Raw genomic sequence first — 111,993 nt, 5'->3', positions numbered from 1 at the left:
CTACGCCACCCAGAACCGCCAGGACGCGGTGAAGCTCCTGGCCAGCCAGTGCCCGGTGATCATCGTGGTGGGCTCGCCCAACAGCTCCAACTCCAACCGCCTGCGGGAGGTGGCGCAAAGCGCCGGCGCCCGGGCCCACCTGGTGGACTCCGCCCAGGAAATCCAACCGGCCTGGGTGCAGGGGCAACCCCGGATCGGCGTCACCGCCGGGGCATCGGCGCCGGAGCTGCTGGTGCGCCAGGTGGTCGCCCGCCTGCGAGAATTGGGGGCGGACCAGGTGATCGAGCTGGAAGGCATCGAGGAAGCGGTCACGTTCCCCCTGCCCCGATCGTTGTTGTCCGCCAGCGCGGAAGGATAGCTCGACGGCGGTCGGGCACCCAGGCATGGTGCTTGAGCGAAGCCTGCCTGCGCCGCACGGGTCGCGGAAGGCGGGCGAAACGCGCCGAACGACGTCAGCGAACGGTGCGCCGAAGCGCACCGTGCTACCAAAAAACTACTTGATCAACTCCCGCCAGGAGATCTTGCGGCCGCCCCCGCCGCCGCCCCCCGTGTGCACGCCCAGCGTTTCCTTGTTCCCGGCGGCGCCGGTGGTGATGACCTTGAGCTGGCCGCTGGGAAGCCGCACGATCACCATGCCCACGGCCAGGGTGTTGCCCGGCAGCTTGGTCGCCACAATGTGGGACGGGGCCGTCGCCACGTAGCCGCCCGTGGCATAGTTAAACTGGTAGATCCAGCTTTCCCCTCCCACCGTGCAGGGCGTCGCGCTGGGAATGTTACTCGCCACCACCAGGGTTCCCAGCACGAGTTGGGGATCCAGGTTGACCCGCTCGCCCGGGGACAAATTGGCGGGATTCAGATCCACGTACCAGCCGGTACCCGAAGTCCAATCCACCGGATTGTTGCTGATGGTGCGGGTCGTCGGGTCCAATTGGGTGATGGCTTGCTGGACGGCGCCGCTCGCGCGGAAGTTCCCATGGGCGACATTGCTGTCCTTGATGGCGTAGATCGACTGCTGGTACGCGTAGGGCAGCCCCAGCGTGGCGGGATCCACTAAGTCGTTCACGCCCAGATAGCGTCCCGTGCCGACGTAAACCACTCGATGGCCGAGCACCAGTCCGAGCTCGGGGGAGACCGTTACCGACTGGGGCTTGCCACTTCCGTCCTTGAGCTCGGCGATCTTGAGCACCCCGGGCGGGTCAGTCTGCAAGTCGAAGCGCCACACATTACCCAGCAGGTCGCCGCCATAGACCCACTTGGCCGTGTTGTTCAGGTTGAAGTCGTCGGCGTAGGCGCTGATCTTGGCTAGGCCGCTGGGAGTCGCCGTATCCCCCACCCCCGTGTCCACCTTGCGCAGCACCGCCCCGGTCCCGGCGTCGAGGATGAAGAGGTACCCGCGCCCCGTGCCGGGGCTCACGTTGTTGTAGCCCGAGGTCACCAGCACGACCCACTTGCCGTCCGTCGGCCGCTGGGTGATCACCGGGTTGCCATAGCTGTAGCCCATGTCCGGATCGGACACGGCACACAGGGTGCTGTCATGGCAAATTTCCCACAGGGCCTTGGGATTGGCGGGATCGGTGATGTCCAAGGCGTAGTATCCCCGTCCGCCGGCGTTCAGCCCGCCTACCAGGATGGTCCTCCAGGCGCCCCCGATCACCACGTCCATGACCTGGGGCGAGCCGTCGACGAAGAAGCTGTGGGTGGCGGCGTAATTGGCCTCCGCCAGCTTGTAAAGGTTCGGCAGCAGCATGCGGGGCACGTAAGCCCAGCGCTCTTCCCCCGTATCGGCGTTGAAGGCGTGCAGCATGCCGTCGTTGGCAGCCACGTAGAGCATCGCCTGGCGGGCGCCGTTCGCCACTTTGAACGCCGCATAGTCGGGGGTGGCGGGACTGGTAAAGCCGAACCGAGGGGCCTTCACGTATACCGGTTTCGCGCTCACCGGATCGCCCAGCGTGAGCTCTCGATCCCGGTAGAGGGTTCCCTCATGCTGGGTCTGGCCCCGCAGATAATTGACCAGATTCTGCCCCTTGTTGGCCTCCGACTTCTGGGCATCGGTCAGCGAGGAACACTGGGAGAAGGTGCCGCACACCTTGTTGTCGAAGTACCCCTGCTCTCCCGAGGTCAGGCCAGCCCATGAAAACGCCTTTAGTTTGGTCGCCGCTCCGGAATCGAAGGTATAGATCGTGCGCGCGTCTGAAGTTGAAGATACTTTGCTGTTGAGGGGTGAGGGACCGCCCGTGGTGGACCATTCCAACGTGCTCACCACATTTCCGGTCGCCGGGTCGATCCGCTGGGCGACGATTTCTCCGTCCCACTTCACCGTCCGGAAGGTGGAGCTGTAGATGAAGTTGTCAGTCTCGGTCACGTTGGGGCTGCTGGTGGCCGCCGCCGCGGCCGCCCCGGTGCGGGCACTCAAGGCGGAAAGCGATCCGGCGATGCCCGAGCTCAAGGAGTTGGGATCCGTAGCGCTGAAATAAATGCCGCGACCGTTGACGGCGGCGTGCCACAAATCGTCCAATGCGCTGGGCGAATCGGCTGCGGGTACCGGCCAGTTGCAAACTGCGCCAGAGCTGCCCCAAGAGCAACCCTTGGTGGCGGTCTTGATCTTGTAAAAATCTCCACTGGTGGCCGTTTCGTAGTCGGATCGGTAGTCCATCAGTCCGGAGAGCCCCAGTCCCAGGGTAAACGTGACCATGTGCTGATGGGCCGCCGAGTCCCTTGAAGTCGTGGGCACGTTGTCTTCCAGGGAGGGGCGCAAATCCGTCTTGTAGTAATACATAGCCACATCGGCCAGCGTGTTGCTGGCTCCGGAAAGGCCTCCATCGTAGGCGCCGTCCGAGCGCTTGGAATAGCCGCTGTCCACATTGTCCTGGTTGCCGATCGAAGTTCCATCGATCTTCTGGCCTGCGTTGCTGTTCCAGTAACCGTCGGTGGTCAGCAACGTGAAATTTTGCTGGCAGGAAAACTGCACCGGATCGTCCGGCATGCCGTTATTGATCCCCGTTGTCACACCAGCGTAGTGCCTCCCCACCCGGGAGAGCGCCTCGCGCAGAGGCGTACCCCCTCCAGGACTGATTGCGTAGAACTTGGAATACCAACTTCCCTTATGGGTGGCGTCGAACTTATCGAGCTTCAAGTATTGACTGCTGCTCACCGGGCTGCCCGGGTTGATCGTAATGAAGCCTACCCGATAAGCATCCCCGATGGTGTTGAAAGCGCGACCCGCCGCGGTTTTCATCATGAGCATGCGGGTGCGGTAATAAGACCACCAATTGGCGAAGTTCCTGGCTTCCTCCTCGTAGGTGCAATTGGGCGGGGTGGCGCAATCCGTACGGTTGGCGCGCACGTCGGGTGCGCCAGACCAGAGCGTCTCTCCGCCATAGTTGGTCTTGGCTGGAACAATGTCGGTTCGCGTGAATTTTCCGTAACGGACGTAACGATGGGTGCTGCTGTCGTATTTGGCTTGGCACTTTGGCTTCCCCCCCGAGGTTCCGCTTACCACACCACCGTCACTTGCAATGCTGGCGGATTGACAATAGCGAACATATGCGGGCACCGGATAGGTAGCTGTCGGTCCGCTCGACCCCACGCAGTCCACAAGCGTACTGTCGGCGCACCATTCCCGAGGTTTGATGGTGAAATAGTGGGGGTTGCTGTTTCGGGTACGAGGAAACTTGTAATTGCTGCTTGTGGAACTAACGGCTCCGTCTGGCAAACCGTTGGCCGCTGAATTGGAGTCGTAGAGGAACGGGGAAAGAACTTCTATCCCATGCCTTTTACATTTATCCGGATAGTTGGCATCATTGTTGGCGTTATCCGAGCTTCCTTTGCAATAGACCGTTTCGGGAAAGCTTTTAGTCAAGTCCGTAGTGGATCCGGTTGGAAAGCGATAAGGGTCGTCTCTCGCCGCCGTTATGCTTTGGTCTCCGTAGCTAGTGCCGTCGGCTTTCAATCCCGGCTTGTAAGTGATTTGGGGGTTGTAGAACTGGGTATTAAATTGGGCCGAGTAATAGGGCGGGTCTCCCGGCTTGATCGCGTCAGTCTTCGAAGAACATGAACTATTGAGACAGCGCTCTTTACCGGTTCCGGTATTACCGCCAGGCAAAGTGCCATAGGGGTGAGGGCCACCCGGCCTGTAGTACACGTTGTCTGGAGTAAAGTCAAAGTCCATGCTCCCCGAGTTGTCCAGCACGAACATGAGGTTCGGCAGGACCGCCGTCGTGGACGAGTTGATGAGCGGCGCGTTGGCGAGATCGGTGATCTCCGCCTTGGCCAGAGTGGAAACCGCCATCAGCGCCGTCCCGATGGCGGCGGCTTTCATTCCGGATGGCCTGGTCATGGTCGCCCCTTTCATGGGATATGGCTCGTCAGACTTCAAACCTGAAGCAGCACGACCGCTTGAACGATGCTCACCGTGTTGCGCGGCCCTACCACCCGCGCGGTGATCCGGTAATAGAGCTGGGGATTTCCTTCGAACACCGTGGCCCCCACCGCCATGCTGCCGCCGCTCGACCCCGCGCCGGAAGGAAAGCTGATCGCGCATTGCTGATCGGTTCCGTTGTACGGCTTGTCCGGATCCTTGCACATGCGGTGGATCACGTAGCTCACCGTGTAGCCAGAGCCGTCATCCGGCAAGGTCACCGCGCTGGACCACTTGCTCGGGTCGGTCCACTTCTCCTCAGCCGGGCGCGAAGAGTAATAGCCCTTGGTGAGGTCGGTGTTTTGCAGTGTGGTCCCGGCGCTGTTGGCCACCAGCCAGTCGTAAGCAGCCTGGATGCCCCGGTCCGCCGCGTGGATCGTGGTCTGCTTGAAGGCGAGGTTGCCGGAAATCACGTTCCCCGTGTCCACCGAGCGCACCATGGCGATACCGGCCAGCGTCATCGCCACCAGGACGATCAACACGATGAACAGCACGACTCCTCGCTGGTGCGAGGGACTCCCGCCAGCGCTTGATGCGCTCTTCCCAAACCCGAATAACCGCGTTCTGCCATGATCCATGGTCACGCCGGCTTCCATATCTGGTTGCGCAGAGGCACCGTGGTCTCGAATACTTTGTACCGGTAGCACTGCCAGTTGGGATCCGCGGAAAGATCGATGCTCCCGCCCGCCCACGTGGGCGCCGCAGTGGTGGTCCGGCACACTCCGTCAGGATCGGGGCGCTCGGGAAGGGCGCTGCGCGCCACCACGGCCAGGCGAATCGCGATCACCCGCGCCCAGGCCGTCGGGTCCCCGGCTGGCGGCGAAGCCGCCTCCCAATGATCCACAATGCCATCCCCTGCCACGGTTCCGCCGAAACCGTCGTCTTTTCCGTACTCGGCCTGTAATTGCACGATGCCGTCCACGATCGCATTGGCGGAAGCGGAGATCAGCAGCTCCTGCACTTGCAGCTTGCCGCTGGCGATGGAGTAAATGTTGGTAACCGGAGCCCCGCCCAGGTTGTAGAGCTTCCCATTGGTGGTATAAGCGACCCCGAGCCCGCCTGCCTTGTTGTATTTGGCGGGCACGTTCTGCCCTTCCGCGTTGGTGTAATTGCCGGAGTTGTGGATCACGTTGTCCGACTGCCCGGGAGTACCCGGCACGCCGGTGACCTGGGCCAGGGTGCAATCCTTTCCCGCCTCGGCGGCCACGATCAGGTCCCCCTCGATGAAACCGTAACGGTTATCCACCTTGAAAGTCGCCGAGGGGGAAGGCATGTTCTGGGTGAGCTTCGCGGGCTCCGGCCTCAGGTCAGAACTGCTGTACATGATGGCGATCGTGTCGGGAGCGCCCGCGGCCCCGTCGGTGATTTCCACGGGAACCATGCGGAAATCGAACTCTCGCGCAGGGGGGCCTTCGTGGTAGGCGAGAATCTTGCAGCTCAGGAGATCGCCGTCGTTGATGCCGTAGCCCGCCATGCGCGCATCCCGCTCTATGGTGAACAGGGCGAGGGCCCCGTTGGTCTGGGCGTCTCCGCCACTGGTGGTGGTGCGCTTGTAGCCCTCGGAGACGGCGAACACCTGGAACACTACGACGACGCCGATCAGGGCGATCACCACGGCCACCATGATCTCCACCAGGCTGAAGCCGGCACTCGGACGGTCGATAGGCTGGATTCGTCTCACGCTCATCTCTCGCCTCACGGACCGCTGATGTAGGCAGTGGCGACGTGGTTGTGAACCACGCTCGTCCTGGGCACTTGCCACCTCAAGGTCACGGTGACGGCGCTTCCGTTCACCGCGATGGAAGGCTGGTTCGCCGCGTCGGTGACGCCCGGCAATCCCTTCTCCGCGCTGCCCTGAATGTCCGCCACCCACGCCTGGGTCTTGGCGTTGCCGCTCGACGTCGTGCACGGATCGCAGGCGTAGGTCGCCAAGTTCGTCAGGTCGACCCACATCTCGCCGATGATGCGGTTGGCGTGGTAGGCCGCGTCGGCGCGGTATTTGGCCTCCGACACGGTGCTGATGGAGGCCGCCTGCAGCCCCACCAGGGCCAGGATGCCCATGGAGAAAATGAGGATGGCGATCAGCGCCTCCAGCAGGAAGGCGCCCGACTGCCGGTGGAGGGTGACACGCTCTGGCGTCGTCCAGGTCATGGTCAGCATGCCCTCGGATCCGGGGCGGAGAGCTGGGGATCGCACATGCGGATGTCCCCCACTCCAACCCGGACCTGCAGCTTGCGGGTCTCGGCGTCCGCAAGGGTGAGGGAGCTCACTTCCACCTGGGAAATGGAGGGACTCCCGTCCAGGTTGGTCACCACCCGGCCCAGCCCGTTGAAGGTGACGGTGGTCGCCCCCGCCGGGGTCACCGTAAACTTGGCGTTCTGGCCATCCTCGCCGTCGGTCCTCGATTGGATCGCCTCGCCGGTGTTCGCCACGCTCACCGTCCAGCCGGTGCCGCCGGAAAGAACGATCTGGACGTTGTCGTTACGCCGTACCGCCTCCCCCCGGGCGAGCTGCAGCCCGTTCAGGATCGCCTCGGCCGCCGTGCGTACCTGGGTGTTCTGGATCCAGGCGCGATAAGACTCGACGCCAATGAACAACAGCAGGGCCAGAAGGGCGATGCCGATCATGAGCTCGATGAGCGTTACGCCGGACTGCCTCAGCACGACCCGTCCTTCCTGCGCACCCAGCAGGTGGCGGCTGCGCCGCTCCAGCCGGCCGGCACCGCGGTAGTGACCTTGTTGTTCGCCTGGTCGATGGTGAACGTGAAGCCGGCAAGATCGCCCGTGCCCGTCGCGGTTGCGGTAAATGTCTGCGCGGGCGCAGTTCCGGGAGCGCATGTGTACGTGAAGTACTTGGCGTTCCCGGCGGCGGGTCCTGCCGCTCCGCAGCCGCCCGATCCGTTGTCGTAACGCCGGTTGTCCTGGTAGAACTGCTCCATCCGGACCCGCCAATCGCTCAGGTTGGTGAACGCTTCCGTGAGCTTTCCCCGCAGGACGTAGTCCCGGTACGCCGGCAGCGCGATCGTGGCCAGGATACCGAGGACCACGACGACGATCATCACCTCCACCAGAGTGAACCCTTTGGCCCGTTGCATGGCTCTATGCCTTTCTGATTGCGCGGCCCAACTATAGGGGCAGCCGTTTTGGGGGGTCAAAAGAAGTCCGACGTTCGGTCGGTTTGCCGGCACGAGCGGCGCAAAGTTAACAATTGTTAGGCGCCAGGACGAACGGGCTTTATGGACATGGCCGTCGAAAATAGGGATAATGTAATGCTATGAATGAGTTGCATTTGTCCAGGACGGCCATTCCGGATCTGCTGCGCCGGCATGGCATTACACCCACGCACCAGCGGATCGAGATCGCCTACGCCCTCTTCTCGCGCCAGCAGCATCTTTCCGCGGATCAGGTCCTGGCGATGGTGAACGCGCATCAGCCGGAAACTTCGAAAGCCACGGTCTACAACACGCTCAAGCTCTTCGTCCGCAAAGGGCTGATCAGGGAAGTCATCGCCGATCCGAACAGGGTGTTTTACGATCCCAATACTTCCGAGCATCACCATCTGTACGACGTGGTCAATGGCACGTTGACCGACATCGACGCAAGCACGGTGCGGATCGAGGGGCTGCCGAAGCTCCCGGAAGACGTGGTGACGGAAGGGATCGACGTGATCGTCCGGGTTCGCCCCCGCACCGCCTCCTGATCCCCCGGTACGCCGGGGGCGGCGCGTTGCGCGCGGATGGGCACGGTGCTTATAATTTCGCCCGGTCGCTGATGTAGCTCAGTTGGTAGAGCAGCCGATTCGTAATCGGCAGGTCGCGTGTTCGAGTCACGCCATCAGCACCACGAACGCAAAAGCCCGCCCTGTAATCCCACTCCAGAACGGCCAAGCCCCATCAAAAGGCGGCGAACCCGCCTTCAGCGGGTGACGTAGAGGACCGCGAAACGCGGCTGAATGGTGTCCCAAAGCGCGTTATACCGCCATGCCCGCCATCGGATTTTCTCCGAGCCGCCGGGGCGCCTCAGCCCCGCCGGTCACCTGATCCGGCGCCCGGTGTATTCCTCCTCGATGTGGTCGCGGAAATAGGAGGTGGGTGACGGGGAATTCACGAGCCGCCGGTAGACTTCCGGCAATACGCCGGAATACTGGATGATCGTTCCGTTGGCGAACTCGATCTCCAGCAGGCGGTTCTTTTCGTCGTAGCCCGCCGACTTGAGGTGACCAGAACTCAGTTTGCGTCGTTCCATGGACCTGGATCGAGATTGGCTTACGGCATGTCTCTGGGAAACGGCTCGGCCTGCAGCGCCTTGAGGGTGGCGGAGGCGAAGTTCTGGCGGTACAGCACTAGAATCACCAGGGCGGTGGCCATCATGAAAAGCCAGGGCTGCACGAACCAGGTGAGCGCCGCCAGGCCGAAATAATAGGCGCGGATGCCGCGGTGAAACTCGTCGCCGGCAAGGCCGTTGACCTGGGCCATTTTGCGGGCGAAAGCCTCGTGGGACGCCACGTTCTCGTCCGGCGACGGGGCGCTGCCCATGACGATGGACAGGAGATTGAACTGGCGGATCGACCAGGTGAACTTGAAGAAGGCATACACGAAGATCGCCAGCAGCACGATCAGCTTGATCTCCCACAGCTCCCGCGCCGCCTGGCGCACGAACGGCAAATCGGCGGTGACCTGCATGACGCTTTCCACCGATCCGAGCACCGTAATCACGCCGGCGATGATGAGCACGGTGGTGGAAGCGAAGAAGGACACGCTGGTCATCAGGTGCCCGATCAGGGTGGAATCGGTGATCCGGTTCTCCCGCTTGAGCATCTGACGCGCCCATACCAGGCGATACAGATGGCCGATCCCCACCAGGCCGCGCTGGGCCGACTTGCGGTAATCCGCGTAGTAGCTGTAACCGCTCCAGCCGGCGACAAACCACAAGGCTGCCACCCAATCCTGCCAGCTCAGGGATTGGATCAGGACCGGCATGGCTCAGCGCAGCAGCCGGCACTCGAGCTGTCTCAGCCGCTGCTCCAGCTCGTCGATGCGCTCCAGGTACGCGATCATGAGAGAGACCGCCGGGAGGTCCAGATCGAAGGCCTCCCGCAACCGCTTCGCCCGCCGGGCGCGGGCCAGGCAGGTGGAGGAAAAGATCCAGCGGCCGCCCGGAGCCTCCTCCGGCGAAAACACCCCGTATTCGATCAGCTCGCGCAGCTCCTCTACGGTGAAACCGGAGCCCGCCGCCAGCTCTTCGAGGCTGATGCGCAGCCCCTCGGTGAGTATCACGGCCTGGATCTGGGCGTTCTCGTCCATCGTTCAGCTCCATTGGCTGCGCGGATTGAAAGTGGAGGCGCGAGAGAGCTCTTCGAACAGAGCACGTTCCCGAGGGCTCAAGCTCGGCGGCGCGACGATCTGGATCACCGCGTACAGGTCTCCGTGGCCGCCTTCGGGTTTGGGCAAGCCCTTGCCGGCGAGTCGCAGGCTCTGGCCGGAGGTCACGCCCGGGGGCACTTTGACCCGCACCCGGCCGCTCAAGGTGGGCACCTCGACACTGGCGCCCAAGGCCGCCTCCCAGGGGGCGACGGGGAGCTTGAGGTACAGGTCGTGCCCGTTCGGCTTGAACAGGGGATGGGGTTTCAGCCGGATGTGGAGATAGAGATCCCCTGCGGCTCCGGTTCCCACGCCCGCTCCGCCTCGGCCCGGCACGCGCATTTTCTGCCCGTCGGTGACGCCCTTGGGGATCCGCACCGTGACCGGGCGCACCACCCGCCGCAGCGCCCCCGACGGGTCCATTTCCGAGGTCTCCAGGTTGAAGGTGACCTCGGTGCCCTGGTAGGCCTGCTCCAGGGTAAGCTCCACCGGCACTTCGTAGTCCTGGCCCCGCCTGCCGAATCCCCGTCGTCCCGCTCCGGGTCGGGCGCGTCCGGTCAGAACCTCGAACAGATCCGCCAGGTCGCCCTCGGCGAAGATATGCTCGAAATCGCCGAAGCCGGGTCCGAAGTGCTGCTCCCAGCCCGGCGGCGGTCGGAACTCCTGCCCGGCCTGGTAGTGGCCCAGCTCGTCGTAGGCCCGGCGCTTCTCGGGATCCTTGAGCACCTCGTAGGCTTCCTGCACGTCCTTGAACCGCTCCTCCGCGTCGGGCTCCTTGGAAACGTCCGGGTGATACTTGCGCGCGAGCCGCCGGTAGGCCTTTTTGATCTCGTCCAGGGAGGCCGTCCGGTCTACGCCCAGGATCTGGTAATAGTCCTTATACTTCATAAGGCTATGATAACAAGAAAATTTTAATGCCGGTCCGCCGTGGGCCGGGTCCGGGACGCACCCGAGACGGCATGGTGCCGCTTCATTGCCCTTTCCAGGCAGCGCCGCCGAGCGAGCCGGAAGGGAAGCCGGCCGCGATTTCCTCCGGGCTCGCCTCGCGCATCCCCACCACCTTCACTCGGAACCGCAGGGTCTTGCCCGCCAGGGGATGGTTGCCGTCCAGGGTCAGCTTGCCGCCTTCGATCCGGGTGACCCGCATCCGCACCACATCGCCCCGCTCGTTAGCGAACTCCGCCTCGGCGCCGATGTGCCTGAACTGGGGAGGGACGTGCTCAATATCGTCGGTGAAGGTCAGCTCCGGGCGGTGGGGCCCGAAGCCTTCGTCCGGGGACACCGTGATCTCCACTCGCTCGCCCACGGCACGACCTTCCAGGGCCCGTTCGATCTTCTCTAGGATGGGGCCTCCCGCGCCGTGCAGGTACGCGATCGGCAAGTCGCACTGCTCCAGGATTCGGCCCTCCAGATCCTGGATGACGTAGGTGATCTCCACCACCTTGTGGTGGCTCACCGTGGCGCGCGGCTGGGTCATGGGGCAGGGTCAGCCAGTCACCGCCGGGTGCGGCCTAGCCTCTTTGCGGTCGGAGGGCAAGGCCAGGGACGCTCCCACGATGAGCACCGCCATGGCGGCCATGAGCATGAAGTACCAGTACCAGTCCCCGGTCGCGTCCCGCAGGACCGCCACCAGGGGGACCCCCAGGGCGGACACGCCCAGGGCCAGCACGAACTTGGCGCCGAAAGCGGTCCCGCGCCATTTCTCGGGAGAATAGTGGGAGAGCAGGCTGTTCTCCACCGGAATGCCGATCGTGTTAAGAAGCACCGCCATGGTCACCACGGCGAGGGCGGGCGGGCCGCTCAACGACGCCGCGAAGAACAGGACCGGAATCTGTAACAGGTAAACCAGGATATAGGTGCCCCGCAGGGAATAGCGATCCGCCAGGTGGCCCCCCGCGAGTTGTCCGAGCATGCCGAAGAGGTAGACCACCGACACCAGAAGCCCGGCCCCGGCCGCGGTGCCGCCGGTCAGGCCCGCCAGGCGCTCGGCGAAAATCTTCGGCATGGCGGTGGAAAGGGATTGGAACAGCAGTCCCGTGCACAGCATGGTGATCGAGAGCACGATGAAGGCCCGCACCATGGCGCCGCGGGCGGGCGCGGCCCGGGGCCTCACGTCGGCCTTGATGTCCGCCACCTTGCCGCTGCGGATCAGGACCCACAAGGCTGAGCCCGTGGCCACCGAGACCAGGCCCGGGACGATGAAGGCCGCCCGCCAGTGGACCAGGTCCGTGAGCACCCCGGCGATCAGGGCGGCGGAAGCGACGCCCAGGCTTCCGAATACCCCATTCACCCCCAGGGCCCGCCCCCGGTTCTCGGCGTTCCTCACCAGCCAGGCCATTCCCACCGGGTGGTAAATGGAAGCGAACAACCCGATCAGGGAGAGCCCGGCGGCGATGCCCACGGTCGAGCCCATCAGCCCGGTCAGGATGGAAGCTGCCCCCGTGCCGACGAAGAACACGACCATCATGCCGGCCGCGCTCCAGCGGTCCCCCAGCCATCCGGCGGGCAGCGCCGCCACGCCGAAGAGCACATTGCCCAGGGTCATCAGGACCAGCAGCTCCCCGTAGCTTTTGCCGAATTCGGGCTCCAGGGCGAGCACCACGGTCGGGTAGAGCAGCATGAAGATGTGGGAGTAGCTGTGACCGACCTGGGAAAACCACTGGGAGATGGCGGCAGAGCCGGCGCGCATGGAGATGCCTTTCTTCAAATTCGAACGAGCCCCCAAGGCGGCGAGCCGCCCGCATAAAGCATTATTTTAGGTCCCGGTCGGGACGGCCGGCAACGCACAGTTCAGCGGTTCCCGAGCTCGCGCCAGCGGAGACAGTCGGCCACGTAGTGTCACCATGCCAACCGCCTGGATGAACGCGTAGCAGTAGGAACTCGAACAGCCTCTGGTCGTCGTGGACGGCACACCCCACCCCCGGTCGTGGTATTCCAGGTATGCAGGGCTCCCTCGAGCCCATTCGCAGCGCTTCTCCACGGCCCGCTTCCGCTCCGGTTCAGGGCCGGCCGAGGGCCGGTGGGCCGATGGCCGACGGGAGGATCGAGAGGAAAAACGACCCCGCCGCCCTCGACAGGCCGGCCCTGAACCGATGGGTGTTACGAACGACGCAGGGAAAAAGGCTCCGGAAACGGGGCTTCGTCATATCCGGCGCGGGGCGCCGGCCGGAGCCTGGAAATGCGGATCAGCCCCCGAGGAAGCCCCCCCATGGAGGGCTGACCGCAGTTTACGCGAAGGCTAAGAGCTACCCGAGCCGGAAAGCGGAAACGGCCAAGTGGACGTCGGCGCCGCAGGAGCGGGCGCCGCAGCCGGTTTAGCCGCTTTCTTCTTGGTCGGGGCCTTCTTTGCCGCAGCCTTCTTCGGCGCCGCCTTCTTCTTGGCGGGGGCCTTCTTCTTGGCCGCTGCTTTCTTCTTGGCCGGGGCCTTCTTTGCCGCAGCCTTCTTCGGCGCCGCCTTCTTCTTGGCGGGGGCCTTCTTCTTGGCCGCCGCCTTCTTCTTGGCGGGAGCCTTCTTCTTGGCCGCTGGCTTCTTCGCCGGCGCTTTCTTCTTAGCGGCGGGCTTCTTCGCCGTGGCCTTCTTCTTGGCCGCAGGCTTCCTCGCCGCTGGTTTGGCAGCCTTCTTGGCTGCGGGTTTCTTTGTTGCCATGGTCAACCTCCTATCAAGTTACGTACACAAGGTACAACACTTGGCACTCGCGTGCCCCCTACCACCGGACGCGGCACAGCCGGCGGTGATCCGCCGGCCTGCCGCGGCCTGCAGTAGCCTGTCGCCGTCCACGACCCGGGCTCTAGTGCATGGCCAGCTTGGCCTTGTTGATGAGGTCGTAGTACAGCACATCGGCGTCGAGCTCGATTCCACTTTCCCAAGATAGCACATTACTGCGCGGATCAATGCTGACCTCGCGGAAAGCGTCCTCGTCGAGCCATGCCCGGAACTTGCCCTTGCCCACCAGGGGGCCCAGGCAGACGCGCCCTTCGACGCCGTCCTCGAACCGCACCCACAGGATGTAATTCGCCTCGGCACGCACTTCGGCGACCTGGCACAGCAGCGCGTCCATGGGCTAGTCCCAACTCAGAGTGCCGCCCACTTGGTACTCGATCACCCGGGTCTCGAAGAAGTTCTTCTCCTTCTTGAGGTCGATCATCTCGCTCATCCAGGGGAACGGGTTGGTGGCGCCGGGATAAAGGGGGTCCAGGCCGATCTGCTGGCAGCGCCGGTTGGCGATGAAACGCAGGTACTCCTTGAACATGGCGGCGTTCAGGCCCAGCACCCCCCGCGGCATGGTGTCCTCGGCGTAGCGGTACTCGAGCTCCACGCCCCGGCGGATGAGCCCGGCGATTTCCTGCCGGAACTCCGGCGTCCAGAGGTGGGGATTCTCCAGCTTGATCTGGTTGATGAGATCGATGCCGAAGTTGCAGTGCATCGACTCGTCCCGCAGAATGTACTGGTATTGCTCGGCCGAGCCGGTCATCTTGTTCTGCCGGCCCAGGGCCAGGATCTGGACGAAGCCCACGTAGAAGAAGAGCCCCTCCATGATGCAGGCAAAGACGATGAGGCTCTTCAGGAGCTGCTGGTCGGCTTCCTGGGTGCCGGTCCTGAAAGAAGGGTCCGTCAGGGTGTCGATGAAGGGGATCAGGAACTCGTCCTTGTCCCGGATGCAGGGGATCTCGTGGTAGGCGTTGAAGATCTCTCCCTCGTCCAGCCCCAGGGATTCCACGATGTACTGGTAGGCGTGAGTATGGATCGCCTCCTCGAAGGCCTGGCGCAGCAGGTACTGGCGGCACTCAGGAGCGGTGATGTGGCGGTAGGTTCCCAGCACGATGTTGTTCGCCGCCAGGGAATCGGCGGTGACGAAAAAGCCCAGGTTGCGCTTGACGATGAGCCGCTCGTCCGGGGAGAGGCCCTCGGGGTCCTTCCACAAGGCGATGTCCCGGTTCATGTTGATCTCCTGGGGCATCCAGTGGTTGGCGCAGGCGGCCAGGTATTTCTCCCAGGCCCACTTGTACTTGAACGGCACCAGTTGGTTGACGTCGGTCTGGCCGTTGATGATGCGCTTGTCTTCGACCCGGATGCGGCGGTAGGCGGAGTCATTGTCCATGGCGGCAGGCGGTCTTGCCGCTTGCGTACCGCCCCCGGGCATCCAGGTGGACACCTCCGGGGCCTGGACGCCCCGGGCAGGCCGGCTCACGAGGTCGTCTTCAAAACCCAGCATGTTCCCTCCATGTTCGTCTGTTTCGGCTCGAGCAGGCGGATCCGCTCCACGTCCATTCCTATCTGATCCCTGTCCCCTGACTTCCGATACCTGTTACTGGCAGGACTCGCATTCCGGGTCGTCGATGGCGCAGAACCTGGGCTCGGCCAGCGCGGCTTCCCCCGAGACCCCATCCGCGGGGACGGCGTTGAGCGCGCCGGCGCGCACCGTCGACTTCTCGGCGCTGGTGGCCGCCAGGGTCCTCAGGTAGTAGGTGGTCTTGAGGCCCCGGATCCAGGCAAGCTTGTAGATCTCGTCCAGCTTTTTGCCCGAGGCCCCGGCCATGTACAAGTTCAGGGACTGGGCCTGGTCGATCCATTTCTGGCGCCGGGCTGCCGCCTCGATGAGCCATTTGGGGTCGATCTCGAAGGCGGTGGCGTAGAGCTTGCGGATCTCCGGCGGGATGCGATCGATCCTGGAAAGGCTGCCGTCGAAGTACTTGAGGTCGGCGATCATCACCTCGTCCCACAGCCCCAGGCGCTTGAGGTCGTCCACCAGGTACTGGTTCGCCACGGTGAACTCCCCCGACAGGTTCGACTTCACGTACAGGTTCTGGTAAGTGGGCTCGATGGAGGCCGACACGCCCACGATGTTGGCGATGGTGGCGGTGGGGGCGATGGCGATGCAGTTGGAGTTGCGCATGCCGTGCCGGCGGATCCGCTCCCGGAGAGCCTCCCAGTCCAGGGTGGCGGAGCGGTCCACTTCCAGATACCCTCCCCGCTCCTCGGCCAGGAGGTCCAGGGAGTCCTGGGGCAGGATGCCTCGGTCCCACAGACTGCCGGGATAGCTGGCGTAGCGCCCCCGTTCCTCCGCCAGCTCGGTGGAGGCCCAGTAGGCGTAGTAGGCCACCATTTCCATGGAGCGGTCGGCGAATTCCACTGCCTCTTCCGACGCGTAGGGGATACGCAGCATGTGCAGGCAGTCCTGGAAGCCCATGATGCCGAGCCCCACCGGGCGGTGCCGGAGGTTAGAAGCGCGCGCCTTGCCGACCGCGTAGTAGTTGACGTCGATCACGTTGTCCAGCATGCGCATGGCTGTGGAGATGGTCCGGCGCAGCCTTTCCGCGTCCAGCTTGCCGTCCGCGAGGTGGGCTGCCAGGTTGACCGAGCCCAGGTTGCACACCGCGATCTCGCTGGCCGAGGTATTGAGGGTGATCTCGGTGCACAGGTTGGAGCTATGCACCACTCCCACGTGGCGCTGGGGCGAGCGGACGTTGCACGGGTCCTTGAACGTGATCCAGGGGTGCCCGGTCTCGAACAGCATGGTGAGCATCTTGCGCCATAGCTGCACCGCGGGAACCTTCCTGTAGAGCCTGATCTCCCCCCGCGCCGCCTTCTCCTCGTAGGCGGTGTAGGCCTCCTCGAAGGCCTTTCCGTACTTGTCGTGCAGGTCCGGCACCTCGTTGGGAGAGAACAGCGTCCAGTCGCCCCCTTCCATCACCCGCTTCATGAACAGATCGGGCACCCAGTTAGCGGTGTTCATATCGTGGGTGCGGCGCCGGTCGTCGCCGGTGTTCTTTCTGAGCTCCAGGAACTCCTCGATGTCCAGGTGCCAGGTCTCGAGGTAAGAGCACACCGCCCCCTTGCGCTTGCCCCCCTGGTTGACGGCGACGGCCGTGTCGTTCACCACCTTGAGGAAGGGGATCACCCCCTGGCTCTTGCCGTTGGTGCCCTTGATATGGCTGCCCAGCGCCCGCACCGGGGTCCAGTCGTTGCCCAGCCCCCCGGCGAACTTCTGCAGCAGGGCGTTCTCCTTGATCGCCTGGAAGATGCCGTCCAGGTCGTCGGAGACGGTGGTGAGGTAACAGCTCGAGAGCTGGCTGTGGCGGGTGCCGGAATTGAACAGCGTGGGGGTCGAGCTCATGAAACGGAAGCTCGACAGCACGTCGTAGAACTCGATGGCGCGGGCCTCCCGGTCGATCTCGTTGAGCGCCAGGCCCATGGCCACCCGCATGAAGAACGCCTGGGGCAGCTCGATGCGCCGGCTGTCCACGTGGAGGAAGTAGCGATCGTACAGGGTCTGGAGCCCCAGGTAGCCAAATTTGAGGTCCCGGGAGGCGTCCAGGGCCGCCCCCAGGCGCTTCAGGTCGAACTGGGCGAGCCGCTCGTCCAGGAGCTCCGCCTGGATGCCCCGGGCGATGAACTCGGGGAAATACTCGGCGTAGCGCTCCCCCATCTCCGCCTGGGTCACGTCCTCCCCCAGCACCTCGTGCCGGATGGAGTGCAGGAGCAGGCGGGCGGTCACGTAGCCGTAGGCCGGGTCCTTCTCGATGAGGGAGCGGGCGGCCAGCACCGAGGACTTCCTCACCTCCTCCGCCGGCACGCCGTCGTAGAGGTCGCGCAGCGTGGCCTGCAGGACCAGGTCCGGCCGGACCGCCTCGCCCAGTCCTTCGCAGGAAGCCTCGATCAGGCGCTTCAGGCGCTCCACGTCCAGCGGCCGGCGCCCGCCCGCCTCCACCACGTGCAGCGCCGGCGCCTCCCCCGCCTGTTTCTGCCGGGCACGCTCCCGAGCTCGCTCCTCCCGGTAGAGGACATAGGCTCGCGCCACGGCGTGCTCGCCGGCGCGCATGAGGGCCAGCTCCACCTGGTCCTGGATGTCCTCGATGTGGAACGTGCCGCCGCCGGGCTGGCGCCTTTGAAGCGCGTTCACCACGGTCTCGGTCAACTGGGCCACCAGTTCCCGCACCCGGGCGGAAGCGGCCCCCTGGCCGCCGTTCACCGCGATGAAGGCCTTGGTCATGGCGATGGCGATCTTTGCCGGCTCGAAGCCCACCACGGCGCCGTTGCGCCGGATCACCTTGTATTGGGCGTAGGGCGAGTCCTGATGAAGCGAGGCGTCGGGGTTCCCCCCCGGCGCCGGCGTCGCATACGAGCTGCGCTCTCCTTCGGTGACGAGTTGCATCCTGAATCTCCCCTCAATGCTCGACGTCTTCGTTCAATTTGTGGCCACCTTGTGCCGCGGTATCCGTATGAACACTATATTTTGTGGCCACTATATCTTGTGCTCAATCTTTCTCCTGCCACCAATACTAGTGGACGATTTGCGGGAGCGCAACCCATTTTCGCTGGATGAAGGGACGGCGGGGAAAGCGGGAATGGTCCTGCTCCGCCGGTGAAAGCCGGCGCGCTACATCGGCGGGGGTTCCAGCGGGAATGGTGCGTTTCGGCCGCGCTCCACGCACGCCCCTCGGGAAGGGGGATGGACGGCGGTCGACGGCCGACCTGGAATTCAATCCTTCTTGGCCAACCGCGCGCAGCAACCCCGGGCCGCGCGGTAGCGGGACCAGTCGAAACAGGGGCCGGGGTCCGTTTTGCGGCCCGGGGCGATGTCGGAATGGCCCACGATGTCCTCGATCGGATAGGCCGAGCGCAAGGCCCAGGTCAGGTCATCGAGCGCCCGGTACTGGGCTTCCTCGAAGGGAAGCCAGTCGCAGCCCTCGAGTTCGATCCCGATGGAGAAGTCGTTGCAGCGCTCGAGGCCCCGCCAGCGAGAGGCGCCGGCGTGCCAGGCGCGCTTGAGGCACGGGACGAACTGGATGACGGCGCTGTTGCGACGCAGCAGAAAATGGGCCGATACCTTGAGGCCGGCGATCTCCCGGTAATACGGATGGGCCTGGGGATCGAGCCGATTAGTGAAGAGCTCGACGATGCCGGGGCCCCCGAACTCGCCGGGGGGCAGGCTGATAGCGTGAATGACCAGGAGCCGGATGGCCGTTCCCGGAGGGCGTTCATCCCAGTTGGGTGAAGGGATGTACTCGGCGCCCTCAGCCAGGCCTTTCTCGTCGATCCTCAAGTCGCCCAGGTCTCTGTCGGGAGCGGGGCCCGGCGGGGCAGGGGCGGCGCGGCGAACGGCACCCGGCCCGGTCCTTCGCTCATTGGATCCCCAAGCGCTCCATCCGGTAGCGCAGCGCGCGGAAGGTGATCCCAAGGAGCTTCGCCGCCGCGGTGCGGTTGAAACGGGTCTTTTCCAGGGCCTCCAGGATCGCCTCTTTCTCGACCCGGTCCAGGTATTCCTGCAGCGGCCACTTGCCCTCCAGGACGGGCGTCGCCTCGCCCGCACCGGCTGGCGGAGTGAGTTGCAGATCCGCCACCTGGATCACTCCGCTGCCGGACAGAGCCACGGCCCGCTCCAGGATGTTTTCCAGCTCTCGCACGTTGCCCGGAAAGTCGTAGGCGGCGAGTGCCTGGACCGCCTCCGGCGACAACCGGCACGCGGGACCGTCGCGGGTGAGCCGGGCGAGGATCGCTTCGGCGATGAGGGGCACGTCTTCGCGCATCTCCCGTAGCGCCGGCATCTTGAGCTCGATCACGTTCAACCGGTAATAGAGGTCCTGGCGGAAGCGCCCCTCCTCCACGCAGCTCGCCAGGTTCTGGTGGGTGGCGCTGATGATGCGGACATCCACCGGCTCCTCCTGGGTCGAACCCACTTTACGCACCCGCTTCTCCTGAATCGCCCGCAGGAGCTTCACCTGCATCGCCAGGGGCAGATCGGCCACCTCGTCCAGAAAGAGGGTTCCGCCGTTGGCCGCCTGGAAAAAGCCGTCCCGGTCGCTCTCCGCCCCGGTAAAAGCCCCTTTGCGGTAACCGAAGAACTCGCTTTCCATAAGGTTTTCGGGGATGGCGCCGCAGTTGACCGGAACGAAAGGTTTGGAGCGCCGGGCGCTCGCCTCGTGGATGAGCCGGGCCGCCAGCTCCTTGCCGCTGCCGGACTCGCCGCTGATATAGACGGGCGCCTGGCTGCGGGAGAGCTTCTCGATCATCTCCCGCACCTGGGCGATGGCCGCCGATTCTCCGATCAGCCGCAGCGCCTCGGGCACGGTCTTAGCGGGCGCCTCCTTGGGCAGGCTCAAGGCCGACTTCACCAAGGTGCGCAGTTGGTCCAAGGACACGGGCTTGGCGAGGTAGTCGAAAGCGCCCGCCTTGAGGGCGGCCACCGCATTCTCGGTGCTGCCGTGGGCGGTGATCACCGCCACCGGCAAGTCGGCGCACTGGGCGGCGATGTGGCTGACCAGCTCCAGCCCCGTGCCGTCGGGCAGGCGCATGTCGGTGAGGCACAGGTCGAAGCTCCTTTGGGCGAGCCTTTCCTTCGCCTCGGCGAGGCTCGCTGCCCGCTCCACGTCGAGCCCCATGCGCAGCAGGGTGAGCTCCAGCAGCTCCAGGATGTCAGCCTCGTCGTCCACCACCAGCACCTTGGGCACCTGCCCCTCGCTAGAGCCGGATCGCGTCGCTCGCTCTTTGCGCTTTAACATGATCCCTCCTGCATACCACCCTGAAATGTCCCCCGTCGGCATCGAGACAGTCCAGCGTCGCCCCGTTGGCGTCGCAGATTTCGCGGGCGATGAAGAGCCCGAGCCCGGTGCCCGTCGGCGCCGTGGTGAAGAACGGCTCGAAGAGCTGGGCCCGCAGCTTTGGGTCGATGCCCGGACCGTCGTCGATCACGTCGAGGCACACCTGGTTGGGAGTGACCCCGTCCACGGCCCGCAGCCGCACGCTTCCGGGCGCCTTGCGGCAGTGCCGCCAGGCGTTGCTGCACAAATTCCACAATACCTGATTCAAATGGCCACGGTCAAAGCAGACGGTCCGGTCCGTATCCACCTCGACGACGAAGGTCTCCTGGGGCACCCGCTGTCCGTGGCAGAACTCCTCCACGAAGGTGCGCAGAAACGGTTCGGGCCGGAACACCTCGGCGTTGACCCGGTCCCGGCGGTTCAACTGCAGCACCTCCTTCACCATGCGCTCCAGGCGCTGGGTGTTGTCGCGAATGATGCTGAGCAGCCGCTGCTGGGTCGGGTTGAGGTCTCGCTCTTCCAGGAGCAGCTCCGCCGCATGGTTGATGGCGGAAAGGGGGTTGCGGATCTCGTGGGCGATGTTGGCGGTCAAGCGGCCGAGGGCGGCGAGCTTGAGCTGCTGGGCCTGGGATTGGACCCGGCTCATGTCCTCGAGAAAGAGCACCGCCCCGCCCTCGGCGCCGTCGCCGGTCGGCACGAAGCGGGTGCGCACCAGCCGGTTGGTGGAAGAGACCCGCAGCAGGTCGAAGCGGGTCTCCGGGTTTTCCCGCCACTGGCGCAGCCGCTCGCCGAGCACCGGCAGGAGCTGCCCGATCTCTATCCCCTGCCCGGCCCCAGGGACCAGGCCGAGCAGCCGTTCGGCTTGGGAGTTGCGCTGCAGGATCCGGCCGCCTCCGTCCAGGACCAGCACGCCGTCATGCATGTCCTGGATCACGAGCTGGTTGATCTGGGCCATGCTGGCGAGCCGCATCCCGTGCTGGCGGGCGAGCTCTTCGCTTTCCACTACCCGCCGCGCCAGGGCATGGGCCAGCCAGGCCGTGGCGAAGTAGCCGACGCACAGGAGCCCCGTGGGGAAGAAATCGGCGCTGGAGCGCTCGCCGCTGATCACCCCATAGGCGGCCTCGGCCAGCACCGCCATGCTGGCAAGAGAAGCGAAGAACAGCACCATCCGGCCCTGGGCGATCAGCCCGGCAGCCGCCAAGGTGGGCAGGAGCAGCAGGCCCAGGGCGCTGCGCATGCCCCCGCTGGCGTGGATCATCAAGGTGACGAAAAGCACGTCCGCCGCCACCTGGAGAGCGAGCTGCACGGTGAAGCGGACCCGGCGTGCCCAGATCATGGCGACGAAAAGCGCCGCGCTGGCGAGATAGCCGACTGCGGCGAACAGGTAGATCCGGCGGTTGGCGGAGGCCAGGATCAGGTCGGGGCCCAGCAGCAGCACCGCCCCCAGAAGGATAGCGCCGAGGGCGAGCCGGTACGCGTTGAAATAAGCGAGGGAACGCCAGAAAGGCGGGGGCGGGTAAGCCGTCGCGGCCGGCCCACCCGGGTCGGCCGATCCGGGTGGTTGCTCAGCCCCCGTGGAGGCGCCGGTGCTCTTCGCTGCAGTAGTGGCGCTCACCGCTCGAAAGGCTTTCGCTGCGAGGAACGTGAATGCCGCAATGGGCGCAACGCACCATGTCTTCCACGGCGGGCCCCCGGCTTGGGGAGGAGGGGCGCTCCACGTGCTTGCGGTAGGCCTTGAGGATCCAGAAAACGACCAGGACGACGAGCGCCACCAGGAGCAGCTTGCCCACCCGTCACGTCCCTCCGCCCGGAGGTTTTCCGGGCTGCCCGGCAGCCCAAACGGTGTTAGCCATCATGCCTAAAAGCTCGCCCGCTCGCCGCGCGCCCCGTTCCCGGCGGGTCATCCGGTTGCCCTCGAGAGCGCCGCCTCCCCAGCGCCGCGGGACCGGCAGAAGCAAAAAGGAAATGGTCGGGGTGAGAGGATTTGAACCTCCGACACCTGCGTCCCGAACGCAGTACTCTACCAGGCTGAGCTACACCCCGAAGCGATCAACGAATCAACCGCCCTCCCCGCCTTCATCCGGGCGTGCTTAGTTTTTTCACCGCGTGCCGCTTTCCGGCGGGAGACCGGCCGCTAATACGGCTAATACGCTAATACGTTCGCGTCACCGCAAAATCGGTTAATTGTAGCAGACATTCCTTGTAGCGCGTGGGCGCGAGGGGCTCCAGCATGGCCGCGGCGAGGCAGGATTCTGCGGCGGCTCGCGCCCGGGTGTACTCGAGGGCCCCGGTTTCTCGGATGGTGCGCAGGACCGACGGGAACTCTTCGGTGCCCCCCCTCTCGATGGCGGCGCGAATCAGGGCTGCCTGCTCGGGGGAACCCGCGCGCATGGCGTGGATCAGGGGCAGCGTGGCTTTGCCCTCGGCCAGGTCGTCCCCCAGGTTCTTGCCGGTCTGGTGCAGGTCGCCGGAGTAGTCGAGCACATCATCGATCAACTGGAAGGCCGTGCCTAAGTGCATGCCGTAAGCGGCCATCGACTGCTCGATCCGGGGCTCGACCCCGCCCAAGATGGCCCCCAGCCGGCTCGCCGCCTCGAACAGCTTGGCCGTCTTGAAGCGGATCACCCGCAGGTAGCGCTCTTCATCGATGCCGGCATCGTGGCAGTTCATGAGCTGCAGCACCTCGCCCTCGGCGATGGTGTTGGTCGCGTCCGCCAGCACCCGCATGACGGCCATGCTGCCTACGTCCACCATCATCTGGAACGCCCGGGAATAGAGGAAGTCGCCCACCAGCACGCTGGCGGCGTTGCCGAACAGGGCGTTGGCGGTCGCCCGGCCGCGACGCAGGGCTGACTCGTCCACCACGTCGTCGTGCAGCAGGGTGGCGGTATGGATGAACTCCACCACCGCGGCGAGCTCGTGGTGGTCGGTGCCGGAGTACCCGCAGGCCCGCGCCGACAGGATGAGGACCAGGGGCCGCAGGCGCTTGCCGCCGCTCTGGACGATGTACTCGCTCACCTGCCGGATCAGGGGGACGTCGGAGTGCAGTCGCTGCCGGATGACCCGATCGACGGCGTTCAGGTCCTCTTTGGCGAAATCGCGGATGGCTTCGATGGGCATGCCGGCGGCGAGAAAAGGGGCTCATGGTAGGAACGGGCCTCCCCCAGTGTCAAGGCGAACGGCACGGGGGCCGGAAAGCTCCGGCCGGCCGCTTCTTTCCTTTGACCGCACAGCTTTTCCTGGATATAATTTGTTGTTTTGAAAAAACAGGCTTTCGGAGATTTCCATGTACGCTGTGGTGAAGACCGGTGGCAAGCAATACCGGGTCTCTGCGGGGGACAAGCTCTTGATCGAAAAGCTCCCGGCGGAGGCCGGCAGCCAGGTGGTGCTCGACCAGGTCCTGCTGGTGGCCGACGGCGACCAGGTCAAGACCGGCACGCCCCTGGTCCCGGGTGCGGCGGTGAAGGCCACTGTGCTCGGCCAGCGCAAGGGAGAGAAGATCAAGATCTTCAAGCTGCGCCGGCGCAAGCATTACCGCAAAACCCAGGGCCATCGACAGACCTACACCGAGATCCGGATAGACGGGATCGAGGGGCTTAGCAGCTAAACCAGGAGTTCCCACATGGCACACAAGAAAGCGGGCGGCAGCTCCAGAAACGGGCGCGAATCGGAATCGAAACGCTTGGGGGTCAAGCGGTTCGGCGGACAGCAGGTGAACGCCGGCGAGATCATCGTCCGGCAGCGGGGCACCCAGGTGCATCCCGGGGAAAACGTGGGTATGGGCCGGGACCACACCCTTTTCGCCAAGGTGGCGGGCCGGGTGCAATTCGTGGTGAAAGGCCCCCTCAAGCACAAGACGGTGAGTATCATCCCGGCTTGACCGGTGCCCTGCGGCTGGTGCGCCGCGGCCTGCCTCCCGAACCGGCCTGAACAGGGCCAACCGGAGGGCGCCGGCGCACGGGAAAGCCCTATCGAAGCGATAGGGCTTTTTTGTTCCACCGATGGGAAGACAGGAAATGAAGTTCATCGACGAAGCCCTCATTCGCGTCGTGGCCGGAAAAGGCGGCGATGGCATAGCGAGCTTCCGGCGGGAGAAGTACGTTCCCCGGGGCGGACCTAACGGGGGCGACGGGGGCCGCGGAGGCAGCGTCTACCTGGTGGCCGATGCGAACTTAAACACCCTGGTGGACTACCGTCATGAGCGGATTTTCCGCGCCGAGAACGGGGAAAACGGCCGCGGCTCCGACTGCTACGGCAAGAGCGGGCGCGACATCCATTTGCGGGTGCCGGTGGGGACGATCGTCACCGATGCCGAAACGGGCGAAGTGCTGGCGGATCTGAGCATCCCCGGCCAGACGACCCTGGTAGCCAAGGGGGGCGCCGGAGGGCTGGGCAATCTGCACTTCAAATCCAGCACTAACCGGGCGCCGCGCCAGTTCACCCGGGGCGAGCTGGGGGAGGAACGGGAGCTCAAGCTGGAACTGAAGCTCCTCGCCGACGTGGGGCTGCTGGGCCTGCCCAACGCCGGTAAGTCCACCCTCTTGCGCGCCCTCTCGGCAGCGCGCCCCAAGGTGGCCGATTATCCCTTCACCACCCTTCATCCCAATTTGGGGCTAGTGCGGGTCGAAGCCCACCGCAGCTTCGTGGTCGCAGACATCCCCGGCCTCATCGAGGGCGCCGCCGAGGGGGCGGGGCTGGGCCACCAGTTCCTGCGCCACTTGGCCCGCACGCGCCTGCTTCTCCACGTGGTGGACATCGCCCCCCTGGATCCCCAGGCCGACCCAGTCCGGGAGGCCCGGGCGGTGGTGCAGGAGCTCAAGAAGTACGACCCGGCCCTCCACCGCAAGCCCCGCTGGCTGGTGCTCAACAAGGTGGACCTGCTGCCACCCGGGGGGCGGGATGAAGCAGTCCGGCGGTTCGTGCGCACCTACCGCTGGCGGGGCCCCACCTTCGCCATCTCGGCACTCAACGGGGAGGGCTGCCGGGAGCTGGCCTACGCCGTCATGGAACACCTGGAAGCGAACCCCCTTGACGCGGCGCCGGCCCTCGCCACCCAGGAAGGGGGAAGCTGAAGGGCCATGGATTCCGTCGTCGCCCGAGCCCGGCGTCTGGTGGTCAAGGTGGGCAGCAGCCTGGTGACCAACGACGGTCGCGGCCTGGACCACGGCGCTCTCGCCCGCTGGGCGGAACAGATCGCCCGGCTGCGCCGGGGCGGAAGACAGGTGGCCCTGGTCTCTTCGGGAGCCATCGCCGAGGGGCTGCAGCGCCTCGGCTGGAAGCGGCGCCCCCACGCCCTGCACGAGCTGCAGGCGGCGGCGGCCGTAGGCCAGATGGGCCTGGTGCAGGCCTATGAATCCTGCTTCCGCACCCATGGCCTGCACGCGGCCCAGGTTCTCCTCACCCACGAGGACCTGGCCGACCGCAAGCGCTATCTCAACGCCCGCTCGACGCTCCTCACCCTGCTCACCCTGAACGTGGTGCCGGTCATCAACGAGAACGACACAGTGGTCACGGACGAGATCAAGTTCGGGGACAACGACACGCTGGCGGCCCTGGTCACCAACCTCATCGAGGCCGAGTGCCTCATTATTCTCACCGACCAGGAGGGCCTGTTCGAGGCGGACCCGCGCCGGCACCCCGGGGCGCGGCTCATCCGCGAGGCCCGGGCGGGCGATCCCGTCCTGGAGCGCATGGCGGGCGGGGTGGGGTCGGCCATCGCCAAGGGGGGCATGCTCACCAAGGTGCTCGCCGCCAAGCGGGCGGCCCGCAGCGGCGCGGCCACGGTGATCGCAAGCGGCCACGAGCCCGAGGTGCTGGTGCGGCTCGCCGCGGGAGAACGCATCGGCACCCAGCTCACCACGGAGCAGGCGCCCATAGCCGCCCGCAAGCAGTGGCTCGCCGATCACCTGCAGGTGCGGGGGCGCCTCATGCTGGACGCCGGCGCAGTGAAGGTGCTCCTCGAGCAGGGAAAAAGCCTGCTGCCCATCGGCGTGGTGGACGCGGTGGGCGACTTCGACCGGGGAGAGGTGGTGGCCTGCATCGCCCCGGACGGCCGGGAGGTGGCCCGGGGGCTGGTCAATTACAGCGCCGAGGAGACGCGCAAGATCCTGCGCAGGCCGAGCCACGAGATCGAGGCCATCCTGGGTTACGTGGACGAGCCCGAGCTGATCCATCGGGACAATTTGGTGTTGCTGTGACCGCAGCAGCACCCATTGCTGCGAAGGCTAACCTGCGCCGCAGGTTAAGCGGGGCGGGGAAGCCAGCCCGCGGCCGAAGCTACAATCTGGTTCTGCGTATCGCGGCAGAACCAATGGCGGCGAGGCTCGCCTCCCGGTGCGCCGAGACCCCGGTTGAGGGCGAACGCCGCGCCGAGGCGCCCCCGGCGCGCCACCCTAGCGGGGGGCGTTGAGGGATTCCGGATGGATGCCCGCCTTGAGGGCCGCCACGGCTTCCTCCCGGGTCCTGACCGGCGTCTTGCCCGGGCAGAAGAAATCGTAGTAGAGCACCCGCTGGTGCAGGGTCTGCCGGCGAGCCTCGATGGGGGTCCACTGGGGATTGCGCGCCTTGGACCAGACGCCTTCGCCCTGGGCGAAGGCGTAGCGCTTGAACTCCCGGGTGGCGCAGCGGATGCCTTCGAAGCTCACCGTGTCCGTCCCGTCCGCTCCCCGCACCACCAGGGTGTAGCGCACCACCCCGTCCCGCCCCACGTGGATAGAAGCCGCGTCCACGAAATAGCGAAACGAAAGAGTCGGCGCCACCTGGAACTCGATCAGGTCTTCCGGCTTGGGATGGGGAGGCAACCGGGCCTCCTGCTCGCTCCACGCCCGATCTTCCTCTTCCACGTACCCGTCCAGGCCGTAAAAGGTCTGAGCCCAGCCGGGAACCGCCAGACCGGCGGCTAACAGGGCAGGCAAGCCTGTGCGGAAGAAGCGAATCATCCACCCTGGAGATCGTTGAGCAGCGACTCCCGCACTTGGGGATCGACGGGGTCCACCACCGCGGTATACTGGGGGTGATCGACGCCGATGGCAAGCCTCGCCCCGGCGCGCAACGCCCGGATCATCTCGGGCGTCAGCTCGAAGCGCAGGAAGTGCACCGAAGAGGTCTTCTCCGGCGTCTCCCGCTCCAGGTCCTCGTCCGCGATGGCATAGACCCGGGGAAGCTCGCCGACCTGCACCCAGACCCGGTCCTCGATGCCGATCAGCTTCTTCAGCATCGCCTTGCGCTCGTCGAGGTCCGGGTACTCGATCATCATGGTCGCCTTCCAGTTGGTGCCATCCGGCACCAGGGGATTGTAGGCCTCCAGCTCGCCCTGGATCCCCTCCTCCTCGAAGATGCGCTCGGCGCGCAGCATCTCCTGGATCTGGTAGCGCATGGTGAGCTCATCCTCGAAGTGCAAGGTGACGTGCTGGCCCAGCCTCACCCTGCGGTTCTTCTTGTGCTCCATCACCCGGGCGCGGAAATCGGCCCTCGCCTTGGCGTAATCCTCCAGCGACAACAGGCTCTCTCGCGTGATTTGCGGCATCGCTGATGTCCTTTCCTTTGCTCCGACAAATGGGTCCGGCGGCATCACGGCCCCTCGCCTTCCAGCGTGCAGATGGCCCGGGGCTCGTCGATGGTGAGCACCAGGCTCTCCGAGAGAAAGAGCTGGTAATGAATTCCGTCGTTGCCGGCGTAGCCGGCCATCAGGTCCTGGCCCACCACGATGCGGCCGACGCGCGGGTCCACCAGCACGCCCCCTTTGATTCCCGCCTTGTAGATTCCTAGCTCGCACAAGCGCTTCAAGTGCTCCACCTGGAGCATGTCGGTGCCTTCGTAGCGGCGGAAAAGGCTGTTGTACAAGGCGGGCTCCAGCGCCAGGGCGTAAGGACCGTACAGGCCGTTCGAATCTAGCGCGTTCACCGCGGCCAGCACATCGTTCAAGGCTTGCTCCAGGCTCTTCCAGTCGCCGCGTTTGACCCGGCTGCGACCCTTGGCGTTCATGAGGCCTTCTAGGTGGAAGCCCTCCTGGCCGTAGTAAATGAACTCTTCCTCGCGCCGGGCGACCGCTTCCGCCGCGGCGGCGAGCGCGTTGAGGTTGAGGGGCTCCCCCATCGTCACGTGGGCTTCCAGCCGGCGCACGCTGAGATCGAACCGCTTGCGGATCATGGGCACGGAAATGGCACGGCTGATCACCGCGCCGGCTTCCCCTTCCGTGGGCTGGCGGCAGTAGTCGTCGGCGCCGATCTCCACCGAAGTGAGCCCGACCCCGTAGGGTCCCTCCAGGTCCAGGAAGCGACGGCCGGTGAGCAGACCCCGCGCGCTCTTGACCGCTTCCTCGTCGATCTTCTCCCACAGGTGGGAAGGAAAAGGGGCCTGATCCCGGTTGAGGTATTTCATTTCACTGACCCTCCCTTTGCTTCAGCGAACCGATGGTGAGCCTCGGGCCCGCCGGGGCCACGTTCGATTTTCCCGTGTTCGCTTCCTCGACTTCCGTAATGGGTGCTTCGGTAAAAAGGTAGGTCTTCAGGTTACGCTCGAAATCGGGATGGTTCCGGCGCAGCCATTCCAGCACCATGCACGCGTGCTCGATCTCCTCCCGCATGTTGTGCAGGAGGATTTCCTTGAGCGCCGGGTCGGCGCAGGCATCGGCCCGTTGCCGGTACCAGTCCACCGCCTCCAGCTCCTCCTGCAGGGAGACGAGGGCGCGGTGAAAGTCCCTGGTCTCCGCCGAGATCTGCTCCAGGGGCTCGTGGTAGCCCGCACTGCTAACTGCCATGGATTTTCTCCTTTCCGCCTTTTGGCCTCACAAGCCGTAAGCCATGCGCAGCAGGGTGAGGGGATGGGTGGGCTTGCGGCCGTCCTTGAGCCCGTTTTCGATCTGGTGCCCGGCGATCGGACAGTCGCTCGCGTAGTAGTCCGGCGCCTTCTGCCGCACCCGGTTCATCACCGGGCGGCCGATCTTCATGGACGTCTCATGAAATTCGCTTTTCACCGCATAGGTCCCGTCGTGGCCCGAGCAGCGCTCGATCAGGTCCAGCTCAGTGCCCGGGACCAACTGGAGGATCTCCCGGGTCTTGAGACCGATGTTCTGCACCCGCAGGTGACAGGCGGCATGGTAGCTCACCTTGCCCAAGGTGCGCTGGAAATCCAGCTTGAGCTTGCCCTCCTTGTGGCGCAGAGCCAGGTATTCGAACGGATCGAAGATCCGCTCCCGCACCCTCATGACGGCCTCGTCCCCCGGGAACATGAGGGGCAGCTCCTGCTTGAACATGAGCACGCAGGAAGGCACGGGCGCCACCACGTCCCACCCCTTCTCTACCATCTCCAGCAGGGCCGGGACGTTCGCCTCCTTGGCCCGGGCGACGGATTCCAGGTCTCCCAGCTCCAGCTTCGGCATGCCGCAGCAGCGCTCGCGCCCGACCAGGGTGAGGGCGATGCCGTTGTGTTCGAACACCTTGACCAGGTCCTCGGCGAGCTGGGGCTCGTTGTAATTGCCGTAACAGGTGGTGAACAAAGCCACCCGTCCGCGGGTACGGCCCGCAGCCTCGGGCTGTGCCACCGGGCTCGCGCGGCCCTTGAGCCTCCGCCGCGCCGTGCGCCACTGATACTCGGGCAGCAGAGCGTCCCGGTGGATACCTAAGGTTTTCTCCAGGGCCTTGCGCAGGCTCGGGCTCCGGTTGGCCGCGTTCACCGTCTGGGCCACCACGGGAATCGCGGCGAGTTTGCCCACCGCGTCGGTGGCGGAGAGCACCCGGTCCCGGAAGCGGGTCTTGCCGTTTTTGAAGCGCAACGCCTTGGCCCGCAGCATCAGGTGAGGAAAGTCCACGTTCCACGGGTGGGGCGGCACGTAGGGGCATTTCGTCATGTAGCACAGGTCGCACAGGTAGCAGTGGTCGACCACTTTCCAATAATCTTCCTTCGCCACCCCGTCCACTTCCATCGTCTCCGACGCGTCCACCAGGTCGAACAGGGTCGGAAACGCGTTGCACAGGCTCACGCAGCGCCGACAGCCGTGGCAGATGTCGAACACCCGCTCCAGCTCGGCGAACAGCGCCTTCTCGTCGTAGAACTCCGCCTCGCGCCACCTCAAGGGGTGCCGGGTGGGCGCTTCCAGGCTACCCTCGCGGGGACTTTCGACCGGCGTAGGCATGATACGGGAACTCCTTTGGCTGGCTGATTCTCGGCTGGCAAGGAGCAGGCGCTTAGCCCAAAAATCAGGGCCGGAGGACCGGCCCTGATTCCGGCGCCGTGCGTACGTTTACTGGCCCAGTGTATCCAAGGCCTTCTGGAACCGGTTGGCGTGGGAGCGCTCGGCCTTCGCCAGCGTTTCAAACCAGTCGGCGATCTCGTCGAAGCCCTCTTCCCGGGCGGTCTTAGCCATGCCGGGATACATGTCGGTGTACTCGTGGGTCTCGCCCGCGATGGCCGACTTCAGGTTATCCGGCGTGGGGCCGATGGGCAGATCGGTGACCGGGTCACCGCACTGCTCCAAGTATTCCAAGTGGCCATGGGCATGACCAGTTTCACCCTCCGCCGTGGAGCGGAACACCGCAGCCACGTCGTTGTAACCCTCCACATCCGCCTTGGCGGCAAAGTAGAGGTAACGCCGGTTGGCTTGGGATTCGCCGGCAAACGCGTACTTCAAGTTTTCGTGGGTTTTGGATCCTTTGAGTTGCATGGACGCTCTCCTTTCTTCGAGTTGAAGGGCCAGAGCAGTCTGCCCGAAGACCTAATTTCGGACTGACCGCTTTTAGCCCAAGGTTAGATTTTAGACTTAGTCTAATTTACGACATCAGTACTGTCAACGGTCGTCTTCGTGACGGCGATAACTCTTCGCGCTTTCTTTCTAAGAGAAAAAGCGATGAGCGGAGCCCGTCGGGCACTCTCGATCCAACGTTCAGGAGCTTGAACGAGCCCCCACGCCCGGGCCTGTCAGACTCCGCCCGGCTCCTCCGCCAGGGCCGGCATGGGTCGGCGGCGCAGCCGGGGTCGCCGGCGGGCCCGCGGCGGCTCCAGGTAACGGGCCAGCTCGGTGAGCGCCTGCTGGTAGACCGAGCGCTTGAACTCGACCACGGCGTCCAGGGGACCCCAATACTCGTACCAGCGCCAGGCGTCGAATTCCGGGTGATCGGTGGCGCGCAGGCACACGTCGCAATCCCGGCCCAGGAACCTCAACAGGAACCAGATCTGCTTCTGTCCCCGGTAGTGGCCTCGCCAGTCCCGGCGCAACCACTGGGCCGGCACGTCGTAGCGCAGCCAGTCCCGGGTGCGCCCCAGGATCCGCACGTGCTCGGGGCCTAGGCCCACTTCCTCGCGCAGCTCCCGGTACATGGCCTGTTCGGGGGTCTCCCCCGGCTTGATCCCGCCTTGCGGGAATTGCCAGGAATGCTGCTTGACTCGCTTCCCCCAGAAGACCTCGTTCTTGGCATTGAGCAGAATGATTCCAACGTTGGGGCGATATCCATTTCGGTCGATCATGGCCATCACCCGTACAATTTCATGAACCGATTCGATTTTTTCACATTTCGAAAAGCAAGGAAAGCGGCTTTCGCAAATCGCCGCCCGCCCCGGGGACGGCCTGACAGGCTTGTGTCTTCCCCTGTAGAATTTTTCTTTTTTACCGACGGACTTGCAGTATGCGGGTATCCCGATTCTTTCTTTCCACGCTCAAGGAGGCCCCCGCCGAGGCGGAAATCGTCAGCCATAAGCTGATGCTGCGCGCGGGGCTCATCCGGCGCCTGGGCAGCGGACTCTACACCTGGATGCCCCTGGGGCTGCGGGTGCTGCGTAAGGTGGAAGCCATCGTGCGGGAGGAAATGAACGCGGCCGGCGCCCTCGAGCTGCTGATGCCCGCCGTGCAGCCCGCCGAGTTGTGGCAGGAGTCGGGCCGCTGGGAGGCCTTTGGCCCCCTCATGCTCAAGATCAAGGACCGCCACCAGCGGGACTTCTGCTTCGGCCCCACCCATGAGGAGGTGATCACCGACATTGCGCGGCGGGAGATCAAGAGCTATCGCCAGCTTCCGGTCAACTTCTACCAGATTCAAACCAAGTTCCGGGACGAGATCCGCCCCCGCTTCGGCGTCATGCGGGCCCGGGAATTTCTCATGAAGGACGCCTACTCTTTTCATGCCGATCGGGCGAGCCTGGAGGCCACCTACCGGCTCATGTACGACGCCTACAGCCGAATCTTCGCTCGCCTTGGGCTAACGTTCCGGGCAGTCGCCGCCGATCCCGGCGCCATCGGCGGCAGCGCGTCCCATGAGTTCCACGTGCTGGCCGACGCCGGCGAGGACGCCATCGCCTACTGCCCCGATTCCGACTATGCGGCCAACGTGGAACTGGCGGAGGCGCTTCCGCCGGCCGAGCCCCCTCCCCCCCCCACCCAGCCTATGACCCGGGTGCCCACCCCCGGCCGGCACAGCATTGAGGAAGTCGCCGCCTACTTGCGAGTGCCGCCGCGGAACATCCTGAAGTCCCTGCTTGTCGTCACTCGGGACGGGAAGCCCTATCTGCTCTTGCTGCGCGGCGACCACACGCTGAACGAAGTGAAGACCGCCAAACATTTCGCCTGCCGGGGCGGGTTCCGCTTCGCCGCCGAGGCCGAGATCCGGGAACGCTTCGGCTGCGGGGCGGGGTCCCTCGGCCCGGTGGACGCCCCGGTGCCTATCGTGGCCGACCGTTCGGTCCTGGCCATGGGCGATTTCGTCTGCGGCGCCAACCAGGACGGCTACCATTACACGGGGGTCAATTTCGGCCGGGATCTCCCGGTTCCTGAAACCGTAGCCGACCTGCGCAACGTGGTGGCCGGGGACCCGAGTCCCGACGGCAAAGGACGGCTGGAGATCGTGCGGGGCATCGAGGTGGGCCACATCTTCCAGCTCGGCACCAAGTACTCGGAAGCGATGAACGCCACCTTCCTGGACGAGACCGGGCAGAGCCGACCCATGGAGATGGGCTGCTACGGGATCGGCGTGTCCCGGATCGTGGCCGCCGCCATCGAGCAGAACTACGACGAGCGGGGCATCATCTTCCCCGCCCCCATGGCGCCCTTCCAGGTGGCGCTGGTAGCCCTGGGGCTCGCCCGCAGCCCGGGGGTGCGGGAAACCGCCGAGCGCCTGCACGCGGAATTGGAGGCGGCGGGGGTAGAGGTCCTCTTCGACGATCGGGACGAACGTCCTGGCGTGATGTTTGCAGACATGGAGCTGATCGGCATCCCCCACCGGGTGGTGGTGTCCGAGCGGGGCCTGAAACAAAGCAGCATCGAATATCAAGGGCGGCGCGACCCGGAGCCCCAGCCCGTCCCCCTGCCCTCGGCCAAGGAGTTTTTAAAATCAAAGGTATCCGCCTCGCTTCGGTCCTCCTGAGCGCGTGCCTGCCCGCCCTGGCCTGGGGCGGGGACCAGCGCTACGAGCCCCTTTCGGCCAGCGTGCGGGCCGCCCTCCACCGGGCCGTCTCCGACCGGGCGGTACAGCGCGCCGCGTTCAATTCCGACGCGGAAGGGCAACGGTGGCTGGCCGAGATGTCCCGGCGCCTCGAGCGCCACTTCCCGGAGCCGCGCGCCCGGGAGGACTTCCTGCGCACCGTCCACTACGAAGCCACCCGGGCCGGTCTCGATCCTCAGCTCGTTCTGGCGGTGATCCAGGTGGAGAGCGGCTTCCGCAAATACGCTGTCTCTTCCGCTGGCGCCCGGGGCTACATGCAGGTGATGCCCTTCTGGGTGAAGGAAATCGGCGCGGAGGAGCACAACCTCTTTCACCTGCGGGTGAACCTCCGCTACGGCTGCACCATCCTGCGCCATTACCTGGACTTGGAACAAGGGGACCTCTACCGGGCCCTCGGCCGGTACAACGGCAGCCTGGGCAGGCCCGAATATCCCAACGCGGTGCTGGAAGCCTGGAGAAGAGCCTGGTCTTATCCGGGAACGACTGCCGGAATGCCTTCCCAGGACCGGGAGGGCTAAACCCGCCTGCAGGCATTCAGGCGGATTCCCCGCGGCTGCGGCGCTTTCGGGCAAGACGAAACACCGTCAGCCAACGCCACGTTTGGTGGACCAGGAAATAACCGGCGGCGCCAGCCGTGAACGGATTGGTGACCAGGGTGCTCATAGCGGCCACCGGCAGGTTGACCCTGAAGCATATCGCGGCCACCGCAGCGCCCAGAATCTGGCCCACGGGGATCAGTAATCCGAAAAAAAACCCCTACGGCGACCCCGCCCGCGACGGTGCGGCGATTGGATTGAAATGCCACAGTTGAGGATGGGACAGCGCGGGGGCAGGGGCTTCAGCCAGCGGTTCTGCCGCAAGCTTTCCGCGGTGGGAAACCGTGCCTTAAGCCAGCGGCGCACGGGCTCCCTTTCCAAGACATCGCACCCGGCCCGTGGCCCCTCCGATGCGGGACCCGGGCGTACTCGGGGCAACGATGGTCAACCCGCTCAGGCCCATCGGCTTGCGGGCGCACCGAACGTTCCCGCGCCGGACAACGGGACGATGAACGCCGGGCGCCTTGCAAATAGGTTGCTTCAGCATGCCCTTATAATAACAAGCCAACCGCTGCCTGAATTGATCGGTCAAGCATGCCTTCGCGCGACATCCTGGTCCTCTATTACAGCCGTCACGGCGCCGTACGGCAGATGGCCCGGTTCGTTGCGCGAGGGATCGAGCAAGTGCCGGGCGTGCAGGCCCGCCTGCGCACGGTGCCCCGGGTTTCCCCGGTGTGCGAAGCGGTGGAAGCCCCGGTGCCCGAATCCGGCGCCCCTTACGTGGCGCTCGCCGACTTGGAGCAGTGCATCGGCCTCGCCCTGGGCAGCCCCACCCGGTTCGGCAACATGGCCGCGCCCCTCAAGCACTTTCTCGACGAGACCTCAGGGCTCTGGCTGCGGGGAGCTCTCGCGGGCAAGCCCGCGGCGGTGTTCACCTCTACGGGAAGCCTGCACGGGGGCCAGGAGACAACGCTTCTTACCATGATGCTGCCCCTCCTGCACCACGGCATGGTGCTCCTCGGCCTGCCCTACACCGAGCCGGACCTGATGAGCACCGACGCGGGCGGAACCCCCTACGGGGCGAGCCACGTGGCCGGCCCGGCCGACGACAGGCCGCTCACCGAGGCCGAGCGCCGGCTGTGCATGGCCCTGGGCCGGCGGCTTGCCGAGACCGCGGTCAAGCTGGCACGATGATCGCCTAATGAGCGTCCTCTAAAGCCTGACGTAAGCTCAATAAACCCAGGGCTATAGCTGCGGGTGGGCCCGCTCGCCGGGCGCCTGGAGCCGATTGAGGGCGTGGATATAGGCCTTGGCGGAAGCGACGATGATGTCGGTGTCCGCTCCCTGGCCGTTCACGATGCGCCCGCCCTTCTGCAACCGCACCGTGACCTCCCCCTGGGCGTCGGTGCCGCTGGTGATGGCGTTCACCGAGTAGAGTTGCAGCTCCGCGCCGCTCTTGACGATGGACTCGATCGCCTTGAACGTGGCGTCTACCGGGCCGCTCCCCGTGGCCGTGCCCGTGCGCTCCACCCCGTTGTCGGAAAGCATTACCCGGGCGAGGGGGGTTTCCCCGGTCTCGGAGCAGACCTTGAGGAAGACGAGCCGGTAATGCTCCTGGTCCAGGGCGAGGGCCTCCTCGCTCATCAAGGCGTGCAGGTCCTCGTCGAAGATCTCGTGCTTCTTGTCCGCCAGCTCCTTGAACCGGGCGAACGCGGCGTTCAGCACCTCCTCCGACTCGATCTCGATGCCCAGCTCCTTGAGCCGCGTGCGGAAGGCGTTGCGGCCGCTGTGCTTGCCCAGCACCATGCGGTTGGCAGCCCAGCCCACGTCCTCCGCCCGCATGATCTCGTAGGTCTCCCGGCTCTTGAGCACCCCGTCCTGATGGATGCCCGATTCGTGGGCGAAGGCGTTGGCGCCCACGATGGCCTTGTTGGGCTGCACGGGGAAACCCGTGATTCCCGCCACCAGCCGGCTCGCCGGGACGATCTGGGTGGTGTCGATGCGGGTGTCGCACGGGAATATGTCCCGGCGCGTGCGCACCGCCATCACGATCTCCTCCAGCGCCGCGTTGCCCGCCCGCTCGCCCAGGCCGTTGATGGTGCATTCCACCTGGCGCGCGCCGTTGAGCACCGCCGCCAGGGAGTTGGCCACCGCCAGGCCCAGGTCGTTGTGGCAGTGCACCGACCACACCACCTGGTCGGCGTTGGGGATGCGGTTGCGCAACTGCCGGATCAGCGTCCCGAACTGCTCCGGGATGCTGTAGCCCACCGTGTCCGGGATATTGATGGTGGTGGCCCCCGCCGCGATCACCCGCTCCAGGATGCGGCATAGAAAGTCGATCTCGGAGCGGGCCGCGTCCTCGGGGGAGAACTCCACGTCGTCGGAATGCTGGCGCGCCCACTTCACCGCCTTAACCGCCTGCTCCACCACCTGGTCGGGCTCCATGCGCAGCTTCTTCTGCATATGGATGGGGCTGGTGGCGATGAAGGTATGGATGCGCCCCGAAGCCGCCCCCTTGATGGCCTGGGCCGCCTGCTGGATATCGCGCTCCGTGGCCCGGGCGAGCGCGCATACGGTACTGTCCTTGATCGCCTCGGCCACCGCCTTGACCGCCTCGAAGTCGCCCGGACTGGCGGCGGGGAAGCCCGCCTCGATCACGTCCACCCGCATGCGCTCGAGCTGCCGGGCGATGCGTAGCTTCTCTTCCCTGGTCATGGACGCGCCGGGGCTCTGCTCGCCGTCGCGCAACGTGGTATCGAATATGATCAGCCTGTCTTCCATGGCCTCGTCTCCCGTCCGGCTCGGTACGGCACCGCCCGCACGAGCCCGCGTCTATTTTGCCGGCCTTCCCGGGAAAACGGCCAGCGCCGCCGCGCCGTCCCCCGCCCGGAGCTCAAGGGGCGGCCCCGGGCGGCGTCTTGAGGCGGCGGCGCTTGAAGCGCTCCCAGACCCACAGGGCGTAGCCGGAAAGGCTATAGCCGACGAACAGCAGGAACAGCACCGTCGGGGGGTCGCTCGAGATGAGCACGATCGCGAGCACCAGGGCGAGCAGCACGGCGAACGGGACGCTCTTGCGTAGGTTCACGTCCTTACCGCTGTAGAAGCGCAGGTTGCTCACCATGCTCACCCCCGCGAAAACCGTCACGATCCACGCAAGCCACATGACCTCCCGGCCCCTCACGTCGTAGTCGTGCATGATCCACACCAGTCCGGCGATGAGAGCCGCCGCCGCTGGGCTCGGCAATCCCTGGAAGTAGCGCTTGTCCACCACGTCGATGTTGGTGTTGAAGCGGGCCAGCCGCAGCGCCGCGCCGACGCAGTAGACGAACGCGCCCAGCCATCCGAGCTTGCCCAGCCCCTGCAGCGCCCACTCGTACACCACCAGGGCGGGCGCCACGCCGAAGGACACCATGTCGGAGAGGCTGTCGTATTCGGCGCCGAAGGCGCTTTGGGTATGGGTGAGCCGCGCCACCCGCCCGTCCAGGGCGTCCAGCACCATAGCGATGAAGATCGCCACCGCCGAGTGCTCGAAGCGTCCGTTCATCGCCTGGACGATGGCGTAGAAACCAGCGAAGAGAGCCGCGGTGGTGAACAGGTTAGGCAGAAGGTAGATCCCCCGCCGGCGCACGGCAGGGTTGAGCAGGGCCTTGCGGTTCGGGTCGTGGAGCATCGGGCGCTCACCCGCAGCAGTCAAGGAGCCTCGCCATGGCTTCCCGCGGGAGCCGCTGCCCCCGCCAAATCCATCAAAGCTTAACCGAAATCGCCAGCGACGGCATTGCCGCCCGGCGTGACGGGCAACCGGGCGATGACGCTCTTCGCCGCGTAGACCTTGTCGCCGATGCCTACCCGGGGCCGGGCTCCCCGGGGAAGATACACGTCCAGGCGGGAGCCGAACCGAATGAAGCCGTAGCGCTCGCCGCGGCCGAGCCGGGCACCCTCGTCCACGTAGCACAGGATGCGCCGGGCTACCAGCCCCGCCACCTGCACGCAGGTGACGTCGAAACCCTCCGGGGTCTTGAGCCACAAGGCGTTGCGCTCGTTCTCCAGGGAGGCCTTGGAAAGCTCGGCGTTGAAGAACCTGCCCGGGAAGTACCAGCGCTTGACCACCCGGCCGTCCACGGGACTGCGGTTGGAATGGGCGTTGAACACGTTCATGAAGACCGAGATGCGCAGCGCGTCGCGCTCGATGAACGGATCGCGACAGGCCTCCACCGACACTACCCGTCCGTCCGCGGGCGAAAGCACCAGCCCCGCCCCCTGGGGAACGGGGCGGGGCGGGTCGCGGAAGAACTGCAGCACGAAGGCGAACAGCAGCCACAGGGGCGCCGACCATGCCCCCAGCAGGAACGTTGCGGCGAGGGCCGTCGCCAACGTCACGGCGACGAACGGCCAGCCTTCCCGGGCGATGAGGGGATGGGGGTAGTTCATCGGCTCGCCCGCCCCGGAGCGGGCATTCGCGGGCCGCATCCGGGCGGCGCCCTGCGGGTCCCGCGCTTCAATTCTTGCTCTGATCCACCAGGCGGTTCTGCTTGATCCACGGCATCATGTCCCGCAGCTTTTCGCCCACCACCTCGATTGGGTGCGCCTTGCCCATGCGCCGCAGGGCCTTGAGCTTGGGCGCCCCTGCCTGGTTCTCGAGAATGAACTCCTTGGCGAACTCCCCGCTCTGAATTTCCGCAAGGATCTTGCGCATCTCGGCGCGGGTCTGCTCGTTGATGATCCGCGGGCCGCGGGTGAAATCCCCGTACTCGGCGGTGTTGGAGATGGAGTAGCGCATGTTGGCGATGCCGCCCTCGTACATCAGGTCCACGATGAGCTTGAGCTCGTGCAGGCATTCGAAATACGCCATCTCCGGCGCATAGCCCGCCTCGACCAGGGTTTCGAAACCGGCCTGCACCAGGGCCGAGCAGCCGCCGCACAGCACCGCCTGCTCCCCGAAGAGGTCGGTTTCAGTCTCCTCGCGGAAAGTGGTCTCGATCACCCCGGCCCGGCCGGCGCCGATAGCGCAGGCGTAGGAGAGGGCAAGATCCCGGGCCTTGCCGGAAGCGTCCCGGTGCACGGCGATGAGCGAAGGCACGCCGCCGCCCTGGATATAGGTGGAGCGCACCAGGTGGCCGGGACCCTTGGGCGCGATCATGATCGTGTCCAGGTCGGCGCGAGGCTCGATCTGGCCGAAGTGGATGTTGAAGCCGTGGGCGAAGGCGAGGGCCGCCCCCTTCTTGATGTTGGGCTCGATCTCCTCACGGTAAACCCGGGCGTGATGCTCGTCCGGAAGCAGGATCATGACCACGTCCGCGCCCTTGACCGCCTCGGCCACCTCCTTCACCGCGAGCCCCGCGTTCCTGGCCTTGTCCCAGGAAGCACCCCCCCTGCGCAGGCCCACGGTCACCTTCACCCCGGAGTCGTTCAGGTTGTTGGCGTGGGCGTGGCCCTGGGAGCCGTAGCCGACGATGGTGACCTTGCGCCCCTTGATCAGCGACAGATCGGCGTCTTTGTCGTAATAGACTTTCATGGTTTTCCTCTTCGATGGTTGTTGGCGGCCGAACGCCGCGGCCGGCGCGGCGCGGCTCGATGAAACGGGTCGACGATCGGTGCCGTCAAACCTTGAGGATCCGCTCGCCGCGAGCGATGCCCGAGGCGCCGGTGCGCACCGTCTCCAGGATGGCGCTGCGCTCGATCGCCTGCAGGAAGGCGTCCAGCTTCGATCCGGTACCGGTCAGCTCGATGGTGTAGGCCTTGTCGGTCACGTCGATGATGCGCCCGCGGAAGATGTCCGCCATGCGCTTCATCTCCTCCCGGTCCTTGCCCACCGCCCGCACCTTGACCAGCATGAGCTCCCGCTCGATGTGCTCGCCGTCCGACAGATCGACTACCTTCACCACGTCGATCAGCTTGTTGAGCTGCTTGGTGATCTGCTCGATCACGTCGTCCGAGCCGGAGGTGACGATAGTCATGCGCGAGAGGGTGGGATCCTCGGTGGGAGCGACCGTCAGCGACTCGATGTTGTAGCCGCGCGCCGAGAACAACCCAGCCACGCGCGACAGGGCCCCGGGCTCGTTTTCCATCAGGAGGGAGATGATGTGGCGCATTTCGGTAACCAGAAGTCAGAAGACAAGGGACTGGGGCGGGTGGTCGGAATCGCGTTCTCCCATCGTCGTGACCATCGTCGACGATGGCGTCAGACCAGGATCATCTCGGACAGGCCCTTGCCACCGGGCACCATGGGGAAAACGTTCTCAGCCTGGTCGGTGATGAAGTCCATGAACACCAGGCGATCCTTCATGGAGAACGCTTCCCGCAGCGCCCCCTCCACGTCGCCGGGCTTTTCGATCTTCATGCCCACGTGCCCGTAGCTCTCGGCCAGCTTGACGAAATCAGGAAGGGCGTCCATGTAGGACTCGGCGTAGCGGTTGCCATGGAAGAATTCCTGCCACTGGCGCACCATGCCCAGGTACTTGTTGTTGAGGTTCACGATCTTGATCGGCAGGCGGTACTGCTTGCAAGTGGAAAGCTCCTGGATGCACATCTGGATGCTTGCCTCGCCGGTCACGCACACCACCATCGCCTCGGGATGGGCGAGCTGCACGCCTATCGCCGCGGGCAGCCCGAAGCCCATGGTGCCCAGCCCCCCGGAATTGATCCAGCGCCGCGGCTTGTCGAACTTGTAGAACTGGGCCGCCCACATCTGGTGCTGGCCCACGTCCGAAGTCACGTAAGCGTCCCCGCGGGTCACCTCGTAGAGCTTCTCCAGCACGTACTGGGGCTTGATGACCGGGCTCGAGCGGTCGTAGCGCAGGCAGTCCCGGGCGCGCCACAGCTCGATCTGGGTCCACCACGCCTTAAGCGCCTGGGGATCGGGCCGCTCCCGGGTTTCCTTGAGCAGACGCAGCAGCTCCTCCAGCACGTCGCGCACGTTGCCCACAATGGGCACGTCCACCTTCACCCGCTTGGAAATGGAGGAGGGGTCGATGTCGATGTGGATGATCTTGCGCTCCGGGTTGTAGAAGTGCTTGGGGTTTCCGATCACCCGGTCGTCGAAGCGGGCGCCGATGGCCACCAGCACGTCGCAGTGCTGCATCGCCATGTTGGCCTCGTAGGTGCCGTGCATGCCCAGCATGCCGACGAAGAGGGGGTCCGTGGCCGGAAAGCCACCCAGGCCCATGAGGGTGTTGGTGCACGGGAAGCCCAGCAGCCGGACGAATTCCGTGAGGAGCTCCGAGGCGTTGCTCAGGATGACCCCACCCCCGGAATAGACCATGGGCCGCTTGGCCTCTAGGATCAACTGCACCGCCTTGCGGATCTGCCCGGCGTGCCCCTTCACCACCGGGTTGTAGGAGCGCATGGACACGGTCTCCGGGTAGCGGAATTCGCACTTGGCCGTGGTCACGTCCTTGGGGATGTCCACCACCACCGGCCCCGGGCGCCCCGTGGAGGCGATGTAGAACGCCTTCTTGATGGTAATGGCCAGGTCCTTGACGTCCTTCACCAGGAAGTTGTGCTTCACGCACGGGCGGGTGATGCCTACCGTGTCGCACTCCTGGAAGGCGTCCTGGCCGATGGCGTGGGTGGGCACCTGCCCGGTGATGACCACCAGCGGAATGGAATCCATGTAGGCGGTGGCGATGCCCGTGACCGCGTTAGTGACGCCCGGTCCCGAGGTCACCAGGGCGACGCCCACTTTTTCGGTAGCGCGGGCGTAGCCGTCGGCGGCATGGAGCGCGGCTTGCTCGTGGCGTACCAGGATATGCTTGACCCTGTCCTGCTTGAACAGCTCGTCGTAAATGTACAGGACCGCCCCGCCGGGATAGCCGAACACGTAGTCGACTTTTTCCTCCTGGAGGCAGCGCACCACGATTTCTGCGCCGGTCAGTTCCATCGGATCTGCCTGAAAAACCTGGTAATCGAGAATAAACGTGAAACGATATCGATAAGAAAAGATCCGGTCAAGCCCGGGGAAGGCAACCACTCCTCCAGGGCAAGGGCTTGCCCGGTCGGGAAATTCCGCCCCCGGCGGGCCCTGCGGGGCCGTTCGGGCACCGACGCCCTGGCCCGGGGCAGTCTCACTGCCATCACGACTTTTTTGCTACCATGGGGCGCCTTTTGTAAGGGTTTCCCGATCTCTTGGTCCACCCCGAGGTTGATGCAAGCTGGCTACCTCCAGGGAACTGTCCGACTTTTTGGCGGGCGTAGAACGCCGCGCCTACAAGCAGGCCCTGTTTGCGGTCAAGAACCAGGACCTGGCACTGGACCTCGTCCAGGAGGCCATGTTGCGGCTGGCCGAGAAATACGGAGAACGCCCGGCCGAGGAGTTGCCCCTCATCTTTCAGCGCATCCTCCAGAACGTTATCCGCGATTCGTTCCGCCGGCAGAAAGTAGCCAGCATGTGGACCACCCTAGCCTCGGCGCTCGTGCCGGGCCGGGACCCCGAGCAGGATCCCCTCGAAACTCTCGAACCCGCTGCAGCCTCCAACGCCATGGAGGGTCCTGCGGAGCGCCTGGAGCGCTCCCAAGTGCTTGCTATCCTTGAGCAAGGCATCCAGAGCCTGCCTGCCCGTCAACGGGAAGCCTTCCTTTTGCGTTACTGGGAAGAGTTGGATGTGGCCGAGACCGCCCGCATCATGGGCTGCTCCCAGGGCAGCGTGAAGACCCACTGTTCCCGGGCGACCCATGCCTTGGCCCAATGGCTGCGGTCCAAGGGCATCGAATTATGAACGACGAGACACGCTTGGCTGGAAAGATCCGCGCGCTGCTCGATGACGGGTTAAAAGACCTGGATCCCGCCGTCGGCGCCCGCCTCGAGCAGGCCCGGGAGCGGGCCATCGCCCGCCACCGGACAACAGAGCCGGCCATGGACCTGGCGGGAGCGGGCCGCGGGCGGGGGTTGGGGCTACCCGGACACTCCCCCTGGCGCTTGTGGAGGTCCGCAGGCGTGGTGGCGGTCGCCCTGGCGGTGGCGGTCGTTTTCTGGTCCCAGCGGGAGAGCCCCCTTGATCCCGGCGAGCTGGACGCTGCGCTGCTCTCGGGCGACCTTCCGGTACGCGCTTACCTCCACCCCCAATTCCCTTCATGGCTCCAGCATTCCGAGCAATAGTCCTGTGGCTGGCATTGCTCGGCGTGTTCTCGAGCCCCTTGACCGCGGCGGGGGAGCGGCAACCCTCCTGGTCGGAGCTGACGCCCAAGCAACGGGAAATCCTGGCGCCCCTGGCCAACGAGTGGGACAGCTTTTCCGACGTGCAAAAGAAAAAGCTGTTGGGCGTGGCGCGGCAATACCCGAAGCTCACCCCGGAGCAGCAGAAGCGACTCCAATCCCGGCTCCTGGAGTGGAGCCGGCTCACCCCCGAAGAGCGGGAGCTCGCCCGCAGGAACTACCAGAACCTCAAGCAGATGCCGCCGGAGAAGCGCCGGGAAATCAAGCGCAAATGGCAGGAATACAGCGAATTCCAGGCAGAGGAGGCCAAGCCGGACGCCGGCGTCCCGCCTGCCTCCCGATAGCCAGCTTGGCGCCTCCCACCCCATGATTCCCACGGCCTACGCCAGCCTCGGGCGCCGGTTTCTGAGCCTCCTCTACGACGGCTTGCTGCTTTTAGCAGTCCTCCTGATCGCGGACCTGGCGCTGCTGCTGGCAGTGCCCGGCGCCCGGGAGCCGGCGCTGCGTCCCCTGACCCAGACCTATCTGCTGGCGGTCTCGGGAGCTTACTTCGTGGGGCAGTGGACCCACGGCGGCCAGACCCTCGCCATGAAAACATGGCGCCTGCGGCTGATGTCCGCCGACGGGGGCCCGGTGTCCGCCCAGCAGGCCGTGCTGCGCTTCCTGACGGCCACCCTCACCCTGCTCCTGCCGGCTTTCCTGTGGGCGCTCCTGGACCGGGAACGCCAGTTCCTCCATGACCGCCTGGCGGGAACCCGGATCGTCCAGGAAAAAGGCTGAGCTGGCCCACGGGCTCCGCGGCCGGCTTACCTCCTCTCCACCCACCACATGGCTGCGAAGGCAAGACCCAGGAACGCCGCGGTTGGGCCCATGCCGCTCAAGGCCGGCGGCCACTCGTTGAGCACTCCCAGGTGGGCGAACAGGCGGTTCAACAAGTGGAAGCCCAGGCCCACCATGATGGCGATGAACACCCGGGCTCCTACCCCGCCGGCACGGCGCTGGTGCTGGGCGAAGGGGATGGCGAGCAACATCATCACCAGCACCGCCCCGGGATACACCACCTTGCGCCACAAGGCGATCTCGAACCGGGTGCTGTTCTGCCGGTTCTCGCGCAGGTGCTGGATGTAACTCCACAGGTTGGCGAGGGTCATTTTGTGGGGATCTACCAGCAGCACGTTGATCACTTCCGGGCTCAAGACCGATCGCCAGCGCTCCTGAGGGAGCCTCACCACTCGGCTTTCCGTTCCCTGGAATTCGGTGCGCACCACGTTGGACAAGGACCACCAGTGATCCCCCAGGTATTCGCCGCGCTCGGCGAAGCTGATGGAGCGCAGGTGAAACCCATCGTCGAACTGGAAGATCTTCACCCCGCGCAGGGAGAAATCCAGGTGCACCTGGCGCACGTTGATGAAGCTGCCCTCGTCCTTGACCCACAAGCCGGAGCGGAATTCCTGTCCCACCACCGTGCTGGTGGCGCGCAGCCGCAGCCGCTGGGCGGCCCGGTCGCTCGCCGGGGCGATGAACTCCCCCACCACCAGGGTGATGAGCGCCAGGGTGAGGCCCGCCAGGCACACCGCCAGGGCCAGCCGGTAGAGGGACACGCCCGAGGCCCGGATCACGGTGAGCTCGGAGTGGGCCGCCAACTGGGAAAGGGCGACCACGGTGCCGATCAGGGCCGCGATCGGGAACAGCTCGTAGGCGTGGCCGGGAACGCTCAAGAGCACGTAAGCCACCGCCTGGGACACCCGGTAGGCGCTCTTGCCCACGTCGCTCAGCTCGTGGATCAAGTCGAAGATGATGAAGAGGGAGATGAGCGCCGCGAACACCAGGCCGGTCGCCAAGTAGATCTCCCGCGCCACGTAACGCCGCAGGACCTTCATGCCCGCAACCGCCCCAGGCTGAACACCGAAAGCCGGCGATAGAAGAAGGCGGCGATGAACGCGAGCATCGCCCCATGCACCCCCCACAACCCCAGGGCCGGATCGATCCGCTGGAACGCCACCCAGACCTGGGCCACGCTCAAGGTGTTGGTGTAGATCATGTAGATGAGGATCGCCATGACCAGGTTGAGGGACCGCCCGGCCCGCGGGTTCACCTGGGCCAGGGGGATCGCCAGGAGGGCAAGCAGCACGGCGCTGATGGGCTGACTCAGCCGCCGCCCCAGCTCCGCGACATGCTCGGGCGTGCGGTTTTCCAGCAGCTCGAGGAAGGGCCGGGATTTGGTGGAAGGCACGGCGGGGCGAGCCTCCGCCTGCTGGATGCGCACCGCGTAGCGGTCGAAATGCATGATCCTGTACTCGGGGGAGCCGGGAGGGCCGTCGAACCGGGCGCCGCTCTCCATGACCAGGAAGCGGTCACCGTTCTCCGCCGTCTCCACCCGGCCGATGCGGGCCACCATCACCGCGACGGTGTCCTTCTCCATCGACTGCACGAACACGTTCTCCACCCGCTGCTTGTCCTGGCTTACGGCCTCGACGAAGAAGACCCGGTCGGCGTGGCGCGATTCCTGGAAGGTGCCGGGACTCACGAGGGAGGCGTCATCCCGGGTGCGGAGGATCTGCCTCAGCTCCTCGCTCTTGGCGATGGCCCAGGGCGAGAGGAAAAGGGCGAGGGCCGCCACAATGCAGGCGATCGGCACGGAAAACAGGAGCACCGGGCGCACCCAGGCGGTCAGGCTCAATCCGGCGCTGAACCACACCACCATCTCGGAGTCCCGGTAGGCTCGGCTCAGGCTCAACAGAATGGCGACGAAGGTGGTGCCGGCGAGCAGCGGCGCGAGATAGCTCAAGGTGCGGAAACCGAGGAGTGCCAACACCCCCTCGGCGGGAATCGACCCGCTAGCGGCCTGGTCCAGCAGGCGGATCACCTGGGTGACCAGGGTGATGGCCAGAACCACCACGAAGACCACGATCCCGGTGGTGGAGAACTCGCGTAAGGCGCTTCGGGTGAAGATCCGCGGCGCGTTCTTTGACTTATACGCGCCTGAGCGGGGATAATTCGGCATTCGCGAAAGACCTAAAAACGCAATCCAGACGAGGAGTTAGTCGTGGAATTTAGCATAAAAAGCGGCGCCCCCGAGAAAAGCCGCACCGCCTGTCTGGTGGTCGGCGTGTTCGAGCCGCACCGATTGAGCGCTCCGGCCCAGGCCATCGACAGCGCCGCCCAGGGCTTTGTTTCCGACATTCTCCGCCGCGGCGATATGGAAGGAAAATCCGGCTCCACCCTGATGCTGCACAAAGTGCCGGGAATCCTGGCCGACCGGGTGCTGCTCACGGGCCTGGGACCGGAGCGGGAGTTCCGGGAAAAGGAGTACCGCAACGCCGTGGCTGCGGCCGTGCGCGCCCTCGCTGAGAGCGGCGCGGCCGAGGCGACCCTATGCCTGCCGGAGGTGGAGGTGAAAAAGCGGGACGTGGCGTGGAAAGTCTCGACGGCGGTCGTGGCGGCCATGGAGACGGCCTACCGCTTCGACCGCTTGAAGAGCAAGCCGGAGGAAGCCCGCCGGCTGCGCAAGCTCACGCTGGCGGTGCCCCGGCGGGCTGACGTGAGCCCGGCAGAAGAAGGCCTGCACCAGGGCCAAGCCATCGCCTGCGGCATGAACTTGGCGAAAGACCTGGGCAACCTGCCGAGCAACATCTGCACCCCCTCCTACCTGGCCGAGCAGGCCACCGGCATGGCCAAGGCCTACGACTTCAAGGTCCAGGTGCTGGAGCGCAAGGACATGGAAAAGCTGGGCATGGGCGCCCTGCTCGCCGTGGCCAAGGGAGCCCACGAGCCCCCCAAGCTCATCATCCTCGAGTACCACGGCGCAGACCGGAAACAGGCTCCCGTCGCCCTGGTGGGCAAGGGCGTCACCTTCGACACCGGGGGCATTTCCATCAAACCCGCCCAGGACATGGACGAGATGAAATTCGACATGTGCGGCGCAGCCAGCGTGCTGGGCACCTTCAAAGCCCTCGCACAACTGCAATTGCCCATGAACGTGGTGGGCGTCATCCCGGCGACGGAGAACATGCCGGGCGGCCGGGCCAGCAAGCCCGGCGACGTGGTGACCAGCCTCTCCGGCCAGACCATCGAGATCCTGAACACCGACGCGGAAGGACGCCTGATCCTGTGCGACGCCCTGACCTACGCCGAGCGTTACAAGCCCGCCACGGTGATCGACATCGCCACGCTGACCGGCGCCTGCGTCATCGCCCTAGGCCATGTGGCGACCGGCCTCTTCAGCAACGACGAGGCGCTCGCCAATGAGATCATCCGGGCGGGCGAGCAAGCCCTGGACCGGGTCTGGCAGATGCCCCTGTGGGAAGACTACCAGGAACAACTCAAAAGCAACTTCGCCGACATGGCCAACATCGGCGGCCGGCCGGCGGGCAGCATCACCGCCGCCTGCTTCCTCGCCCGGTTCACCAAGAAGTTCCGTTGGGCCCATCTAGACATCGCCGGCACCGCCTGGAAGTCGGGCAAGGAGAAGGGCGCCACCGGTCGCCCCGTGCCCCTGCTCACCCAGTTTCTCATCAACCGCGTTACAGAAGCCAGGGGACGGAAAGCCGAAGGAGGAAGATAACTCTCGATGGCAAAGGGCAAAAATGGGTGAATTCTGTCCTCTGAATCCTAGCTTCTGATGACCCAGATCGACTTCTACACCCGCGTCGACGATAAGCTCGCCACCGCCTGCCGGCTGGCGGCCAAGGCGTTCCAGCAGGGCTTGCGGGTGCTGGTGCTGACGCCGGACGGGGAAACGACGGAAAAAGTGGACCGGCTGTTGTGGACCGTGCCTGCTACCGGCTTCATTCCCCATTGCCGCAACGCCAGTCCCCTCGCCGCGGCGACGCCGGTCATCGTGGACCATGCGCCCGAGCCGCTGCCCCACGACGAGGTGCTGATCAACCTGTGTCTGGGGTGGCCGACGTTCTTCAGCCGCTTCCAGCGGCTGGTGGAGATCGTCTCCACCGACGAGGCGGACAGTCAGGCGGCCCGGGAGCGTTACCGCTTCTACCAGCAGCGGGGCTACGCCATCCATCATCACGACCTCTCCGCTTTGAGGGGACGAGACTGAGCTCGCGCCCATGACCGAGGCGTCCCGATCCATCGACGAAACGGACGCGCTGCTCGCCAAGCTGGACGCGCTGCTCGCCAAGCATCGCCCGCGGCAGGCAGAGCCCGCGTCTTCCGAGGACCCGGATCCCTTCCCCCTCCTGAGCGAGGTTCTGGAGGAGCCCGAGCCGGTCGCTTTCGAGGAAAGCGCAGAAGATGAAGAGGGCCTGCCCGTTCTCCGGGAGGAGATTGCCGAGGACGCTTTGCGAGCGGGCGAGCCGTGGGAAAGCCGCATCGCGGGCGTCCTGCGCGCCCATCTGGCCCCGGCGCTCCCCGAAGGGCAGCGGGAAACCCTGATCGCGCAAGCCGCCCGGGCGGTGGCCCTGACCGTCATGGCACCCGGCGCGGAATCCCGTCCCGGGAGCGGGGTCCCGTCCATGCCCTTGGGCCCTATAATACGTAGCTTTTCGACCTCGCCCCCGCCCATGGGAGAACTCGCCAAAAGCTTCGATCCGCGCGGGATCGAGCAACGCTGGTACGAATACTGGGAGTCCCGCGGGTATTTCGCCGCCCGCGACGAGCCCGATCGACCGGTCTTTTGCATTCAGCTCCCCCCGCCCAACGTGACGGGAACGCTCCACATGGGGCACGCCTTCCAGCAGACGCTGATGGACGTGCTGGTGCGCTACCACCGCATGCGGGGCTACAACGCCAACTGGATCGTGGGCACCGACCACGCCGGCATCGCCACCCAGATCGTGGTGGAGCGCCAGCTGGAAGCTGAAGGCAAGACCCGGCACGACCTGGGCCGGGAGAAGTTCGTCGAGCGGGTGTGGCAGTGGAAACAGCATTCGGGGGCCACCATCACCCGCCAGATGCGGCGGCTGGGCGTCTCGGCCAATTGGACCTATGCCGACACCGAGGGCCAGCGGGCCGGCTACTTCACCATGGACGCGCGCATGTCCCGGGCGGTGATCGAGGTCTTCGTGCGGCTCTACCAGCAGGGGCTCATCTACCGGGGCCAGCGCCTGGTCAACTGGGACCCGGTGCTGGGCACCGCGGTCTCCGACCTGGAGGTGGACAGCGAAGAGGAGGACGGCCGGCTCTGGGAAATCCGCTATCCCCTGGCCGACGGCTCGGGGGCGGTGGTGGTGGCCACTACCCGCCCCGAGACTATGCTGGGGGACGTGGCGGTGGCGGTCCATCCCGATGACGAGCGCTACCGGCATCTGGTCGGCAGAGGGGTCACCCTGCCCCTCACCGGGCGGACGATCCCGGTCATCGCCGACGAGCACGTGGACCCGGAATTCGGCACCGGGTGCGTGAAGATCACCCCGGCCCACGACTTCAACGACTACCAGGTGGCGGCGCGCCACGCGCTCGCGCCCTTGAACATCCTCACCCTGGACGCCAGGATCAACGACCAGGCGCCCCCGGCTTATCGAGGGCTCGACCGCTTCGAGGCCCGGCACCGCGTGCTGGAAGACCTGCGGGCCCAGGGGCTGCTCGTCTCCGAGAAGCCCCACCGGTTGAAGGTGCCCCGCTCCGGCCGCACCGGCGTCGTCGTGGAGCCCATGCTCACCGACCAGTGGTTCGTCGCCACGTCCGCCCCGGCCCCCGAGGGAACCCTCTTCCCGGGCAAGTCCCTGGCCCAGATGGCGCTGGAAGCGGTGGCGCGGGGCGAGGTCAGGTTTTTTCCCGAGCACTGGGCCACCACCTACAACCACTGGCTGGAGAACATCCAGGACTGGTGCATCTCCCGCCAGCTCTGGTGGGGCCACCAGATCCCCGCCTGGTACGACGAGCAAGGCCGGGTGTTCGTCGCCCGCACCGAGGCGGAGGCCTACGCCCAGGCCCGAGCCGCCGGCTATACCGGCCCCCTGCGGCGCGATCCCGACGTGCTCGACACCTGGTTTTCCTCGGCCCTGGTGCCCTTCAGCTCCCTGGGCTGGCCGGAGCCGACCCGGGACCTGGAGCTGTATCTTCCCTCCTCTGTGCTGGTGACCGGCTTCGACATCATCTTCTTCTGGGTCGCCCGCATGGTCATGATGACCAAGCACTTCACCGGCAAGGCGCCCTTCCGCCACGTCTATATCAACGCCATCGTGCGCGACGCGGAAGGCCAGAAGATGTCCAAGTCCAAGGGCAACACCATCGATCCCATCGACCTGATCGACGGGATTTCACTGCCCGAGCTGCTGGCCAAATCCACGGTGGGGTTGCTCCGCGCCGAGCACAAGGAGAGGATCGAGCAGTACATCCGCAGCCATTTTCCTGAGGGCATTCCCGCCTTCGGCGCCGATGCCCTGAGGTTCACCTTCGCGTCTCTGGCCACCTTCGCCCGCACCCTCAACTTCGACCTGAACCGCTGCGAAGGCTACCGCAACTTCTGCAACAAGCTATGGAACGCCACCCGCTTCGTGCTGATGAACACGGAGGGGCAGGATTGCGGGCTCGACGAGGGGGCGCCTGTCGAGCTTTCGGTCTTCGACCGCTGGATCGTCGGCCGCCTGCAACAGGCGGAGCAACAGGTGATCGACGCCCTGGCCGAGTATCGCTTCGACCTGGCCGCCCGGGCGATCTACGAGTTCGTCTGGGACGAGTACTGCGACTGGTACCTGGAACTCGCCAAGGTGCAGCTCGCCGAGGGGGGCGAGGCGGTCCGGCGCGGGACGCGCCGCACCCTGGTGCGGGTGCTGGAAGCGCTGCTGCGCCTGGCGCACCCCTTCATTCCCTTCATCACCGAGGAGCTGTGGCAGCGGGTCGCGCCCCTGGCGGGGAAGAAGGAAAGCGATACCCTTATGCTGGCGCCCTATCCCCAGCCCGACCCGGACAGGATCGACGAGGCCGCCACGGCCCGGGTACAAGCGTTCAAGGAGGTGGTGAACGCCTGCCGGCACCTGCGCAGCCAGATGGGGCTGTCGCCCTCCCAGCGGGTCCCTTTGCTGGCGGTCGGTCCGCGAACGCTCATCGAGGCCCATGCCGCCCCACTGCGGGCCCTGGCCCGCCTGTCGGAGGTTCAGGCGGTGGAGGGCAGCCTGCCCCCCGCCGACGCGCCCGTGGCCATTGCGGGCGACTACCAGCTCATGCTGAAGGTGGAAGTGGACGTGGCGGCCGAGCGGGCGCGCCTCGCCAAGGAACTCGCCCGGGTGGAAGCCGAGATCCAGAAAGCCCAGGCCAAGCTCGCCAATCCCAATTTCGTGGAGCGGGCGCCGGCGGCGGTGGTAGCCCAGGAACGCCAGCGCCTGGAGGCCTTCCGCGACACCCTGGACAAGCTCAGGGGCCAGATGGAAAAGCTGCCCCCGGCCTGAGCTTTTTCCCTCACCCCACCTTTCGGCGCAAAGAACGCAGCCACAGACGCCGTGTCAAGCGCACCCTGCTCGCAGGACGCCCCCTGATCAGCGCCCTTCGCCCCAGCCGAACTGGTCGCAGTAGAGCTTGAGCTTTTCCACGATCTCCTCCCGCTCGAAAAAGCGGTCGGCCCGGGCGAGGCGCGCCTGATCCCGGGTGGCCAGATCTCCGCCGAAGCACAAGATCGGCACGTTGAGCATCATCTCCATGCGCACCTGCTCGATGACCGCCAGCGGGTCGAAGGCCTGGGCTTCGTCCAGGTCGAGCAGGATGAACCGATGCAGCAGCACGTCCTGGTAGCCGCCGAGCGCCTCCAGATCAGTGCACTCGACCAGCGTCCACCCCGACGGCAGCGCGGCGCGCAGCTCGTCCAGCAACAGCGGGTCCGTGGTCATGACGATGAGCTTGCGCTCAAGGCGCGCTTTGACGGTGGGAATGGTCATGGCACACCGGCAGCGGCTTCGACGATGAACCGGGACCAGCGGGCCGAGCGATCCGCAGACAGCGCCGCCAGGGCCCTCTGGAGAGTGCCCTGATCGACCGGCAGGCCGGGAGTCGCCTCCAGACACGATTGCACCTCGTCGTCCGAAGCGGCGATGCGTGCGATGCGCTTGCGGTCGATCACAAGCCGCACCCACTCCTCGCCCGCTCGGCGTTCGATGAGAAAACGGGCCGCGTTGAGCTTGAGGCCGTGCCGGACGGCGCGGCGCGGGGGGGTGTACCAGGGCTCCTCCACCTCCTCAAGCGCCCCTGCCCGGGCGCAGAGCTCTTCATCGGTCAGAGTGGCCGTCTTTAGATGCCAACGGAGGCGCCGCGCACAAGCGCTGCGGAACGCTTCGAGCAACGCCTCTTCCGGCGGAGGCTCGCCTTCCCGTGCCCAGTCCGAGACAGCCTCGGTCAGTTCCTCCACCAGCCAGACCCGGAACGCTTCGCTCGGCGAGGCAACACAGCGGCCGAAGCGCTCGGCGGGAAAGCGATACAGGAAGCTCGATCCGATCACCGCGGCTCGTCCGATGCTGGCCGAGCCGCTGCCGGCGATCTTGCGCCCGCGGCACCACAGGTCTTGCTCCACGCGCTCCACGGCGAGCCCGAAGGAAGCGTAAGTGTCCAGCGCCGGCGCCAGCGCCCAGTCGCCCCATTGCGCGGGCCGCCCCCGGAACCGCGCTTGGGGCACTACGATGGCAAAGCAGTACTGGTCCGGATCGATCCACACGCAGCCGCCCCCCAGGGGCCGCCGCACCACCGGCACTTCCAGCTCGGCCGCCAGCTCAGCCTCGCGGGACTGGTGCTGGCCGATGCTGACATGCTCCGCGGCTTGACCCCAGACGATGGCAGGCGGATCGTCATCCTTCATGCACCTGGCGACCGCGGCATAAGTGGCGTGCAGGACCTCTCCTGTCACGAATCCCACGTTGATCAGTCGCGCGCTCCGCATCCCACGCCCTTATGATCCTTCCATCTCCGACACAGAAGTATTCCCCTGCCTGTGCTCGCCCGCTCCCAAAGGGGAGGGCGGTCGCCGCGGGGAGAGGACGGGCTTACCCATGGGCTTTGGGGCGGCGAGGTGGTATCACGCGCCGGCGCCGCGGCTTGGCAGCAATCCAACGCCAAAACACGAGCCCGACGCTTGGCGGGACGCCTACTGTTGCTCGCCCGCTGAACCTTCGGGACGGGTTTCGAAAAAGCAAGCAAAATAGAAGTCGCGCTGCTCCAACGCTTGCAAAGCCTTGACCCGCGCCTCCATGCCCTCGCGAAAGATGTCCGCCAAGTGACGCCCCTGCTCGCCATCGAGCACGTGGATCTGCCCCAGGAACGGATGCCCGTTCTGGTCCACCTCGTCTAAGGTGAGCACCCGAGCGGTCAACTCATCGGGCGGCGGCAGATACAGGAGATACGCTTCACAGTCGGGATCCTCCGGGTCCAGCGGGCACAGGACGATGCGGCCCAGCCAGGCGAGCCGCGCTGCCTGGTTGAAGTGCACGATGTCGAGCTTTTTTCCCTTGCGGTACTTATTGAGCTCGTTCTTGAGCCGGCTGATGTCGGTGAGGTTGATCTGTTTCATGTCGCCCGCGGGATCGCTCGCAGGTACTCCCATTCTACCGCGCGGGGCAGGAGGCGGCATCGCCCGGCACCTTGCCCACCAGGAGCAAGAAGCTCTCGAAGGGCCCCATGTTGCCCATCGCCTCGAAGCGGGGCCCCTCGAACTGCAAGCGGTTGAAGAACATGGCGCGCATCGGGCCGTATTCGCCGCGGCCCATCTCCTGCCAGCGCTTCGTCTCCGCCCACATCAGGTAGTCCGCCGACGAATCGAGCTTGGACTCGGCTGCGCCGCCGTAGACGCACAGCGCGCTGCCGTCCTGCTCGCTCACCCGCAACTCGATGCGGAGGCTGTCCGGGCAGTCCTGGCGGTAGAGTTGCATGACCTTATAGCCACGGCCGGCATGATTCTTGACCCATCCCGATTCGACCAATTGCCGGGTGAGCACGGGGTCGGCATTCCACGCGGCGCACAGGGCCCGGGCCCATTCAGTTGACATCAAAACCGGCGCCGGCCACGCCGCCGGCGCAGCCGCCAGAACAAGCGCCACACCGAGCCCCACCTTCCTGGCCATCTCTCCTCCTTTATCGAATTGAAGCGCCCCAACCCTCCTTCCCGGGGGCCCCCGAGCCTCGGCGCCCGCGCCCCCCTGGAAGCCGAGGCCGAAGCGCACGCGAGCCGCTCACATCCTCCAGCTATAGGCGACCCCGATCGAGTTCTGATACATCTTGATGGTCTCGGTCGTGGTCGGCGGTGCGCCGAAGTTGGTGAAGAACGACTGGGCCGTGACGCCGGTGTTGAAGGCATGCATATAGAAGAATGTCCATTCGCCGCCCGTCGGTGTCACGTACGTCGCCCCCAGGGTCACGTGGTCCCGGATCACCCCGGGCGCCAGGATGTTGATGGTGACGTCCTGGGCCCGGATCGGGTTGTCGCTGCGGTTGTAGCCGGCGCGCAGGGTCCAGCGCTGGTTGTACTGGTACTCCACGCCCAGCTTGAACACGTTGACGTCCTGCCAACCGAAGCCTGCTCCGTTCGAGCCGCCCAGGCAGTTGGAGAGATTCCCCCCGGCGCAGCCGAGCAACAGGCCGCTGGGGTTGCCGACCGATTTCACGTCGCTGTAGTTGATGCGCTGGTAGTCAAAAGCGATGGCCAGCTTCGGGGTGGCTTGCCAGGCGATGCCCACGTTGTAATTCTCGGGGATGTCGAAATCGCCCTGCTCAGCGAAGAGGCCCTTATACTTGTCGAACTCGTCCATGTAGATCTTGGTCGCGTAGGCGGCGCCCACCGAGAGGCCTGGTGCGAGCCTGCCGAAGTAGCCCACGCGCACCCCCGCGCCGACGGAGGTCTCGTGCCCGCGGTTGGTGAAGTTGGCGGGATCGGTGGAAAAGCCGGCGAACGCCTGGAGCCCCTTCGCCGCGAAGCGCTGGCCGGCGAGGAGAGGCGCCACGCCGATGGAATGATCGGGGTGGAACTTGTAGGCCAAGGTGGGGGCGATGATCACCTGGGCGAGATCGACGCCCAGGCGCCCGTCGCCGCACAGCAGGTTGTAGCTGGGCTTGCCCGGGTTGAACGCGGCGCAGGCGCTCGCCGCCGGAATCTGGCCGCCGGGATAATCGGTGTTCATGCCGCCGTTTCCATACACGGTCACGCCCAGCGCGAGATTGGGGGTAAGCATCCAGTTCACCCCGAACTCGGGAATCAAGAAAAACTTCCGGTCGCTTTCCGCGGTTCCGTCGATGCCCGCCACTCCGCTGCCGAAGCGGCTAGACTCCCGGATCGGGCTGAAGACCATGGCACCGATGCCGACGTCGAGGCGGTTGCCGAGAAAGGCCATGCTGGCGGGATTGTTGGCGCCGCCGAAGGCATCGACGGCCCGGGCCGTCGCCGCGCCCCCCATGCCCTTGTTCTTCATGCCGTAGCCTTCCTGGAAATAGCCGTCGGTGGCGAGGGCGGCGCCGGACAAGCAGGCGCAGCCCAGGGTGAACGCCGTGGCCAGGGTTTTCCTCTGTCTCCTCATTGTTGCCCTCCTGAAAGTGGGCTCGAACGAGCCGTTTTTCCACGAACATCCTAGGGTTATTTTTATTAAATTTCAATATTATTCATTGCTAATGTCAACTCTGCTTTAATACCTTGAAAAGACTGCCTCTTTATTCACTAGGTACCCGGTCCTCGCTCCGCATCTGGCGCCGGACGATGGCCACGTCCCGGCGATTCAGGGCGAAAGGGAAGGAGCGGATATCGGTCGGGCTAGAATCGCCGTAGGGGCGGTTGCAGGCGGAGACTTCCTCGTCGTCCTTGCCCGGGCAACCGGAGGTGCGGAAGGGCTTGCCCGAACGGATCAGGGCCTCCAGCTCGTCCTCGGGAAGCCCGAAGTCAACGACCCGCCCCGCCTCGTCGAACTGCATGTCGTCGATACGCCCGCCGGCGTAATCGATGATGAACCGGGCAAGCTGCACCCGGCGCCACTGGGCCCGGTCCACCGGCGGCCAGTCTTCCATGAGGGAGCCCCGCTCCGGGAAAAAGGCAAACATGTGGTTGTGCCCCCCCATGTCCTTGATCCGCTGCGCCACGGTGAGGATCTCCCGCTCCGTCTCCCCCAGGCCGCAGATGAGATGGGCGCCGAATTTCTCGGGGCCGAACACCTCGGCGGCCCACTCGATGGCCTGCCAGTACTTTTCCCACTTGTGGGGACTGTCTACCCCCTTGCCCCGGGTGCGGTCGAAGATGGTTGGCGTGACTGCGTCCAGGGCCACGGTGAAGATGTCCGCGCCCATGGCCTTTAGGCGCTTCAAGTCCTCCTTCTCCATGGTGGTGGGATTGGAAAGGATGGACACCGGAATGTGCTGGATTTCCCGCACCCATTTCTCCAGGAGGGCGAAGGTGTCCTGGTCCGAATTCGGGTGGGTGATCATGGAAATGCACATGCGCTGAAACTGCCCCCGGTCTTCCGCGGCCTTCACCCGCTCGATCACTTCGTCGTAGCGCACCGTGGGCCAGTCCACGCGGATGAAATTCCGGTCGGCGTAGTCCCGGGCCTCCTCCCGGTGCCGGGCGAGCCCGCAATAAGCGCAATTGGCCCGGCAGCCTTCCGGATAGGTCACCAGCAGGTTGAGACAGTGGGTGCAGGCGGTGCGGTACATCCGCCCGGGGACGAGCCCCAGGGTGATGGCCGCGGCGGTGCTCATCTGCACGTACTCCGGCGAACGCATCTGGGGGGTTTTGATGTGGTAGTTGGGGCGGTAGAAGCGGATCGGCTGAGCTTCCGGCACGGCGTTCATCTGTTTTCTCCTTCAAGCGAAATACTCTGCAAACGCGATCCAGCCGCGACGGTGGAACGCGTCGGTCCGGGCGCTGGGCGTCCGCCACCCGGCGCTCATCGCCCGTCGCCGGCGCACCGCCCGCGCCACCGAGTCTTCGAACTGATCCCGCACGTCCTCTTCGAAATCGGCCAGCGCCCGGGCTCGGCCCGCGAGGACCTCCGCCGCCGCTTGTCCCGCGCGCTCCCCCGAGATCACCGCGGCGGGTATGCCCGCGCCGGTGATGGGGTGAGTGAGGCCCGCGGCGTCGCCCGCGAACAGCACCGGACCGTGGACCAGCGCCGGGCGCAAGCCCCCCACGGGAATCGCGCCGCCCGTACGGGACGCGATTTCGCGGCCCACCCGGCCTTCTTCCTGCAGCCGGCGATGGAGCGCTTCCAGGGGCCCTTTCAAGTCGGGGGCGAAGGCCCGGTCCAGGCCCAATCCCAGGTTGGCCCAGGGCCCCTTGGGGAAAAGCCATGCGTAGCCGCCTGGATAGTCACTCGAGAGCCAGACCTCGGTGACGGCGCTGGGCCGAGTGAGGGGCACCGTGTACTGCCGAGTCTCCACGCATTCCAGGGACGATAATCCCAAAGCCTGGGCCACCCGGGAACGGGGCCCGTCCGCAGCCACCAGGAGCTTGAACTCCACCTCCAGCGGCCCATCGGGCCCCTCCGCCCATGCCCGCCGCCGGGACAGGTCGATGCCTGCAAGGCACGTGCCCGTCTCCACCTGGGCGCCCGCCGCTGCGGCCGCCCGGACGAAGGCCTGGTCGAAGGCCGCCCGGTCCACCATCAAGCCGGGGAATGGGGTGCGCTCCCCATGCCCCGAGGGCAGCCGGCTTTCCATGGCTTCGATCCGCTGCAAGAGCACCCCGGGGTCCCGGGTCCAGCGGCCGAGGGGCAATGGCACGAATTCCGCGCACTGCACCGGCAGGCCCACCACCCGCTTGCGCTCCAGGGCGATCACTTGGAGCCCCCGGCGCGCCGCCGTCCACGCGGCTGCGCCTCCTGCAGGGCCCAAACCGACCACCAGGAGATCGCAGCGCCGGACCATTCAGGAGGGCTCCTCCTGGGAGGAGGGGTATCGGGACGCGAGCGCTTTGCGCACCACTTGGGCAAAATCGGCGGGCTTCAGCATGAGCAGGTCCACGGACCGCCCAGCGAAAAAAGCCTCCACGCGCTCTTCCAGGCGCTCGAGGGGCGCATCTTTCAGGTGGGCTTCCAGGTCCATCACCGCCCGCCGCGGCCGCACGAAAAAATCTCCGGTGAACCAGACCTGCCTGACCCGCTCGCCCGCGGCGTCATAGAGGACGGCGGCGCGCACCAATCCCCCGGGGAACTTCGCTGCCGCCTCCAGCAGGGGCTGCTCCGTTCTGGGGCGGGTGAGCAGGTGCACCCAGTCGGGATGATCCATTTCCGCCAAGGCCTGACGATAGCGGGCCTCCTCCGGCGGCGTGAGCCCCGAGGGGACGAAATCCACGCCGAAGGCCCGGGAGAACGCCTCGGCGAGACGGGCCTTGATGTCCGCAAGGGGCGGCGCAGCGCCCAGCAGCTCGGCGAGGCTCGTCACCCGTTCCCGGGCGGAACCGATCGCCTTGTCCGAGAGCTTGTCCGCGGGGATGCGCAGCACCCGCAGCATGCGCTCCACGTCGAACTGGATCAGCAGGGTCCCCTGGTACATGAGCGCCTCCCCATCGAAAGCGCCGCCCGTGCCGGAGATCTTGCGCCCGCCCACCTCGATGTCGTTACGCGGCCGGTACCGGGCATCGACGCCGAGAGCGCGGATCCCCTCCGCCGCCGCTTCGCAGATGCGTCGGGCGATGGCAGCCATATCCGCCGTTCCCAGCTCCCGCCGGGAGAGGTAGAGTTCCCAGCCGAGCTGGCCTGGGTCCATGTAGATGGCGCCTCCGCCGGTGATGCGCCGTTGCACGGCGATGCCCTCGGCGGCGCAGCGCTCCAGGTCGAGCTCCTGCTCGGCGCTCTGGTGGTAACCGAGCAGCGCTGACGGGAGAAACTGGAGAAACCGCAGCGTGGGCGGCGCCTCACCCGCCTGGCGCGCCTCCAGCAGGGCCCGGTTGAGGGCCATGTTCTCCGCCGCCCGGCGAATCCCCGTATCGAGCAAGCGCCAGCGTGCGGTCACGGTCCCCCCTTCAGCCCGGCGATCCCGACACCACGACCCGGATTCCGGCGAGCCCGCCGGCACCGGCCGGGGGTCGGCTGCGCCGTCGTTCCTCTTCGATCACGCGATCGAGGTCGATCGTGAGACCCTCGCTGTCGCCCTCCAGGGCAAGCACTTCGTCCCCCACCGTGATGGAGCAGCAGGCGGGCGTCACCCGCACGTCCCGCCCCAGGCGCGCCGCCAGCTCCACCATGCCGTCCGCAGGATGAGCGATGCCGTTCAGCCCCGCCAGCACCGCGTAGGCGTCGATCTCGGTCTTAGCCCGGCCCGCTGGGCGGGCGCAGCCCAGGAGGATCGGCGTGTCGGGCAGGGCCTCCCGGGCGTCCATGAAAAAGGCCCCCACCTCCTTCGGGTCCGGCGTGGCGAAGGGGCGGTGCGCCGGCGCGTAAAAGGGCATCACCACCACCAGCACCAGCGCATCTGGCGGATGGCGCTTGAGCATCTCCAGGGCGTTCCACTCCCCCAGGAGCCGACCGTAGTGCAGGCCAATCACGATATGGGGCACCACCTTGAGGGAAGTCTCGGTAAGGTACGCCAGGGAGGCCTCGAAGTCCTCCACGCCGCGGCGCAGGTGGTAGACCTGGCGGATGGTGTCCTGGGCGCCGATCACGTCCATCATGGCGGCGTCGATTCCGGAGTCTTCCATGCGCCGGGCGATGTCCCGGTCCACCAGCGCCGTGTGCAGCGCGATCTTGAACCCGGGGAAGGCGTCCTTGATGCGCCGGATCACGGGGTAAAAAGGCCCGTACTCCACCTCGTTGCGGTGGTTGGAGCCGCCGGTGAGGAGCATCCCCCGGGCGCCCGCGGCGATCTGCTCGTTCACCACTTGCCACAGGGCTTCGGGCGTCCTGGCAGGGATCATGGGCTCCAAGATCTTGGCCTTGCAGTGGTCGCAGGCGAGCTTGCATTCGGGCCCGGTGATGGACACGGCGGGCCAGGCGCTCTTGCCGCAACCGGCGATCTCGGAGGTGGCGTAGGCCTTGAACGTGGGGGTATAGAAATTGATCCCGTCTATGCGCTCGCCGCTGAGCCTGCCGTAGCGGGAGGCCATGCCATCGACCAGCCGGGGATCCAGCTCCAGGTCCTCCAGCGCCTCCACGCGCTCAACGATGCTCAACCAGTCGGACATGAGAATTTCTTCTTTTCTCTATGCCTCCGTGGTTGCATCCTCATGCTCAAGCGCAACCGCCGAAACCGTCGGCCTGCATCTTGGCCTCGAAGGCCTGGGCGGCGGCCGCCCCCGTCTGGAGGTTCGCCGATTCCGCATCCCACTGGCTCGGCTTCATCTTGACCAGCCAGCCGGCGCCGTAGGGATCCGCGTTGATGGTGCCCGGCTTCGCCTGCACCGCGTCGTTGATGGCGATCACCTCGCCCGAGACCGGCGCCTTGACCGGACCGACCCACTTGCCGGACTCCACGGTGCACACGGACTTGTTGAGTTCGACGTTTTTTCCCACCTTCTTTGGCGTATACGAGACGATCTCCCCCGCCAGCGCACAGGCGTAGCTGGTCAAGCCGACGGTGACGGTGCCGTCCGCCTCCCGGCGCGCCCACACGTTGTTCTCCACGTTGTAGTACAAGTCGTCAGGAAAGTTGCAGCCTCGCACGGTCGCCATGTCGGTTCCCCTTTATTTGTCGTTCAGAAAAACATGGTCTTGTCGCAGCCGAGGATCAGGTCCGCCAGGGCCCCCGCAGGAGAGATTTCGTCCACCTCGTCGATCACCTCTTCCACCTCCAGCTCGTAGCCCGGCATCGCCGGCTTGCACAGGTGGAGCCTGACGCCCGCCGCCTTCGCCTCGCGCATGAACTCGATGATTTTCTTACCGCCTTTCATGGCGGTCAAATTCTCCGGCACACCCTTCTGGGCGAGCAGCACCCCCTCCATGGTGAGGAAGATGCGCACGTCCGCGTCCATAGAGGCGAGGAGGGCCCCGATGTAGAACGGCGTGGCGCAGCGGTGGGGCGTGCTGGGGCCGCTGGTCATCACGATGACCACCCGCTGCTCCCCGTGATCCAGGTAATGGGACTCGGCCATCAGGACGAGGGCCTTTCGCAGCGGATGTCCTCGCGCCGGGCCCGGGCGCAGTAGCCCGTGCGGGCCGCCTCGCCGGTCACCAGGCCTTCGAGGGCTTTCTCCAGATCGCCAGCGGGCCGCACCCGGGCGATCCAGGCGTCGAAGGGAGCACGATTGAGCAGCGCCGGATCGTCCAGCACTTCGGGGTTGGCCGCTTCGATGGTGCAATCGAAGGGATTGGGCACGGGCCCCGCCCACTTACCGCTTTCGATGGTGGCCACGGGCTTGCCGGCGGGCCGCAGCGTCCCCGGGCGGCGCACCCGCACGTGCAGGATCCGGCCGGCAATGGTTTGGGAGAGGTCGGTCATGCCCACGGACACCGTCCCGTCGTTCTCCACGCGGACCCAGATCTGGTACTCCCCATCGTAATACAGCTCGGGTCGAAACTCGCAGCCATTGCACTCCATGGCGGTCAGCTTACACGAGCCTCCAGCGCAAGGCACGCGTGCCGGCCGTGCAGGGGCGCCTACCGCCGACCATCCATCACCGGAAGCTCAGATGATCCCTTTTTCGTGCAGGAAATCCAGCGAGTCGCTCACGTTCTCGTGAATCCCGAGCTTTCTCGCCGACAATCCCATGGCCAGGCCCAGGAGCTGGGTGAAATAGAGGATCTTCACGCTGGTCTTGATCCCGAACTGGGTCTCGGCGCGCACCTGGTGCATCTCCAGCCCGGAATGGCAGGTGGGGCATTCGGTGGCGATGACCTCGGCCCCCGCTTCTTCGGCCGCCTGCAGCAGGTTGAGCACCAGTTGGGTGGAGGTGTCCGCGTCGGACAGGGTATGGGCGCCGCCGCAACAGGCGGTCTTCAGAGGGAAGTCCACGTTCACCGCTCCGGCCGCCGCCAGCAGATCGTCCATGAAGTGGGGCTTATGGGTGGACTCGGAGCCCGGCCCCCGGTCCTTCTCCGGAAAGATCTGCCGCGGGCGCGTGTACATGCAGCCGTAGTAGTTGGCCACCCTGATGCCGTTCAGGCTCTTCTTGAGGCGCGCCTTGATGCCCTCCGGGCCCAGCTCCTCCATGAGCCATTCCAGCAAGTGAAGGGTGCGCACGTCCCCCTTGTACACCGGATCGTCGGCCTGCCGCGCCAGATCCTGCACGGTCTTGAGGGCTTCCTCGGAGGTGGCCAGCTCGTATTCGGCTTTCTTCAGGTTGTGATAGCAGCCGTTGCAGGGCGCCATCACGGTATCGAACCCCATCTTCACGCCGGCGATGGCCAGGTTGCGCGCCGACATGTAGGTCTGGAGCATGGGATGGACGTTCTTCACCTCCATGGCCCCGCAGCAGTTCCAGTCCTCCAGATCGTGCATCTCCAGCTCCAGCGCCTTCACCAGCGCCCGGGTGGAGCGGTCGTAGGGACCGCCGGAGCCTTCTAGCGCGCAGCCGGGGTAATACGCCACTTTGGACATCATTGACTCCTCACGTCAACCATGGGCGATGCGCTTCTGCTCCTCCACGTACCGGCGCAGGATCTCCCCGGTGCGACCCCACGACCGGGTGCGCGGCTTGAACACCAGGTTCCACGCCATGTGCATAGGCATGAGGATGGGCACGCGGGCGAGGAAGCGGCCGATACGCCCCTTCTTGAGCTCGGTCCACTTGTTCATGCGGGCGACGAAGATCCCCAGCCAGCCCCGGGTGGCGAGCTGCCAGAGGTTCTGGCGGGTCTGCTTGAAAAAGTTGAGCAGCACCTCGGAATCCTCGATCCGCCCCCGCTCCAGGCACTGGCGGGTGAACTCCTCGTCGAACAGGGTGGAGGGGGCCTTGGGCACGTAGCCCTGGTCTTCCATCCAGTGCTGGATGGCCTTCATCACCCCTTCCGGCCGCACGTCCTTCGGGCAGATGTTGGTGCACTTGTTGCACGACACGCACTGCCAGATGATGTCCTTGTCCTTGAGCAGCTCGTCCTTGAGGCCCAGGCGGACCAGGTAGATCCAGTAGCGGGGGTTAAAGTCGATGTTGATGGCGTACATGGTGCAGGAATTGGTGCAGGACCCGCACTGCCAGCAGCGATGCACGTTTTCGCCGCCCCCGTACGCCTGGATGGTCTTCTCGAAGTCCTCGTCGTAGTCGGTGAGGGTGCGCGGCAGGATCATGGTGTTCCAGTGCCCGGAAACGTCCACCCCGTCCACCACCAGCTTATCCGCCTGGAGCACCTGCTCCGGCGCGAGCAACGTCTTCTCGTGTATCGGCATGGGTTTGCCTGCTCCTCGCTTCAGCTCCGCTGGCCGGTTGCGGCCTTTTTCACCCGCGTCCGGCCGTCGAGGCAGTCGATGCCCAGCAGCTTCTTCAACTGCTCCCCCGGCTGGGCGCCACGGCCGAAATCGCCCCCCAGGTTGCCCTCCGCCACCGAGCGTAGGTAGGTCACGTAGGCCTGGGCCAGCACCAGGTCGATCCAGAAATGCACGTCCCGGAACACGCCCTGTTCGGCAATCCGGGCCTTGAGCCAGATGCGGGCGCCTTCGAACGTCTCGGGGCTGGCGTCGAGGGCTAAGCCCCCCGAGGCGTCGCGCTCCCGGACGAACTCCCGCAGCGCGCCACTGCGGGTGGCCGGGTCCCAGACCCAGCGGCTCATGAGGGGATAGCGCACCGGGTCGAGGAAGTGGAGCAGCTCGGCGGCGAAGTCGAAGGCCGCGCGCCGGGCTTTGGCGGCGAGCCGGGCGTCTCCGGTAACGCCCTGGGCCGCCGCCACGAGTTCCGCAGCGAAACGCTCCATCCGCTCCCGCACCCCTCCTGGGCCCTCCAGCAACGCCTGCAGCGCCCCGCGCAGCCACGCCTCCCCGGCCGCGGCGAGCAGGGGATGGATCCGCCTGCGGGCGGTGAACACCGCGCCCAGGAGCCGCTCGGCGTCGGGGAACGCAACGGCCGCATGACGCCCCTCGCCCAAGAGCTCGGCGAAGAGCCGCCGCTTGGCGTCGAGGCGCTCTAGGCAGACCTCGATCCCGCCGCTCGCCTCCAGGCTCACCTGCAGGGCGGCCAGGTGGTGGAGAAACAGCCGTTCGTCCAGAGCGACCGGCAGCTCGGCGGGAACGATCAAATCACGCTCGGGCGCCGGCGGCTCATGCCGCTGCTTTGTGAACCAGAGCATTCAGGTCTCCGACCGCCCTCATGGCCATCGCTAGGCCGTGGGAGACGCAGGTATCGATGTCTTCGGGCCCGAGGGCGGCGCCCCCCACGTAGACGCCACGGCGGGTGCTGCTGAAGGAGCTGGTGTAGTGCTCGCCGCGCTCCAGGAAGCCGTGCTTCTCCAGTCCCACCCCGAACACCCGGGCGATCTCCGGGTTGTCCAGGTTCGGGTCCATGCCGATGGCGTGGACCACCAGATCCATGGGAATCACGATGGGGCGCTTGACCAGGGTGTCCTCCCCTTTCACCAGGAGCCGCCCGTCGGGCCCCTGGGTGACCTCGGCAATGCGGGCCTTCACGAACTTGGTCTTAAACTCCTCCTGGGATTTCCAGTAGTACTTGTCCTCGTACAGCCCGAAGGTGCGGATGTCCATGTAGTAGATAAAGACATCCGTCTTGGGAGAGATCTCCTTGATCTCTATCGCCAGGTTGGCGGAGACGGTGCAACAGATCTTGGAGCACCACTCCCGCCCGATCTGTCGGTCGCGGGAACCCACGCACAGCAGGATCGCCACCCGCTCCGGCACCCGCCCGTCGGACGGACAATAGATCTTGCCGGCGGCCACCATCTGTTCCACCTGGGTGGTGGTCACCACGTCCTCGAAGGTGCCGAAGCCCCACTCGGGCTTGTTGATGGAGTCGAAATGGGTGAAGCCGGTGCCGAGGAGGATGGCACCGCACTTGACCGTCTGGCCGTTGGACAGCGTCGCCGTGAAGTCGCCGTGGCTGCCCTCCACCTTCGTCACCCTGGCGCTTTTGTGCACGGTAATCAGCGGGTTCTCCACCACCCGCTTAACCATGCGGCCGATGGCGTCCTTGGCCCATTCCCCGGAAGGGACCAGCTTGGCGTAGCCGGAGAGGATCGGCGCGCCTCCCAGAATGTTCTCCTTCTCCACCAGCACGACCCGCTGGCCCGCCGAAGCCACCGCCGCCGCCGCCGACAACCCGGTGGGGCCCGCCCCCACCACCAGCACAGTTTTTTCCGTCATGCCGCCATGCTCCCAGCGAGTTTCGGGTCGTAGAGGTGCTCGATCCGGCCGGCCTTGACCTCCTGGAGATAGGCCTCGAAATTCTTCTTCGCCTCGGTCCAGGAGATGCCCATTTTCTCCACCAGCTCCTCGCACGGGCTCGCGTGCCACTGGAGCTGCACGATCTTGAAGGGGTCCGCCCCGCAGGCGAGCGCCGCGAACTGGATGTCGGCCATCACCGGGATCTGGAAGTTCTGGCCGTGGGCGCGCCCGATCCACTGGTTCTTGTCCATGGTGGTGATGCAGCCCGTGTCGTTGCCGATCATCACGTCCGCTTTGGCCTCCTCCACCGCCACCCGGATCTTACGGTCCATGGTGAAGGAGCGGGTGAACTCCCGCTCGGAAATGATATGGCGGAAGCCGAAGCCGCAGCAGTCGTACCAGGTGGAGTAATCGATCACCTGGGCGCCGAGGGCCTGGGCGATGGAGGTGCCCACCGCGGTGCGGTTGCCGCCGAGCACCGTCGGGTCGTAGATCGCGTCCTCGTGCACCATCTTGTAGTAGTGACAGGCGGCGTGCATGACCACGCGGATATGCGAGACGTCGATCTTCTGCAGCTCGGAGGCGATGCGGTTGCGCATCACGTGCACCCATTCCGAGTAGTGGACGATCTCCTCCGGGATCACGAGCTTGCCGTCCACCAGCCGCCCGAGCTTGGCGAGGATCTTTTTCACCCGCTCCCGCAGCTCGGCGGATTCGAGCAGGTACTTGCGGATCTCCTTGTAGTTGCCGAAGGAGGTCCCGCAGTGGACAAGCGGATAAAAGTGGCCGGCGCCGTAGCCGTGCTGCTTGCCGGAGACGTAGGCCTGGTGAAAGTTTCGCAGGAACACGGCGGCGAGCGACTCCACGTTGCCGATGCCCGAGCCGTGGTAGTTCCAGGCGGTGCAGGAGGTCTGGTCGGTCTCGTCCAGGTAGTCCCGGCCGGGGACGAAGCCGAGCCGGTTCATGGTCCAGAGCAAGGACGTTGGGTAGCCCGGGATGTTGCCGCACTGGCCGCAGGACTTGTGGTGCCAGAGCTGCACCGTGGGGATCTTCTTGGTCCAGCCGAAGAGCGTCTGCACCTCCACCGGCCGGTGGGCGTCGGTCACGCGGTGAACGATGATCTCGCCGTCCTTCTCCAGCTCCCACAGGTGCTCGCGCACGTCTTCCATGCGCTCGCCCAGGTCGATGGTGCGCCGGTCCACGTGCTTGCGCACCCACTCGGTGGCCTTTTCGGCCTCCTCCTTGGACAGGTTGGTCGGCTGGAAAAACGAGCCGTGGCCGGCGATGCCGCTGCCGTCGGAGGGAAGGGAAAACGGGTTGCTCATGGTCGCATCTCCTTTAAGGTGTGCGGCGGCTCAGTCCTGCTCCTGTTCCTCGAGCCACTCTTCGTATTCCTCTTTCTTCTCGTCGATGAAGTCCTCGATCACGTCGTACAGGTTCTCGTCCATCGTTTCCAGGGACTTGAGGACGCCGGTCATCTCCCAGATGGTGTACATCTCGATCGAGGTCTTGAGGGAGACCTCCCAGGCCGTTTCGGTGGTCTGGAGGGTCTTCATGGGGATCGCCTTGCGCAGGGTCTTCAGGTCCCCTTCCACCTTCTGGATGTTGGGGCCCCAGTCGGGAAAGTGGTCCGGCTGGATCATGTCCGGCGAGAGCTGGTTGCCGGTGGTGATGAGCTTGAGCATCACCCGCCCGAAGGGGCGCAGCACGTCTTTCGCCGACTGCATCCCGTGCTTGATGGCCACCTCCCGCATGATGGCCACGAGGCCCCCGGGGGAATTCTTGAACGGGCAACGCGCGGCGCAGGTCATGCACTGGGCGCAGGCCCAGATCTTCTCCTGCATCGCGTCGTAGATCTGCTCCACGTTCTCGGTCCACAGGAGCTGGACGATCTCCCGGGGGCTGTAATCGTAGAACTGGGCCGAGGGACAGGTGGCGGTGCAGATGCCGCAGTTGAGGCAGCCGTTGAGCTCGTGGTCGTAGCGGAAATCGCTACGGATGTCGTCGAAAATCTCCTGCATCTCGGCGTAGGTCGCCATCGATGCCTCCTCACCAGAAGGACGGATGACCGTCCTGAATGAGATGGATTATTAGAAGCTGCTAATGTTCCAATATTAAGCCAGCCCGCAGCCGGTTACAACCCCTCGAATCGATCGAATTTCCTTATGATCGAATCAGGGAGTGCCCGGGCTAAGCCGAAGACGCTCCCGCATCCCGAACCGCTCGTGGCGCCCCGTCCCGATCCTCAGATGAACAGGCACACATCCGACTCCCCCGCGAATTCGAAAAAGGTGGCGGCTCCCCCGTACTCGATGCCGTCAATGAAGTCGTCGTGGCTGAAGCCGAAGAGATCCACCGTCATTTCGCAGCCGATGAAGGTCACCCCCGCTTCCAGGCACAGCTCCCGCAGCTCCGGAATCGGAGCCACCCCTTTCTGCCGGATGGTCTGTTTCATGAGGACGCTCGCCAGGGATTCGAAGCCGGGAACCAGGGCCTGCACGGCGTTGGGGATCTTCCAGTTGATGCTGCGAAACCACTTGGGGCCGAAAGGCATCTTCATGGGCATCGCCGGGTTGCCCAGGGGGCTCACCTTGAGGTCCGACAGATCTTTACGCAGCAACTGCAGGCCGTAGAAGGTGAAGAACATCTTCACCTCGTAGCCCAGAGCAGCGCCGGTGGACGCGAGAATGAAGGGCGGATAAGCCCAGTCGAGGGTGCCCTTGGTGGCGATCAACGCCAGCTTCTTCGCTTCGTCCATCGAATCCTCCTCCCGCCCGGCCCGTCGAGTCCGGTGGTGTGCGCCGGCAATCGGCTATTTCTTCTTGAGCCAGAAATGGAATTCGCCGTTGACTTCGGCGGAGTTCAACAGCTCGTTCCCGGTTTGCTTGGAAAACGCCTGGAAGTCCTTCACCGAGCCCGGATCGGTGGCCACAATCTTGAGGACCTGCCCGGACTGCATGTCAGCCAGGGATTTTTTGGTGCGCAGGATGGGCAGTGGGCAGTTGAGGCCGCGGGCATCCAGTTCCTTGTCGAAATTCATGGTGTCTCCTTCCGGATGATCGAACAACAGGTGCAATCTCCTCGAACGCGCGCCGGATCCACCGGGCTCAGATCGACCGTGCCACGGCTTGGCCCGAGCGCAACCATTCGAGTATCCCACCTTTCAGATTATACGGACTCGCGAACCCCTGGGCGGCGAGGTAAGCGCACGCCTGGGCCGAGCGGACCCCCGACCGGCAATAGACGACCGTAACTGCGCCCGGGTCCAGTTCCCCAACCCGGCGGGGCAGCAGGTGCAACGGGATGTGTATCGCCCCCTCGATCATGCCCCGCGCCACTTCCTCCTCTGTGCGCACGTCCAGGACCTGGATTGGGCCTTGAGCCGCCAACGCGGCCAGCCCTTGGCTGTCGATCTGCCGGATCCTATGCATCGGTTCCATAATCCAAGATATTAGGAAATTCTAATACGTCTTCCGTTCGGCAGCAAGGTGGAGCCTATGCCGCCATCCCCTAAGAAACTACTTGATAATAAAGATTTTGCGGGTGATTGGCCTGGGCGAAGAAAAACCAGCGCTCAGCCACCAGGCCCAGGTATTGAAGGGCGAAGGCGGCCGCCAGCAGGGAAAAAGAGAACGCCTGCTTGCCCGCGGCCAGCGCGTAGAGGCCTGCGGCCAGGAGGATCAGCGGAACGGGGAAAGCGAGCACCAGGAACGCCCACTTGACATGTCTGAGGACCGCCGGGGGCTTCCCGTGGAAAAACTCCCGGGTGTTGAAGGAGCCCCCCATGAACCCCTGGGACTTCTGCACGATGCGGCTGTGGCGGACGCCGATGGCGGTTTGCAGGGACGATTTGGGCCTCAAGCGGGCGTTGCGCACCAGGGTGGCGCTCCGGGTGAGGAAGGCGGCGAAGGTGAGGGCGATGGCCCAGGCGCCGAGAAAGGGGACGTTGGTCTCCCCATGCCAAGCAGCCCAGGCCGTGGCCAAGGTGAACCCGGAGGCGGAGCCGAGGAGCAGGTAGTTCACCACCGTGAGGGGCGAGTGCCATTCCTGGAGGAACTTGATGCACGCGTAGATCATCCCCGTGCACACGAAAAGCGCCACGGAGACGATCACCGCCGCGGCCCCGAGAACCGCCATGCCGGGCCAGCCGAGCCACTTGCCCAGGCTCCACAGGCAGACGAGGGTCATGAACAAGGGCAGCACGATGACCTCTCGGGATAGCCAGGAGGTGCGCCACATGGCGGCCGAGCGCCACGCCCGCTCGGGATGCCCCAGGTGGAAAAAGGAAGCGAGGAGCCCCGCGGCAAGAAGCACGAGGGCGATGAGCCCGCCCAGGGCGTGGAAAGACGCGTCGTCCATGGGCGGGAGCCTTCCGAGCCGAGCCCCCAGATCCACCAGATAGAGGGCCATGTACAACCCCTGGCCAGCGCCGATCAAGGTCGTCAGGAAAATGACGGAAAAAGCGGGATGCATGGATTCGATTTCTTACCTATCGGAGGCGCCCCGGCCCGCCAGCTCATGGCGCCGGCGGAATCGGACGAAGGCGCAGGGCTCGGGTCTTACCAGCTCGTCACATCGTCCAGGGAGGGTTCCTTCAGGGCGGGCTTGGGCAGCTTGCCGTCGATCTTGAGAGGGTTGTCGGCCCGCTGCAGGTCCTCGGCCCGGATCTCCAGCCGGGTCTTGCGCCGCGGGAGATAGTGGTTCGCCGGGTGGGTGCCCCACTCCGGCATCAACGTGTAGCCAGCGTTTTCCCGGATCGCCCTGGACACCTCCGATTCGGGGTCATGAACGTCGCCGAACAGCCGCGCGTTGGTGGGGCAGGCCAGCACGCAGGCGGGCTTGCGCTCCGAGGGCGGAAGCCGCTCGTCGTAGATGCGGTCCACGCACAGGGTGCACTTCTTCATCACCTTCTGGTGCTCGTCCAGCTCCCGCACGCCGTAGGGGCAGGCCCAGGAGCAGTACTTGCAGCCGATGCACTTGTCGTAGTCCACCAGCACGATGCCGTCTTCCGCCCGCTTGTAGCTGGCCCCGGTGGGACACACCGGTACGCAGGGTGGATCCTCGCAATGCAGGCAGGACTTGGGGAAATGCACGGTCTCGGTGTGGGGGTACTCCCCCACCTCGAAGGTCTGCACCCGGTTGAAGAAGCAGCCGGTCGGGTCGGCCTCGTAGGGCCGGTCATCCGACAGGTAGCCGGCCTGACCCGAGGTATTCCACTCTTTGCAGCTGGTGACGCAGGCGTGACAGCCCACGCACACGTTGAGATCGATGACCAGGGCAAGCTGCGTCATGAAAAATGCTCCTTCACTTCCACTCTCCCCTCCCCGCCACGAACGCCAGCCAGCGGGGCCGCGCCGGGGCGGTCCCAGGCGCCGGCGGCACCGGGTCGAACTGGGGCCAGACCTCTTTGGGCTCGTCCGCGGCGGCCTTGTAGATGCGCACCCGCACGTCGTACCAGCCGGCCTGGCCGGTCACCGGGTCGGAATTGGACACTCGCCCGCCTTCCGCATCGGGCAGCTCCTCGGTGATCAGGGGGTTGAGCAGGAATCCCTTGCGGAATTCGTTGGCGTCGGGGGCCAGATGCCAGGCCGCGGCCGCCTTGCCGATGGCGTTCCAGGTCCACACGGTACCGGGCTCCACCGCCTCGCTGAAGCGGCACATGCAGCGCACCCGACCCCATGGGCTCTCCACCCAGATCCAATCCCCGTCCTCAATGCCCTGGGCGCGGGCGGTGCGCGGGTTGACGAAAAGATAGTTGTGGGTATGGATCTGCCGCAGCCAGGCGTTCTGGGAATCCCAGGAGTGGTACATGGCCATGGGCCGCTGGGTGACGGCGTTGAGCGGATATCGCTGGGTATCCGTGACCCGGGCTTCCAGCGGCTCGTAGTAGAAGGGCAGGGGATCGAAGTAGGTTTCGATGCGCTTTTTCAGGTGCGCCGGCGGCTTGCGTCCCGGCCACTTGCCCTGGGCCGCCAGGCGGAACTTCTGCAGCACCTCGGAGTACACGTGGATCAGGACCGGCTCCGAGTAGCGGATGATGCGCGCCCGCTGGGCCCATTCCAGGTAGCCCTTGTTCCAGTTGCGCATGTACTGATAGCTCGGCGGCAGCTTGTAGTGGAAGACGCAGTTGTTCTTGGCGTACATCTCCCACTGCCGGGGGTTGGGCTCGCCGCGCATGAACTTCTCGCCTCCCTTGCCCCGCCAGCCGGCGAGGAACCCGATCCCCGAGCCGGGCTCCGTTTCGTAGTTGACGATGAAGTCGGGATAGTCGCGGAACTTGCGCGAGCCGTCAGCGTTCACGAAGGCGGGCAGCTTCAACCGGCTCGCCAGCTCGATCAGCACCTCCTGGAACGGCTTGCATTCCCCCTTGGGCGGCACCACCGGGATGCGCACCGCGTCCACCGGCCCATCGAACTCGGAGATGGGCCGGTCCAGCATGGACATCACGTCGTGGCGCTCCAGATAGGTGGTGTCGGGCAGCACCAGGTCGGCGTAGGCCACCATTTCGGACTGGAACGCATCGCACACCACCAGGAACGGGATCTTGTACTCGCCGTTCTCGTCGCGGTCGTTGAGCATCTTACGCACCTCCACCGTGTTCATGGTGGAGTTCCAGGCCATGTTGGCCATGAAGATGAGCAGCGTGTCGATGGGGTAAGGATCGCCGCGCCAGGCGTTGGTAATGACGTTGTGCATGAGCCCATGCACCGACAAGGGGTACTCCCAGGAGAAGCCCTTGTCGATGCGCACCGGCGAGCCGTCGGGGTTGACGAACAGATCGTCGGGGTCGGCGGGCCAGCCGAGGGCCATGCCGTCCAGGGGTTTCCCGGGCTGCACCGCCTCCGGCCCGGTGGGGGTCTTTGCACAGGGGGGAATGGGCCGCGGAAACGGCGCCTTGTGGCGGAATCCGCCGGGGCGGTCGATGGTGCCGAGCAGGGTCATCAGGATGCCCAGGGCCCGGATGGTGTGGAAGCCGTTGGAATGGGCGGCCAGCCCCCGCATGGCGTGGAACGCCACCGGGTTGCCGGTCACCGACTCGTGTTCCCGGTTCCAGCTATCGGTCCAGGGGATGGGCAGCTCGATCTTCTCGTCCCGGGCGGTGATTCCCATCTCGTAAGCAAGGCGCCGGATGGTGGCGGCGGGCACGCCGGTGATGCCTTCCGCCCACTCCGGCGTATACGGCCGCATCCGCTCCTCCAGGAGCTGGAACGCGGGCTTGACCGGCGTGCCGTCGGAAAGCCGGAAGCTGCCGAGCAGGTACGGGTCCGCGCCCTCGGTGTGCGTCAGCACGGCCTTGTTGGTGAAGCGGTCCCACCACAGCTTGTTCTGGGGATCGATGCACCCCGCGTAGTCCACGTCGTCCTCGTCCACGCGGACGAACAGCCCGTGCTTGTCGGAGGCCTCATCCACGTTCACCAGTTGCGCCGCGTTGGTGTAGCGGGTGAGAAACTCCCGGTCGTAGAGCCCCTGGGCGACGATCTCGTGGATGATGGCCAGCAGCAGCGCCCCGTCGGTGCCGGGCCTCACGGGTACCCACTCGTCGGCGATGGCGGAATAGCCGGTGCGCACGGGATTGATGGAGATGAAGCGGCCGCCGGAACGCTTGAACTTGGAGATGGCGATCTTCAGGGGATTGGAGTGATGGTCCTCCGCCGTGCCGATCATGACGAAGAGCCTGGCCCGCTCCAGGTCCGGCCCGCCGAACTCCCAGAACGAGCCGCCGATGGTGTAGATCAAGCCCGCCGCCATGTTCACCGAGCAGAAACCGCCGTGGGCGGCGTAGTTGGGGGTGCCGAACTGCTTGGCGAAGAGGCCCGTCAGCGCCTGCATCTGGTCGCGGCCGGTGAACAGGGCGAACTTCTTGGGGTCCGTCTCCCGGATTTTCCGCAGCCGCTCCTCCAGGATGGAGAAGGCCTCCTCCCAGGTGATGGGCTCGAACTGGCCGCTGCCCCGCTCAGCGCCGCTTTTGCGCAGGAGGGGGCGGGTGAGCCGGGCCGGGGAGTACTGCTTCATGATGCCGGAGGACCCCTTGGCGCAGATCACGCCCTTATTCAGGGGATGGGCCGGGTTGCCCTCGATGTAGCGCACTTCCCCGTTCACCACGTGCACGCGGATGCCGCAGCGGCAAGCGCACATGTAGCAGGTGGTGGTCTTCACCTCCCGGACCGGCTCGTTGGAATGTTCGGAGAGAACTGCGCTCATGGAGCAATCGAGGTGGCTCGAGGCCTTGGCAGAAAGGGCGCTATTGTGCAAAACAAAATCGTTCTCAGCAAAAGAATTGTTTTTATGGGCCTTCCCCTCCTCCTTTATGGGGAAAATCGATTGAGGTGGCGGGCCTGCCGTGATAAATTAGAATTTCCTAATGTACGGAGGCCGCCGTGGATAAGAGCCACTTCAAGGAGGATACCCGCTATACGGTGACTTGGCGCGACCCCGCCACCGGCAAGGTTCGGCCGGCGAACTTTCACGTCTTGCGCACCTACGAGCAGTTCATGATCGTCCGCGAGACCTCGGGTGGGGGGCTGCTGCGCAAGCTTCCCTACGAGGACATCGAGCGGATCGTCCAGGAGGTGCCCGTGGACTCGGCGCACCGGTATAAAGTCCCGGCCGCGCTCCTGGACGAGAAGCTGTGGCGGGACCGGACCCTAATAGAACACTATTTCAGCTCCCCGGCGCTGGGGAAGTGAGCGACGCATCCCCCTTTCCGAGCATCCTGAGTCTTTTTTTGGTCCGCTGAAGACCCAGCTTCCTGCCCTTCGTGGGGACGGGAACGGAAGTTTTGGAGAAGCGCTGCGCCGCACTTGTAACCCATCCCCCTCCCGGCCTCCCCTTTTAAGTGGGAGGATGACATGGGCATGTCAAAGGAGCGGAATTTGGCGCTCGGCGAGGAGTTGGGAGAGCCGCACGTTGGCCATGGCCAGCCGGTCCACCAGGATGCCCAGGAAGGCGCAGTTGAACTTCTGGCGGCAGGCCTCCGAGGCGTTGTTCAACATTTCGGCGCCGATTTCCACCACCGTCACCTCGGTGAGCGTGGTCACCGTGGCCGAGCGGGTGAACGCCCGCCGGGCGAGATAGGCCATCTCCCCGAAGCAGTCCCCCGCCTTCAACACGTTGAGCAGCTTTCCATCCACGGTGACGCTCACTTCGCCCGAGGTGAGGACGTAGAACGAGCTGCCGGTGTCACCCTCGCGGATCAGGGCGGTGCCCTGGGGATAGCGATGCCAGGAGGTAATGCGCACCACCTCCCACAGCTCCACGTCCGTGAACTCCCGGAAGAACTCGAGGGAGCGCAGGGCGTTGAACTTTTCGGTGTCCGAGATTTCCTGCACCGAGCCCTTCACCAGCTCGTGGACGTTCACCAGGTCCCGGGCGAACTGCTCCCAGGTCTGGTAGCGCGCCTCCAGGTCCTTGGCCATGGCCTTGAGCACGACGGCGTCCAGGGCCGGAGGGATCTCCGGCCGCATCGTGCTCGGCTTGGGCGGCTCGGCGTTCAGGATCTGGTAGATCATGCTCACGTTGGTGCTGGCGTTGAAGGGGAGCCGTCCCGTGAGCGCCTTGTACATCACCACGCCCAGGGAGTAGATGTCGGTCTGGTGGGTGAGGGGGTGTTCCTTGATCTGCTGGGGCGACATGTAGGCGGGCGAGCCCACGGCGCTGATCTGGGTGGTATGCAGGGTGTCTGCCGTGATGGCCGCTCCGAAGTCCGAGATCTTGATGTCCGTGCCGCCGGGAAGCAGGATGTTGGCCGGCTTGATGTCCCGGTGGATCACGCCGTGGCGCTGGGCGTAGTCCAGGGCCTTGCAACACTTGTAGATGATCTCGATCACGTCGGAGAGGGGCAGCAGATTGTCCACCTCGCAGAACCGCTCCAGGGTGGATCCCGGCACGTACTCCATGACGATGTAGCTCTGCTCCTCCTCCACCACCGCGTCGATGATCTCGACGATGTGGGGGTGCTTGAGCTTGCCCGCGAGGGAGGCCTCGATCAGGAACAGCTTGCGGTAAAGCTTGCCCTTGGCCTTGTCCTTGAGCGCCTCGGGATAGATCAGCTTGATCGCCACCTGCCGCTGGGTGAAGGGGTCGAGGCCCAGGTAGACGGCGCTGGTGGCGCCGCTGCCGATCTTGCGCACCACCTGGTATTTGCCGATCCTGTCCATCGCCGGCCCCCCGCGCGAGAAAGTCGAAAAGAGGGGCTTCAGCCCCCGACCCAATGGCCCGACTTGCCGCCCTGCTTCTCCAGCAGCCGGATCGCCTCCAGCCGCATGCCCCGGTCCACCGCCTTGCACATGTCGTAGACCGTGAGCAGGGCGACGCTCACCGCGGTGAGCGCCTCCATTTCCACGCCCGTGCGCCCCACGGTCTCGGCGGTCACCTGGCAGTCGATGGCGCTGCGCTTCTCGTCGGCGACGAACTCCACCTGGATACGGGTGAGGGCCACGGGATGGCACAGGGGGATCAGCTCCGCCGTGCGCTTGGACGCCTGGATCCCGGCGATGCGGGCCACTCCCAGCACGTCGCCCTTTTTGGCCCCGCCCTCGAGGATGAGCTTCAGCGTATCCGGGCGCATGCAGATCGACCCCGCCGCCCGCGCCACCCGGCGGGTTTCCGCCTTCTCCCCCACATCCACCATGTGGGCCTGGCCGCTCGCGTCGAAATGGGTCAGTCCCTGTGTCATGATAGCGCCTCCATCGATTGAACTCCGCCCGTCTGTCCCAATCATACCCAGCAGCATGAAACTGCGTCACCTGATCGCCGGGGCGTGCCTGGGGGCGGCGGCCCTCGCCAACGCTCAGCAACTGCCGGAGTTGGGCGACACCGCGGCCGCCCAATTGAGCCCCCAGCTCGAGAGCCGCATCGCCGACGAAATCGTCCGGGAAATCCGGCGCAGCCCCGCCCTGGTGGACGACGCGGAGCTCACCGACTACTTGAACGCCCTGGGCTACCGCCTGGTCGCCAACAGTCCGGGCGGGCGCCAGAATTTCCGCTTCTTCCTGATCAAGGACCCCTCCATCAACGCCGCCGCGTTCGTGGGCGGAGTGATCATCGTGCACACGGGGCTGTTGCTCGCCGCCCAGTCCGAGTCGGAGGTGGCCGCGGTGCTGGCCCACGAAATCGCCCACGTCACCCAGCACCACATCGCCCGCATGATCGCCAAGCAGGAGCAGGCCACCCTGCCTACCCTGGCGGCACTGGCACTGGCCATCCTCGCCGCCCGCTCCAACCCGGAGGTGGCCGAAGCGGCCATCGTCACCTCCCAAGCGGCAGCGATCCAGGCCCAGCTCAATTTCTCCCGGGACGCGGAACGGGAGGCCGACCGGGTGGGGCTCCAGATCCTGGAGCAGGCGGGCTACGATCCCCGCGCCATGCCCGCCTTCTTCGAGAAGCTGCAGCGGGCGGGCCGATTCCAGGAGTCGGCGGCCCCCGCCTACCTGCGCACCCATCCCCTCACCTACGAGCGCATCGCCGACATCCAGAACCGGGTCCAGTCCCTACCCTACCGGCAGGTGCCGGACAGCGCGGACTTCCACCTGGTCCGGGCTAAGCTGCAAGCCATGCAGGGCCCGGCCCTGGACGCGGTGCGGGACTTCGAGACCCGGCTCAAAGAGAAGAAGTACGCCCACGAAATGGCCACCCGCTACGGGCTGGCGCGGGCGCTGATCCGGGCCCAACAGCTTTCCCGGGCCGAGGCGGAGCTCACGACGCTGCGCGGCCGCTTCCCCCCCCACCCGATGGTGGAAACCCTGGCGGGCGAGTTGCTCTTCGCCCAGGGGAAGCGTCCAGAAGCGCTCGAGCACTACCGGAAAGCTTTGGCCACCTTTCCCCGGCACCGGGCCTTGATGTACGACTACGCCCGGGGGCTCTTCGCCGACGGGCAAACCGAAGCGGCGATCCGGTTCGTCTCGAACCAGCTCGAGTATTTCCCCGACGATCCCCGCCTCTACCGCCTGCAGGCCGAGGCCCACGGGGCAAGGGGGGACCGCCTCGCCGCCCATCGCGCCCAGGCGGAAGCCTACGTCCGGGAGGGAGACTTGAGCGGCGCCGTGCAGCAGTTGGAGCTGGCCGCCCGCAGCGGGGGGGATTTTTACCAGCTCTCCATCGTGGAGGCCCGGTTGCGGGAGCTGCGCCGGGAGCTGGCGGCCCAACAGCGGGAAGCGGCCCGTTGAAAAGGCCAGAGAGATATAAACTCCGTTTATCGTCGCATCAGAGTTAACTAATTAGAAACGAAAACGATTTTTTTGGGCTGCCGGGGGTTTGACGTCGCAGAAAATTACGTTATGCTAATTTTTGTCCGAGGAAGAGCGCCGGACCCCCAGTCCGGCCAAAGGAGGCGATACCCATGAATCCATTGCGTAGAACGATACTCAGAGGGACGGGGGCGGCGGGGACACTGGCGGTGGCCGCCGCGGCAGGTTTGATTCGGCCCAGCGCGGTGTTGGCGGCCGAGTGGAACAAGGCCGCTTTCGAGGCGAAAAAGGTGGAGGAGGTGCTGAAGACCATCGGCGTCGGCTCCCCGATCGAGTCGGGCGACATCGTGGTCAAGGCCCCCGACATCGCCGAAAACGGCGCCGTGGTGCCCGTGGAGGTGACCAGCAAGATCGCCGGGACCGAGCGCATCGCCGTGATCGCTGAGAAAAACCCGTTCCCGCTGACCGGGAGCTTCAACCTGGGCAACGGAGCGGAAGGCTACGTGAGCTTTCGCATCAAGATGGGCCAGACCTCCAACGTGATGGCGCTGGTGACCGCGGGCGGAAAACACTATGTGGCCTCGAAAGAGGTCAAGGTCACCATCGGCGGGTGCGGCGGCTGACCGGTATCTGCACGAAAGCGATCCCCAGGAGGACGACTCATGGCGAGCATGAAAATCAGGGCCACCATGCAGGGCGAGGTGGCCGACGTGAAATTGCTTATCAACCATCCCATGGAGACGGGCCAGCGCAAGGACCCGAAGACCGGCCAGCCCATCCCCGCCCATTTCATCACCAACGTGACCGCCACACTCAACGGCAAGCCGGTTCTGGACGCCCAGTGGAGCCAGGCGGTTTCCAGGAACCCGTTCCTGGGCTTCCGAGTGAAGGGCGCCAAGGCGGGCGACAAGGTGAAGGTGAGCTGGGTCGACAACAAGGGCGAATCCGACAGTATCGAGACCACCGTCGGCTAGCGGGGCGGGCCGGGCTTTCCCCCGGAGAGCCATCCGCCAGCTAATGGCCATTCTGGCGTAAGCCGAAAAGCCCGGGAGCGCGCTCTCGGGCTTTTCGCTTTTAAAGTAGAAAAATCCAGGAGGATGTTTATGTCCATGACTCGGCGCGAGTTTCTCCAGGTCCTGGCCGCCGCCGCTGCGGCGGGGCTGCCCCTGGGCAGCCGCTCGGCCTTGGCCGGAGCCCAGCCGGAAGAGTTCTACCGGATCCCCCGTTTCGGGCAGGTGAGCCTGCTGCACATGACCGACTGCCACGCCCAGCTCCTGCCCATCTACTTCCGAGAGCCGAGCGTCAACATCGGGGTCGCCACCGCCGCTGGACAGCCGCCCCACCTGGTAGGGGAAGCCCTGCTCAAGCACTACGGCATCCGGCCCGGCACGCCGGAAGCCCATGCCTTCACCCACCTGGACTTCGTCCAGGCGGCCCGCACTTACGGCAAGGTGGGGGGCTTCGCCCACCTCGCCACCCTGGTGAAACAGCTCCGGGCTGAGCGTCCCGGCGCCCTCCTCCTGGACGGCGGCGACACCTGGCAGGGCTCGGCCACCTCCCTGTGGACTCAGGGCCAGGACATGGTGGACGCCTGCCTGCAACTGGGCGTAGACATCATGACCGCCCACTGGGAGTTCACCCTGGGCGCCGAGCGGGTGAAGGAGGTAGTGGAGAGAGACTTCAAGGGCAAAGTGGCCTTCGTCGCCCAGAACGTGAAGACCACTGACTTCGGCGACCCGGTGTTCGAGCCCTACGTGATCCGGGAGATCAACGGGGTGCCGGTGGCCATCATCGGCCAGGCCTTCCCCTACACCCCTATCGCCAACCCCCGTTACATGGTCCCCGAGTGGACCTTCGGTATCCAGGACGATCGGCTGCAGAAGCTGGTGCACGAGGTACGGGAAAAAGGCGCCCAGGTGGTGGCGCTCCTCTCCCACAACGGCATGGATGTCGACCTGAAGCTGGCCACCCGAGTGACCGGCATCGACGTCATCCTGGGCGGGCACACCCATGACGGGGTGCCCCAGCCTTCGGTGGTCAAAAACGCCGCCGGCCGGACCCTGGTCACCAACGGGGGCTCCAATGGCAAGTTCCTGGGGGTGCTGGACCTGGAGGTAAAAGGGGGGAAGGTGACCGATTACCGCTACCGGCTGCTTCCGGTCTTCGCCAATCTCCTGCCGCCGGACCCGGACATGGAACAATTGATCCGCAAGCTCCGCGCCCCCTACGAAAACCGGCTCCAGGAGAAGCTGGCTGTGAGCGAAGGGCTCCTCTACCGGCGCGGCAACTTCAACGGCTCCTTCGACCAGGTGATCTTGGACGCCCTCATGGCGGTCAAGGGGGCGGAGATCGCCTTCTCCCCGGGCTTCCGCTGGGGCACCACCATCCTGCCGGGGGAGCCCATCACCATGGAGCGGCTCATGGACCAGACCGCCATCACTTACCCCTACACCACTCTCAACGAGCTGACCGGGGAGCAGATCAAAACGATCCTGGAGGACGTGTGCGATAACCTGTTCAATCCCGACCCTTACCTGCAGCAAGGCGGGGACATGGTGCGGGTGGGCGGGCTCCAGTACACCTGCGCCCCCAACGAGACCATCGGCCGCCGCATCAGCAACATGACCTTGAAAGGCAAGCCCCTCGATCCGGCGAAGAAGTACAAAGTGGCGGGATGGGCGCCGGTGGCCGAGGGCGCCTCGGGGGAGCCGGTCTGGGAAGTGGTGGCCCGCTACCTGCGGGACCGGAAAACGATCCCTGCGCCGAAACTCAACCTGCCCAAGCTGGTCGGTATGAAAGGCAATCCGGGCATCGCGTAAAGATCCCCCGAGCGCATCCCCTCCCGGCGGCTCACCAAGGCGGCGAGCGGCCTCCCCCGGTCGGCGGGCGGTTATAATCACTCGGCGCGTGCGGGCCATTCATCCCGGCGCCGGAGTTCGATGCGGATCAAAGCGGTTCTTTTCGTCGCGGCCCTGGCGTTGGCCGCGGCCGCCGGCGGCTGGGAGTACCTCAACCGCGTCAACGATCGTCCGCCCTATGTGACCGCCACCGTGGACCGGGGCGACATCGTCCAGACCATCGCCGCCAACGGTACCTTGAACCCGGTGATCCTGGTCAACGTGGGCACCCAGATCTCGGGCACGGTCCACAAGATTCACGTCGACTTCAACGATCAGGTGAAGGCCGGCCAAGTCCTGGCCGAGCTGGACCCGGCCCTCATCCAGGCCGCCATCGCCCAGCGCCGGGCCGACCTGGCTAGCGCCGAGGCGAACCTCCGGCTCGCCCAGGTCAAGGAGCGCCGCACCCGGGAACTGGTGGCCAAGGGTTTCGTGCACCAGGCTCAGTTGGACGACGCGGTCAAGGAAACCGAAGCCGCCGAAGCCCAGGTGGCGGCGGCCCGGGCCCAGCTCGAGCGGGAGCAGGTCAACCTGCGCTATTCCGTGATCCGCTCCCCCATCTCGGGGATCGTGGTCGCCCGCAACGTGGACGTGGGCCAGACCGTAGCCGCCAGCTTCCAAACCCCCACCCTGTTCCAGATCGCCAAGGACCTGAAGCAGATGCAGATCTACGCGGCGGTGGCGGAAGCCGACGTGGGCGCCATCCAGATCGGCCAGCGGGTGCGCTTCACCGTGGATGCGTTTCCCGAGCGCACCTTCGTCGGCACGGTCAACCAGATACGCCTCAACCCCACGGTGCAGCAGAACGTGGTGACCTACAACGTGGTGGTCACGGCGGACAACCCGGACGGCATCCTCCTGCCCGGCATGACCGCCCACGTGTACATCACGCTGCGCACGCGGGAAAACGCCCTGCGCGTTCCCAACGCGGCGTTGCGCTTCGTCCCCCAGGGCGAGCGGGAAGCCCAGCCGGCGCGCCCCCAGCGTCCCGAGCCTCCCGGCACCAAGACGGTCTACCGCCTGGAGCAAGGCAAGCACCTCGTGCCCGTGCGGATCCGCACCGGGCTCAGCGACGGCAACTATACCGAAGTGGTGAGCGGCGAGCTCAAGGCGGGGGACACCATCGTCGTCCGCCAGGCGCGCACCGAGCGCCGCCCGGAGACGAGCGGTCCCCTGTTCCGCTTCCGCCTATGAGCGCAAGCGAGCTCCTCGTGCGCCTGGAGGGCATCGTCAAGCGCTACCCCGCGGCGGCGGACGAGCGCCCGGCCCTCCAGGGCGTGGACCTGACGATCCGGCACGGCGAGTTCGTCGCCATCATGGGCCCGTCGGGCTCGGGCAAATCGACCCTCATGAACATCCTGGGCTGTCTCGACGTCCCCACCGCGGGCCGGTACTTCCTCGACGGCCGCGATACGTCCAGGTTGAGCCCGGACGCCCTGGCGCGGCTGCGCAACCGCACCATCGGCTTCGTGTTCCAAGGCTTTAACCTCCTCCCGCGCGTGAATGCCGTGGACAACGTGGCGCTGCCCCTGCTCTACGCCGGCCTGCGCCTCGCCGAGCGCCGCCGCCGCGCCCGCGAACTGCTGGAACGCATGGACCTCGGCCGCTTCGCCGAGTCTCTGCCCAACCAGATGTCGGGCGGCCAGCAGCAGCGCATCGCCATCGCCCGCGCCCTGATCAACGATCCTCAACTGCTCTTGGCCGACGAGCCGACCGGGAACCTGGACACCCACACCAGCGCCGCCATCATGGCATTGCTCACGGAGCTCAATCAAACCCGCGGCATCACCGTCGTGCTGGTGACCCATGAATCCGACATCGCGGCCTGCGCCCGGCGCCTGGTGCGCTTCCTGGACGGGCGGATCGTACAGGACGTAAGCAAGCCACGAATGGAAACGCAGGATGAACACGGATTGATCATGAATTCATCCCTATGAACGACGAAATATGAACGACGAAAACGGGTTATTGCATGGGGATTTAACCACAAGATTATGCATTTCCTAGCCCTCGCCGCTGAGAGCTGGCGCGCCCTCGGCCAGAACCGCCTGCGGGCGGCGCTCACCATGCTGGGCATGGTGATCGGGGTCGCCTCCGTGGTGCTCATGCTGGCCATCGGCCAGGGCACCCAGACCACGGTCAACCAGGCCATCGCCAGCATGGGAAGCAACCTGATCGTGGTGGTGCCCGGGGCCACCACCCAGGGGGGCGTGCGCCTGGGCGCCGGGACCGCCGGCCCCCTCACCGTCGCCGACGCCGAGGCGATCGCCGCCCTGCCGGACATCGCGGAGGTCGCCCCCATGCACAGCGGCGCGCTGCAGATCGTGTACGGCCCCAACAACTGGGGCACCAACGTCTACGGCGTCCTTCCGACTTTCTGGCGCATCCGCGGCTGGGGCATCGAGCTAGGGGATGGATTCACCGAAGCCGAGGTGCGCTCAGCGGCACGGGTTGCCGTTCTCGGAAAGGTGGTGGCTGAAAACCTTTTCGGCGCTGAGAACCCGGTGGGCAAAACCATCCGTATCCGCGACCTCCCCTTCGTCGTGGTGGGGGTGCTCTCCCCGAAAGGCCAGAATCTGGACGGGCGCGACCAGGACGATACCGTTCATGTGCCGCTCACCACCGCCCAGCGCCAGCTCTTCGGCATGTCAGTGCCCGGAGCCGTCCGTTTCCTGGTGGTCCAGGCCCGCTCGGCCGAGGTCATGGAGCAAGCGCAGGAAGAAATCCGCAGCCTCCTGCGCCAGCGCCGCCGCGTCGCGCCAGGCCAGGAGGACGACTTCACCGTGCGCAATCTTTCGGCCGTGGCCGAGACCGCGGCCTTGTCGGCGCGCATCTTGTCCCTCACCTTGGGAGCGATCGCCTCCATTTCGCTGGTCGTCGGCGGCATCGGCATCATGAACATCATGCTGGTGTCCGTGACCGAGCGCACGCGGGAGATCGGCATTCGCATGGCGGTCGGGGCCCGGCGCCGGGACATTCTGGCCCAGTTCTTGCTAGAAGCGGTCTTGATCTGTACCGTTGGGGGTCTCGCAGGGGTAGCTTTGGGGATAGCCATCGCATGGATGCTGAGCGAGACCGCCGGTATGACCGTGGTGGTCAGCCTGAGCGCCATTGCCCTCTCGTTCGGCTTCGCCGCCGGTATCGGTGTCTTTTTCGGTTTTTACCCGGCGCAAAAGGCGGCGAGCCTCCAGCCGGTGGAAGCGTTGCGGCACGAGTGAGCCGCTGCGCTTCTCTTGGTCTGCCTACCGGGTCACTGAACGGCCACCATTCGTTTCCGTGAACGCCCATCGCCTAGCCCGGAACACGCTCTACAACTTGATCGGACAAGGGGTGCCTCTGTTCCTGGCGCTCCTCGCCTTCCCCCTGCTGATCCAGCAGCTCGGAACCGATCGGTTTGGCGCACTGACGCTTCTTTGGGCGGTCATCGGCTATTTCAGCCTGTTCGACCTGGGCATCAGCCGGGCACTCATCAAGGTCGTGGCGGAGAAAAGCGCAGCGGGCGAGACCGATCAGGTGCCCGCCTTCATCGACACGGCCCTGATACTGACGGGCTCGCTCGGCGTCGCGGCAGCGCTGCTGCTCGCCGCCGTAACGCCGTGGCTGGTCACCAGCACGTTGAGCATGCCTCCCGAACTGGCGCAGGAAACCCGCTCCGCCTTGTACATCCTCGCCGCAAGCCTTCCCCTCGTCACCACTTCCGCCACTTTCAAAGGCGTGTTGGAAGGCCAGCAGCGCTTCGGGACCAGCAACGCCATCCAGGTCGGAATGGGCGCGGTCACGTTCATCGGGCCGCTTGCCGTCCTAGCGGTGTCCGTGAGCCTCACCGCAATCGCGACGGCGCTCGCGGCTGGCCGCATCGTGGCGTGGATTGCGTACTTCATCTCGTCCGCACGCCTATTTCCGGCAGCATCGCGGGGCTTGGCGCTGCAAGGTCGCGCCGCCGCGGCGCTTCTCAGGATCGGCGGCTGGATGGCGGTTTCGAGCGTGATCGGCCCTATCATGGTCTACATGGACCGCTTCGTCATCGGCAGCGTCATCTCCTTGACCGCGGTGGCGTATTACGTCACGCCTTACGAGGTCGTCACCAAACTATGGCTTATCCCGGGTGCGCTGGCCGCGGTGCTTTATCCGGCGTTCTCCGCTTCCTTCAATCGGGACCGCGAACGGACGGCAAGACTTTTCGGTCAAGGGACCAAGTACGCCTTCATCGCCCTTTTCCCCATCACCCTAGTGCTCGTGACCTTCTCCCATGAAGCCCTGGCGCTGTGGATCGGCGCCGAGTTCGCGCGGAACAGCTACCGCGTCTTTCAAATCCTCGCGGTGGGCGTCCTGATTAACAGCCTGGCGCAGATCGCCTACGCCTTGGTGCAGGGCGCGGGAAGACCCGATCTTACGGCCAAGTTTCATCTCGCCGAACTGCCCTTCTACCTGGCCGCCCTGGGATGGCTGGTCCCCGCCTATGGGGTCACGGGTGCCGCGCTCGCATGGACCGGGAGGGTGATAGTGGATGCGGCATTGCTTTTTTATGCATCCGCGAATCTCATTTCCGTCGAAACGCTACCTCGCGTAAACCAGGCATGGCTGCTGCCCTTTCTGGCAGGCATCGTGATCGCCATGGGGGCAGCCCTGGAAAACGCCCTCGCAAAGCTTGGATTTTTAGGCGTAGGTTTGCCCGTGCTGCTCGCCTGGTGCTGGTTACGGTGTTTCTCGGCCGACGAACGAGCGGTGGTGCTCGGCTTGTTCTTGCATTCCAACACCAAGCCATGACGGCTCCGGATGTGCAGATCAGAGCTTATCCCGCTCCACGCTGTTTTCTATGTGGTACGGAAGGCGCCGTCCTGTACCGCGGTCTGGAAGATCGATTGTTCGGCACCCCCGGTAAATGGGGCGTGAGGCGCTGCGCCGATCCAGCTTGCGGGGTGTTGTGGCTGGATCCAATGCCTTTTCCGGAGGACATCGGTCGTGCGTACCAGGCGTATTACACCCATGCCGAAAAGAAGCGGCACAGAAATCCGCGCCTGCAAAAGGTCTTCGACTCGGCCAGATCCGGATATTTGGCCCAGCGATATGGATATCCCTTTAATGGGAACAAAATGGTCGAAGGTCTTCTCGGGCTATTGATCCGATTGCATCCCACCCGCCGTGCAAGCCTGGACTTCGATGTGATGTATCTTCCCCATAAACCGGGCGGCAGGCTGTTGGAAATAGGTTGCGGCAGCGGCAAGCTTCTTGAATTCCTGAAATCCCTTGGTTGGATCGTTCAGGGCGTGGACTTCGACTCTCGCGCCATCGATCGCGCCCGCGAAAAAGGGTTGGAAGTTCGATGGGGAACGTTGCAGGACCAGCGCTATCCGGACAACTTCTTTGACGCCGTTGTCATGAGCCATGTTATCGAGCATATTCATAATCCGGAAGGGTTGCTTCGCGAGTGCCACCGGATTGTACGAGACCGGGGACAGATCACGGTCGCGACACCCAATGCCCAAAGCCTTGGTCATAGAGTGTTCAAATCGGATTGGAGGGGCCTGGAGCCTCCTCGCCACCTACAAGTATTTACAGCACCCGCCCTGCATTCACTAATTGAGAAGGTCGGCTTTAGCCGCACGAAACTGTTCATTACCAGCCGGGGTGCTCAGGAAATCTATGTCGCCAGCCAAGCCATTCGCCGAAAACTTGCATCGTCCAAACCAAATGCGCATGACCGTGCAATGGCGATTGCCTTCCAACTTACCGAACTAGGCGCTGGTCTTGTGCAGCCGGACGTGGGTGAAGAGATCGTTATGATCGCTTGGAAATAATTACTTGCACGCCTGGGGGCGATACAGTTGCGGGATGCTCCCGCTGTAACAAGCCCAGGTTCTCCCATCGTCGCTCGTCATGACCAGCGTCCGTCCGGAAATTTCCGGCGCCACATCAGTCGTGCGCATTGTCGCCACCACCTCGATGGTCCCCGTGGCACCCGTCGCCCCCACGAGCTCCACCTTTTCCACGTATTTCCCTGCCGCGGTCTCGATCACCGAGCTCGCGGCGATGGGCCACCGCCCCATGTCTGAATAAAATTCCGCAAGCGGCCCGCGCACGGCGCCAGTAAGCACAATGGCTTCAGACACTTGCGCCCTCGCGTGATAATCCCGATACGCGGGGATTGCCACTGCGGCCAGAATCCCGATGATCGCCACCACGATCATCAACTCGATCAAGGTGAAACCTTTTACCCCCCGAGACATGTTTTGCCCCTCCGCGTCAGCTTCCGAGTTCCAAACCCTGTCAAAACACAGACTTACCAATCTTAAGGCAAGGCCCGTGCCAGTTAAGAAAGCTTAACAAAGTGGGGCGACCACCCTGGATTGCGTCCCAAAGGCAGCACAAAGTGCAGCCAAGCGGATCAGTGCCTTACAGGCCCCTTCCCGGAAAGTTCCTCGAACAGTTGAATATACTTTGGCATGATCGCTTCTTCCGAAAACAGCCTGACAGCCCGTTCGCGCGCTGCCTCGCCCATGCGCCTGCGCAGCGCCGGGTCCTCCGCCAGCCTTCTGCAGGCCTGGGCGAACGCATTCACATTGTCTGGCTCGCATAAAATCCCGCATGCTCCGTCCTCCACCACCTCCGGCAGAGAGCTGGAATTAGAGGCGATCACCGGTTTCCCGCACGCCATGGCTTCCAGAGCTGCATATCCAAATCCCTCGAAACGGGAAGGAAATAGCAACGCGTCGCAATCCTGGTAGATCTCGATCAGCCTTTCCTCCTCCAACCTCCCCAGGAAAGTCATGTTGGATGGCGAATTTGCCCTGATGCCAGATCTCAGCCCGGTAGTGTAAAAAAGCTCGAAATCCCTCCCCAGCGCTTGCATGATAGGCGCCAGCAGGTCCGCGCCTTTTCGCCGCGAGAGGTTTCCCACATATAGCAGACGGAAAGGGCGTCTTCTCCCTTCTGCTTCAGATGGGGTTCTCGGCTTGAATTTCCCTACGTCGATCCAGTTATGGATGACGCGCACCCGCTCGAATCCCAGGAACGCTCTCAAGCCGTTAGCGGTAAACTCGCTGACGGCTACAACGGCATCCGCCCTTGCCAGGGACGCGCGCTCGTAGGGTTTGATCAGCGCCCGATGATACAGGTATTGCGGGAGCGACACGTAAGGTCGATAAAGGGGGTCCAAAACGCAGTGATGCTCGACGATGACGAGAGGAATTCCGCGTCGTTTAAATGCGTGGCCATTCCAAGAATTGGCCACCACCACATCAACATCCGGCGGGACACGTGTTGGACGCAGGAGAAATGGAGCAAGCTCGAGCCATCTCCAATACCATCGGATTTCCGCTCGGACATCGCGTTTCCTGAGCGCTTCGGCAAGCCGGATTGTATACACGTCGGCCCCCGAACCCGCCCGGATCGCCGGAAACCATGTTTTCATTCAACCGTCTTTCCGCTCGATTTCATTACGGAGTTCGAACCTTGAGCGGTAGCCAGGACAACACGTAGGCGTAGAGGGGTATAGCGCTCCGGTACCGGACACATCGTATGAAGGCTCGGGCAGCCAGAGCTAGGAGCTTGCACAGCACCATGAATGGGATTTCGACGGGCGATCGCCACGTCTTTAGCGCTAGCAACAAGTGCGCTCGGACCAGATGATATTCGTAAAACAATCCCGCTTTGGAGGAGGAAGCTCCACCTTCATGCTGGACAAGGGCGTCTCGGAGACACCTCATTTCTTTCCCTGCTCTCGACAATTGCCATCCAAGCGCCGCATCCTCGCCGTACATGAAAAAATCCTCATCAAAAAGCTTTCCAGAGCCAGCAAGATTTCTCCTGAACATCAGACAGCAGCCAGTAAGGTAAGGAAAGGCAAGCGGTGTCCTGCGCTCTGTGAGAAGGCCAAAGTAACGGTGATACCACACCAGGGCTTGTTGCTTACCCGATACCGAGAAAATGGAGGGGGCGACCAGGCAAAGTTGTGGATCACTGTCGAGTGCTCGCTTGAGCTGGGAAATCAGGTTGGGAGTTGCCTCCGCATCGTTATTGATCAGAAGATAGTAGTCATATAGCGTGTCACTGTGCGCAGCGTGCTGCAAAGCAAAGTTCATCCCTTTTGCGAATCCCAGATTTTCTTCTGGCGTAAGCAGGCGAATGGTAAATTCTGGGTCTTCACGACATATCGTCTCAAGCACATCCGACAATTCCCGCGATGCTTTAGCATCGGCTGAATTATCGACGACGATGATCTGATCTATTCCATGGCCGACCAGCGAGCGTAAACATTTGGCGGTCTTCTGCGCACCGCGGTAATCCAGGACGATGGCGCAAACCTTCCCCTGGCTGCTTCGGCTTGAACTCACATTTCCAGTCGAGATCACTGAGCAAGCGCCTCGATCAGTCGAGCATAGCGGTCGGCCACTACTTCCCAGTCAAATCGCGCCAGAACGTGCCGCCTCCCTTCTTCAGCAAGGCGCTTGCGAAGATCGGGATTGTCCAATAATGCGATCACCTTTGAGGCAAGATCGGCGCTGTTTCGCTCGCGTGCCGTCAGACCGGTAACCCCATCGATGACCACATCGCGAATGGCCGGAAGGTCGGAGGCCACGACGGGACATTCGCACGCCAGGGCCTCCGCGAGGACTAGTCCAAGCCCTTCTTGATCCCCGCTCTCCGCAACGATCGACGGCGCGATAAACACGGCCGCACGGCGATACAGGTGAGGAAGCTCCGGGTTTGGAATCGGCCCGAGAAAAGTCACACGATCGGAAATTCCCAACTTGTCGGCTAGGAACCGAAGGCGTTCTTCCTCCGGGCCGCTGCCCGCGATGGACAAGCTTGCACGGGGGTGTCTGGCCAGGATGGCAGGCAGAGCGCCGAGCAGGTAGGTCAAACCTTTCTTTTCGACCAATCGCCCCACGAACAAAAGCTCGTGATCCCTTCTCTCACCGCGCCTTGCCGGTGTAAATAGCGTTTGAGCGTCGACACCCATGGAAATGACGTGCAGGGACTCGGCCTTGGCTCCGAGCCTCACTGCCAGTTCTGCCATTACCCGGCTTACCACCGTCAACGCAGCCGTCCGCTTGATAATCGCCCGTTTCGGGCGGTCGAGCCATACTCCTCGCAAACCGTAGAGATCTGCTCCGTGGGACGTACAGAGCAACCTGGGCCCTTTGCGCAGGAGCAGCGCCCATATTGCTACCAACCCCTGGGGTATCAACCAATGGGCATGGATAACGTTGAATTTCCTCTTGCCCAGAATGCGAATCAAGGCAAGCAATTGAAAGAGAAAAAAGAAAGGCACTTGTAGATAACGCCATCTGTTCTGGCGCAGTTTCGCCAGGATACCTCCCTCATACGCCAGATTCTGCCAGCGGGGAAAAAAATAGCGAAAACGCACCACCTCGACGCCACCCATGGTTTCTCGTCGCTTCGCTCCTGGAGCGTGAGGAGCCAACACCAAGACGTCGAAACGGGTTACGAGTCGGCGGCAAAGCTCATAGACAAACGGCGGCTCGTGATCCCCTTCCCAGCGCGGGAACGTCGAGGTGAGCACCAGGACGCGTCGGCGAGCGGTCTCAGCGGTCACTGTCTTTGTAGTTCAAGTTCGTGATCTGTTCCGAGACGAGTCCCATGAGAAAAACCAAAATCGACGTAATGAACAATAGCGCTGACATGTTGGTGAAGCGATGGAAACTCAAATAGGTGTAGAGGTAGTACCCTAACCCGGTTAGAAAGAAGAAAGCGCTCACCGGGACAAAGAGTTTCAATGGTGAATAAAGCGTGCCGATTTTGAAAATGATGAGCAAAAACCGGATCCCGTCCCGGAATAAGCGCAGATGGCTTTTCCCGATACGTGGCGGTGCCACGATGGGCACGTAGGCCACAGGATAACCCGCCCGGAAGAAGCTCATGGTGATGGTGGTAGGATAGGAAAAACCGTTCGGCAGTAGGTACAGAAATCTGCGAAACTTATTGGCCCTTACGGCGCGGAAGCCTGAGGTCAAGTCCGCCACCCGCTGGCCCACCATCCAACTCGCCAGGCGATTGTAAAACCCGTTGGCGACCGCACGATGGGCTCCAGCCTGGGAGCTTCCGTCCCGGGCCCCGACCACCATGTCGTAACCCTCCTCCAGCTTCTCCAGCAGCCTGGGAATGTCTTCCGGGCGGTGCTGTCCGTCGGCGTCCATGAAGACCAGGATTTCTCCCCGCGCCGCCCGAGCGCCCGTTTTGACCGCAGCGCCGTTGCCTAGACGGTAAGGGTGAGCGACCCGATTGACCCCGTAGCGCCGACAAAGGTCCGGCGTCTCGTCTTCCGACGCGTCGTCCACCAGCAGGATCTCGGATTCTGGGTAGCGTTGGCGAAGCGCCGGAAGAAGAGTTTCCAGGCTCGCCGCTTCGTTGCGCGCAGGGATAATGATGCTGACGGTCTTCGGATCCATAGGTGTGCTTTTTGCTGTGGCCGCCACACCTGGATTATGCCGCCTAGGGCGCCCCTTTGTCTCGAAGAATAGCTCGCTCCAAGGCAGCGATGTTTGCCAGTTGTAGACTCCGTTTGAGGGGCAACGGGCTCGTCGCTTGCCGAGCCTGTTTCAGGTAGTGCAGTGCTTCGTCCCTAAGGCCTGCGCTCGCCAGCCACCCTGCCTGGATATAAGCGATGTCGACCCGGGGTTGGGCTGCATATGCTGCGTCGAGCGATTTGATTGCTTTATCAAGATTGCCATTAGTCGCGTGCAACCTTCCCGCCAGAAAACCCAGGTTCGTTAGATGAGGTTTGTACGCAGGATTGGCTTCCAGCCCATTGATGATTTCGAATACATACTCGTCATTGACCCGCGCGCACCCTCTTTTCTCTTTTTCTGTAACGATGACATCTAACGAAGCGATAGGCGCATTTGAAAACGAGGCCTTCTCCAGCCGCGCGAAAAGGGTATCGCGGTCTGGCAAGGAGACCATATCGTTAAAGCACCCAAGACTTAACCAGCCCAGATACGCCCCGACATCCAGTGGGTGGATCTCTGCAATCCCGCGGTACACGGCTGCCGCCCGCTCGTATTCACTAAGAGCTTGCCAAACGCTCGCCAAGCGCTCCTGAGCCCGACGAGAATCAGGTTTTTCCCGTGCCCAGGTATACGCTTGCCTGATCGGATCGCCCCAGAGTCGGATCTCGTTAAACGAGACAGCCGCGAGTATCGAGAGATACAAAACAGGAAACAGGCGGAGTACTCGCTTTACCGAAGCAGACTTGATCTTCTCCGTCAGGGCAACTCCATAAAAACTCAGGGCGAAGACAAGCCCTGCCATGGGCAAGTAGTTCCGGTGCTCGAAGTAAAGTTCCAGGGGGAATATCGTGGATTCCAGCAAGTGACCGATGAAGAACCAGAGCAGGCCAAACGCCAACACGGGGGCACGACCCCTCGCGGCGAAGGCAAGAACAAGGAGACTCACGATCAAGAGGCCGGACCAGAAGGTGGTGGCCGGTGCAAACAACCCCCTGGAGGCGGCGTAGTCATCATGGTATAGCCCGAGTGCGCTCGGGACGGGCGCGACGACCAGGCCTAGGTACTCCACGAGCACCCTGGCCTGGGTCATCAGGCGCTCGACGAGCGTGAAGTCCCGGATGGCATAAGGTCCGAGCACCATCGTATCGAACCGCCAAGCCACCACCAGCGCAAGGAGGACGAGGGGTCCGTACAGGAAAATAAACTTCCAGGCTCGCCAGCCGGGAGGCGACGGAAGGTTCCGCAGCAGGGTCCCTTCCAGTGCCAGCGCCAAAGCGCAGATCAAGATTCCGTTTTCCTTGCTCAGCGTGGCCAACAAGCCGAACAGACCGATTCCTAGGGAAGTCCACAAGTATCCTGAACGCCAAGCTCCAGCGCGATGACATTCCCGTCCGTAGAGGTATAGGAGAAGCCCTGCCAGCGTGAACAAGGCCGACAACTGTGTCATGCGCTGGACGACGTATAAGGTCGTGGACACCAGGAGCGGATGCAACAGCCAGATGCTTGCCGCGATGAGGCCGATCAGGAGATTGCGCCGCTCAGAGATACCGGCCAACCGGCCCAGCTTCAGCCAAAGCCAGAACAGGAGGCATCCGTTTAGCAGATGAAGCAAGACGTTGACATACTTAAAGGCAACCACATTCCGGGGCCAGTCGGCGTACTGAAGCGCAAAGCTGGCAAGGGACACGGGGCGCCCTGGGCCGCCGGTGATGCCCGACAAGACGGGCATGAGCCACTCCTGGGGCGACAGGGAAGACACCCGCTCCAAGAAGCGTAGGTTCTGATAATCGTCGAGAAGAAAATCTCCCTTTAGCCCTGGCCAATGGAGGAACGCGGCGAAAAGAAGAACGACTATAAAAGCCGTCCCCGCGAATAGCTCGCCCCTAACCGCTGCTGACCGTAATGAGGATCCAACCACAGAACGAGCCAAACTAAGCAAGCTGGTCATCATCGATCAGGAAATTCACCGCCATCGTCATCGCTCTCAAGAACGACAACCGGCCATCCATTTTTCAAGAAGTGACTGTACAGAAGAAAACAGCCTGCTCGGTATGTCAAGCAGGCTGTTCCAGTTAGATTCAATTACCGGCACGAGGCGGGCAAGTACTTGGCGTCAACCGTTCCAGGGGCGCAGATCCAGGTTCTGCCACCATTTGTCGTCTCGAGCGTTGCGGTCTTGCCCTGAATTGCCGTGTTGACCCCCGTGTTCTTCATCGTGGCCGTCAGGACAAGCTGACCAGTGCCGGCAGCACCAGTCGTAATCGCAACAGTACTTACGTACTTGCCACTAAGGGTATTCATGACCGACGCGGCAGCGCTCGGCCACACCCCCTTATCGGCGTACCACTCGGCCAGCGGCGTCTTGCCGCCCGCCATGAGCTCCACCGCCTCGGACATTTGCGCCCGGGCGGTATAGTCCTGATACGCCGGGATCGCGATGGCGGCCAGAATGCCGATAATCGCCACCACGATCATCAGTTCGATCAACGTGAAACCTTTTTGCAACTGTTTCATAAAACGCTCCTTTTCACCGATAAGACCCAAGGGACACACTCCCAGCCTCGGTGGAGCAAGGCGCATGCCAAGCCGTCCGGGGGCCTCTCCGTGTTCATCTTTTTTTACATTGGTTGATGGAAGACCCGCGAACCCCCCCCTCTCCCGCGCTGTTGCGCTCCCCGGGAGAGGGGCTGGGGAGGGCCGGTCTGAGCGCGAGAATCTGCCTCGACCGGTTATGCAACGCCCGATAAGGCCTCGGTTAAGCGCACCGAAAGGCGCCTTTGGGCTTTGGGGACACCCCGGGCGCAGGCAAAAACTGACGCTCTTCGTCACTTTCGGTCGCTAGGCTCAAAAGCCCGCGGGTCGTAGCCGGGGATTTGAGCCTCGTCCACCTCGTCGATCTGCTCGGGCTCCAGGAATTGCTTGGCGTAGCGTAGATACACCTTCTCCCGCACGAAGACCTGGAACAGGTCCGGGTCGATGTGGCCGTTCAAGGCGAACTGCCCCAGGATGGAGAGGGCTTCGCTCAGGGTCTTGCCCCGCTTGTAGGGCCGGTCCGCCGCCGTCAGGGCCTCGAAGATGTCGGCGATGGCCATCATCCGGGCCTGGACCGACATCCGATCCTTGGTGAGCCCCCGCGGGTAACCCTTGCCGTCCACCCGCTCGTGGTGGCCGCCCGCATATTCGGGCACGTTCTTCAGGTGGGCGGGCCAGGGCAGGGATTCCAGCATGCGGAGGGTGACCACGATGTGATGGTTGATGATCTCCCGCTCCTTGGCGGTAAGGGTTCCTTTCTTGATGGTGAGGTTCTCGACCTCGTCATCCGTGAGGAACGGGACTTCTTTTCCGGTCGCGTCGGTCCAGGTATACCGGGATGCGATCTGCCGCACCCGTACCTGGTCCTCGGGGCGCATGGCTTCGACCCCGAGGTTGCACTTCCTCAGGAAATCCCGATCCGCCTCGATCTGGGCCAGCCGTTCCCGGCATTCCCGCTCGATGGCCGCCCGGCGTTCGGCCCGAGGGGCATTTTCTAGCCACAAGCTGGAAATACCTGGGCGGGGCGCTGAAGCGTACCCCGCTTTTCTGTCAGGTGTGTTGAGCGAAGCGAAACGCACCGGTTCATCCGAGTTCCCGCCGCTGCGGTGCGCTGAAGCGCACCCTACCGTGCCCGGGGAGTCCTCTCCCGACACTTTCTCCCAGAGGGAGAGAGGGACTGGACCGTTCTCCTCCCCCCGCTGGGGGGAGGAGGAAGAGGAGGGGGATGCCCCTCCCAGGGGGGAGGAGAGATGGCTCGATGCGCTCTGAGCGGGGTTCCTATCTCCCTGGTGAGTGAGGAGCGAGCTTGAGAAGCTTACCGGCAAGCTCCTCTCGCCCCGAAGGGAGGGGACAGGGGTGAGAGCCGAGGGGATCGGTCTTGGGGAGGCACCGGGGCGCGGGCCTGCGCGGGCTGAGGAGCCCTCTCGTTCCAAGGAGGGAAGTAGATTACACGAGGCCGTGTCAAGCGCCATGAGCTGGCGCAGCATGGCGATCTCCGCGTCCCGCTTGAGCACTTCGAACCGGGTGTCGATCAGATGGATGCGGTCGAAGATCGTCTGCAGCTTGGTGGCCTTGTCGACGATGTGCACGGGGGTCGTGACCTTGCCGCAGTCGTGCAGGAGCCCGGCGATCTTGAGCTCGTACCGGTCCGCGTCGGTCATCGTGAAATCTTTGAACGGGCCCGCAGCGACGGCGCAGACCGCGTCGGCGAACATCATGGTGAGCACCGGCACGCGCTGGCAATGGCCTGCCGTATACGGGGACTTCTCGTCGATGGCCGCGTTGATTAGGCCGATAAACGATTCGAACAACCTTTCCAGTTGACCGATGAGCTGCCGGTTGGTGAGGGCGATGGCGGCCTGGGAGGCCAGGGATTCGGCCAGGCGCCGGTCCGCGTCGGAAAACGGGACGATCTCGCCGGTCAGGCGGTCTTTGGCGTTGATGAGCTGGAGAACGCCGATGGTCTCCTTCTCGTGGTTTTTCATCGGCACCGCGAGGAAGGACTTCGAGCGGTAGCCGGTTTTCGCGTCGAAGTTCCGGGTGCCGGAAAAATCGAAACCTTCCGCGGCGTAGGCGTCCGGGATATTCACGGTTTCCCCACGCAGCGCGGCGAACGCCACCACCATGGAATTGTTGGGCCGCCCGGCGTCGTCGTATAGTCGCACCGGATAGAAGGGGATAGGAACCCCGCTCGTGCCGCCCATGGCGATCCCCAGGGCGTCGTTATGGACCAGCTCGAAGCGCAAGCGCTCGCCGCCCTCCATCAGGTACAGGGTGCCGGCCTCGGCATGGGTGATGCGCTTTGCCGCCTTCAGGATCGCCTCCAGCAGGCTGCTCAGGTCCTTTTCCTTGCTGAGGGCCGAGCCGACCGCGTTCAGCTCTTCGAGCCTGGCGAGAAGGTCCTTGGTGGAAAGCGCGTGCACGGCCGTCTACTTGATGCACACCGCCCGCACCGAGTGCATGTCGGTGATGCCCTGCAGGACTTTCTCGATTCCGTCCTGTTTCAGGGTGCGCATGCCTTCGTCCAGGGCGGTGACGAGCATCTCGGCCACGCGGGAATGGCTCTGGATGTGGCGCTTGATCGCGTCCGTGCCCACGAGCAGCTCGTGCAGCCCCACGCGCCCGCGGTAGCCGGTTCCGCCGCAGCTCTCGCAACCGACGGGATCGTACAGGGTGATCTGCCCCTTCTGGTCGCCGTACTTGCGCGTCCACTCGGCGTAGATGTTCTTCATCGCCGCTGCCGGATCTTTCTTGAACCACTCCAGGTTTTTGAGTTCCTCCGTGTACTCGTTCAGCAACCGTTTGACGTCTTCTTGGCCGGCGGCCCGGGGCCGCTTGCATTGGGTGCAAAGGCGCTTGGCCAGGCGCTGGGCCAGGATGCCGAGTAGCGCATCGGCGAAGTTGAACGGGTCCATCCCCATGTCGAGGAGGCGCACGATGGACTCCGGCGCGCTGTTGGTGTGCAACGTGGCGAAGACCAGGTGGCCCGTGAGGGACGCCTCGATGCCGATACTGGTGGTCTCCTTGTCGCGCATTTCCCCCACCATGATGATGTCCGGGTCGGCCCGCAGAAAGGAGCGCATGGCGGTGGCGAAGGTGAGCCCGGCCTTGGGATTGATCTGCACCTGACGCAGGCCCTTCTGGGTGATTTCCACCGGGTCCTCGGCGGTCCAGATCTTGTTCTCCGGGGTGTTCAAATGCTTTAGGATCGAATGCAGCGTGGTGGTCTTGCCCGAGCCCGTAGGTCCGCAGACGAAGAATAGGCCGTACGGCTTTTCGATGCACTCCATGAGCCGCTTCCGGTTGTGCTCGGAAAGCCCCAGCTTGTCCAGGGGAATCGGTTCCCCGGCGGCCAGGATGCGCATCACCACGTCCTCCATGCCGCCCGCCGTGGGGATGGTGGCCACGCGCAGCTCGATGTCCAGAGGCCCGAACTTCTTGAACTTGATCTTTCCGTCCTGGGGCCTGCGCTTCTCGGAAATATCGAGGTCGCACATGATCTTGATGCGGGTCACGATGGCGCTGCGATAGCTCGCCGGAACCTCGATGTAAGGCATGAGGGAGCCGTCGCGCCGGAAGCGTATCTCCGTCTTCCCCTTCCCGGGATAAGGCTCGATGTGGATGTCCGACGCCCCCATGTTATAGGCGTCGATGATGATTTTGTTGACCAGCTTTACCAGCTCGTTGTCCGCCGCGGCGGAAATGTCGTCCGCCGACAGTCCGTAATCCTCCGCCGAATCCTCGTCCAGGTTGGAAAGCAGGTCGCCGATGGATCCGAGGTCGCCTTCGCCGTAGAACAGATCCACCGTCTTGCGAAATTCCCGCCGCGTGCAGACCCGGTAAACCAGGCGATGCTTGGGAAAGACGTTGTTGACGACGCGGGAGGCGCTAATCCGCTCGGGGTCGGTGGTCAGGATCACCAGGCCCTCCCTGGTCTCCTCGATGGGCAGCCATCCGTTTTCCTCGACGTATTCCCTTCGCAGGTTCCGGAGCAAGTCGAAGGGCTTCACCCGGTCGGGACTGTACGGCTCGTAGGGAACCCCGAAAAACGCCGACAGGGACTTGCCCAGCGCGGGGAGTTTCACCTGGAACTCATCGATCAACACGTCCTCGATGTCGAGCCCCTTCCTCCGGGCCGAGCGCATGGCTAGGTCGTATTCGGGAGCGGAGATGACCCCGTCCGCGATCAGTTGATCGTACTTGGTCTTGATGACTTGGGGCGCGCTTTGCCGCTGGCGAAAGGCGATCGCCAGCGTCTTGGCAAGCTCCGTGAGACCCTCGGCGGCCATTTGCGAGAAGGGCAGGCCGGAGCGGGTGTTGATGAGCTGCACGACCCCGATCAGCTCGTTGTCGTTGGCGTCCAGGATGGGGGCGACCAGCATCTGCCGGGTGCGATAGCCGGTGCGCCGGTCGACCTCCTGCAGGAAGTGAAGCTGGGGGCTCAAGCGCCGCAGCTCCTGCTCGTCGTACACGTCCCGGATGTTGACCAGCCTTTTGCTCAAGGCGACGTAGCCCGCGACGCTTTGCTCGGAGATGGGGAGCTTGAGGTCCTTGAAAGAATTGAGGCCCGTCTTGACTTTGGAGACGATAGACTGCTTGTCTTCGCTCAGGAGGTAGATCGTCAGGCGGTCGGCCTCGAACAGATCGCAGATGTCCTTGCTCACCTCGAACATGATTTCGTCGATGTTGTAGGTGGCATGGATCTTGTTCGTGACCGCTTGCAAATTGCGCGTAAAGCTGAGCTTGGCGGTGATCTCGCCCAGTTGCTCCTGGGAATTCTGGGATTGCAGAGCCGTGCTCATCGCATCTACCCCCACTGCCCTTCAGGGCAGCACGTTTGTGTCCGGCGGATTGTTCCGCCGGAAGGCCTAAAACTCGAATACCTGGTTGTTTTCCAACCTCTTTACGCAAAAGCCCTCCACCGCCGCCTCGATTTCCTCCAAGATCGAATCCGACTCGCCCGGCTTGAGGTGAGTGATGTAGATTTCCGGTTTCACCTCGAGCTCGATCTTTTTCAGCTCTTCGCGCAGCAGGCTCGGGCACAGGTGTTTGGAGGCGATCGCCAGGTCTCTTTCTCCGTCGCCGAAGGCGGTCTCGATGATGAGATAGCGCAGGTTGCGGGTCCGGTTGACCCATTCCCACAGCGCGTCGTTGGTCGTGGTATCGCCGGAAAAAATCAGGCTCGCCGATCGGCTCTCCAGCCGAAACCCGACCGCCGGCACCACGTGGTGGGCCGGCAGCGGGGTGATCTTTCTGCCGTTCAGGTCGACGGTTTCCCCCACCTCGAGGTGGCCGTAACGCATGTACGGGATATCGGGGTCGGGAATGCAGGAGAAATCGGGCCAGATCTTCCAGTTGAACAAATGCTCTTTGAGGATCTCCAGCGTCGCGGGCGTCGCGTGCACGGTCACAGGATCGCTTCTCATCCAGCCGACGGTGTCCACCAGGAAGGGGATGTAGGCCACGTGATCCAGATGGGAGTGGGTGACGAACACATGGTCGATTTTTTTGAGCTCCTCGAGACTCAGGTCTCCGACCCCCGTTCCCGCGTCGATCAGGATGTTCTCGTCGAGCAGCATGGAAGTCGTCCGGAGCCTTCCTCCGATTCCGCCGCTGCAGCCCAGAATCCTCAGCCTCATTCCACCCGACTTATCCTGGTGACGATGAAGGTTGCGGCGCCCGCAATTCCCGGCGCTCGTCCATTCAGGACTTGTAGAAAAACTCCAGCTTAACGCCGGCGAGCTCGATGATGTCGTGATCGTGAAGCTGCCGAGGATGGGTCCCGATGGCCTTGCCGTTGACCACCGGGTGCTGGTCCCCTTCCACATGGGTCAGGAAGTAGCCGTGGGGCCGCTTGGCGATTACCGCCACCTGGAGCCCAGGCTTGCCCAAGGTGGTGAGCGTCTTGGAGATCACCAGTTCACGGCCCGCGCTCGGCCCGCTCAATACCTGAATCGCGGCCGGCGGCAGCGCCGTCACCGCCCCGGCGGAAGGGGACTGGAACGACGACGGCATGGACATGGACGCCGACCGGGTCGCGAGCTCGACCTCCGCCGACTGGGTGCCGGCGGGCGGGCGTTTGAGCACCATGGTCTTCTCGAAGTCTCCTTGCAGCCGCTGGGTCGCCTGGTCATTCAGGTACTTGAGCTTGTACTTGCCGATTTCGATCACATCCCCGTTCTGCAGAAAGTGTTTCTGGATCTGCTTGCCGTTGACCATCGTCCCGTTGGTGCTGTTTAAGTCCTCCAGGAATGAGTCGTTCAAAATGGTCACGATCACCGCGTGGTTTCCACTGACGGCGAGATTGTCGATGTGGATGTCGTTGGTCGATTTGCGGCCGATGGTGATGCGCTCCTTGTTCAGCGGGAACTCCTTGAGCACTAACCCATCCATGCTGAGTATCAGTTTCGCCGTCATAGGAAAGTCCTTCCGACTTTATTTCTTGAGCTTCGAAAGCAGGTGCGAGAGCCCGCGCCGCCGCACCGGGAACTCGTGCTTGGCCCGCACGAGAATGACCGAAACGTTGTCCCGCCCGCCGTTGTCGTTCGCCATCTGCACCAACTGGCGCGCCGCTAGCGGCAGGTTGGAGCGCAGGCTCGCCAAGGTGAGCCGGATCTCCTCGTCATCCACCATGTCGTTCAGCCCGTCCGAGCACAGCAGGTAGATGTCCTCGGGGCGCACGTCGTGGACGTGGATTTCCGCATCCACCTCGGGATCGATTCCCAGCGCCCGGGTAACCAAGTTTTTGTGCATCGACTGCCGCGCCTCCTCCCGGCTGATCATGCCGCTGTCGATCTGCTCCTGGAGCAAGGAATGATCCCGGGTCATCTGCGTCAACTGGTCACCCCTGAACCGGTAGCTGCGCGAGTCCCCGATGTGGCCGATGGCCACCCGGTTGTCGAAAAAAAGCGCTGCCACCAGGGTCGTTCCCATCCCGGCGTATTGGGGCAGGCTTTGCGCCGCCTGATAGACCGACGCGTTCGCCCGCCGGATTTCCTCTCTCAGTATGGCTTCCGCCATCAGCTTGCCGCTCAGGAGATCGACATCCGCCGGATCTTGCCGGGCCAACGCCTCCTTGAGCTCGGCCGTCATCAGGGACACGACGATTCCGCTCGCCACCTCTCCGGCGTTGTAGCCCCCCATCCCATCCGCCAGAATCGCGACCCCTTCCTCAGGTAGGATCCCGACGCTGTCCTCGTTATGAGCACGGACCATGCCAGGATCGGTTACGCTTACCATTTCCAGCGCATCCCCCGGCTTCATGGGGCCGCCCCGTCCATTAGACACAAAAGCAAAGAAACCTCTTAAAGTTGTTCGCCTAGTTGCTTATAAAATATACGATTTCGAGAAAAAAATAAATGATTGCCGGAAGCACGGCGGAAAAAAAAGAGGCCAGCGTCTCCGCTGGCCTTCGTCGCACGGTGAAAGGGCCGTTTCTCAGGTCCCGAGCATGGTGCCCACCGTAATACCTACAGCCTGCACGAATTCAGCGGCGGAGACCTTCTTGCCCTCCTCTGGCTTCACCCGCATCACCTCGATCTGGCCGCCCTGGGCGCTCACCTTGAAGCCGGTATCGGTGATCTGGGTGACCTCGCCAATCTTGCCGCTCACATCGCCGAAACGGCGATAGATCAACTTGCGGGCGTCGAAAATCTGCAGCTTCTTCCCGTTCAAGGTGGTCCAGGCGCCCGGCGCTGGGTTGCAGCCACGAATCAGGTTGTAGATGAAGTCCACGTGGTTATGCCAGTTGATGCGCGCCTCGCCCTCCCGGCACCAGCCCTCGTAGCTCGCCCGGGACTCGTCCTGCACTACCTCCTTGTGCTTGCCCGCGACCACTAGGTCCGCCGCCTCCAGCATAGCCTGCACGCCCAACGGGAAGAGCTTGTTGAAGTACACGTCCCCCAAGGTCTCGTCGGGGCCGATGTCCACTTCCTTCTGGAGGACGATCGGTCCTTCATCCAGCCCGTCGGTCGGACGGAAGATGGTGAGGCCGGTGCGGGTGTCGCCGCGAATGATGGGCCAGTTGATGGAGCTGGGACCGCGGTACTTTGGCAGCAGGGACGGGTGATACTGGATGGTGCCGTGCTTCGGGATGTTCACGAACTCCTGGGGCGCGAACAGCAGCACGTAAGCCATGATGCCCAGGTCTACCTTGAGCTGGCGCAAGGCGTCCTGGGCTTCCGCTTTCCTGTAGGACGGGAACTGGAACAGAGGCAGCCCCTTCTCCTGGGCCGCCACTTTCAGCGGATCGGGCCTGGCGCCCTCCTTCTCCGGGGCCACGAACACGCCCGCGACGGCGTCGCCGCGGGAGAGAAAGGCCTCCATCACCGCCTTGCCAAAATCTTGCTGGCCAATAATGGCAACTCTCATTTCGACCCCCTTCAGCAAGATTTCAGAGAAGGCTCACGTTTGCCGAAGGCCAACGTGAGCCGGAACTAAAATCTTGCTGACCAATAATGGCAACTCTCATTTCGACGCTCCTTTCAGCAGGGTTCTAGTCCGTGCGCGGCTCGTGGTATTCCGGCACCTTGGCGGGCTGTTTGGAAAAAGCCCCCGCCTCGCGCAGCGAGTCGATATGGTCCTGGGTGTAGCCGAGCACTTCCGCCAGGATCTCGTCGGTATGCTCTCCCAGCAGCGGGGAGCGCTTGATTTCCGCGGGCGAATCCGAGAGCTTGATCGGCATGCCCACGTTGTACCACTTGCCCCGCTGCGGGTGATCCAGCTCGACCACCATTTCCCGGAGCTTCACGTGCTCGTCGTTCATGAGGTCCTCGGTGCTCATGATAGGACCGCACGGCACGTCGAGCTCGTTCAAGATCTTCATCAACTCCCACTTGGTGTACTTGGAGGCGAACTCGTTCAGGATGCGCCACATCTCCACCTGGTTCTTGCGACGCTCCCCGATGGTGGCAAAGCGGGGATCCTTGGCCAGGGCCTCGCCGCCCACGCGATTGGCCAGCGCCTCCCACACCGCCTCCTGCACCACGACGTACAAATAGTCGTTGGGGCCGCCTGGCTTGCATTTGATGGCGTTCCCGAGCTGGCCGCCGCCCGAGTCGTTGCCCGCCCGGGGCGTGGCCTTCAGCCCCTGGGTCGGTACGGAGTACTCGGGCAGAGGGCCGCGCTGCAGACGCTGATGGTCGCGGAACTTGACCCGGCACAGGTTCATGACCCCGTCCATCATCGCCACTTCCACGTACTGGCCGCGGCCGGTGCGGTTGCGATGGTGCAGTGCCGCCAGGATGCCGATAGCGAGATGGAGCCCCGTACCCGAGTCGCCGATCTGGGCGCCGGTCACCAGGGGCGGCCCGTCGGGGAAACCGGTGGTGCTCATGGAGCCTCCCATGGCCTGGGCCACGTTCTCGTAGGCCTTGAAATCGGCGTAGGGGCCGGAGCTGCCGAATCCCTTGATGGAGGCCATGACGATGCGCGGGTTGATCTGCCGCACCTTCTCCCAGGAGAAACCCAGCCGGTCCAGCACCCCGGGGCCGAAGTTTTCCATGAGCACGTCGCACCTCTTGATCAGGTCGGTCAGCACCTCCTTGCCCATGGGGTTCTTGAGGTTCACCGTGATCGACCGCTTGTTGCAGTTGAGCATGGTGAAATACAGGCTGTCCGCGTTCGGGACGTCGCGCAACTGCCCGCGGGTCACGTCCCCCGTGGGGGGCTCCAGCTTGATCACGTCAGCTCCGAGCCAAGCAAGCAATTGCGAGGCGGTCGGCCCCGCCTGAACGTGGGTCATGTCCAGGATTCGAAATCCCGAGAGTGCCTTGTCCATGAAAATTTCACCTCCTCATGACTTGGGAACCGGATGCCGGCCTTTTCCTACGCCTCCGGTAAATGGTTGACAAACCATTTACAGCTCTCCCCTCTCCCTCTCCCTGGGGGAGAGGGCCGAGCGCCGTGAAGCATTTTTTTAGGACGCTCGGTAGGCCCACCTTTGCCGCCGCAGGACCGGCGGTCGCACGGGTCGGATTATATGCCGAGAATAAGGGAGCCTGCGGCAGGCCGCGGCGCGCGGGCGCCGCGGCCCTACCGTGACGCCTTACTTGTACATGGTCTGATTCATGGTGCCGCTCGAGTACACCTCCCGGTCGATCACCACGTCCACCAGGGCCGGCACGCCCGCATCCCGGGCCTTCTCCAGCGCCGGCCGGATCTGGTTGGGCTCGGTCACCCGGATGCCGAAGCCGCCCATCGCCTCGGCGAACTTATCGAAGCGGACGTCGGCGGTCACGTTGCCCACGTCGCCCCGTTCCTTGCCGTACTTCATCGCCTGGCCATAGCGGATCTGGTTCCACGAGGCGTTGTTGCCGATCACCCCGACGAAGGGCAGCTTGTTGCGCACCATGGTCTCGAAATCGAAGCCGGTCAGGCCGAAAGAGCCGTCACCGAAGAGCACCACCACGTCGCGCTCGGGCTGCAGGAGCTTCGACGCGAGGGCGAAACCGGTGCCCACGCCGAGGGTCCCCAGGGGACCCGGATCCATCCAGCCGCCAGGCTTGTGAGGCTTCACCACCGAACCCGAGAAGGTCACGATATCGCCCCCGTCGCCGATGAACACGGTGTCCTCCAGCAGGAATTCGTTGATCTCGTGAACCAGGCGCAGCGGGTGAATCGGCACGCGGCTGTCGTCCTTGACGATCTTGTCGTTCTTGCTTTTGGTCTTTTCCTCTTCTTCGCGCAGCATCTTGATGAAGGGATCGTGCTTGCGCGCCACGTCGCCCTTGGATGCTTCGCACATGGCGTTGAGGATCGCCCGGATGTTGCCGACCAGGCCGATGTCGAAGTCCCGGTTGTACCCGACGTTCTTGTAGTCCATGTCGAGGATGATGACCTTCGCCTTGGGGTTGAGCCGCCGGCCGTAGCCCATGCGAAAATCCAAAGGCGTGCCCACGAGGAAGATCACGTCCGCGTTGTCGAAGGCGACGCGCCGGGAGGGCATGAAGTTGTATGGGTGGTTGCGGGGCAGAGTGCCGCGCGCCGCGCCGTTCACGTACACCGGGATGTTGAAGTGGCGGGCGAAGCGGTCCACCGCTTCGTGAGCCCGGCAGGTGCGGGTCTGGGTGCCGAACAGGACCACCGGGCGCTCCGCGGTGGCGATGGCCTCGGCCGCCTTGGCCAGCTCGTTGGGATCGCCGATGAATTCGCCCCGCACCCGGTAGTTCTTGGGGATGCGCACCTTGGACGCGTCTACCTTGGCGTCCAGCACGTCGTGCGGGATTTCCAGGTAGCCCGGGCCCGGCGCGCCGTTGTACATCTCGCGCACCGCCTGGCTCATCATCTCCGCGCAACGCTCGGTGGTCATCACCGTGGAAGCGAACTTGGTGATCGGCGTCATCATGGGGACGTGGGCGAGGTCCTGCAGCGCGCCCATCTTGTACTGCTTGAGCGGCCCGCCGCCGCCGATCAGCAGCATGGGCGACTCCGCCCGGAAAGCGTTGGCCACGCCCGTCACCGCGTCGGTGGTGCCCGGGCCGGCGGTCACCACCGCGCACCCGAGATTGCCGGTGATCCTGGCGTAGGCGTCGGCCGCGTGGGCGGCCACCTGCTCGTGGCGCACGTCCACGATGCGGATGCCCTCGTCCAGGCAGCCGTTGTAGATGTCGATGATGTGCCCGCCGGAAATGGTGAAGATGTGGTTGATGCCCTCTTGCTTGAGGAACTTGGCCACGATCTGGCCGCCGCTGATGAGCTTAACGTCCTGCCCGCTGGCGACTTGTGTTTCAACGGTTCCCATAACTTCCTCCTGACTGTTCGTTGGGAATTGCGAACCCTGCGCTCGATGAAATACAATTAAAATTTATACAGAAATTTAAGCAGTTGTCGGGCATTCGGCATTGACCGCGGTCAATAATCCAGCTTCTCCGCCCCCTTCTACCGGCTGACGTTCGTCGAACCCGCCGTCCCCCGATGGTCGCTCTGGTCGCCCACCCCGAATACAAGATTTTGCGCCTGCAGCTCCGGCAGAACCTGGTCCTCAAGAACATGTCGCCGGTAGCGTGGGCGGAACTTGAACCTTTGCTGGAGATCGCCGACTACCCGAAGGGGAAGTCCCTGGAAAACCAGGGCGACCTTTCCATGGAGCAGTACTTCATCATCGAAGGCATTCTCAAGCGGGTGGTGACCAACAAGGAAGGGAAGGAGATGATCCTGCGCTTCGCAGCGGAAAGCGACATCGATACGAGCTACGCCGCCTGGCGCCTGAAGACCCCTATCCCGTACTCGATCCGCGCCGTCACCCGGGTGCGCGCCGCCAAGCTTTCCATGGAGCAGTGGGTTCGCTTCATGGATCGTCACCCGAGCGTTAAGGCCGACTTCGAATTCGAGGTGATGAAGCTGATGAGCGAGGTGATGGCCCATACCATCACGCTCCACCTACTGGACGCCCCTGGCCGGGTGCATCGCTTCATGCGTAAGCACCCCGAGCTGACGGAGCGGCTTCCCAAGAAAGAGCTAGCGTCCTACCTCAATCTGTCGCCGGAAACCCTAAGCCGGCTCAAGCACAAGGGCAAGATCGTGATCTAAAACCCCGGGTCCCGGGCTCAATCGTATTTCTCGGACGTGAAAATACGCGCCCGGCTCATGACCTTGAGCTGGTTTTCGACCGCCGTCACGCCCGGCACGGCGCGCGCCGTCTTCTCCGCCGCGCCGCGCTCGCTGTCGTGCAACACGATGCCGAGCAGCTTCACACGGCCGTTGTCGGCCTCGATGGTGATGTTGATGTCGTCGGTGTCGGGATCACTCTTGAGCGCCGCCCGCACCCGCGCCTCCAGCGCTAGGTTCTGCAGCTTGGTCCGCGATTCCGGAGTTTCCTGAAACTCCGGGCGCTGCAAGAGCAGCTTGATCTCCTCCACGCAAGTCTCCACCGATAGCCGTTCGGTGTTGAGCACCAGGTCGTAGATCAAGGGATCGCCCCAAGTGACGCCGAAGCGCTGCTGCATGTTGGCGATGTGGGCAGCGTCGCTGCGCCGCAGCTCCTGGCGCACCAGTTCCTCGTCGTCGGTCTCGAGCCGCTCCATCATCCACTTCACCCGCACTTCCATGGGAGCACACACCCGGACACAGGGGATGTGGGGCACCTGCCTGAGCAGGTAGGTGGCGCCCCATCCGCGGATGACCACGTTTCCCTTCAGGGCGAGCTCGAATACCTCCTCGGCGGTGTATATGGCCAGGCTTTTCTTGTCGGTGGCCATGCCCTCGATGAGGCCGGCCTTGCCTTCCATGATGCGGCGGATAAGACTCTTTCTAGCCCGCATCTTCTCGGCCACGTGGTCCACCACCTCGTGCCGGACCAGCGCCAGGCCTAGTTGCTGTGCCAGCAAGGCGGCCACATCCTTGCCCTTGGAGCCCATCTCCTGGTTCATCGCGATGACTGGCATCGTTTCAACCCTCCAACCCGCGTTCAGGACCCGGTCGCCCGAGAACGGCTAGCTTCCTCTATGGTAACGGCTGCCCCGCCCACTGTCATCCCGGCTCATTCCACCGGCCGCTGTTCCTGGAGGGTGTCGATCCGGCCGGAGCGGATTCTCTTGAGCCCTTTGGAGATGAGCGGCCAGAAGAGCATGACGAGGGCCAGGGTGGTAATGCTGCCCACCAGCCAGTTCGACCAAAGCACCGTCAGATCCCCCTGAGCTACCAGCATGGACTGCCGGAAGGAGTCCTCGGCGCGATCCCCCAAGACGATGGCCAGGACCAGGGGCGCCAGCGGGTACTCCAGCTTCTTGAACACGTACCCGATGAAGCCAAAAGCGATCATGTACCAGATGTCCACCTGGGCATTAGCCACGGTGTAGGCGCCCACCGCGCAGATGACGATGATCACCGGGGCGATCACCGCGAACGGAATGCGCAGGATCGCGGCAAAGAGGGGCACGCAGGTGAGCACCACAATGAGGCCCGCGATGTTGCCCAGGTACATGGCGGCGATCAGACCCCAGACGAAATCCGCCTTTTCCACGAACAGAAGCGGGCCCGGCTGCAGTCCCCAGATGAGGAGCCCTCCCAGCAGCACCGCCGCCGTGGGCGACCCCGGGATGCCGAGGGAAATCATAGGCAGCAGGGCGCTGGTACCCGCTGCATGGGCTGCCGTTTCCGGGGCGACGATGCCCTCGATCTGGCCGGTGCCGAACTTATCCCCGTCCTTGGACATGCGCTTGGCGACCCCGTAGCTCATGAAGGAGGCCGGCGTCGCCCCGCCCGGGGTAATGCCCAGCCAGCAGCCGATTAGGGAGCCGCGGATCGCCGTGATCCAGTACCTGGGCAGCTTGGCCCAGGTCTCCAGCACCACCTTCAAATTGATCTTGCCCTGGGCGGCAGCCCGGAACTCCAGGCCTTCCTCCATGGTGAGCAGGATCTCGCCGATGCCGAACAACCCGATGACCGCCACCAGGAAGTCGAAGCCCTTCAATAGCTCCGTGATGCCGAAGGTGAGGCGCAACTGGCCGGTCACCGTGTCGATTCCCACCGCGGCCAGGGCAAAGCCCAACATCATAGAGGCGATGATCTTGAACGGCGAGCCCTTGCCCATGGCGACGAAGCTGCAGAAAGTGAGCAGGTACACGGAGAAGAATTCGGGCGGACCGAATTCCAGGGCGAAATCCGCCACCAGGGGCGCCAGGAAGGTAATGATGATCACCGCCACGAAGGCGCCGAAGAACGAGGAGGTGAAGGCGGCCGTCAGCGCTTCCCCGGCGCGGCCCTGCTGGGCCAGGGGGTAACCATCGAAGGTGGTCGCCACCGACCACGGCTCGCCGGGGATGTTGAACAAAATCGACGTGATGGCACCACCGAACAAAGCCCCCCAGTAGATGCAGGAAAGCATGATGATGGCGGAAGTGGGATCCATGGAGAAGGTGAGCGGCAGCAGGATAGCGATACCGTTCGCCCCGCCCAGGCCTGGCAGCACGCCGATGATGACGCCCAGCACCACGCCCAGGAGCATAAGCATGAAGTTCTCCGGGCTGAGCACCACCGCGAACCCATGAAACAGTGCAGCGATCTCTTCCACTTCAGTCCCCCCTTGACCCGCGCTTTTGCGCCGCCGTCGTTTTCGTTCAATAGCCGAGCCAGGCCTCCAACGGGCCCTTCGGCAGCGGAATGAGGAATTGCACCTCGAACATCCAGAACATCACCGCTGACACTCCTACGCTCACCAGCAGCGTCGGCAGGATCCGGTACTTGCCGAGCAGGAGCATGAAGCCGCCGATGAAGAGGGTGGAAGACACATAGATGCCGAGGGTGCTGACGCCGACGGCGTAGACGATCGACGGAACCAGCACCTGGAGCACCCGCTTGAACTGGCTCCAGTCCACGAACACCGACCGGTCGCGATTCTTGGAAAAAGTGGATTGATAAAAAGTCACCGCGCTGCAGACGAAAATCAGCAACCCGATGTAGAAAGGAAAGTATCCCGCCTGCGGGCCCACCTCGGGAGACCAGGCGCTCCCCACGCGGTGGGCGTCGTACATGACGAGCGCCCCGATGAACATGAGAATCGCCGCGGTCACGGCGTCCACCACGCAGACCGAGCAACTCTTTTCCGCCTTCGCTTGCGTCCCTTCACCGTGTTCCATGGTCCGTGCTCCAGAATTCAGGCATGAAACTCACCCGCGGCCGCCCCGCGGCGGCCGATTTCCCGCATCGTCGCCTAGCGTTTTGTGGGAATAGTGGCAGGGAGGAGCGGAGGGAGACCTGCCGTTCCGGCTCCGCTCCACGCCCGCCGATTCAAGAGAGGAGGGGCATGCTGCAACCCCGAGCTTGCGCCTTACTTCGCCAGGAAGCCGGCCTTCTGCATCAGGTCCTTATGCCGGGCTTCCGCCTGTTCCACCCACTTGCGGTACTCTTCCCCAGTCATGAAGCTCTGGTTGAAGGCGCCTTTTTCCATGAACTCCTTCCAGTCGGGCGTCTCCCGCACCTTCTTAAACAGCTCGACGTAGTAGTTCACCTGCTCCTGGGTGACCCCGGCCGGCATGAAGATGCCGCGCAGCATCAAGTAGTCGATGTCCAGCCCCTGCTCCTTGCAGGTGGGGATGTCGGCCCAGGCCATGTCGGTGGTCACTTTGTCCTTGTAGGGCATGCGCTGGGTGTCGAACACGCACAGGGGCCGCAGCTTGCCGCTGCGCCAGTGACCCACGGCCTCGATCGGGTTGTTGACGGTGGAGTCCACGTGCTTGCCCACGAGCTGTACGGCCACGTCGCCGCCGCCCTTGAAGGGCACGTAGGTGAACTTCACGCCGGTCGCCTGCTCGATGCCCACCGTGATGATCTGGTCTTCCTGCTTGGAGCCGGTACCCCCCATCTTGCACTTGCCCGGGCCCTCTTTCTTGCAGTGCTCGATGTATTCCTTGGGGGATTTGAACGGTGTCTCGGCGTTCACCCACAGCACGAACTCGTCCAGCGCCAGCATGGCCACGGGGGTGAGGTCCTTCCAGTTGAACGGCACTCCGGTCGCCAGGGGCGTGGTAAACAGGTTGGACAGGGTGATGATGATCTTGTGGGGGTTGCCCTTGTCGCCCTTCACGTCCAGGAACCCCTCGGCGCCCGCGCCGCCCGCCTTGTTGATGACCACCATGGGCTGCTTCATCAATTTGTGCTTGGCCACCACCCCCTGGATGAAGCGCGCCATCTGGTCCGCCCCGCCGCCGGTGCCGGCGGGGATGATGAATTCCACCGGCTTGGTGGGCTCCCAAGCCGCCGTCGCCGCGAGCGGGGACGCCGCCAGGAAACCGAAGAGACCCCCGATCGCTCCGATCTTCGCGGCCCGCCCTACCCTTGACATTGTTGGTTTCATGCGTTTCCTCCTCGTCAAATCACTGGAAAGGATCGAACCCGACCCCGTACGCCTCGGCAGACGGCATCGGGAGCGGTTTTTTTCTATGCCTGCTTTAGGCATAGCTTGCGTAGAGTAGAGGACCACCCTGCCGGTTGCAACCGGTGGCTGACCCCCTTCTTGACCGCAGTCAAGGACTTTCTCTTGCTGCGGCGCAACGAACCCGATCCTCATTTCACCAGCAACACCGGTACGTCCGCCAGGTGGATGACCTTGGTGGCGACCGAGCCCAGCAAGAGGCTGCCGATGGCTCCCAGGCCCCGGGTGCCCATCAGGATCTGGTCGCATCCCCGTTCCCGGGCGAAGCGGGCGATCATCTCGGCCGGGTCTCCCACGAGGATGTGATGTTTGTAGGGCACCTGGGCCCCGTCGAGCTTCGCCCGCGCCGGCTCCAGGGCTTTGAGTCCCTCTTCCTGGTAATAGTCGTTGAGCTGATCCTGGCTGATGAACATGGTCACGTTGCCGGACACGATGGGCGGCTGCACGTTGATCAGATGAATCTCCACGGGCTCCCGGTACCAGCCTGCCTTCTTGATCACGAAATCCACCGCCCGGAGCGAATTCTCCGAGCCATCCACTGGCACCAGTAATTTCGCCATGTCCGCTCTCCCGCTCACCTCGTCTCCGGGGGATCGGCGGGCCGGCTGGCGAGGTCCACGACGGGCTCCGCCGCCGTTTTCATCGCCAGGAGCTTGCCCACCGCGATCACGAGGGCCGCCCCCGCCACCGCGACCATCCACTGGTATCCCGCCATGTTTTGTTCGACCCAATCCTTGATCGCCACGTCCGAAACGGCCATGTCACCCGCGATCCAGCCCAGGAGCGCGCCCCCACCCAGGATGACGATAGGAAAGCGGTCCATGAGTTTCAACACCAGTTGGCTGCCGAAAACGATGATGGGGATGCTCACCACCAGGCCGAAAATTACCAAGGCCATGCTGTCCTTGGAAGCTGCCGCGATGGCGACCACGTTGTCCAGGCTCATGACCGCGTCGGCCACGATGATGGTCTTGATGGCGCCCATCAAACTGGTGCTGGCATCGATCTCATGGCCGCCCTCCTCCCGGTCGGGAAGCACCAGCTTGATGCCGATCCATAGCAGCAGCGCGGCGCCCACCAGCTTGAGGAACGGGATCTTGAGGAGGGTGAGGGCGAAGAAAATCAGAATGACGCGCAAGGCGATGGCGCCGAAAACCCCCCAGAAAATGCCGAGCTTGCGCTGGCGGGGAGGAAGCTTGCGGCACGCCAGGGCGATTACCACGGCGTTATCACCGCCCAGCAGGATATCGATGGCGATGATCTGCAGGACGGCGATCCAGAACTCCGGGCTTCCGAACTCCATTAATCCTCCTCCATACCCGATGGCCGGCCCCGCAGCGTTTTCAGCGTCTTGTCGTTGCAGCGAAGCGCACGAAGGCGATTAGAACAATCCCACCACCTTGCCGTTTTCGTCCAGGTCGATCTTCTCGGCCGAGGGCACCTTGGGCAGCCCCGGCATGGTCATGATGTCGCCGCAGATCATGACCACGAACTCCGCCCCCGC

112 protein-coding genes and 2 tRNA genes (1 of these 114 only partly in view) are annotated in these 111,993 nt (G+C 64.4%); 28 read left to right on the top strand and 86 right to left on the bottom strand.

From position 1 onward, the window contains the following. A protein-coding gene (ispH, locus tag ACTFO6_RS00570) for a 4-hydroxy-3-methylbut-2-enyl diphosphate reductase (RefSeq protein WP_439932510.1) crosses the window boundary here: on the top strand, positions 1-358 show its 3' portion. It extends 581 nt beyond the left edge of the window; the window shows 358 of its 939 coding nt (coding positions 582-939); its start codon lies off the left edge, out of view; the stop codon is at positions 356-358. Between the two features lie 135 nt (positions 359-493). Here ispH and ACTFO6_RS00565 read toward each other — a convergent pair whose 3' ends face one another. The 6 genes from ACTFO6_RS00565 to ACTFO6_RS00540 form a co-directional block, all read right to left on the bottom strand. Beyond that, positions 494-3,343: a pilus assembly protein gene (locus ACTFO6_RS00565; protein WP_439932509.1), complete on the bottom strand. Its 2,850-nt coding sequence runs from the start codon at positions 3,341-3,343 to the stop codon at positions 494-496. Positions 3,344-4,371: 1,028 nt separating this feature from the next. Then, on the bottom strand, positions 4,372-4,911 hold the full coding sequence (locus tag ACTFO6_RS00560; protein WP_439932508.1) for a pilus assembly PilX family protein: 540 nt from the start codon (positions 4,909-4,911) through the stop codon (positions 4,372-4,374). 86 nt (positions 4,912-4,997) lie between these two features. Beyond that, the gene (locus tag ACTFO6_RS00555) at positions 4,998-6,104 is read right to left on the bottom strand and encodes a PilW family protein (protein WP_439932507.1); all 1,107 of its coding nucleotides are present in this window, start codon (positions 6,102-6,104) and stop codon (positions 4,998-5,000) included. Positions 6,105-6,112: 8 nt separating this feature from the next. Then, positions 6,113-6,577: a type IV pilus modification PilV family protein gene (locus ACTFO6_RS00550; protein WP_439932506.1), complete on the bottom strand. Its 465-nt coding sequence runs from the start codon at positions 6,575-6,577 to the stop codon at positions 6,113-6,115. Next, on the bottom strand, positions 6,571-7,080 hold the full coding sequence (locus ACTFO6_RS00545; protein WP_439932505.1) for a GspH/FimT family pseudopilin: 510 nt from the start codon (positions 7,078-7,080) through the stop codon (positions 6,571-6,573). Before ACTFO6_RS00545 ends, ACTFO6_RS00550 begins: the two co-directional genes overlap by 7 nt. After that, positions 7,074-7,511 carry a type IV pilin protein gene (locus ACTFO6_RS00540; protein ID WP_439932504.1) on the bottom strand — a complete coding sequence of 146 codons (438 nt, stop codon included), beginning with the start codon at positions 7,509-7,511 and terminating at the stop codon, positions 7,074-7,076. The genes ACTFO6_RS00545 and ACTFO6_RS00540 overlap by 7 nt, the downstream gene beginning before the upstream one ends. Before the next feature lie 179 nt (positions 7,512-7,690). Here ACTFO6_RS00540 and ACTFO6_RS00535 point away from each other — a divergent pair, with 179 nt between their 5' ends. Then, a complete protein-coding gene (locus tag ACTFO6_RS00535; protein ID WP_439932503.1) occupies positions 7,691-8,116 on the top strand; it encodes a Fur family transcriptional regulator in 426 nt (141 codons plus the stop codon). Between the two features lie 67 nt (positions 8,117-8,183). Further along, a tRNA-Thr gene (locus tag ACTFO6_RS00530) sits at positions 8,184-8,259 on the top strand. A gap of 189 nt (positions 8,260-8,448) precedes the next feature. Here the strand turns inward: ACTFO6_RS00530 and ACTFO6_RS00525 are convergent. From ACTFO6_RS00525 to ispB, 16 genes are all read right to left on the bottom strand, one after another. Next, a complete protein-coding gene (locus ACTFO6_RS00525) occupies positions 8,449-8,661 on the bottom strand; it encodes a KTSC domain-containing protein (protein ID WP_439932502.1) in 213 nt (70 codons plus the stop codon). A gap of 20 nt (positions 8,662-8,681) precedes the next feature. Further along, on the bottom strand, positions 8,682-9,395 hold the full coding sequence (locus tag ACTFO6_RS00520) for a DUF599 domain-containing protein (RefSeq protein ID WP_439932501.1): 714 nt from the start codon (positions 9,393-9,395) through the stop codon (positions 8,682-8,684). Between the two features lie 3 nt (positions 9,396-9,398). After that, the gene (locus ACTFO6_RS00515; RefSeq protein WP_439932500.1) at positions 9,399-9,719 is read right to left on the bottom strand and encodes a chaperone modulator CbpM; all 321 of its coding nucleotides are present in this window, start codon (positions 9,717-9,719) and stop codon (positions 9,399-9,401) included. Positions 9,720-9,722: 3 nt separating this feature from the next. Beyond that, a complete protein-coding gene (locus ACTFO6_RS00510) occupies positions 9,723-10,664 on the bottom strand; it encodes a DnaJ C-terminal domain-containing protein (RefSeq protein ID WP_439932499.1) in 942 nt (313 codons plus the stop codon). Positions 10,665-10,746: 82 nt separating this feature from the next. Then, positions 10,747-11,253: an FKBP-type peptidyl-prolyl cis-trans isomerase gene (locus ACTFO6_RS00505; protein WP_439932498.1), complete on the bottom strand. Its 507-nt coding sequence runs from the start codon at positions 11,251-11,253 to the stop codon at positions 10,747-10,749. Between the two features lie 9 nt (positions 11,254-11,262). Further along, a complete protein-coding gene (locus ACTFO6_RS00500; protein ID WP_439932497.1) occupies positions 11,263-12,465 on the bottom strand; it encodes an MFS transporter in 1,203 nt (400 codons plus the stop codon). 549 nt (positions 12,466-13,014) lie between these two features. Then, positions 13,015-13,422, bottom strand: a complete 408-nt coding sequence (locus ACTFO6_RS00495) for a hypothetical protein (protein ID WP_439932496.1) — start codon at positions 13,420-13,422, stop codon at positions 13,015-13,017. Between the two features lie 142 nt (positions 13,423-13,564). Next, entirely contained in the window at positions 13,565-13,834 is a 270-nt protein-coding gene (locus ACTFO6_RS00490) for a DUF2442 domain-containing protein (RefSeq protein WP_439932495.1), read from the bottom strand. Positions 13,835-13,837: 3 nt separating this feature from the next. After that, positions 13,838-14,989 (bottom strand): ribonucleotide-diphosphate reductase subunit beta, encoded by a 1,152-nt coding sequence (locus ACTFO6_RS00485; protein WP_439932494.1) that lies wholly within the window; start codon positions 14,987-14,989, stop codon positions 13,838-13,840. A 93-nt stretch (positions 14,990-15,082) separates the two neighbouring features. After that, the gene (locus ACTFO6_RS00480) at positions 15,083-17,929 is read right to left on the bottom strand and encodes a ribonucleoside-diphosphate reductase subunit alpha (protein ID WP_439932493.1); all 2,847 of its coding nucleotides are present in this window, start codon (positions 17,927-17,929) and stop codon (positions 15,083-15,085) included. A 327-nt stretch (positions 17,930-18,256) separates the two neighbouring features. Next, positions 18,257-18,820, bottom strand: a complete 564-nt coding sequence (gene ampD, locus ACTFO6_RS00475; RefSeq protein ID WP_439932492.1) for a 1,6-anhydro-N-acetylmuramyl-L-alanine amidase AmpD — start codon at positions 18,818-18,820, stop codon at positions 18,257-18,259. Positions 18,821-18,899: 79 nt separating this feature from the next. Beyond that, positions 18,900-20,276, bottom strand: a complete 1,377-nt coding sequence (locus ACTFO6_RS00470; RefSeq protein WP_439932491.1) for a sigma-54-dependent transcriptional regulator — start codon at positions 20,274-20,276, stop codon at positions 18,900-18,902. After that, a complete protein-coding gene (locus ACTFO6_RS00465; RefSeq protein WP_439932490.1) occupies positions 20,236-21,930 on the bottom strand; it encodes a two-component system sensor histidine kinase NtrB in 1,695 nt (564 codons plus the stop codon). The genes ACTFO6_RS00470 and ACTFO6_RS00465 overlap by 41 nt, the downstream gene beginning before the upstream one ends. Continuing rightward, positions 21,881-22,105 (bottom strand): PP0621 family protein, encoded by a 225-nt coding sequence (locus ACTFO6_RS00460; protein ID WP_439932489.1) that lies wholly within the window; start codon positions 22,103-22,105, stop codon positions 21,881-21,883. The genes ACTFO6_RS00465 and ACTFO6_RS00460 overlap by 50 nt, the downstream gene beginning before the upstream one ends. A gap of 176 nt (positions 22,106-22,281) precedes the next feature. Beyond that, positions 22,282-22,358, bottom strand: a tRNA-Pro gene (locus ACTFO6_RS00455). 108 nt (positions 22,359-22,466) lie between these two features. Then, positions 22,467-23,435 carry an octaprenyl diphosphate synthase gene (gene ispB / locus ACTFO6_RS00450; protein WP_439932488.1) on the bottom strand — a complete coding sequence of 323 codons (969 nt, stop codon included), beginning with the start codon at positions 23,433-23,435 and terminating at the stop codon, positions 22,467-22,469. 166 nt (positions 23,436-23,601) lie between these two features. Between ispB and rplU the strand changes: the two genes are divergently transcribed. From rplU to proB, 4 genes are all read left to right on the top strand, one after another. After that, positions 23,602-23,922: a 50S ribosomal protein L21 gene (gene rplU / locus ACTFO6_RS00445; protein WP_439932487.1), complete on the top strand. Its 321-nt coding sequence runs from the start codon at positions 23,602-23,604 to the stop codon at positions 23,920-23,922. A gap of 15 nt (positions 23,923-23,937) precedes the next feature. Then, complete coding sequence (gene rpmA / locus ACTFO6_RS00440) at positions 23,938-24,195, top strand: 50S ribosomal protein L27 (protein WP_439932486.1); 258 nt, start codon at positions 23,938-23,940, stop codon at positions 24,193-24,195. 136 nt (positions 24,196-24,331) lie between these two features. Continuing rightward, positions 24,332-25,387, top strand: coding sequence for an Obg family GTPase CgtA (gene cgtA, locus ACTFO6_RS00435; RefSeq protein WP_439932485.1), 1,056 nt, complete (start codon positions 24,332-24,334; stop codon positions 25,385-25,387). 6 nt (positions 25,388-25,393) lie between these two features. Beyond that, positions 25,394-26,512, top strand: coding sequence for a glutamate 5-kinase (gene proB / locus ACTFO6_RS00430; protein WP_439932484.1), 1,119 nt, complete (start codon positions 25,394-25,396; stop codon positions 26,510-26,512). Between the two features lie 195 nt (positions 26,513-26,707). On the opposite strand, the gene ACTFO6_RS00425 is transcribed toward proB, so the two are convergent. The 7 genes from ACTFO6_RS00425 to ACTFO6_RS00395 all read right to left on the bottom strand — a co-directional run bounded on the left by ACTFO6_RS00425 (position 26,708) and on the right by ACTFO6_RS00395 (position 31,775). Continuing rightward, entirely contained in the window at positions 26,708-27,253 is a 546-nt protein-coding gene (locus ACTFO6_RS00425) for a CNP1-like family protein (protein ID WP_439932483.1), read from the bottom strand. After that, positions 27,250-27,840, bottom strand: a complete 591-nt coding sequence (locus ACTFO6_RS00420; protein ID WP_439932482.1) for a DUF3501 family protein — start codon at positions 27,838-27,840, stop codon at positions 27,250-27,252. The genes ACTFO6_RS00425 and ACTFO6_RS00420 overlap by 4 nt, the downstream gene beginning before the upstream one ends. A 44-nt stretch (positions 27,841-27,884) precedes the next feature. Next, complete coding sequence (locus ACTFO6_RS00415) at positions 27,885-28,694, bottom strand: family 1 encapsulin nanocompartment shell protein (protein ID WP_439932481.1); 810 nt, start codon at positions 28,692-28,694, stop codon at positions 27,885-27,887. Position 28,695: 1 nt separating this feature from the next. Continuing rightward, the gene (locus ACTFO6_RS00410) at positions 28,696-29,073 is read right to left on the bottom strand and encodes an encapsulin-associated ferritin-like protein (RefSeq protein ID WP_439932480.1); all 378 of its coding nucleotides are present in this window, start codon (positions 29,071-29,073) and stop codon (positions 28,696-28,698) included. A gap of 27 nt (positions 29,074-29,100) precedes the next feature. Beyond that, a complete protein-coding gene (locus ACTFO6_RS00405) occupies positions 29,101-30,447 on the bottom strand; it encodes a heterodisulfide reductase-related iron-sulfur binding cluster (RefSeq protein ID WP_439932479.1) in 1,347 nt (448 codons plus the stop codon). Positions 30,448-30,555: 108 nt separating this feature from the next. Then, positions 30,556-30,975 carry a rubrerythrin family protein gene (locus ACTFO6_RS00400; RefSeq protein ID WP_333841629.1) on the bottom strand — a complete coding sequence of 140 codons (420 nt, stop codon included), beginning with the start codon at positions 30,973-30,975 and terminating at the stop codon, positions 30,556-30,558. A 254-nt stretch (positions 30,976-31,229) separates the two neighbouring features. Further along, positions 31,230-31,775, bottom strand: a complete 546-nt coding sequence (locus tag ACTFO6_RS00395) for an RNA pyrophosphohydrolase (RefSeq protein ID WP_439932478.1) — start codon at positions 31,773-31,775, stop codon at positions 31,230-31,232. A gap of 158 nt (positions 31,776-31,933) precedes the next feature. On the opposite strand from ACTFO6_RS00395, the gene ACTFO6_RS00390 reads away from it, so the two are divergent. Further along, on the top strand, positions 31,934-33,661 hold the full coding sequence (locus ACTFO6_RS00390) for a proline--tRNA ligase (RefSeq protein WP_439932477.1): 1,728 nt from the start codon (positions 31,934-31,936) through the stop codon (positions 33,659-33,661). Continuing rightward, positions 33,637-34,257, top strand: coding sequence for a lytic transglycosylase domain-containing protein (locus ACTFO6_RS00385; protein ID WP_439932776.1), 621 nt, complete (start codon positions 33,637-33,639; stop codon positions 34,255-34,257). Before ACTFO6_RS00390 ends, ACTFO6_RS00385 begins: the two co-directional genes overlap by 25 nt. Before the next feature lie 16 nt (positions 34,258-34,273). On the opposite strand, the gene ACTFO6_RS00380 is transcribed toward ACTFO6_RS00385, so the two are convergent. Beyond that, the gene (locus ACTFO6_RS00380; protein ID WP_439932476.1) at positions 34,274-34,468 is read right to left on the bottom strand and encodes a DUF2062 domain-containing protein; all 195 of its coding nucleotides are present in this window, start codon (positions 34,466-34,468) and stop codon (positions 34,274-34,276) included. Between the two features lie 401 nt (positions 34,469-34,869). Between ACTFO6_RS00380 and wrbA the strand changes: the two genes are divergently transcribed. After that, positions 34,870-35,469 (top strand): NAD(P)H:quinone oxidoreductase, encoded by a 600-nt coding sequence (wrbA, locus tag ACTFO6_RS00375; protein ID WP_439932475.1) that lies wholly within the window; start codon positions 34,870-34,872, stop codon positions 35,467-35,469. Between the two features lie 51 nt (positions 35,470-35,520). Here wrbA and ACTFO6_RS00370 read toward each other — a convergent pair whose 3' ends face one another. From ACTFO6_RS00370 to ACTFO6_RS00345, 6 genes are all read right to left on the bottom strand, one after another. Beyond that, entirely contained in the window at positions 35,521-37,056 is a 1,536-nt protein-coding gene (locus ACTFO6_RS00370) for a 2-isopropylmalate synthase (protein WP_439932474.1), read from the bottom strand. Between the two features lie 112 nt (positions 37,057-37,168). Then, positions 37,169-37,945, bottom strand: a complete 777-nt coding sequence (gene pssA / locus ACTFO6_RS00365) for a CDP-diacylglycerol--serine O-phosphatidyltransferase (RefSeq protein WP_439932775.1) — start codon at positions 37,943-37,945, stop codon at positions 37,169-37,171. Between the two features lie 80 nt (positions 37,946-38,025). After that, positions 38,026-38,742 (bottom strand): phosphatidylserine decarboxylase, encoded by a 717-nt coding sequence (locus ACTFO6_RS00360; RefSeq protein WP_439932473.1) that lies wholly within the window; start codon positions 38,740-38,742, stop codon positions 38,026-38,028. Between the two features lie 28 nt (positions 38,743-38,770). Continuing rightward, on the bottom strand, positions 38,771-39,787 hold the full coding sequence (gene ilvC / locus ACTFO6_RS00355; protein ID WP_439932472.1) for a ketol-acid reductoisomerase: 1,017 nt from the start codon (positions 39,785-39,787) through the stop codon (positions 38,771-38,773). An 85-nt stretch (positions 39,788-39,872) separates the two neighbouring features. Next, positions 39,873-40,364: an acetolactate synthase small subunit gene (gene ilvN / locus ACTFO6_RS00350; RefSeq protein WP_333841521.1), complete on the bottom strand. Its 492-nt coding sequence runs from the start codon at positions 40,362-40,364 to the stop codon at positions 39,873-39,875. Between the two features lie 89 nt (positions 40,365-40,453). Then, complete coding sequence (locus tag ACTFO6_RS00345) at positions 40,454-42,151, bottom strand: acetolactate synthase 3 catalytic subunit (RefSeq protein WP_439932471.1); 1,698 nt, start codon at positions 42,149-42,151, stop codon at positions 40,454-40,456. A gap of 271 nt (positions 42,152-42,422) precedes the next feature. Here ACTFO6_RS00345 and ACTFO6_RS00340 point away from each other — a divergent pair, with 271 nt between their 5' ends. From ACTFO6_RS00340 to ACTFO6_RS00325, 4 genes are read left to right on the top strand one after another with little or no spacing between them, the layout of a single operon-like run. After that, a complete protein-coding gene (locus tag ACTFO6_RS00340; protein WP_439932774.1) occupies positions 42,423-42,986 on the top strand; it encodes an RNA polymerase sigma factor in 564 nt (187 codons plus the stop codon). Next, positions 42,983-43,366, top strand: coding sequence for a DUF3619 family protein (locus ACTFO6_RS00335; protein ID WP_439932470.1), 384 nt, complete (start codon positions 42,983-42,985; stop codon positions 43,364-43,366). The genes ACTFO6_RS00340 and ACTFO6_RS00335 overlap by 4 nt, the downstream gene beginning before the upstream one ends. Continuing rightward, positions 43,342-43,767: a DUF3106 domain-containing protein gene (locus ACTFO6_RS00330; RefSeq protein ID WP_439932469.1), complete on the top strand. Its 426-nt coding sequence runs from the start codon at positions 43,342-43,344 to the stop codon at positions 43,765-43,767. Before ACTFO6_RS00335 ends, ACTFO6_RS00330 begins: the two co-directional genes overlap by 25 nt. A 22-nt stretch (positions 43,768-43,789) precedes the next feature. Then, on the top strand, positions 43,790-44,203 hold the full coding sequence (locus ACTFO6_RS00325) for an RDD family protein (protein ID WP_439932468.1): 414 nt from the start codon (positions 43,790-43,792) through the stop codon (positions 44,201-44,203). Between the two features lie 26 nt (positions 44,204-44,229). Here ACTFO6_RS00325 and lptG read toward each other — a convergent pair whose 3' ends face one another. Then, positions 44,230-45,303 (bottom strand): LPS export ABC transporter permease LptG, encoded by a 1,074-nt coding sequence (gene lptG, locus ACTFO6_RS00320; protein WP_439932467.1) that lies wholly within the window; start codon positions 45,301-45,303, stop codon positions 44,230-44,232. Continuing rightward, positions 45,300-46,427: an LPS export ABC transporter permease LptF gene (gene lptF, locus ACTFO6_RS00315; protein ID WP_439932466.1), complete on the bottom strand. Its 1,128-nt coding sequence runs from the start codon at positions 46,425-46,427 to the stop codon at positions 45,300-45,302. The genes lptG and lptF overlap by 4 nt, the downstream gene beginning before the upstream one ends. A 42-nt stretch (positions 46,428-46,469) precedes the next feature. On the opposite strand from lptF, the gene ACTFO6_RS00310 reads away from it, so the two are divergent. The 3 genes from ACTFO6_RS00310 to ACTFO6_RS00300 all read left to right on the top strand — a co-directional run bounded on the left by ACTFO6_RS00310 (position 46,470) and on the right by ACTFO6_RS00300 (position 51,768). Continuing rightward, entirely contained in the window at positions 46,470-47,987 is a 1,518-nt protein-coding gene (locus ACTFO6_RS00310; protein ID WP_439932465.1) for a leucyl aminopeptidase, read from the top strand. A gap of 57 nt (positions 47,988-48,044) precedes the next feature. Then, a complete protein-coding gene (locus ACTFO6_RS00305; RefSeq protein ID WP_439932464.1) occupies positions 48,045-48,479 on the top strand; it encodes a DNA polymerase III subunit chi in 435 nt (144 codons plus the stop codon). 463 nt (positions 48,480-48,942) lie between these two features. Continuing rightward, positions 48,943-51,768, top strand: coding sequence for a valine--tRNA ligase (locus ACTFO6_RS00300; protein WP_439932773.1), 2,826 nt, complete (start codon positions 48,943-48,945; stop codon positions 51,766-51,768). Between the two features lie 87 nt (positions 51,769-51,855). Here the strand turns inward: ACTFO6_RS00300 and ACTFO6_RS00295 are convergent, their stop codons facing one another. The 24 genes from ACTFO6_RS00295 to ACTFO6_RS00180 form a co-directional block, all read right to left on the bottom strand. Further along, a complete protein-coding gene (locus ACTFO6_RS00295; RefSeq protein ID WP_439932463.1) occupies positions 51,856-52,251 on the bottom strand; it encodes a hypothetical protein in 396 nt (131 codons plus the stop codon). After that, the gene (locus ACTFO6_RS00290; protein WP_439932462.1) at positions 52,248-53,243 is read right to left on the bottom strand and encodes a lipoate--protein ligase family protein; all 996 of its coding nucleotides are present in this window, start codon (positions 53,241-53,243) and stop codon (positions 52,248-52,250) included. The genes ACTFO6_RS00295 and ACTFO6_RS00290 overlap by 4 nt, the downstream gene beginning before the upstream one ends. Before the next feature lie 204 nt (positions 53,244-53,447). Further along, positions 53,448-53,870 carry a hypothetical protein gene (locus tag ACTFO6_RS00285; RefSeq protein ID WP_439932461.1) on the bottom strand — a complete coding sequence of 141 codons (423 nt, stop codon included), beginning with the start codon at positions 53,868-53,870 and terminating at the stop codon, positions 53,448-53,450. A gap of 34 nt (positions 53,871-53,904) precedes the next feature. Next, complete coding sequence (locus ACTFO6_RS00280; protein ID WP_439932460.1) at positions 53,905-54,420, bottom strand: SCP2 sterol-binding domain-containing protein; 516 nt, start codon at positions 54,418-54,420, stop codon at positions 53,905-53,907. Between the two features lie 108 nt (positions 54,421-54,528). Next, a complete protein-coding gene (locus ACTFO6_RS00275) occupies positions 54,529-55,866 on the bottom strand; it encodes an OmpP1/FadL family transporter (RefSeq protein WP_439932459.1) in 1,338 nt (445 codons plus the stop codon). Positions 55,867-55,996: 130 nt separating this feature from the next. Continuing rightward, positions 55,997-57,127: a radical SAM protein gene (locus ACTFO6_RS00270; RefSeq protein WP_439932458.1), complete on the bottom strand. Its 1,131-nt coding sequence runs from the start codon at positions 57,125-57,127 to the stop codon at positions 55,997-55,999. A gap of 12 nt (positions 57,128-57,139) precedes the next feature. Continuing rightward, entirely contained in the window at positions 57,140-58,201 is a 1,062-nt protein-coding gene (locus ACTFO6_RS00265; RefSeq protein WP_439932457.1) for a geranylgeranyl reductase family protein, read from the bottom strand. After that, on the bottom strand, positions 58,202-59,233 hold the full coding sequence (locus ACTFO6_RS00260; protein ID WP_439932772.1) for a lipoate--protein ligase family protein: 1,032 nt from the start codon (positions 59,231-59,233) through the stop codon (positions 58,202-58,204). Positions 59,234-59,297: 64 nt separating this feature from the next. Then, positions 59,298-60,455: a radical SAM protein gene (locus tag ACTFO6_RS00255; protein WP_439932456.1), complete on the bottom strand. Its 1,158-nt coding sequence runs from the start codon at positions 60,453-60,455 to the stop codon at positions 59,298-59,300. Positions 60,456-60,501: 46 nt separating this feature from the next. Then, positions 60,502-60,942, bottom strand: a complete 441-nt coding sequence (locus ACTFO6_RS00250) for a glycine cleavage system protein H (RefSeq protein ID WP_439932455.1) — start codon at positions 60,940-60,942, stop codon at positions 60,502-60,504. Between the two features lie 23 nt (positions 60,943-60,965). Beyond that, a complete protein-coding gene (locus tag ACTFO6_RS00245; protein ID WP_439932454.1) occupies positions 60,966-61,361 on the bottom strand; it encodes a DsrE family protein in 396 nt (131 codons plus the stop codon). Further along, complete coding sequence (locus ACTFO6_RS00240) at positions 61,361-61,807, bottom strand: glycine cleavage system protein H (RefSeq protein ID WP_439932453.1); 447 nt, start codon at positions 61,805-61,807, stop codon at positions 61,361-61,363. The genes ACTFO6_RS00245 and ACTFO6_RS00240 overlap by 1 nt, the downstream gene beginning before the upstream one ends. 87 nt (positions 61,808-61,894) lie before the next feature. Further along, entirely contained in the window at positions 61,895-62,806 is a 912-nt protein-coding gene (locus tag ACTFO6_RS00235; RefSeq protein WP_439932452.1) for a CoB--CoM heterodisulfide reductase iron-sulfur subunit B family protein, read from the bottom strand. Positions 62,807-62,821: 15 nt separating this feature from the next. Next, on the bottom strand, positions 62,822-63,592 hold the full coding sequence (locus ACTFO6_RS00230; protein WP_439932451.1) for a 4Fe-4S dicluster domain-containing protein: 771 nt from the start codon (positions 63,590-63,592) through the stop codon (positions 62,822-62,824). Between the two features lie 20 nt (positions 63,593-63,612). After that, positions 63,613-64,485 (bottom strand): hypothetical protein, encoded by an 873-nt coding sequence (locus ACTFO6_RS00225; protein ID WP_439932450.1) that lies wholly within the window; start codon positions 64,483-64,485, stop codon positions 63,613-63,615. Next, the gene (locus tag ACTFO6_RS00220; protein WP_439932449.1) at positions 64,457-65,512 is read right to left on the bottom strand and encodes an FAD-dependent oxidoreductase; all 1,056 of its coding nucleotides are present in this window, start codon (positions 65,510-65,512) and stop codon (positions 64,457-64,459) included. The genes ACTFO6_RS00225 and ACTFO6_RS00220 overlap by 29 nt, the downstream gene beginning before the upstream one ends. Then, a complete protein-coding gene (locus ACTFO6_RS00215; protein WP_439932448.1) occupies positions 65,509-66,858 on the bottom strand; it encodes a heterodisulfide reductase-related iron-sulfur binding cluster in 1,350 nt (449 codons plus the stop codon). Before ACTFO6_RS00215 ends, ACTFO6_RS00220 begins: the two co-directional genes overlap by 4 nt. 30 nt (positions 66,859-66,888) lie before the next feature. Next, positions 66,889-67,554 carry a 4Fe-4S dicluster domain-containing protein gene (locus tag ACTFO6_RS00210; RefSeq protein WP_333839209.1) on the bottom strand — a complete coding sequence of 222 codons (666 nt, stop codon included), beginning with the start codon at positions 67,552-67,554 and terminating at the stop codon, positions 66,889-66,891. A 224-nt stretch (positions 67,555-67,778) separates the two neighbouring features. Continuing rightward, on the bottom strand, positions 67,779-68,291 hold the full coding sequence (gene dsrE2 / locus ACTFO6_RS00205; RefSeq protein WP_439932447.1) for a sulfur carrier protein DsrE2: 513 nt from the start codon (positions 68,289-68,291) through the stop codon (positions 67,779-67,781). 54 nt (positions 68,292-68,345) lie between these two features. Continuing rightward, positions 68,346-68,573, bottom strand: coding sequence for a sulfurtransferase TusA family protein (locus ACTFO6_RS00200; protein WP_439932446.1), 228 nt, complete (start codon positions 68,571-68,573; stop codon positions 68,346-68,348). Between the two features lie 67 nt (positions 68,574-68,640). Continuing rightward, positions 68,641-68,964, bottom strand: a complete 324-nt coding sequence (locus ACTFO6_RS00195; protein ID WP_439932445.1) for a rhodanese-like domain-containing protein — start codon at positions 68,962-68,964, stop codon at positions 68,641-68,643. Between the two features lie 79 nt (positions 68,965-69,043). Beyond that, complete coding sequence (locus tag ACTFO6_RS00190; protein ID WP_439932444.1) at positions 69,044-70,006, bottom strand: dimethyl sulfoxide reductase anchor subunit family protein; 963 nt, start codon at positions 70,004-70,006, stop codon at positions 69,044-69,046. A gap of 86 nt (positions 70,007-70,092) precedes the next feature. Further along, on the bottom strand, positions 70,093-70,824 hold the full coding sequence (locus tag ACTFO6_RS00185) for a 4Fe-4S dicluster domain-containing protein (protein WP_439932443.1): 732 nt from the start codon (positions 70,822-70,824) through the stop codon (positions 70,093-70,095). A gap of 13 nt (positions 70,825-70,837) precedes the next feature. Then, complete coding sequence (locus ACTFO6_RS00180) at positions 70,838-73,735, bottom strand: molybdopterin-dependent oxidoreductase (RefSeq protein ID WP_439932442.1); 2,898 nt, start codon at positions 73,733-73,735, stop codon at positions 70,838-70,840. Between the two features lie 176 nt (positions 73,736-73,911). Here ACTFO6_RS00180 and ACTFO6_RS00175 point away from each other — a divergent pair, with 176 nt between their 5' ends. Next, complete coding sequence (locus ACTFO6_RS00175) at positions 73,912-74,220, top strand: hypothetical protein (RefSeq protein WP_439932441.1); 309 nt, start codon at positions 73,912-73,914, stop codon at positions 74,218-74,220. Positions 74,221-74,391: 171 nt separating this feature from the next. Here ACTFO6_RS00175 and ACTFO6_RS00170 read toward each other — a convergent pair whose 3' ends face one another. Further along, on the bottom strand, positions 74,392-75,690 hold the full coding sequence (locus tag ACTFO6_RS00170) for a protein kinase domain-containing protein (protein WP_439932440.1): 1,299 nt from the start codon (positions 75,688-75,690) through the stop codon (positions 74,392-74,394). Positions 75,691-75,728: 38 nt separating this feature from the next. Further along, positions 75,729-76,208 carry a cyclic pyranopterin monophosphate synthase MoaC gene (gene moaC, locus ACTFO6_RS00165; RefSeq protein WP_439932439.1) on the bottom strand — a complete coding sequence of 160 codons (480 nt, stop codon included), beginning with the start codon at positions 76,206-76,208 and terminating at the stop codon, positions 75,729-75,731. 55 nt (positions 76,209-76,263) lie between these two features. Here moaC and ACTFO6_RS00160 point away from each other — a divergent pair, with 55 nt between their 5' ends. From ACTFO6_RS00160 to ACTFO6_RS00120, 9 genes are all read left to right on the top strand, one after another. Continuing rightward, entirely contained in the window at positions 76,264-77,697 is a 1,434-nt protein-coding gene (locus ACTFO6_RS00160) for a M48 family metalloprotease (RefSeq protein ID WP_439932438.1), read from the top strand. A 173-nt stretch (positions 77,698-77,870) separates the two neighbouring features. After that, positions 77,871-78,341 carry a thiosulfate oxidation carrier protein SoxY gene (gene soxY / locus ACTFO6_RS00155; protein WP_439932437.1) on the top strand — a complete coding sequence of 157 codons (471 nt, stop codon included), beginning with the start codon at positions 77,871-77,873 and terminating at the stop codon, positions 78,339-78,341. A 39-nt stretch (positions 78,342-78,380) separates the two neighbouring features. Then, the gene (soxZ, locus tag ACTFO6_RS00150; protein WP_439932436.1) at positions 78,381-78,692 is read left to right on the top strand and encodes a thiosulfate oxidation carrier complex protein SoxZ; all 312 of its coding nucleotides are present in this window, start codon (positions 78,381-78,383) and stop codon (positions 78,690-78,692) included. 129 nt (positions 78,693-78,821) lie between these two features. Then, complete coding sequence (gene soxB, locus ACTFO6_RS00145) at positions 78,822-80,537, top strand: thiosulfohydrolase SoxB (protein ID WP_439932435.1); 1,716 nt, start codon at positions 78,822-78,824, stop codon at positions 80,535-80,537. A gap of 120 nt (positions 80,538-80,657) precedes the next feature. After that, entirely contained in the window at positions 80,658-81,809 is a 1,152-nt protein-coding gene (locus ACTFO6_RS00140; protein ID WP_439932434.1) for an efflux RND transporter periplasmic adaptor subunit, read from the top strand. Then, positions 81,806-82,552, top strand: coding sequence for an ABC transporter ATP-binding protein (locus ACTFO6_RS00135; RefSeq protein ID WP_439932433.1), 747 nt, complete (start codon positions 81,806-81,808; stop codon positions 82,550-82,552). The genes ACTFO6_RS00140 and ACTFO6_RS00135 overlap by 4 nt, the downstream gene beginning before the upstream one ends. A gap of 57 nt (positions 82,553-82,609) precedes the next feature. Beyond that, the gene (locus ACTFO6_RS00130) at positions 82,610-83,833 is read left to right on the top strand and encodes an ABC transporter permease (protein ID WP_439932432.1); all 1,224 of its coding nucleotides are present in this window, start codon (positions 82,610-82,612) and stop codon (positions 83,831-83,833) included. A gap of 58 nt (positions 83,834-83,891) precedes the next feature. Further along, positions 83,892-85,382: a flippase gene (locus tag ACTFO6_RS00125; RefSeq protein WP_439932431.1), complete on the top strand. Its 1,491-nt coding sequence runs from the start codon at positions 83,892-83,894 to the stop codon at positions 85,380-85,382. Between the two features lie 95 nt (positions 85,383-85,477). Beyond that, the gene (locus ACTFO6_RS00120) at positions 85,478-86,413 is read left to right on the top strand and encodes a class I SAM-dependent methyltransferase (RefSeq protein WP_439932430.1); all 936 of its coding nucleotides are present in this window, start codon (positions 85,478-85,480) and stop codon (positions 86,411-86,413) included. Here ACTFO6_RS00120 and ACTFO6_RS00115 read toward each other — a convergent pair whose 3' ends face one another. From ACTFO6_RS00115 to ACTFO6_RS00045, 15 genes are all read right to left on the bottom strand, one after another. Next, positions 86,414-86,842, bottom strand: a complete 429-nt coding sequence (locus ACTFO6_RS00115; protein WP_439932429.1) for a pilin — start codon at positions 86,840-86,842, stop codon at positions 86,414-86,416. A gap of 158 nt (positions 86,843-87,000) precedes the next feature. Continuing rightward, positions 87,001-88,026, bottom strand: a complete 1,026-nt coding sequence (locus ACTFO6_RS00110; RefSeq protein WP_439932428.1) for a glycosyltransferase family 4 protein — start codon at positions 88,024-88,026, stop codon at positions 87,001-87,003. A gap of 25 nt (positions 88,027-88,051) precedes the next feature. Further along, positions 88,052-88,966: a glycosyltransferase family 2 protein gene (locus ACTFO6_RS00105; protein WP_439932427.1), complete on the bottom strand. Its 915-nt coding sequence runs from the start codon at positions 88,964-88,966 to the stop codon at positions 88,052-88,054. After that, positions 88,963-90,141: a glycosyltransferase family 4 protein gene (locus ACTFO6_RS00100; RefSeq protein WP_439932426.1), complete on the bottom strand. Its 1,179-nt coding sequence runs from the start codon at positions 90,139-90,141 to the stop codon at positions 88,963-88,965. The genes ACTFO6_RS00105 and ACTFO6_RS00100 overlap by 4 nt, the downstream gene beginning before the upstream one ends. A gap of 22 nt (positions 90,142-90,163) precedes the next feature. Further along, complete coding sequence (locus tag ACTFO6_RS00095; protein WP_439932425.1) at positions 90,164-91,027, bottom strand: glycosyltransferase family 2 protein; 864 nt, start codon at positions 91,025-91,027, stop codon at positions 90,164-90,166. Positions 91,028-91,070: 43 nt separating this feature from the next. After that, positions 91,071-92,816, bottom strand: coding sequence for a tetratricopeptide repeat protein (locus ACTFO6_RS00090; RefSeq protein ID WP_439932424.1), 1,746 nt, complete (start codon positions 92,814-92,816; stop codon positions 91,071-91,073). Positions 92,817-93,169: 353 nt separating this feature from the next. After that, positions 93,170-93,601: a pilin gene (locus tag ACTFO6_RS00085; RefSeq protein WP_439932423.1), complete on the bottom strand. Its 432-nt coding sequence runs from the start codon at positions 93,599-93,601 to the stop codon at positions 93,170-93,172. Between the two features lie 311 nt (positions 93,602-93,912). After that, positions 93,913-96,042 carry an HD domain-containing phosphohydrolase gene (locus ACTFO6_RS00080; protein ID WP_439932422.1) on the bottom strand — a complete coding sequence of 710 codons (2,130 nt, stop codon included), beginning with the start codon at positions 96,040-96,042 and terminating at the stop codon, positions 93,913-93,915. A gap of 6 nt (positions 96,043-96,048) precedes the next feature. Continuing rightward, entirely contained in the window at positions 96,049-98,421 is a 2,373-nt protein-coding gene (locus ACTFO6_RS00075; RefSeq protein WP_439932421.1) for a GspE/PulE family protein, read from the bottom strand. 66 nt (positions 98,422-98,487) lie between these two features. Continuing rightward, positions 98,488-99,258, bottom strand: coding sequence for a 3',5'-cyclic-nucleotide phosphodiesterase (locus ACTFO6_RS00070; RefSeq protein ID WP_439932420.1), 771 nt, complete (start codon positions 99,256-99,258; stop codon positions 98,488-98,490). Positions 99,259-99,322: 64 nt separating this feature from the next. Continuing rightward, positions 99,323-100,036, bottom strand: coding sequence for an FHA domain-containing protein (locus ACTFO6_RS00065; RefSeq protein ID WP_439932419.1), 714 nt, complete (start codon positions 100,034-100,036; stop codon positions 99,323-99,325). 18 nt (positions 100,037-100,054) lie between these two features. Next, positions 100,055-100,858: a Stp1/IreP family PP2C-type Ser/Thr phosphatase gene (locus ACTFO6_RS00060; protein ID WP_439932771.1), complete on the bottom strand. Its 804-nt coding sequence runs from the start codon at positions 100,856-100,858 to the stop codon at positions 100,055-100,057. Positions 100,859-101,056: 198 nt separating this feature from the next. Then, positions 101,057-101,989 carry a methionyl-tRNA formyltransferase gene (locus tag ACTFO6_RS00055; protein ID WP_439932418.1) on the bottom strand — a complete coding sequence of 311 codons (933 nt, stop codon included), beginning with the start codon at positions 101,987-101,989 and terminating at the stop codon, positions 101,057-101,059. 124 nt (positions 101,990-102,113) lie between these two features. Then, positions 102,114-103,397 carry a formyl-CoA transferase gene (gene frc / locus ACTFO6_RS00050; protein WP_439932417.1) on the bottom strand — a complete coding sequence of 428 codons (1,284 nt, stop codon included), beginning with the start codon at positions 103,395-103,397 and terminating at the stop codon, positions 102,114-102,116. A 267-nt stretch (positions 103,398-103,664) separates the two neighbouring features. Further along, positions 103,665-105,359: a thiamine pyrophosphate-binding protein gene (locus ACTFO6_RS00045; protein ID WP_439932416.1), complete on the bottom strand. Its 1,695-nt coding sequence runs from the start codon at positions 105,357-105,359 to the stop codon at positions 103,665-103,667. Between the two features lie 173 nt (positions 105,360-105,532). Here ACTFO6_RS00045 and ACTFO6_RS00040 point away from each other — a divergent pair, with 173 nt between their 5' ends. Further along, complete coding sequence (locus tag ACTFO6_RS00040) at positions 105,533-106,147, top strand: Crp/Fnr family transcriptional regulator (protein ID WP_439932415.1); 615 nt, start codon at positions 105,533-105,535, stop codon at positions 106,145-106,147. A gap of 17 nt (positions 106,148-106,164) precedes the next feature. On the opposite strand, the gene ACTFO6_RS00035 is transcribed toward ACTFO6_RS00040, so the two are convergent. The 7 genes from ACTFO6_RS00035 to ACTFO6_RS00005 all read right to left on the bottom strand — a co-directional run. Beyond that, the gene (locus ACTFO6_RS00035; RefSeq protein WP_439932414.1) at positions 106,165-107,001 is read right to left on the bottom strand and encodes a cytidylate kinase family protein; all 837 of its coding nucleotides are present in this window, start codon (positions 106,999-107,001) and stop codon (positions 106,165-106,167) included. A 95-nt stretch (positions 107,002-107,096) separates the two neighbouring features. Next, positions 107,097-108,629, bottom strand: a complete 1,533-nt coding sequence (locus tag ACTFO6_RS00030; RefSeq protein ID WP_439932413.1) for a tripartite tricarboxylate transporter permease — start codon at positions 108,627-108,629, stop codon at positions 107,097-107,099. A gap of 46 nt (positions 108,630-108,675) precedes the next feature. Further along, positions 108,676-109,194 (bottom strand): tripartite tricarboxylate transporter TctB family protein, encoded by a 519-nt coding sequence (locus tag ACTFO6_RS00025; protein WP_439932412.1) that lies wholly within the window; start codon positions 109,192-109,194, stop codon positions 108,676-108,678. Positions 109,195-109,385: 191 nt separating this feature from the next. Continuing rightward, positions 109,386-110,411, bottom strand: a complete 1,026-nt coding sequence (locus tag ACTFO6_RS00020; RefSeq protein ID WP_439932411.1) for a Bug family tripartite tricarboxylate transporter substrate binding protein — start codon at positions 110,409-110,411, stop codon at positions 109,386-109,388. 209 nt (positions 110,412-110,620) lie between these two features. Beyond that, positions 110,621-111,049, bottom strand: a complete 429-nt coding sequence (locus ACTFO6_RS00015; RefSeq protein WP_439932410.1) for a universal stress protein — start codon at positions 111,047-111,049, stop codon at positions 110,621-110,623. 14 nt (positions 111,050-111,063) lie between these two features. Then, positions 111,064-111,792: a TerC family protein gene (locus tag ACTFO6_RS00010; protein ID WP_439932409.1), complete on the bottom strand. Its 729-nt coding sequence runs from the start codon at positions 111,790-111,792 to the stop codon at positions 111,064-111,066. Between the two features lie 78 nt (positions 111,793-111,870). Next, positions 111,871-111,993, bottom strand: a 123-nt coding sequence (locus tag ACTFO6_RS00005; protein WP_439932770.1) for a formate--tetrahydrofolate ligase, incomplete at its 5' end; no start/stop codon positions are given.

This window comes from Pelomicrobium sp. G1 (genome assembly GCF_051905455.1).
In the GTDB taxonomy this organism is placed as follows: domain Bacteria; phylum Pseudomonadota; class Gammaproteobacteria; order Burkholderiales; family UBA6910; genus Pelomicrobium.
The sequence above is the reverse complement of the archived record's forward strand: the minus strand, read 5'-3'. Positions and strand labels throughout refer to the sequence as shown.

Excerpts from the sequence above, each read along its gene's own strand:
- ACTFO6_RS00555 (WP_439932507.1), bottom strand. The coding sequence starts at position 6,104 with ATGAGCGTGAGACGAATCCAGCCTATCGACCGTCCGAGTGCCGGCTTC.
- ACTFO6_RS00550 (WP_439932506.1), bottom strand. The coding sequence starts at position 6,577 with ATGCTGACCATGACCTGGACGACGCCAGAGCGTGTCACCCTCCACCGG.
- ACTFO6_RS00540 (WP_439932504.1), bottom strand. The coding sequence starts at position 7,511 with ATGCAACGGGCCAAAGGGTTCACTCTGGTGGAGGTGATGATCGTCGTC.
- ACTFO6_RS00535 (WP_439932503.1), top strand. The coding sequence starts at position 7,691 with ATGAATGAGTTGCATTTGTCCAGGACGGCCATTCCGGATCTGCTGCGC.
- ACTFO6_RS00525 (WP_439932502.1), bottom strand. The coding sequence starts at position 8,661 with ATGGAACGACGCAAACTGAGTTCTGGTCACCTCAAGTCGGCGGGCTAC.
- ACTFO6_RS00520 (WP_439932501.1), bottom strand. The coding sequence starts at position 9,395 with ATGCCGGTCCTGATCCAATCCCTGAGCTGGCAGGATTGGGTGGCAGCC.
- ACTFO6_RS00515 (WP_439932500.1), bottom strand. The coding sequence starts at position 9,719 with ATGGACGAGAACGCCCAGATCCAGGCCGTGATACTCACCGAGGGGCTG.
- ACTFO6_RS00510 (WP_439932499.1), bottom strand. The coding sequence starts at position 10,664 with ATGAAGTATAAGGACTATTACCAGATCCTGGGCGTAGACCGGACGGCC.
- ACTFO6_RS00505 (WP_439932498.1), bottom strand. The coding sequence starts at position 11,253 with ATGACCCAGCCGCGCGCCACGGTGAGCCACCACAAGGTGGTGGAGATC.
- ACTFO6_RS00500 (WP_439932497.1), bottom strand. The coding sequence starts at position 12,465 with ATGCGCGCCGGCTCTGCCGCCATCTCCCAGTGGTTTTCCCAGGTCGGT.
- ACTFO6_RS00495 (WP_439932496.1), bottom strand. The coding sequence starts at position 13,422 with ATGGCAACAAAGAAACCCGCAGCCAAGAAGGCTGCCAAACCAGCGGCG.
- ACTFO6_RS00490 (WP_439932495.1), bottom strand. The coding sequence starts at position 13,834 with ATGGACGCGCTGCTGTGCCAGGTCGCCGAAGTGCGTGCCGAGGCGAAT.
- ACTFO6_RS00485 (WP_439932494.1), bottom strand. The coding sequence starts at position 14,989 with ATGCTGGGTTTTGAAGACGACCTCGTGAGCCGGCCTGCCCGGGGCGTC.
- ACTFO6_RS00480 (WP_439932493.1), bottom strand. The coding sequence starts at position 17,929 with ATGCAACTCGTCACCGAAGGAGAGCGCAGCTCGTATGCGACGCCGGCG.
- ACTFO6_RS00470 (WP_439932491.1), bottom strand. The coding sequence starts at position 20,276 with ATGTTAAAGCGCAAAGAGCGAGCGACGCGATCCGGCTCTAGCGAGGGG.
- ispB (WP_439932488.1), bottom strand. The coding sequence starts at position 23,435 with ATGCCCATCGAAGCCATCCGCGATTTCGCCAAAGAGGACCTGAACGCC.
- rplU (WP_439932487.1), top strand. The coding sequence starts at position 23,602 with ATGTACGCTGTGGTGAAGACCGGTGGCAAGCAATACCGGGTCTCTGCG.
- rpmA (WP_439932486.1), top strand. The coding sequence starts at position 23,938 with ATGGCACACAAGAAAGCGGGCGGCAGCTCCAGAAACGGGCGCGAATCG.
- cgtA (WP_439932485.1), top strand. The coding sequence starts at position 24,332 with ATGAAGTTCATCGACGAAGCCCTCATTCGCGTCGTGGCCGGAAAAGGC.
- proB (WP_439932484.1), top strand. The coding sequence starts at position 25,394 with ATGGATTCCGTCGTCGCCCGAGCCCGGCGTCTGGTGGTCAAGGTGGGC.
- ACTFO6_RS00425 (WP_439932483.1), bottom strand. The coding sequence starts at position 27,253 with ATGATTCGCTTCTTCCGCACAGGCTTGCCTGCCCTGTTAGCCGCCGGT.
- ACTFO6_RS00420 (WP_439932482.1), bottom strand. The coding sequence starts at position 27,840 with ATGCCGCAAATCACGCGAGAGAGCCTGTTGTCGCTGGAGGATTACGCC.
- ACTFO6_RS00415 (WP_439932481.1), bottom strand. The coding sequence starts at position 28,694 with ATGAAATACCTCAACCGGGATCAGGCCCCTTTTCCTTCCCACCTGTGG.
- ACTFO6_RS00410 (WP_439932480.1), bottom strand. The coding sequence starts at position 29,073 with ATGGCAGTTAGCAGTGCGGGCTACCACGAGCCCCTGGAGCAGATCTCG.
- ACTFO6_RS00405 (WP_439932479.1), bottom strand. The coding sequence starts at position 30,447 with ATGCCTACGCCGGTCGAAAGTCCCCGCGAGGGTAGCCTGGAAGCGCCC.
- ACTFO6_RS00400 (WP_333841629.1), bottom strand. The coding sequence starts at position 30,975 with ATGCAACTCAAAGGATCCAAAACCCACGAAAACTTGAAGTACGCGTTT.
- ACTFO6_RS00395 (WP_439932478.1), bottom strand. The coding sequence starts at position 31,775 with ATGATCGACCGAAATGGATATCGCCCCAACGTTGGAATCATTCTGCTC.
- ACTFO6_RS00390 (WP_439932477.1), top strand. The coding sequence starts at position 31,934 with ATGCGGGTATCCCGATTCTTTCTTTCCACGCTCAAGGAGGCCCCCGCC.
- wrbA (WP_439932475.1), top strand. The coding sequence starts at position 34,870 with ATGCCTTCGCGCGACATCCTGGTCCTCTATTACAGCCGTCACGGCGCC.
- ACTFO6_RS00370 (WP_439932474.1), bottom strand. The coding sequence starts at position 37,056 with ATGGAAGACAGGCTGATCATATTCGATACCACGTTGCGCGACGGCGAG.
- pssA (WP_439932775.1), bottom strand. The coding sequence starts at position 37,945 with ATGCTCCACGACCCGAACCGCAAGGCCCTGCTCAACCCTGCCGTGCGC.
- ACTFO6_RS00360 (WP_439932473.1), bottom strand. The coding sequence starts at position 38,742 with ATGCGGCCCGCGAATGCCCGCTCCGGGGCGGGCGAGCCGATGAACTAC.
- ilvC (WP_439932472.1), bottom strand. The coding sequence starts at position 39,787 with ATGAAAGTCTATTACGACAAAGACGCCGATCTGTCGCTGATCAAGGGG.
- ilvN (WP_333841521.1), bottom strand. The coding sequence starts at position 40,364 with ATGCGCCACATCATCTCCCTCCTGATGGAAAACGAGCCCGGGGCCCTG.
- ACTFO6_RS00345 (WP_439932471.1), bottom strand. The coding sequence starts at position 42,151 with ATGGAACTGACCGGCGCAGAAATCGTGGTGCGCTGCCTCCAGGAGGAA.
- ACTFO6_RS00335 (WP_439932470.1), top strand. The coding sequence starts at position 42,983 with ATGAACGACGAGACACGCTTGGCTGGAAAGATCCGCGCGCTGCTCGAT.
- ACTFO6_RS00330 (WP_439932469.1), top strand. The coding sequence starts at position 43,342 with ATGGCTCCAGCATTCCGAGCAATAGTCCTGTGGCTGGCATTGCTCGGC.
- ACTFO6_RS00325 (WP_439932468.1), top strand. The coding sequence starts at position 43,790 with ATGATTCCCACGGCCTACGCCAGCCTCGGGCGCCGGTTTCTGAGCCTC.
- lptG (WP_439932467.1), bottom strand. The coding sequence starts at position 45,303 with ATGAAGGTCCTGCGGCGTTACGTGGCGCGGGAGATCTACTTGGCGACC.
- lptF (WP_439932466.1), bottom strand. The coding sequence starts at position 46,427 with ATGCCGAATTATCCCCGCTCAGGCGCGTATAAGTCAAAGAACGCGCCG.
- ACTFO6_RS00305 (WP_439932464.1), top strand. The coding sequence starts at position 48,045 with ATGACCCAGATCGACTTCTACACCCGCGTCGACGATAAGCTCGCCACC.
- ACTFO6_RS00300 (WP_439932773.1), top strand. The coding sequence starts at position 48,943 with ATGGGAGAACTCGCCAAAAGCTTCGATCCGCGCGGGATCGAGCAACGC.
- ACTFO6_RS00295 (WP_439932463.1), bottom strand. The coding sequence starts at position 52,251 with ATGACCATTCCCACCGTCAAAGCGCGCCTTGAGCGCAAGCTCATCGTC.
- ACTFO6_RS00290 (WP_439932462.1), bottom strand. The coding sequence starts at position 53,243 with ATGCGGAGCGCGCGACTGATCAACGTGGGATTCGTGACAGGAGAGGTC.
- ACTFO6_RS00285 (WP_439932461.1), bottom strand. The coding sequence starts at position 53,870 with ATGAAACAGATCAACCTCACCGACATCAGCCGGCTCAAGAACGAGCTC.
- ACTFO6_RS00280 (WP_439932460.1), bottom strand. The coding sequence starts at position 54,420 with ATGGCCAGGAAGGTGGGGCTCGGTGTGGCGCTTGTTCTGGCGGCTGCG.
- ACTFO6_RS00275 (WP_439932459.1), bottom strand. The coding sequence starts at position 55,866 with ATGAGGAGACAGAGGAAAACCCTGGCCACGGCGTTCACCCTGGGCTGC.
- ACTFO6_RS00270 (WP_439932458.1), bottom strand. The coding sequence starts at position 57,127 with ATGAACGCCGTGCCGGAAGCTCAGCCGATCCGCTTCTACCGCCCCAAC.
- ACTFO6_RS00265 (WP_439932457.1), bottom strand. The coding sequence starts at position 58,201 with ATGGTCCGGCGCTGCGATCTCCTGGTGGTCGGTTTGGGCCCTGCAGGA.
- ACTFO6_RS00260 (WP_439932772.1), bottom strand. The coding sequence starts at position 59,233 with ATGGCCCTCAACCGGGCCCTGCTGGAGGCGCGCCAGGCGGGTGAGGCG.
- ACTFO6_RS00255 (WP_439932456.1), bottom strand. The coding sequence starts at position 60,455 with ATGTCCGACTGGTTGAGCATCGTTGAGCGCGTGGAGGCGCTGGAGGAC.
- ACTFO6_RS00250 (WP_439932455.1), bottom strand. The coding sequence starts at position 60,942 with ATGGCGACCGTGCGAGGCTGCAACTTTCCTGACGACTTGTACTACAAC.
- ACTFO6_RS00245 (WP_439932454.1), bottom strand. The coding sequence starts at position 61,361 with ATGGCCGAGTCCCATTACCTGGATCACGGGGAGCAGCGGGTGGTCATC.
- ACTFO6_RS00240 (WP_439932453.1), bottom strand. The coding sequence starts at position 61,807 with ATGGAGTGCAATGGCTGCGAGTTTCGACCCGAGCTGTATTACGATGGG.
- ACTFO6_RS00235 (WP_439932452.1), bottom strand. The coding sequence starts at position 62,806 with ATGTCCAAAGTGGCGTATTACCCCGGCTGCGCGCTAGAAGGCTCCGGC.
- ACTFO6_RS00230 (WP_439932451.1), bottom strand. The coding sequence starts at position 63,592 with ATGCCGATACACGAGAAGACGTTGCTCGCGCCGGAGCAGGTGCTCCAG.
- ACTFO6_RS00225 (WP_439932450.1), bottom strand. The coding sequence starts at position 64,485 with ATGCTCTGGTTCACAAAGCAGCGGCATGAGCCGCCGGCGCCCGAGCGT.
- ACTFO6_RS00220 (WP_439932449.1), bottom strand. The coding sequence starts at position 65,512 with ATGACGGAAAAAACTGTGCTGGTGGTGGGGGCGGGCCCCACCGGGTTG.
- ACTFO6_RS00215 (WP_439932448.1), bottom strand. The coding sequence starts at position 66,858 with ATGAGCAACCCGTTTTCCCTTCCCTCCGACGGCAGCGGCATCGCCGGC.
- ACTFO6_RS00210 (WP_333839209.1), bottom strand. The coding sequence starts at position 67,554 with ATGCAGGAGATTTTCGACGACATCCGTAGCGATTTCCGCTACGACCAC.
- dsrE2 (WP_439932447.1), bottom strand. The coding sequence starts at position 68,291 with ATGGACGAAGCGAAGAAGCTGGCGTTGATCGCCACCAAGGGCACCCTC.
- ACTFO6_RS00200 (WP_439932446.1), bottom strand. The coding sequence starts at position 68,573 with ATGAATTTCGACAAGGAACTGGATGCCCGCGGCCTCAACTGCCCACTG.
- ACTFO6_RS00195 (WP_439932445.1), bottom strand. The coding sequence starts at position 68,964 with ATGCATAGGATCCGGCAGATCGACAGCCAAGGGCTGGCCGCGTTGGCG.
- ACTFO6_RS00190 (WP_439932444.1), bottom strand. The coding sequence starts at position 70,006 with ATGCATCCCGCTTTTTCCGTCATTTTCCTGACGACCTTGATCGGCGCT.
- ACTFO6_RS00185 (WP_439932443.1), bottom strand. The coding sequence starts at position 70,824 with ATGACGCAGCTTGCCCTGGTCATCGATCTCAACGTGTGCGTGGGCTGT.
- ACTFO6_RS00180 (WP_439932442.1), bottom strand. The coding sequence starts at position 73,735 with ATGAGCGCAGTTCTCTCCGAACATTCCAACGAGCCGGTCCGGGAGGTG.
- ACTFO6_RS00170 (WP_439932440.1), bottom strand. The coding sequence starts at position 75,690 with ATGGACAGGATCGGCAAATACCAGGTGGTGCGCAAGATCGGCAGCGGC.
- moaC (WP_439932439.1), bottom strand. The coding sequence starts at position 76,208 with ATGACACAGGGACTGACCCATTTCGACGCGAGCGGCCAGGCCCACATG.
- ACTFO6_RS00160 (WP_439932438.1), top strand. The coding sequence starts at position 76,264 with ATGAAACTGCGTCACCTGATCGCCGGGGCGTGCCTGGGGGCGGCGGCC.
- soxY (WP_439932437.1), top strand. The coding sequence starts at position 77,871 with ATGAATCCATTGCGTAGAACGATACTCAGAGGGACGGGGGCGGCGGGG.
- soxZ (WP_439932436.1), top strand. The coding sequence starts at position 78,381 with ATGGCGAGCATGAAAATCAGGGCCACCATGCAGGGCGAGGTGGCCGAC.
- soxB (WP_439932435.1), top strand. The coding sequence starts at position 78,822 with ATGTCCATGACTCGGCGCGAGTTTCTCCAGGTCCTGGCCGCCGCCGCT.
- ACTFO6_RS00140 (WP_439932434.1), top strand. The coding sequence starts at position 80,658 with ATGCGGATCAAAGCGGTTCTTTTCGTCGCGGCCCTGGCGTTGGCCGCG.
- ACTFO6_RS00135 (WP_439932433.1), top strand. The coding sequence starts at position 81,806 with ATGAGCGCAAGCGAGCTCCTCGTGCGCCTGGAGGGCATCGTCAAGCGC.
- ACTFO6_RS00130 (WP_439932432.1), top strand. The coding sequence starts at position 82,610 with ATGCATTTCCTAGCCCTCGCCGCTGAGAGCTGGCGCGCCCTCGGCCAG.
- ACTFO6_RS00115 (WP_439932429.1), bottom strand. The coding sequence starts at position 86,842 with ATGTCTCGGGGGGTAAAAGGTTTCACCTTGATCGAGTTGATGATCGTG.
- ACTFO6_RS00110 (WP_439932428.1), bottom strand. The coding sequence starts at position 88,026 with ATGAAAACATGGTTTCCGGCGATCCGGGCGGGTTCGGGGGCCGACGTG.
- ACTFO6_RS00095 (WP_439932425.1), bottom strand. The coding sequence starts at position 91,027 with ATGGATCCGAAGACCGTCAGCATCATTATCCCTGCGCGCAACGAAGCG.
- ACTFO6_RS00090 (WP_439932424.1), bottom strand. The coding sequence starts at position 92,816 with ATGCCCGTCTTGTCGGGCATCACCGGCGGCCCAGGGCGCCCCGTGTCC.
- ACTFO6_RS00085 (WP_439932423.1), bottom strand. The coding sequence starts at position 93,601 with ATGAAACAGTTGCAAAAAGGTTTCACGTTGATCGAACTGATGATCGTG.
- ACTFO6_RS00075 (WP_439932421.1), bottom strand. The coding sequence starts at position 98,421 with ATGAGCACGGCTCTGCAATCCCAGAATTCCCAGGAGCAACTGGGCGAG.
- ACTFO6_RS00070 (WP_439932420.1), bottom strand. The coding sequence starts at position 99,258 with ATGAGGCTGAGGATTCTGGGCTGCAGCGGCGGAATCGGAGGAAGGCTC.
- ACTFO6_RS00065 (WP_439932419.1), bottom strand. The coding sequence starts at position 100,036 with ATGACGGCGAAACTGATACTCAGCATGGATGGGTTAGTGCTCAAGGAG.
- ACTFO6_RS00060 (WP_439932771.1), bottom strand. The coding sequence starts at position 100,858 with ATGGTAAGCGTAACCGATCCTGGCATGGTCCGTGCTCATAACGAGGAC.
- ACTFO6_RS00055 (WP_439932418.1), bottom strand. The coding sequence starts at position 101,989 with ATGAGAGTTGCCATTATTGGCCAGCAAGATTTTGGCAAGGCGGTGATG.
- frc (WP_439932417.1), bottom strand. The coding sequence starts at position 103,397 with ATGGACAAGGCACTCTCGGGATTTCGAATCCTGGACATGACCCACGTT.
- ACTFO6_RS00045 (WP_439932416.1), bottom strand. The coding sequence starts at position 105,359 with ATGGGAACCGTTGAAACACAAGTCGCCAGCGGGCAGGACGTTAAGCTC.
- ACTFO6_RS00040 (WP_439932415.1), top strand. The coding sequence starts at position 105,533 with ATGGTCGCTCTGGTCGCCCACCCCGAATACAAGATTTTGCGCCTGCAG.
- ACTFO6_RS00035 (WP_439932414.1), bottom strand. The coding sequence starts at position 107,001 with ATGCCAGTCATCGCGATGAACCAGGAGATGGGCTCCAAGGGCAAGGAT.
- ACTFO6_RS00025 (WP_439932412.1), bottom strand. The coding sequence starts at position 109,194 with ATGGAACACGGTGAAGGGACGCAAGCGAAGGCGGAAAAGAGTTGCTCG.
- ACTFO6_RS00020 (WP_439932411.1), bottom strand. The coding sequence starts at position 110,411 with ATGAAACCAACAATGTCAAGGGTAGGGCGGGCCGCGAAGATCGGAGCG.
- ACTFO6_RS00015 (WP_439932410.1), bottom strand. The coding sequence starts at position 111,049 with ATGGCGAAATTACTGGTGCCAGTGGATGGCTCGGAGAATTCGCTCCGG.
- ACTFO6_RS00010 (WP_439932409.1), bottom strand. The coding sequence starts at position 111,792 with ATGGAGTTCGGAAGCCCGGAGTTCTGGATCGCCGTCCTGCAGATCATC.